This window comes from Methylomonas subterranea, from assembly GCF_024505185.1.
In the GTDB taxonomy this organism is placed as follows: domain Bacteria; phylum Pseudomonadota; class Gammaproteobacteria; order Methylococcales; family Methylomonadaceae; genus Methylomonas; species Methylomonas subterranea.
In genome coordinates, this window is sequence record NZ_JANIBJ010000002.1 from 57,672 (window position 1) to 173,014 (window position 115,343).

The 115,343-nt window shown below is 55.1% G+C and carries 89 protein-coding genes (2 of these 89 cut by a window edge); 60 read left to right on the forward strand and 29 right to left on the reverse strand.

What is annotated here, in order from left to right:
- A protein-coding gene (locus NP590_RS01465; RefSeq protein WP_256600376.1) for a L,D-transpeptidase family protein crosses the window boundary here: on the forward strand, positions 1-969 show its 3' portion. 363 nt of this gene lie to the left of the window's left edge; the window shows 969 of its 1,332 coding nt (coding positions 364-1,332); its start codon lies beyond the left edge, outside the window; the stop codon is at positions 967-969.
- A 66-nt stretch (positions 970-1,035) separates the two neighbouring features.
- Here the strand turns inward: NP590_RS01465 and rpsT are convergent, their stop codons facing one another.
- The gene (rpsT, locus tag NP590_RS01470) at positions 1,036-1,299 is read right to left on the reverse strand and encodes a 30S ribosomal protein S20 (RefSeq protein ID WP_256600377.1); all 264 of its coding nucleotides are present in this window, start codon (positions 1,297-1,299) and stop codon (positions 1,036-1,038) included.
- Positions 1,300-1,410: 111 nt separating this feature from the next.
- On the opposite strand from rpsT, the gene murJ reads away from it, so the two are divergent.
- From murJ to NP590_RS01490, 4 genes are all read left to right on the forward strand, one after another.
- The gene (murJ, locus tag NP590_RS01475; protein WP_256600378.1) at positions 1,411-2,955 is read left to right on the forward strand and encodes a murein biosynthesis integral membrane protein MurJ; all 1,545 of its coding nucleotides are present in this window, start codon (positions 1,411-1,413) and stop codon (positions 2,953-2,955) included.
- Positions 2,956-3,037: 82 nt separating this feature from the next.
- Positions 3,038-3,865, forward strand: a complete 828-nt coding sequence (gene proC, locus NP590_RS01480; protein WP_256600379.1) for a pyrroline-5-carboxylate reductase — start codon at positions 3,038-3,040, stop codon at positions 3,863-3,865.
- Positions 3,865-4,440: a YggT family protein gene (locus tag NP590_RS01485; RefSeq protein WP_256600380.1), complete on the forward strand. Its 576-nt coding sequence runs from the start codon at positions 3,865-3,867 to the stop codon at positions 4,438-4,440. The genes proC and NP590_RS01485 overlap by 1 nt, the downstream gene beginning before the upstream one ends.
- Before the next feature lie 12 nt (positions 4,441-4,452).
- The gene (locus NP590_RS01490; protein ID WP_256600508.1) at positions 4,453-5,451 is read left to right on the forward strand and encodes a DUF4124 domain-containing protein; all 999 of its coding nucleotides are present in this window, start codon (positions 4,453-4,455) and stop codon (positions 5,449-5,451) included.
- Here the strand turns inward: NP590_RS01490 and argB are convergent.
- Genes argB through coaBC form a run of 4 tightly spaced genes read right to left on the reverse strand, consistent with a single transcriptional unit; the run spans position 5,434 to position 10,627 of the window.
- A complete protein-coding gene (gene argB, locus NP590_RS01495) occupies positions 5,434-6,327 on the reverse strand; it encodes an acetylglutamate kinase (protein ID WP_256600509.1) in 894 nt (297 codons plus the stop codon). The genes NP590_RS01490 and argB overlap by 18 nt on opposite strands.
- 12 nt (positions 6,328-6,339) lie before the next feature.
- Positions 6,340-8,973: a phosphomannomutase/phosphoglucomutase gene (locus NP590_RS01500; protein WP_256600381.1), complete on the reverse strand. Its 2,634-nt coding sequence runs from the start codon at positions 8,971-8,973 to the stop codon at positions 6,340-6,342.
- Between the two features lie 21 nt (positions 8,974-8,994).
- The gene (gene dut, locus NP590_RS01505; protein ID WP_256600382.1) at positions 8,995-9,450 is read right to left on the reverse strand and encodes a dUTP diphosphatase; all 456 of its coding nucleotides are present in this window, start codon (positions 9,448-9,450) and stop codon (positions 8,995-8,997) included.
- Positions 9,422-10,627, reverse strand: coding sequence for a bifunctional phosphopantothenoylcysteine decarboxylase/phosphopantothenate--cysteine ligase CoaBC (gene coaBC / locus NP590_RS01510; protein ID WP_256600513.1), 1,206 nt, complete (start codon positions 10,625-10,627; stop codon positions 9,422-9,424). The genes dut and coaBC overlap by 29 nt, the downstream gene beginning before the upstream one ends.
- Positions 10,628-10,721: 94 nt before the next feature.
- Between coaBC and radC the strand changes: the two genes are divergently transcribed.
- A complete protein-coding gene (gene radC / locus NP590_RS01515) occupies positions 10,722-11,396 on the forward strand; it encodes a RadC family protein (protein WP_256600383.1) in 675 nt (224 codons plus the stop codon).
- Between the two features lie 220 nt (positions 11,397-11,616).
- On the opposite strand, the gene NP590_RS01520 is transcribed toward radC, so the two are convergent.
- From NP590_RS01520 to NP590_RS01545, 6 genes are all read right to left on the reverse strand, one after another.
- The gene (locus tag NP590_RS01520) at positions 11,617-13,728 is read right to left on the reverse strand and encodes a diguanylate cyclase (protein WP_256600384.1); all 2,112 of its coding nucleotides are present in this window, start codon (positions 13,726-13,728) and stop codon (positions 11,617-11,619) included.
- A 144-nt stretch (positions 13,729-13,872) separates the two neighbouring features.
- Positions 13,873-14,637: an inositol monophosphatase family protein gene (locus NP590_RS01525; RefSeq protein ID WP_256600385.1), complete on the reverse strand. Its 765-nt coding sequence runs from the start codon at positions 14,635-14,637 to the stop codon at positions 13,873-13,875.
- Between the two features lie 83 nt (positions 14,638-14,720).
- Entirely contained in the window at positions 14,721-16,007 is a 1,287-nt protein-coding gene (locus NP590_RS01530; protein WP_256600386.1) for an ammonium transporter, read from the reverse strand.
- Positions 16,008-16,131: 124 nt separating this feature from the next.
- Positions 16,132-16,470 (reverse strand): P-II family nitrogen regulator, encoded by a 339-nt coding sequence (gene glnK, locus NP590_RS01535; RefSeq protein WP_256600387.1) that lies wholly within the window; start codon positions 16,468-16,470, stop codon positions 16,132-16,134.
- Positions 16,471-16,628: 158 nt separating this feature from the next.
- Positions 16,629-17,891: an ammonium transporter AmtB gene (amtB, locus tag NP590_RS01540; RefSeq protein WP_256600388.1), complete on the reverse strand. Its 1,263-nt coding sequence runs from the start codon at positions 17,889-17,891 to the stop codon at positions 16,629-16,631.
- Between the two features lie 19 nt (positions 17,892-17,910).
- A complete protein-coding gene (locus NP590_RS01545) occupies positions 17,911-18,249 on the reverse strand; it encodes a P-II family nitrogen regulator (RefSeq protein WP_013819546.1) in 339 nt (112 codons plus the stop codon).
- A gap of 433 nt (positions 18,250-18,682) precedes the next feature.
- On the opposite strand from NP590_RS01545, the gene NP590_RS01550 reads away from it, so the two are divergent.
- The 5 genes from NP590_RS01550 (at position 18,683) to NP590_RS01570 (ending at position 26,125) form a co-directional block, all read left to right on the forward strand.
- Positions 18,683-19,903 carry a porin gene (locus NP590_RS01550; RefSeq protein WP_256600389.1) on the forward strand — a complete coding sequence of 407 codons (1,221 nt, stop codon included), beginning with the start codon at positions 18,683-18,685 and terminating at the stop codon, positions 19,901-19,903.
- 148 nt (positions 19,904-20,051) lie between these two features.
- Positions 20,052-21,461, forward strand: coding sequence for a glutamate--ammonia ligase (glnA, locus tag NP590_RS01555; protein WP_256600390.1), 1,410 nt, complete (start codon positions 20,052-20,054; stop codon positions 21,459-21,461).
- Between the two features lie 199 nt (positions 21,462-21,660).
- Positions 21,661-21,951 (forward strand): cupin domain-containing protein, encoded by a 291-nt coding sequence (locus NP590_RS01560; RefSeq protein ID WP_256600391.1) that lies wholly within the window; start codon positions 21,661-21,663, stop codon positions 21,949-21,951.
- Between the two features lie 293 nt (positions 21,952-22,244).
- Positions 22,245-23,408 carry a sialidase family protein gene (locus NP590_RS01565; protein ID WP_256600392.1) on the forward strand — a complete coding sequence of 388 codons (1,164 nt, stop codon included), beginning with the start codon at positions 22,245-22,247 and terminating at the stop codon, positions 23,406-23,408.
- Between the two features lie 392 nt (positions 23,409-23,800).
- Positions 23,801-26,125, forward strand: coding sequence for a TonB-dependent receptor (locus tag NP590_RS01570; protein ID WP_256600393.1), 2,325 nt, complete (start codon positions 23,801-23,803; stop codon positions 26,123-26,125).
- Between the two features lie 190 nt (positions 26,126-26,315).
- Here the strand turns inward: NP590_RS01570 and NP590_RS01575 are convergent, their stop codons facing one another.
- Together NP590_RS01575 and NP590_RS01580 are read right to left on the reverse strand one after the other, a co-directional pair.
- Complete coding sequence (locus NP590_RS01575) at positions 26,316-26,804, reverse strand: TlpA family protein disulfide reductase (RefSeq protein ID WP_256600394.1); 489 nt, start codon at positions 26,802-26,804, stop codon at positions 26,316-26,318.
- A 127-nt stretch (positions 26,805-26,931) separates the two neighbouring features.
- Positions 26,932-28,686, reverse strand: a complete 1,755-nt coding sequence (locus NP590_RS01580) for a methyl-accepting chemotaxis protein (RefSeq protein ID WP_256600395.1) — start codon at positions 28,684-28,686, stop codon at positions 26,932-26,934.
- A gap of 123 nt (positions 28,687-28,809) precedes the next feature.
- On the opposite strand from NP590_RS01580, the gene NP590_RS01585 reads away from it, so the two are divergent.
- The 18 genes from NP590_RS01585 to NP590_RS01670 all read left to right on the forward strand — a co-directional run bounded on the left by NP590_RS01585 (position 28,810) and on the right by NP590_RS01670 (position 51,596).
- Entirely contained in the window at positions 28,810-29,298 is a 489-nt protein-coding gene (locus tag NP590_RS01585) for a low molecular weight protein-tyrosine-phosphatase (RefSeq protein ID WP_256600396.1), read from the forward strand.
- 12 nt (positions 29,299-29,310) lie between these two features.
- Entirely contained in the window at positions 29,311-30,030 is a 720-nt protein-coding gene (locus NP590_RS01590) for a dienelactone hydrolase family protein (RefSeq protein WP_256600397.1), read from the forward strand.
- A gap of 123 nt (positions 30,031-30,153) precedes the next feature.
- Positions 30,154-32,754: a DNA gyrase subunit A gene (gyrA, locus tag NP590_RS01595; protein ID WP_256600398.1), complete on the forward strand. Its 2,601-nt coding sequence runs from the start codon at positions 30,154-30,156 to the stop codon at positions 32,752-32,754.
- Positions 32,754-33,833, forward strand: coding sequence for a 3-phosphoserine/phosphohydroxythreonine transaminase (gene serC, locus NP590_RS01600; protein ID WP_256600399.1), 1,080 nt, complete (start codon positions 32,754-32,756; stop codon positions 33,831-33,833). The genes gyrA and serC overlap by 1 nt, the downstream gene beginning before the upstream one ends.
- Position 33,834: 1 nt before the next feature.
- Positions 33,835-34,920: a prephenate dehydratase gene (pheA, locus tag NP590_RS01605; protein WP_256600400.1), complete on the forward strand. Its 1,086-nt coding sequence runs from the start codon at positions 33,835-33,837 to the stop codon at positions 34,918-34,920.
- A gap of 11 nt (positions 34,921-34,931) precedes the next feature.
- Positions 34,932-36,035, forward strand: coding sequence for a histidinol-phosphate transaminase (gene hisC / locus NP590_RS01610; RefSeq protein ID WP_256600401.1), 1,104 nt, complete (start codon positions 34,932-34,934; stop codon positions 36,033-36,035).
- Positions 36,028-36,909 carry a prephenate dehydrogenase gene (locus tag NP590_RS01615; protein WP_256600402.1) on the forward strand — a complete coding sequence of 294 codons (882 nt, stop codon included), beginning with the start codon at positions 36,028-36,030 and terminating at the stop codon, positions 36,907-36,909. Before hisC ends, NP590_RS01615 begins: the two co-directional genes overlap by 8 nt.
- Before the next feature lie 5 nt (positions 36,910-36,914).
- A complete protein-coding gene (gene aroA / locus NP590_RS01620; RefSeq protein WP_256600403.1) occupies positions 36,915-38,237 on the forward strand; it encodes a 3-phosphoshikimate 1-carboxyvinyltransferase in 1,323 nt (440 codons plus the stop codon).
- A 1-nt stretch (position 38,238) separates the two neighbouring features.
- Complete coding sequence (gene cmk, locus NP590_RS01625) at positions 38,239-38,895, forward strand: (d)CMP kinase (RefSeq protein WP_256600404.1); 657 nt, start codon at positions 38,239-38,241, stop codon at positions 38,893-38,895.
- Between the two features lie 95 nt (positions 38,896-38,990).
- Positions 38,991-40,652: a 30S ribosomal protein S1 gene (gene rpsA / locus NP590_RS01630; protein ID WP_256600405.1), complete on the forward strand. Its 1,662-nt coding sequence runs from the start codon at positions 38,991-38,993 to the stop codon at positions 40,650-40,652.
- Between the two features lie 57 nt (positions 40,653-40,709).
- Positions 40,710-41,015 (forward strand): integration host factor subunit beta, encoded by a 306-nt coding sequence (locus NP590_RS01635; protein ID WP_013818551.1) that lies wholly within the window; start codon positions 40,710-40,712, stop codon positions 41,013-41,015.
- 117 nt (positions 41,016-41,132) lie between these two features.
- Positions 41,133-42,092, forward strand: coding sequence for an acetylxylan esterase (locus NP590_RS01640; protein WP_256600406.1), 960 nt, complete (start codon positions 41,133-41,135; stop codon positions 42,090-42,092).
- A gap of 3 nt (positions 42,093-42,095) precedes the next feature.
- Positions 42,096-42,824: an esterase family protein gene (locus tag NP590_RS01645; protein ID WP_256600407.1), complete on the forward strand. Its 729-nt coding sequence runs from the start codon at positions 42,096-42,098 to the stop codon at positions 42,822-42,824.
- A gap of 57 nt (positions 42,825-42,881) precedes the next feature.
- Positions 42,882-43,976, forward strand: coding sequence for an efflux RND transporter periplasmic adaptor subunit (locus NP590_RS01650; RefSeq protein WP_256600408.1), 1,095 nt, complete (start codon positions 42,882-42,884; stop codon positions 43,974-43,976).
- Positions 43,973-47,011, forward strand: coding sequence for an efflux RND transporter permease subunit (locus NP590_RS01655; RefSeq protein ID WP_256600409.1), 3,039 nt, complete (start codon positions 43,973-43,975; stop codon positions 47,009-47,011). The genes NP590_RS01650 and NP590_RS01655 overlap by 4 nt, the downstream gene beginning before the upstream one ends.
- 118 nt (positions 47,012-47,129) lie before the next feature.
- On the forward strand, positions 47,130-47,471 hold the full coding sequence (locus tag NP590_RS01660; protein ID WP_256600410.1) for a zinc ribbon domain-containing protein YjdM: 342 nt from the start codon (positions 47,130-47,132) through the stop codon (positions 47,469-47,471).
- Between the two features lie 307 nt (positions 47,472-47,778).
- Entirely contained in the window at positions 47,779-48,798 is a 1,020-nt protein-coding gene (gene queA, locus NP590_RS01665; protein WP_256600411.1) for a tRNA preQ1(34) S-adenosylmethionine ribosyltransferase-isomerase QueA, read from the forward strand.
- Between the two features lie 218 nt (positions 48,799-49,016).
- Positions 49,017-51,596 carry an EAL domain-containing protein gene (locus NP590_RS01670; RefSeq protein WP_256600413.1) on the forward strand — a complete coding sequence of 860 codons (2,580 nt, stop codon included), beginning with the start codon at positions 49,017-49,019 and terminating at the stop codon, positions 51,594-51,596.
- Positions 51,597-51,619: 23 nt separating this feature from the next.
- On the opposite strand, the gene NP590_RS01675 is transcribed toward NP590_RS01670, so the two are convergent.
- Both NP590_RS01675 and NP590_RS01680 read right to left on the reverse strand, forming a co-directional pair.
- Complete coding sequence (locus NP590_RS01675) at positions 51,620-52,264, reverse strand: response regulator transcription factor (RefSeq protein ID WP_256600415.1); 645 nt, start codon at positions 52,262-52,264, stop codon at positions 51,620-51,622.
- Positions 52,261-53,619: a sensor histidine kinase gene (locus tag NP590_RS01680; protein ID WP_256600416.1), complete on the reverse strand. Its 1,359-nt coding sequence runs from the start codon at positions 53,617-53,619 to the stop codon at positions 52,261-52,263. The genes NP590_RS01675 and NP590_RS01680 overlap by 4 nt, the downstream gene beginning before the upstream one ends.
- A 181-nt stretch (positions 53,620-53,800) precedes the next feature.
- Here NP590_RS01680 and NP590_RS01685 point away from each other — a divergent pair, with 181 nt between their 5' ends.
- Positions 53,801-54,265, forward strand: coding sequence for a cupin domain-containing protein (locus NP590_RS01685; RefSeq protein WP_256600417.1), 465 nt, complete (start codon positions 53,801-53,803; stop codon positions 54,263-54,265).
- Complete coding sequence (locus tag NP590_RS01690; protein WP_256600418.1) at positions 54,250-54,762, forward strand: DUF2380 domain-containing protein; 513 nt, start codon at positions 54,250-54,252, stop codon at positions 54,760-54,762. Before NP590_RS01685 ends, NP590_RS01690 begins: the two co-directional genes overlap by 16 nt.
- Positions 54,763-54,775: 13 nt before the next feature.
- Here NP590_RS01690 and NP590_RS01695 read toward each other — a convergent pair whose 3' ends face one another.
- Genes NP590_RS01695 through NP590_RS01705 form a run of 3 tightly spaced genes read right to left on the reverse strand, consistent with a single transcriptional unit; the run spans position 54,776 to position 59,476 of the window.
- Positions 54,776-55,411: an MBL fold metallo-hydrolase gene (locus NP590_RS01695; RefSeq protein WP_256600419.1), complete on the reverse strand. Its 636-nt coding sequence runs from the start codon at positions 55,409-55,411 to the stop codon at positions 54,776-54,778.
- Between the two features lie 50 nt (positions 55,412-55,461).
- Positions 55,462-56,649: a 2-oxoglutarate dehydrogenase complex dihydrolipoyllysine-residue succinyltransferase gene (odhB, locus tag NP590_RS01700; protein WP_256600420.1), complete on the reverse strand. Its 1,188-nt coding sequence runs from the start codon at positions 56,647-56,649 to the stop codon at positions 55,462-55,464.
- A complete protein-coding gene (locus NP590_RS01705; protein ID WP_256600421.1) occupies positions 56,639-59,476 on the reverse strand; it encodes a 2-oxoglutarate dehydrogenase E1 component in 2,838 nt (945 codons plus the stop codon). The genes odhB and NP590_RS01705 overlap by 11 nt, the downstream gene beginning before the upstream one ends.
- A 141-nt stretch (positions 59,477-59,617) precedes the next feature.
- Here NP590_RS01705 and NP590_RS01710 point away from each other — a divergent pair, with 141 nt between their 5' ends.
- Positions 59,618-60,289: a DUF2914 domain-containing protein gene (locus tag NP590_RS01710; protein ID WP_256600422.1), complete on the forward strand. Its 672-nt coding sequence runs from the start codon at positions 59,618-59,620 to the stop codon at positions 60,287-60,289.
- Between the two features lie 69 nt (positions 60,290-60,358).
- Positions 60,359-60,676, forward strand: a complete 318-nt coding sequence (locus NP590_RS01715; RefSeq protein WP_256600424.1) for an H-NS histone family protein — start codon at positions 60,359-60,361, stop codon at positions 60,674-60,676.
- Here NP590_RS01715 and NP590_RS01720 read toward each other — a convergent pair.
- The 5 genes from NP590_RS01720 to NP590_RS01740 form a co-directional block, all read right to left on the reverse strand.
- Positions 60,669-61,457 carry an alpha/beta fold hydrolase gene (locus NP590_RS01720; RefSeq protein WP_256600425.1) on the reverse strand — a complete coding sequence of 263 codons (789 nt, stop codon included), beginning with the start codon at positions 61,455-61,457 and terminating at the stop codon, positions 60,669-60,671. The genes NP590_RS01715 and NP590_RS01720 overlap by 8 nt on opposite strands.
- Positions 61,450-62,466, reverse strand: a complete 1,017-nt coding sequence (locus NP590_RS01725; RefSeq protein ID WP_256600426.1) for a M14 family zinc carboxypeptidase — start codon at positions 62,464-62,466, stop codon at positions 61,450-61,452. The genes NP590_RS01720 and NP590_RS01725 overlap by 8 nt, the downstream gene beginning before the upstream one ends.
- 8 nt (positions 62,467-62,474) lie before the next feature.
- Entirely contained in the window at positions 62,475-64,196 is a 1,722-nt protein-coding gene (gene olsF / locus NP590_RS01730) for a bifunctional ornithine lipid synthase OlsF (protein ID WP_256600427.1), read from the reverse strand.
- A gap of 251 nt (positions 64,197-64,447) precedes the next feature.
- The gene (locus tag NP590_RS01735; RefSeq protein WP_256600428.1) at positions 64,448-68,437 is read right to left on the reverse strand and encodes a translocation/assembly module TamB domain-containing protein; all 3,990 of its coding nucleotides are present in this window, start codon (positions 68,435-68,437) and stop codon (positions 64,448-64,450) included.
- Positions 68,434-70,173 carry an autotransporter assembly complex protein TamA gene (locus tag NP590_RS01740; protein ID WP_256600429.1) on the reverse strand — a complete coding sequence of 580 codons (1,740 nt, stop codon included), beginning with the start codon at positions 70,171-70,173 and terminating at the stop codon, positions 68,434-68,436. Before NP590_RS01740 ends, NP590_RS01735 begins: the two co-directional genes overlap by 4 nt.
- A gap of 456 nt (positions 70,174-70,629) precedes the next feature.
- On the opposite strand from NP590_RS01740, the gene NP590_RS01745 reads away from it, so the two are divergent.
- On the forward strand, positions 70,630-71,865 hold the full coding sequence (locus tag NP590_RS01745; protein ID WP_256600430.1) for an NYN domain-containing protein: 1,236 nt from the start codon (positions 70,630-70,632) through the stop codon (positions 71,863-71,865).
- A 332-nt stretch (positions 71,866-72,197) separates the two neighbouring features.
- Here the strand turns inward: NP590_RS01745 and rsmA are convergent, their stop codons facing one another.
- The 3 genes from rsmA to NP590_RS01760 form a co-directional block, all read right to left on the reverse strand.
- The gene (gene rsmA / locus NP590_RS01750; RefSeq protein ID WP_256600432.1) at positions 72,198-72,989 is read right to left on the reverse strand and encodes a 16S rRNA (adenine(1518)-N(6)/adenine(1519)-N(6))-dimethyltransferase RsmA; all 792 of its coding nucleotides are present in this window, start codon (positions 72,987-72,989) and stop codon (positions 72,198-72,200) included.
- Positions 72,986-73,987 carry a 4-hydroxythreonine-4-phosphate dehydrogenase PdxA gene (gene pdxA / locus NP590_RS01755; RefSeq protein WP_256600433.1) on the reverse strand — a complete coding sequence of 334 codons (1,002 nt, stop codon included), beginning with the start codon at positions 73,985-73,987 and terminating at the stop codon, positions 72,986-72,988. Before pdxA ends, rsmA begins: the two co-directional genes overlap by 4 nt.
- A 249-nt stretch (positions 73,988-74,236) precedes the next feature.
- A complete protein-coding gene (locus NP590_RS01760) occupies positions 74,237-74,800 on the reverse strand; it encodes a MarR family winged helix-turn-helix transcriptional regulator (RefSeq protein ID WP_256600434.1) in 564 nt (187 codons plus the stop codon).
- Positions 74,801-75,002: 202 nt separating this feature from the next.
- Between NP590_RS01760 and NP590_RS01765 the strand changes: the two genes are divergently transcribed.
- The 13 genes from NP590_RS01765 (at position 75,003) to nirJ (ending at position 83,314) form a co-directional block, all read left to right on the forward strand.
- On the forward strand, positions 75,003-76,586 hold the full coding sequence (locus tag NP590_RS01765) for a nitrite reductase (protein ID WP_256600435.1): 1,584 nt from the start codon (positions 75,003-75,005) through the stop codon (positions 76,584-76,586).
- Positions 76,583-76,891, forward strand: a complete 309-nt coding sequence (locus NP590_RS01770; protein WP_256600437.1) for a c-type cytochrome — start codon at positions 76,583-76,585, stop codon at positions 76,889-76,891. Before NP590_RS01765 ends, NP590_RS01770 begins: the two co-directional genes overlap by 4 nt.
- A 3-nt stretch (positions 76,892-76,894) precedes the next feature.
- Positions 76,895-77,209: a c-type cytochrome gene (locus tag NP590_RS01775; protein ID WP_256600438.1), complete on the forward strand. Its 315-nt coding sequence runs from the start codon at positions 76,895-76,897 to the stop codon at positions 77,207-77,209.
- 121 nt (positions 77,210-77,330) lie between these two features.
- The gene (locus NP590_RS01780; protein ID WP_256600439.1) at positions 77,331-77,720 is read left to right on the forward strand and encodes a DUF3465 domain-containing protein; all 390 of its coding nucleotides are present in this window, start codon (positions 77,331-77,333) and stop codon (positions 77,718-77,720) included.
- A gap of 14 nt (positions 77,721-77,734) precedes the next feature.
- Positions 77,735-78,358 (forward strand): cold shock domain-containing protein, encoded by a 624-nt coding sequence (locus NP590_RS01785; protein WP_256600440.1) that lies wholly within the window; start codon positions 77,735-77,737, stop codon positions 78,356-78,358.
- A gap of 196 nt (positions 78,359-78,554) precedes the next feature.
- A complete protein-coding gene (locus NP590_RS01790) occupies positions 78,555-79,736 on the forward strand; it encodes a cytochrome D1 domain-containing protein (protein ID WP_371927215.1) in 1,182 nt (393 codons plus the stop codon).
- Between the two features lie 2 nt (positions 79,737-79,738).
- Positions 79,739-80,194: an Lrp/AsnC family transcriptional regulator gene (locus NP590_RS01795; RefSeq protein WP_256600441.1), complete on the forward strand. Its 456-nt coding sequence runs from the start codon at positions 79,739-79,741 to the stop codon at positions 80,192-80,194.
- On the forward strand, positions 80,187-80,687 hold the full coding sequence (gene ahbB, locus NP590_RS01800; protein WP_256600443.1) for a siroheme decarboxylase subunit beta: 501 nt from the start codon (positions 80,187-80,189) through the stop codon (positions 80,685-80,687). Before NP590_RS01795 ends, ahbB (NP590_RS01800) begins: the two co-directional genes overlap by 8 nt.
- Complete coding sequence (locus NP590_RS01805) at positions 80,680-81,123, forward strand: Lrp/AsnC family transcriptional regulator (RefSeq protein ID WP_256600444.1); 444 nt, start codon at positions 80,680-80,682, stop codon at positions 81,121-81,123. The genes ahbB (NP590_RS01800) and NP590_RS01805 overlap by 8 nt, the downstream gene beginning before the upstream one ends.
- Positions 81,124-81,195: 72 nt before the next feature.
- Complete coding sequence (locus tag NP590_RS01810) at positions 81,196-81,405, forward strand: ribbon-helix-helix protein, CopG family (RefSeq protein WP_066981176.1); 210 nt, start codon at positions 81,196-81,198, stop codon at positions 81,403-81,405.
- Entirely contained in the window at positions 81,402-81,668 is a 267-nt protein-coding gene (locus tag NP590_RS01815; protein WP_256600445.1) for a hypothetical protein, read from the forward strand. The genes NP590_RS01810 and NP590_RS01815 overlap by 4 nt, the downstream gene beginning before the upstream one ends.
- 22 nt (positions 81,669-81,690) lie before the next feature.
- Positions 81,691-82,170, forward strand: a complete 480-nt coding sequence (ahbB, locus tag NP590_RS01820) for a siroheme decarboxylase subunit beta (protein WP_256600446.1) — start codon at positions 81,691-81,693, stop codon at positions 82,168-82,170.
- Position 82,171: 1 nt separating this feature from the next.
- Positions 82,172-83,314 carry a heme d1 biosynthesis radical SAM protein NirJ gene (gene nirJ / locus NP590_RS01825; protein ID WP_256600447.1) on the forward strand — a complete coding sequence of 381 codons (1,143 nt, stop codon included), beginning with the start codon at positions 82,172-82,174 and terminating at the stop codon, positions 83,312-83,314.
- Positions 83,315-83,320: 6 nt separating this feature from the next.
- On the opposite strand, the gene NP590_RS01830 is transcribed toward nirJ, so the two are convergent.
- The 3 genes from NP590_RS01830 to NP590_RS01840 form a co-directional block, all read right to left on the reverse strand.
- Positions 83,321-85,846 (reverse strand): tetratricopeptide repeat protein, encoded by a 2,526-nt coding sequence (locus NP590_RS01830; protein ID WP_256600448.1) that lies wholly within the window; start codon positions 85,844-85,846, stop codon positions 83,321-83,323.
- Positions 85,847-85,867: 21 nt separating this feature from the next.
- Complete coding sequence (locus NP590_RS01835) at positions 85,868-90,097, reverse strand: FkbM family methyltransferase (protein WP_256600449.1); 4,230 nt, start codon at positions 90,095-90,097, stop codon at positions 85,868-85,870.
- Between the two features lie 163 nt (positions 90,098-90,260).
- Positions 90,261-97,649 carry a beta strand repeat-containing protein gene (locus NP590_RS01840; protein WP_256600450.1) on the reverse strand — a complete coding sequence of 2,463 codons (7,389 nt, stop codon included), beginning with the start codon at positions 97,647-97,649 and terminating at the stop codon, positions 90,261-90,263.
- Positions 97,650-97,928: 279 nt separating this feature from the next.
- Here NP590_RS01840 and NP590_RS01845 point away from each other — a divergent pair, with 279 nt between their 5' ends.
- The 13 genes from NP590_RS01845 to NP590_RS01905 all read left to right on the forward strand — a co-directional run.
- Complete coding sequence (locus NP590_RS01845; RefSeq protein ID WP_256600451.1) at positions 97,929-99,665, forward strand: type I secretion system permease/ATPase; 1,737 nt, start codon at positions 97,929-97,931, stop codon at positions 99,663-99,665.
- A 17-nt stretch (positions 99,666-99,682) separates the two neighbouring features.
- Positions 99,683-101,011, forward strand: a complete 1,329-nt coding sequence (locus NP590_RS01850; protein ID WP_256600453.1) for an HlyD family type I secretion periplasmic adaptor subunit — start codon at positions 99,683-99,685, stop codon at positions 101,009-101,011.
- Positions 101,011-102,339 (forward strand): TolC family outer membrane protein, encoded by a 1,329-nt coding sequence (locus NP590_RS01855; RefSeq protein ID WP_256600454.1) that lies wholly within the window; start codon positions 101,011-101,013, stop codon positions 102,337-102,339. Before NP590_RS01850 ends, NP590_RS01855 begins: the two co-directional genes overlap by 1 nt.
- The gene (locus tag NP590_RS01860) at positions 102,336-105,074 is read left to right on the forward strand and encodes an Hsp70 family protein (RefSeq protein ID WP_256600455.1); all 2,739 of its coding nucleotides are present in this window, start codon (positions 102,336-102,338) and stop codon (positions 105,072-105,074) included. Before NP590_RS01855 ends, NP590_RS01860 begins: the two co-directional genes overlap by 4 nt.
- Complete coding sequence (locus NP590_RS01865; RefSeq protein WP_256600456.1) at positions 105,071-108,157, forward strand: SNF2-related protein; 3,087 nt, start codon at positions 105,071-105,073, stop codon at positions 108,155-108,157. The genes NP590_RS01860 and NP590_RS01865 overlap by 4 nt, the downstream gene beginning before the upstream one ends.
- 122 nt (positions 108,158-108,279) lie before the next feature.
- A complete protein-coding gene (locus NP590_RS01870; protein WP_256600457.1) occupies positions 108,280-108,984 on the forward strand; it encodes an acylneuraminate cytidylyltransferase family protein in 705 nt (234 codons plus the stop codon).
- Positions 108,981-109,961 (forward strand): NAD-dependent 4,6-dehydratase LegB, encoded by a 981-nt coding sequence (locus tag NP590_RS01875; RefSeq protein ID WP_256600458.1) that lies wholly within the window; start codon positions 108,981-108,983, stop codon positions 109,959-109,961. Before NP590_RS01870 ends, NP590_RS01875 begins: the two co-directional genes overlap by 4 nt.
- Positions 109,954-111,096, forward strand: coding sequence for a LegC family aminotransferase (locus tag NP590_RS01880; RefSeq protein ID WP_256600459.1), 1,143 nt, complete (start codon positions 109,954-109,956; stop codon positions 111,094-111,096). Before NP590_RS01875 ends, NP590_RS01880 begins: the two co-directional genes overlap by 8 nt.
- On the forward strand, positions 111,093-112,274 hold the full coding sequence (gene neuC, locus NP590_RS01885) for a UDP-N-acetylglucosamine 2-epimerase (RefSeq protein ID WP_256600460.1): 1,182 nt from the start codon (positions 111,093-111,095) through the stop codon (positions 112,272-112,274). Before NP590_RS01880 ends, neuC begins: the two co-directional genes overlap by 4 nt.
- A complete protein-coding gene (neuB, locus tag NP590_RS01890) occupies positions 112,271-113,341 on the forward strand; it encodes an N-acetylneuraminate synthase (protein ID WP_256600461.1) in 1,071 nt (356 codons plus the stop codon). Before neuC ends, neuB begins: the two co-directional genes overlap by 4 nt.
- Entirely contained in the window at positions 113,338-113,985 is a 648-nt protein-coding gene (locus NP590_RS01895; RefSeq protein WP_256600462.1) for an acetyltransferase, read from the forward strand. Before neuB ends, NP590_RS01895 begins: the two co-directional genes overlap by 4 nt.
- Positions 113,986-113,989: 4 nt before the next feature.
- The gene (locus NP590_RS01900; RefSeq protein WP_256600463.1) at positions 113,990-115,042 is read left to right on the forward strand and encodes a nucleotidyltransferase family protein; all 1,053 of its coding nucleotides are present in this window, start codon (positions 113,990-113,992) and stop codon (positions 115,040-115,042) included.
- 127 nt (positions 115,043-115,169) lie between these two features.
- A protein-coding gene (locus NP590_RS01905; protein ID WP_256600464.1) for a flagellin N-terminal helical domain-containing protein crosses the window boundary here: on the forward strand, positions 115,170-115,343 show its start. 675 nt of this gene lie beyond the right edge of the window; only the first 174 of its 849 coding nucleotides appear in the window; its start codon is at positions 115,170-115,172; the stop codon falls past the right edge of the window.

The following is a 115,343-nucleotide window of genomic DNA, read 5'->3' on the forward strand; positions in this document are numbered from 1 at the left end:
TTGCCCGAAGCGCCGCGCAAGGGCGTGGTATTGAATCTGGCCAATATGCGCATGTTTTACTATCCACGAGATCAACGGGTGCTGACTTTTCCGGTGGGCATCGGTCGTGACGGCTGGAATACGCCGCTGGGTCTGACCAAGATAGTCGCCAAAAAAGCCAACCCGGCCTGGACCGTGCCGCAGTCTATTCATCGCGAACATCGCTTATTGGGCGACCCCTTGCCCAAGGTTATTCCTTCCGGGCCGGATAATCCGCTGGGAAATTACGCCATGCCGCTGGGTTTTACCGGTTACCTGATTCATGGTACCAACAAACCTTATGGCATAGGCATGCAGGTGAGTCATGGTTGTGTGCAATTGTATCCTGAAGATGTGGAAGTCCTGTTCGGGCAGGTCAGTGTCGGGACGCCGGTCAGGATAGTGCATCAGCCTTATCTGGCGGCTTGGGATCGCGATATGCTGTATCTCGAAGCGCATGGCCCCTTGGAAAAATGGCGCGGGCAGGATAAAAAATTACAAGCCGATGCGCGGGCCAGGTTAAAAAAACTGGCCGAGGAAAAAAATGCCGTGGTGGATTGGGTGCGCGTGGATGCGGTTTTGAATCGGGCGGATGGCATTCCGACGCCGGTCTTGCTGGATGGGCCGGATTTGGTAGCCTTGGCGGCCGATGCCTTGAAAGTTCGGCGTCCGGAGCGCTTGTACGGTCAGCCGGAGGTCGGTGAGCTGACGGACGGCGATTGGTCCGTCGTCATCGGCAGTCTGGAGGGTGAAATGGATGCGCAAAAACTGGCGGCGATGCTGAATCATCTAGGGCCGCAAATTCCCGCCCGCAAGGTTGAGAAAGACGGAGTATTTCAGGTGGTTGCCGGTCCATTCAAGAGCGCCAAGGAAACCAGGATCATGGCCAAGCGTATAAAAAGCAGTTTCGATCTGGAGGCAACGCCGATCAAGCCCCTGGCAAATCGGTAGCGATGGTCGAAAAAAAGGCCGACACCCGTGTGGTATCGGCCTTTTTAAAAGCGAAGCGGCTTTGATTCAAGCCATGTCGCGCAATCTGCTGTTCAGCCTGCTTTTGCTGCGAGCGGCTTTATTTTTATGAATAATGCCCTTGTTGACGGCGGAATCAATAACCGGTACAGCGGATTTGAAAGCTGCCTGCGCTTGTTCTTTATCGCCGGCTCTAACGGCGGCGATTACTTTTTTAATAAAGGTGCGCAGGTTGCTGCGTTGTCCGGCATTGCGAATACGGCTGTTCTCTGCCTGACGCGCTCTTTTTTTAGCTTGGGGTGAATTAGCCATAAAGTATCAGTTCATTCGAGTTAATTGAAAACGGTGCATTATCTTTTTGGATGCTATGATTGTCAACCTTTTAATGCGTTCAATCCGGATTTGTCAGGGAAGAGGCCTACATTGACCAAACAGCTTTATAAATCCACCGCCATCGTCAGTGGCATGACCTTGATTTCGCGCGTGATGGGCTTTATACGCGACATGTTGATTGCCAACATCTTCGGAGTCAGTCCGGCGACAGACGCCTTTTTCGTGGCGTTCAAAATTCCCAATTTCTTGCGGCGCTTGTTTGCCGAGGGGGCCTTTGCCCATGCCTTTGTGCCTGTGTTGTCGGATTATAAGCAAAATGCGGCGCCGGCGGAGCTTAAATCGTTTATCGATAAGACGGCGGGTACCTTAACGGTCTTGCTGATGGTGTTGACACTGGTGGGCGTGCTGGCAACTCCCTTGTTGATCGTTTTTTTTGCGCCGGGTTTTCTGTGGCAAGGCAGTCATTACGAGTTGGCTGTCAGCCTGTTGCGGATTACCTTTCCTTATTTGTTGTTCATTTCGCTGACCGCCTTTGCCGGCTCGATTTTGAATGCGCACGGCCGCTTTGCGGTGCCGGCCATTACGCCGGTGTTTTTGAACATCTGCATGATCATGGCCGCGCTATGGCTGGCGCCATTGTTCGATGAGCCGGTTCTGGCTCTGGCCTGGGGTGTGTTTGCGGCGGGCGTGATACAGATGCTGTTTCAATGGCCGGCATTGGCGCGCCTGGGCTTGTTGCCGCGTTTAGCTTGGGGATGGCGCGACTCGGGGGTCAGGCGGGTGCTGAGGCTGATGTTGCCGGCGATTTTTGGCGTATCGGTGGTGCAGGTCAATTTGTTGTTCGATACCTTGGTGGCATCGTTTCTGGCCGCCGGCAGCGTGTCCTGGCTGTATTATTCCGACCGCTTGGTCGAGTTCCCCTTGGGTATTTTAGGAGTGGCGGTTTCCAGCGTGATACTGCCCAGTTTGTCCAACAGTCACGCCGAGCAGGATAGCTTCGCCTTCTCCAGGTCGCTGGATTGGGGCTTGAAGCTGGTGATGCTGATAGGTTTGCCGGCCACATTGGGCTTGGTATTGTTGGCCCGGCCCTTATTGGCTACCTTGTTTCAATACAATGAATTTGGAGCCGATGATGTGGCGATGACCAGCAGTAGTCTGATGGCGTTTGCATTGGGCTTGTTGGCATTTATTCTGATCAAGGTTTTGGTGCCCGGCTTTACCGCGCGGCAGGATGCGAAAACGCCGGTACGCTTCGGTCTATATTCAATCGTCGGCAACGTGCTGTTGAATTTGGTATTGGTATGGCCGCTGGCGCATGCCGGCGTGGCATTGGCTACCACGCTTTCGGCTTACCTGAATGCGGGTTTGCTGTTGATGGCCTTGTTGAAGCAGAAGATTTACCGACCCGGCCGGGGCTGGTTGCTGTTCATGGGGCGGGTAATTTTCGGTTGCCTGCTGATGGTCGGTTTCTTAATCCGCGCCGCCGAAGGTCAGACTTGGTTGGATTGGGGCGTTTCGCAACGCAGCGGGCATTTGCTTTTCGAAGTCATGGCGGCCATGTTGGTTTACGCCGCCGGATTGGTGTTGGTCGGGATGCGCCCGCGCCATTTGCACGAACATTCTGCGGACTCTTGAGATTTGTTAAAGTGGCGCCATACTCATGTAGAATGCACGACATTCAATCTTCGATTATTTGGATAGACGACAAACTTAAGCTATGAAAACAAGAACAATCGGTTTTATTGGCGGCGGGAACATGGCCACCAGCTTGATGAGCGGATTAATCGCCAGCGGACATTCGCCGCAACAAATTTGGGTGTCGGATACCACGCCCGCCATCTTGCAAGCTCATCGCGACAATCTCAATGTTAATGTATCCCCCGATAATTTAAAGATCGTTCAGGAAGCGGAAGTGGTGGTATTGGCGGTCAAGCCGCAAGTCTTGCGGGAAGTCAGTTTGCAGATAGCCCCGGCGATCAAACAGAAAGAGGCGTTGGTGGTGTCCATAGCCGCCGGAATTTCGCAAACCAGTTTGGCCTTGTGGCTGGGAGGCAATACCGCCATCGTGCGCTGCATGCCCAATACCCCCGCATTGGTGTTGACCGGCGCGACGGCGCTGCATGCCAACCCGAATGTCAATGATGAACAGAAGGATTTGGCGGAAAATATATTACGGGCGGTCGGTATTTCGCTATGGGTGGACGATGAAGGCGAGTTGGACGCCGTGACGGCGGTATCGGGCAGCGGACCGGCTTATTTTTTTCTGATGATGGAGGCGATGGAGCAGGCGGCGGTCGACATGGGGTTGACTGAACATACGGCCCGCTTGTTGGTTCAACAGACCGCGCTGGGCGCGGCTAAAATTGCATTGGAGTCGGCCGAATCGCCCACGCAACTGCGCGAGAGAGTGACCTCGCCGGGCGGTACCACCCAAAAAGCCATCGAAACCTTTCAGCAAAACGGATTTGCCGAGCTGGTGTCGAAAGCCTTGTCGGCCGCGAGAGAGCGCTCCATTGAAATGTCCAAACAACTGGGAGCCGATTAATGGGTTCTAACTATATGACCGACCCGGTGGTGTTTTTAATCGACACCTTCTTCTCATTGTATATTCTGGCGGTAATGCTGCGGTTTTTACTGCAGTGGACCCAGGCGGATTTTTATAATCCCGTTTCGCAGTTTCTGGTCAAAATCACCCATCCCGCCCTCAAAATAATGCGGCGCTTTATTCCCGCCATGGGCAGAATCGATACCTCGTCGCTGGTTTTGGCGCTGGTGTTGCAAATTGTGGCCAACTTCGCCATCTTGGCCGTCAAGGGCGTTACCATAGGCATCGCGGCACTTCTCGTGTTGTCGTTTACCGATTTGCTGAAAATGGTGTTGGATATTTTCGTCTATGCCATTTTTGCCGGCGCTATTCTGAGTTGGTTCGCGGCCGGCAGTTACAGCGGGGCTTCGTCGTTGCTCTATAGCCTGACCGATCCTATGTTGACGGTTTGCCGTCGCTTCACCCCGGATCTGGGCAATATGGATTTGTCGCCGCTGGTGGCTCTGGTATTGTTGCAGCTGGCGAAAATGATGCTGTTACCGCCGCTGCACGAATTGGCCGCCTTGTTGAGCTGAGTGACATCCGTGATGCGTCCCCGCTCCTTCTCTCTGATATCGAGCCTGATGGCGGCTTTGCTGATCGGCCAGGCGCCGGATGTCTGCGCAAAAAAAATGTACCGCTGGGTCGATGAAAACGGCAGGGTGTTTTTTTCCGATGTGGTGCCGCCCGACCAGGTTCAGCACAAACGGGAAACCATGGATAAAAACACCCGGGTATTGGATGTGGTGGAAAAAGCCAAAACAGCGGAAGAATTGGCGCAGCAAAAACGCCTGGAAGCTCTGCGTAAAGAGCAGGAGAAAATCATTGCCAAGCAGGCCGCCGCCGATAAGGTGTTGCTGTCGACCTACCGCAGCTCGGCGGATCTGAATAAGGCCATGGAAAACAAGCTGGCGCTGTTGGACGGCGAGAAACGAGCGATAGAGGGCAACCGGCAACGTTTGGAGCAGCAATTGTTGCAACAGCAGCGGCAAGCCGCCAATCTGGAACGCAATGCGCAAAAGGTGCCGGAAAAACTGCTGAATGAAATCGTTTCAACCCGCCAGCAGATCGAGCAAAATGTCCAGGAAATGGCGCGGCATGAGGCGGTGCGCCAACGGGTGGAAAAGGAGTACAGGGCGGATATCGCGCGCTATGAGTTTTTGACCCAGTCTTATAATGCAAAGCGGGAAGGATCGGCGCCGCAGGCCACGGATAATTCCGTCAACGAGTTGGGGCTGTTTACCTGTGCCGATAGCGGCCAATGCGATACCGCCTGGAAAATTGCCGGCGAGTTTGTCTATAAGTACGCCACCACCGGTCGCGACGTGGAAAACGAAAAACTGGTCATGACGGCCGCGCCCTTCAATGACGACGATTTGAGTTTGTCCGTCTCCAGATTGAATACGGACGGTGTTCAGCAGATTTTTCTGGACATACGCTGCAAGGAATCCAATATGGGCAGGGAATTGTGCGGCAGCGAAAAAGCCCAAGCCATACGCCGGGGCTTTGCTGCCTACATTCAGCTGCAGCTATCGACGCAGCAATAGTGTACCGATACCCTGGTCGGTAAACAGTTCCAGCAACACCGAGTGTTCGATGCGGCCGTCGATGATGTGCACGCTGTTGACGCCGCCCTTCAAGGCGTCCGTGGCGCAACGGGTCTTGGGAATCATGCCGCCCGAGATGGTGCCGTCGGCGATCAGTTCGTCGATACGGGTCAAGGTCAGGCCTGTCAGCAGTTTGCCTTCCTTGTCCAGAATGCCGGGAATGTTGGTCAACAGCATCAGTTTTTCGGCTTTCAATACCTCCGCCACTTTACCCGCCACCAAATCTGCATTGATGTTGTAGGAGTGGCCGTCCTTGCCGACACCGATCGGCGCTATTACCGGAATAAAGTCGCTGTTGCCCAGCATTTCCACCACCGCCGGGTCTATGCTGCCGACTTCGCCGACATGGCCCAGGTCGATGATTTCCGGGGTGTCCTCCAGATTGGCGCCGGCCTTGGTCATGTTGATCTTGCGGGCATGGATGAAATTGCCGTCCTTGCCGGTCAAACCGACCGCCTTGCCGCCCTGCATGTTGATCATGTTGACGATTTCCTTGTTGACCAAGCCGCCCAGCACCATTTCCACCACGTCCATGGTCTCGCTGTCGGTGACGCGCATGCCGTCGATAAATTCCGAGGTTTTACCCAACCGTTTCAATAAATCGCCGATTTGCGGGCCGCCGCCGTGCACCACGATGGGGTTGATACCGACCAGTTTCATCATGACGATGTCGCGGGCAAAGCCCTGTTTAAGTTTCTCATCTATCATGGCGTTGCCGCCGTACTTGATGACCACCGTTTTTCCCTTGAATTTTTGAATATAAGGCAGGGCCTCGATCAGAACGTGGGCAATCTGGTGCGCGGTTTTTTCTTTCATCATGGTAAAGGATTAAAAGGGAAGGGAAAGTTCGGGATTGATTTGCAGCATCAAACTTTTGAATTGTTGCTGGATGCGGGTCAGGGCCTCGCGGTTATTGGCTTCAAAGCGTAACAACAGCTCATCCGAGTCATTCGAGGCTCTGACCAGTCCCCAGCCGTCCGGAAATTCGACGCGCATGCCGTCGACCTTGACGATGTCGCCATCGGCAAATTTGGCTAGGCTGAACAATTGTTCCATAAAACGGGAGCATTCGGCCGCCGCGAGCGGGACTCGCAATTCCGGCGTATCGGCGCTTTCCGGTAGATCGTCGAATAAATCGCGGCTGGCACGCATGTCGGCGGACAGAAGTTCCACCATGCGTGCCGCTGCATACAAGGCGTCGCTAAAACCGAACCAGCGATCGTTGAACAGGAAGTGGCCGCTTATGTCGCCGGCCAGCGCGGCGCCGGTTTCTCGCAGACGTGCTTGTAGGGCCGTGTTGCCGCTTTTGCATAAAACCGGAAACCCGCCGCGCTTTTTTATTTTTCCCGGCAAATGCTGGGAGCAGGCGGCATCGTAAATGATTTCGGAGCCGGGCTTGGCGGCTAAAACGTCACGGGCGAACAGCATCATCAAACGGTCCGGCCAAACAATCCGCCCGCTGGAGTCGACCAAACCCATGCGTTCGCCATCGCCGTCAAAAGCGATGCCGACATCGGCGTTATTCAGTTTTACCGCCTTGATCAAGGCATCCAGATTGGCCGGCTGGCCGGGGTCGGGTTGATGGTTGGGAAATCGGCCGTCGATGTCGCAATACAGTTCGACCACGTCGCAGCCCATGGTTTTCAGCAAGGTCGGGCCAAGTATGCCGGTGGCGCCGTTGCCGCAGTCGAGCACTACCGTCATGGGGCGCACAAGGTGCGTATCGTCGGAAATGATGCCGATATATTCGTTGCTGAACAGGTTATTGCGGTCCACGGAACCCGTCGGGTCGTGAATGAAATCTTGTCGCTCGACGCGGGATTTGAGGGCCTGAATTCGGTCGCCGGACAGCGGTTCACCGTTCAATACCATTTTGAGGCCGTTCTGCTCGGCGGGGTGGTGGCCGCCCGTAACCATGATGCCGGCGCGGCCCTCGCTATGATGACTGACGAAATACAATACCGGCGTCGGTACCAGTCCGATATCCAGTACATCGCAACCTGCCGAGACGATACCCTTGATCAGCGCTTCGCTTAAAGCCGGGCTGGACGTGCGTCCGTCTCTGCCGACCACTATGGTCTTGATGTTGAGTTGTCCGGCTTCGCTGGCAAAGGCTCGGCCGATATCGGCCATGATGTCTTCATTCAGGGATTTGCCCACCGCGCCCCTGATATCAGCGTTGCCGAATAAGCGGCTTGAAGCGGCTTGAGCGGTATTGGCCGGCGGGCTTGGCGGTGCGGTCGAGACGGGCGGCGGTGAGGAAACCGACGGCATGTCCCAAGCTTCCATGCCGGAGACAGTGTCCATGGCAAGATTGTTTGCCTCTGCATCCAGTAGTGTAGTTTCGCTCTCGGGGCTGTATTGCGGAACCTTTTCGAAATCCGGCATGGCGACGGGTATCGCCGACGTGCTGACGGGAATGGCTTGCTGGTATTCCGGCGCAATTACCGGCGCGGTATCTTCCAGAAAATCAATATCGAACGACTCCTCGAAAAAGTCGTTAGCCTTGGTTCCGCTTCTTTCCGATAACGCCGAATCCGGTTGATCCATCACGCGCTTGAATTGCACCATCGCGGCGATGATGGGTTGCATTTCCTCTAGCTGCATCGGATAACTGCCCATGGGTTTACCCTGCAACATGTCCTTGGCGGCCTTTAAAATGCCGCTTTGATCCCGCCGGAAAAATTCCGCAAGTTTGCGATAACCGATAAAAAACGCCAGACAGGCCAGCAGGGCGGGTATGCCGATTAGGCCGGTCAAGATACCCATTTCCATCAAACTGGTTTCGGTGCCGGCCCAGGCCTCTAGTTGCCAGCGGCTGTTGCCGATTGCGATAGCGATGGGGTCGTCGTCTTTGTCGGCGCCGCGGCCCAGTGAAGCCAACACCAGCCTATCCTGTTTTAACTCGATCAGGCCGTTGTCGAAGGGGATTTTGGCTAGCGATTGCGGAAACAAGTCCGGCTTCAAGCTGGCCAACACCACGCCCACGATTTGCTGGTCGTTTTTGACGGCGCTGGTGATGGCCAGATGCCGGTGTTCGGCGTCGCCCTGTATGACCGGTTGCGGCTGTTCGCTCAAGGTGGAGCGCACCATTTCCAGATCGCCGAAACCCATGTGGGGCGTCTGCGATTGGTCCGGATCGTTGATATTGGGTAGCAGCAGGCGCAGGCGCAGGTTGTAGGGGATAACTGACTGAAATTTTGCCGCGGTGGCCAGGATAATTTCCGGATTTCCCGAGCTCAGGGCCGCTATCACATCGGGGTTTTGCGCCACGCCGTCCACGCTGGTCTGCAGCGTATTCAATTGCATGCCCAAACTGGCGGCCAGACTTTTTGCCACCGAGGCGGCGGCTTCGGTTTTGGCGGTTTTGGCGTCAGCGCTTGCGAACCAGTAGCTCCCGCTGCCGGCAATTAACACCATTAAGGCCGATATCGCGGCAATGATGCTGAAAATACGTCCCATGCCTATGACTCCGGTAATGGCTTAATGGCGGCCGCTGTGGCCGAAGCCGCCGCTGCCGCGCGGTGATTGATCAAATTCGGCCACGCATTCGAATTCGGCTTGCACCACCGGCACGAATACCATTTGCGCGATACGTTCGCCGATTTCAATGGTAAAGGCGCTGTTGCCGCGGTTCCAGCAAGACACGAAGACTTGGCCTTGATAATCCGAATCGATCAGTCCGACCAGATTGCCCAGCACGATACCATGTTTGTGTCCCAGCCCCGAGCGGGGCAGTATTACGGCGGCCAGATGCGGGTCCTGGATGTGTATGGCCATGCCGGTCGGAATCAGCAGGGTCTCTCCGGGTTGCAAGGTCGCGGCCTGTTCCAGACAGGCCCGTAAATCCAGTCCCGCCGAACCGTGCGTGGCGTACTCCGGCAGGGCGATCTGATGGCCTAGCCGCGGATCAAGGATTTTGAGCTGGATTTTTTTCATGGAATTTCTCGGTGATGAGGTTCAGCAACTGATGCGCCAAATGGTTTTTTTCGGTCATTGCAAAATGTTGGCCGCCGCCCGGCCAAAACACTTGTAAGGCGTTACGTTCGCTGTCGAAGCCGCCTTCGTCTTGCCCCACCAGGTTGGCGGCAATCATATCCAGATTTTTGTCGCGCAGTTTTTGGCTGGCGTAATTTTCCAAATCGTCGGTTTCGGCGGCAAAGCCGACTACGAACGGCTTAGCGGACAAACCGGCCACGCTGGCGATGATGTCCGGATTTTGGCTCAGTTCGATCACGCTGTCCGCCATATGCTTTTTAATTTTATGCTCTTGCATCCGGGCCGGGCGGTAGTCGGCCACCGCCGCCGCGCCGATGTATATGTCGCACCGAGTTGCGTGATTCATCACTGCGGCGAACATTTGTTGCGCGGTTTCCACGCTGATCACATCGATATCGTCGGGCGGCGGCAGGTTGACTGGACCGCTGACCAGCGTGACGTCGGCTCCGGCCTGTCGGGCCGCTTTCGCGATGGAATAGCCCATTTTGCCGGAGCTGCGGTTGCTGATGTAACGCACCGGATCCAGTGGTTCGCGGGTTGGGCCGGCGCTGATCAGTAATTTGATGCCCCGCATGCTTTTGGGCTGGGCATGCTTGAAAAGCTCCGCGCATATTTGACCGGGTTCCTTCATGCGTCCCGGGCCTTGCTCTCCGCAGGCCTGGCTGCCGCTGTCCGGGCCGATAAAGTTTACCCCGTGCCGCCGCAGGGACGTTATATTGTCCTGAGTGACTCGCTTGTGCCACATGGCTTGGTTCATGGCCGGCGCCGCATAGACCGGACAATCGCAAGCCAAGTACAATGTCGAGAGTAAGTCGTCGGCCAAGCCGTGGGCCATTTTCGCCAAGGTATTGGCGCTGGCGGGAGCAATCAAAAACAAATCCGCCCAGCGGGCCAGATGGATGTGATCCATGGCCTGTTCCAGCGAGGCATCGAAAAGCTCGCAGTGCACGGGGTTGCCGCTCAAGGCCTGAAAAGTCAGGGGAGTCACGAATTGCCGGGCCGATTCCGTCATTACCACCCGGACCTGACAATTGTGTTTGCGCAGCAGGCGCACCAGTTCCGCGGATTTGTAGGCGGCAATGCCGCCGCAAACGCCTAATAAAATTCTCTTGTTGATGACGGCATCCCGTGTTGGTCAATGGGGGGGAATTATGGCAAACTCGGCCCGATTCTTCTATGCTTAAAAGCGGTTTAACGCGCGGAGATGCCCTATGAGCATCAAGGATTGGCCGGCCGATGAGCGGCCGCGAGAAAAATTATTGCAGCGCGGCGCCTCCGCCTTGACCGACGCGGAGTTGTTGGCGATTTTTTTGCGGGTTGGCACCCAAGGCAAGACTGCCGTGGACATGGCGCGGGAATTGTTGAGTGAATTCGGTTCCTTGCAAGCGCTTTTGGCCGCTGAACATGAACGTTTTTGTCGAAGCCATGGCTTGGGCGATGCCAAATACGCCCAATTGCAGGCGGTCATGGAAATGGCCCGTCGCCACTTCGCCGAAAGTCTGCAACGCGGTAATGCCCTGACCAGTCCGGAGATTACCCGCGCCTATCTGAGCGCGCAGTTGCGCGGATACAGTTACGAGGTGTTTGCCTGCCTTTTTTTGGATAACCAGCATCGGGTGATTCAATGGGAGGAATTGTTTCGCGGCACCATAGACGGTGCCAGCGTGTACCCGAGGGAGGTCGCCAAGCGGGCTCTGTTTCACCATGCCGCCGCCGTGATTTTCGCTCATAACCATCCCTCGGGAGTCAACGAACCGAGCCAAGCCGACCGGCAAATCACCGACAAGCTCAAGCAGGCTCTGGCGCTGTTCGATATTCGGGTGTTGGACCATTTCATCGTCGGCGACGGTCAGCCCTATTCGTTCGCGGAGCACGGCTTGATTTGAGTGTTTAATTCTACTATGTCACATTAAAAACCGCCGTCATGCCCGCCTGGATTCTGGCAATCCCTGCCGGAATGACAAATTCCTTTAAGAATCTGACAAACTAGAATTAACCTTGCCGGTAAATGCCCCTTCCGGTCATCATCTCGGCCTAAACATCAAATCGCCGACAGCGAAGCGGATTTGGCGATGGTCGGCAACGCCATGGGAAAGCTGGCGGTTTTCAATCGGAATAGCCGGCCGGATCTGATCGGAATACGCCCGGGAAGCAGCAGACTTGGTCGCGGCCGTTGTTTTTGGCGGTATAAAGCGCTTCGTCGGCATTTTTCAACAAGGTTTCGATATCGCAAGCCGCGTCGGTCAGGGTGGCAATGCCCATCGAGATGGTGACGTGAAAGCGCTCCGCGCTTTCGGCTTGCATTTCCGTGCCGGCAATGGCCAGTCTCAAGCGTTCGGCGGCGTCCCAGGCCGCTTTTGCGCCGGTTTCGGGCAGCATGACGGCAAATTCCTCGCCGCCCAGGCGGCCGGCGATATCGACGTCGCGCAGGGTTTGCCGCACGGTTGCCGCCAGTTTGTGCAACACATTGTCGCCGGTCTTGTGGCCGTATCGGTCGTTGACGGCCTTGAAATGATCGATATCGAACATGATCAGCGATACGCTGGTCCGATAACGTTGGGCGCGGGCCACTTCCGTCGTGGCCAATTCGATAAAGCGGCGCCGATTGGCCAGTTCGGTGAGGAAATCGGTATGTGCCTGATGTTCCAGTTCGGCGTCGGCCAAATGGCGCTCTATGGCAATACTGGCCAGATTGGCGGCATGGCCGATGAGTTCCAGGGCCGCCGCGTTAGGTTCGCTGGGTTGGCGGTGGTAAATGGCGAATGTGCCGAGCAGGCGGCCCTTGGATGACAAGATGGGCTCGGACCAGCACGACGCTAGTCCGGCGCTGGCGGCCAAGTCCTTGAATGCGGCCCAATGGGGATGCCGCTGGATATCGGCGACTATGACGCGTTGCCGGGTATGCGCGGCGGTACCGCAGGAGCCCACGCCGTAACCGATCTCCACCCCGTCTATGGCTTGGTTGTAGAAATCCGGCAGATTCGGCGCGGCACCGTTCCTTAAATGCCTCCCGTCGCCGTCGAGCAGCAGGATGGAGCAAAGCATGCGTTGGTCTTCGGCTTGCACGTTCAACACGATGGAGTGCAGAATTTGCCGTAGCGGGGCGGCCTTGGCAATGAGTTCCAAGGTCGCGTTGCGCGCCCGGTCGCGCCGTTCGGCCAGCCAACGGCCGGTAATGTCGCTGAAATTGACCAGCCGGTAGTCGTCTACCCAGGACAGAGTGATGATGACATAGCGGGTGTCGCCGTTTTTGCACCGGATGGGCGCTTCCAGAATGGGCGGGCGCCTTTCTCCGCTTTTGGCCGCGATGGCCTCGCGCGCCCAGGCCCGCACTACCTTGTCGCGAAAGTCTTTGTCGGGGTAGGCCAGTCGGTACCAGTCCTCGACGGTTGCGAGGTCCTCCATGTCGTAACCGAACAGTTCAATGAACTTCCTGTTGATGTAGGTGATTTTACCGTCTACATCGGACATGCCGATGCCGGTTGGAGAGGAATCCAGCAGGGTTTGCAATTGTTTTTGACTGTCGCGCAAGGCGCGTTCGGTGCGCCGGCGTTCGGCAACCTCGCGGGTCAACAGCTGGTTTTTCGCCGCAAGTTCCTCGGTGCGCTGTTCGATTGCCTGCTCCAGTCCCTGGTTCAGGACGGCCAGACGCTGTTCCGCGTCGCGTTGGCGCAAACGGTCGAGGCCGGCTTCGGCGAGCATCTGCGCCAATTCGACATAGAATGCCATGATGGGTTCGATGCGTTCCCTGGGTATGACGGGCACCTTGCGGATTGCCGCCAGATAGGACTCCTTCTCGAAGCCGCATTCGCGGGCCTGCTTACGGAAATAATCCAGGTCCGGTGCTTCGTGCAGGATTTGGCCGAAATACAGGGTTGCCAGCTGCTTTCCTTCGATAACGATGGGAGTGGCGTAATCGACCAGGCCGTTTTTACAGGTGGAGCCGACAAAGGATGCCTGATGCAGATGCTCGGACAGGTAGCAGTTGCTTTCCAGGCAGCGGGTGTTGGAAAGCGGGTGCTGGCGGTGAAAGTCGGTGCAGGCTTCCTGCCAGCCGATGGCGCTGATGACCTTGTTTTCGTGATCGACCAAGCCGTGCAAAATCCCGGTCGCTTGATAAAACGACGCCAGCATGCGGTGGAATTTGTCGATGTCGACCAAGTCGGTGAAGCGGTAGTCCATCCGGGGCTCGTTAATGACATGAGTGCCTGTCGACATTAGCACACCTTCGGGCATAAACAAATCTAAGGCAGTGCAATAGCGGATCTGGATAGAAAACTATTTGCGTTGTGTTGTGGATTGGCGGCATCCGCCCGCTTTGAGGTGGCTTCGGGCCGGGTGGAAAGCCGACCCGACCATGGCTTACATCAACGGCAGGATTTGCTGGAGAATTTTGCCGTTGGTGGCCAAAATCTGTTTCGGGAACACCCCGGGGTTACCCTTGAAATCCGTCAGAGTGCCGCCGGCTTCGAGCGCAATCAATGAGCCGGCCGCCACATCGTATAAATTCAATTCCTGTTCCCAAAATGCATCGACCTGCCCGTCGGCGACGGTGCATAAATCCAGGGCGGCCGATCCCAGGCGGCGTTGGCCGGTGGTGGCTTGGGCAATGCGGCCGAAGCGGGCCAGATTGTTGTCTTCCAGATACTGGCGCAGGCAGGCGAAGCCGGTCGATACCATGGCTGAAGCCAGATTGGTTTCGTCGGATACCCGGATGGGCTTGCCGTTTTTAAAGGCGCCCTTGCCTTTTTCGGCGCAGTAATAATCGTCCAGGGCCGGGCCGTATACGGCGCCCATGATCAGCTCGCCGTCGATTTCCAGCGCCACGCTGATGCCCCAGAAATATTGGCCCTTGGAAAAGGAGTGGGTGCCGTCTATCGGATCGACGATCCAGCGGCTGGTCTGATTGGCGGTTTTACCGCTTTCTTCGCCCCAAAAACCGTATTCCGGGCATTGTTCGTGCAGGGCCTGCTTAAGGTGATTTTCCACCGCCACGTCGGCGTCGGTGACCAAGTCGCGGGCGCTTTTTTTGTTGATGGCCAGTTGGTCCAGGGCGTTGAAGTAGCTCATCGCCACGCCGCCGGCGGCGCGAACGATAGTTTCCAGAGAGTCGAGGGTAATAGGCATGCTGTTTCCGGGTGATGAGAGATGCGGAGCGGCGAGTGCCGCCCCGCGTGACAAAACCCTATTTTAACCCGGCAGCCTCGGGATTACAGATTGTGATAGCCGGTTTCTTCGTGCAGGACGATGTCCAGGCCCTGTACTTCTTCGTCTTCGCTGACGCGCAGGCCCAGCATGATGTCGATGAACTTCAGGATCAGATAACTGAAGGCGCCGCTCCAGACCAAGGTTACCACGACCGCCAGGGCTTGAACCCCGACTTGCTCGGCCATGCCGACCTCGCCTAGGCCCAGGCCGCCGAAACTTTCCGCCGCAAATACGCCGGTCAAGATCGAGCCGACGCAACCGCCGACGCCGTGTACCGGAAATACGTCCAGCGAATCGTCTATTTTCAAGCCGCGCTTGATGTATTGAGTGGCGTAAAAGCATACGGCGCCCGCTACCACGCCGATGAGCAAGCCGCCGATGGGGCCGACAAAACCGGATGCGGGGGTAATGGTTCCCAGACCGGCCACCATGCCGGTGACGATGCCCAGCACGCTGGGCTTGCCGAAGCGCAACCATTCTATGCTCATCCAGGTTAAGGATCCGGCCGCCGCCGCAATATGGGTAACGGCAATTGCCATGCCGGCGCTGCCGTCGGCGGTCAGCGCGCTGCCGCCGTTAAAGCCGAACCAGCCGAACCACAACATGCCGGCGCCGGTGACGACCATGGTCATGTTGTGCGGCGGCATCGCCACGGTGGGAAAGCCACGTCTGGGGCCCAGCACCAAGGCGGCGACCAGGGCGGCGATGCCGGCGTTGATATGAATCACGATGCCGCCGGCAAAGTCTTTTACACCCATGTCGGCCAACCAGCCGCCGCCCCAGACCCAATGGCAAATCGGCATATACACCACGATCAGCCACAGCGCGCTGAACCACAGCATGGCGGAAAACTTCATGCGTTCTGCAAATCCGCCTACAATCAGGGCCGGAGTAATGATGGCGAAGGTCATCTGAAACATGAAGTAAACGGTTTCGGGAATGTCGCCTATCAGATTGGCGGTGCCCATGTCGGGCAAAAATATTTTGGAACCGCCGCCTAAAAATTTTTGCCAATCCCCGCCGTCGGCGAAGATAAAGCTGTAGACCCCGGCCAGCCACATCAGCGATACCAGACAGGTAATCGCGAAGCACTGCATCAATACCGACAGCACGTTTTTGCTGCGGACCAGGCCGCCGTAAAAAAGCGACAGGCCGGGTATGGTCATGAAGAGTACCAACGCTGTGGAGGTTAAAACCCAGGCGGTGTTGGCTTGGTTGATTTCCGCGGCCGATGCGAGTTGCGGCAACAATAATAAGCTGGTAAGTGCAATAAATTTATGAGTTGTCATTGTTATAGTCTTCTTATTATCCGCCTTCTAAATAAGGCCAAGCCATATACGACAAGATCGGCTCTATCCACGGTTGTGCGGATAGAGCCGATCTTGGGAAAGGCCTGAGCTTATCCGGGCGGATTTATATGGCATCCTCGCCGGTTTCCCCGGTTCTGATGCGTATGATTTGCTCCAGAGAGGTGACGAATATTTTGCCGTCTCCGATTTTGCCGGTGTTGGCCGCTTTGACGATGGCATCGATGGCCTGATCGACAATGGTGTCCGCAACGGCAATTTCGAGTTTTACCTTGGGTAAAAAATCCACCACGTACTCCGCGCCCCTGTACAGTTCCGTGTGGCCCTTTTGTCTGCCGAAACCTTTTACTTCCGTAGCCGTCACGCCGGACACACCAATTTCAGACAATGCCTCTCTAACGTCGTCTAATTTGAATGGTTTGATGATTGCTGTAATTAATTTCATGGTGTTCTCAGTTAAGTGATTAAAAATCAAGCCTGCCGACAATCATAATTAATTAGCGCGCAACATACAATTTACAACGCGTGCCGGAACCGCGTTAGCTACAAATGCAAAAAGCGGGCGTCCGAAGACACCCGCTTGTTAAGGCCGATCGAGCGTGGTTAACCTTTGCTGGTATCGGTAAATTCCGGATACGCTTCCATGCCGCATTCGGAATAATCCACGCCATGGTATTCGTCTTCCTCGCTGACGCGGATGCCGATGGCCAGTTTGATGACGTACCAAGTCAACAAACTGGTTACGAATACAAAACCGAAGATCGTTACGATGCCGATCAACTGCGCGGACAATTTGGCTTCCGGATTGGTGATGCAGACGGCCAGCAAGCCCCAGACTCCCACCACGCCATGTACGGACAAGGCACCGACCGGGTCGTCCAGTTTGAATTTATCCATGCCGATAATAGCGAATACCACCAATACGCCGCCGACGGCGCCGATCAATGTGGCTGCCAGCGGGCTCGGTGTCAGCGGTTCAGCGGTAATCGCAACCAGACCGGCCAAGGCGCCGTTTAAAACCATGGATAAATCAGCCTTGCCGAATTTCAATTGTGAAACCAACAGGGCGGCAATCAGACCACCGGCCGCGGCGGCATTGGTGTTCACAAACACCATGGCGACAGAGTTGGCTTCGCCGACATTGGAAACCTTGAGTTCCGAGCCGCCGTTAAAACCGAACCAGCCCATCCACAGAATGAAAGTGCCCAGGGTGGCCAAGGGCAGGTTGCAGCCGGGAATCGGATAGACTTCGCCGTTCGGGCCGAATTTGCCTTTACGCGCGCCCAGCAACAATACGCCCGCCATGGCGGCTGTCGCGCCGCACAGGTGTACTACGCCGGATCCGGCGAAATCCAGAAAGCCCAGGGCATCCAAAAAGCCCTTGCCCCATTTCCAGTAGCCTTGAATCGGATAAATAAAGCCGGTCATGACTACCGCAAACAGTAAAAAAGCCCATAATTTCATGCGCTCGGCGACCGCGCCGGAAACAATGGACATCGATGTGGCGACAAACACCACCTGGAAGAAAAAGTCCGACAGGCCGGAGTAATAGGTCTCGCCGTTGCTGGCCAAGACTTCTTCCAGGGTATGTTCGGGACCGATCAGGAAGTTTATGCCCGGCCATACGCTGTTGACGGCCTCGCTGGGGTACATGATGCCGTAGCCGCACAACAGATACATGGTGCAGGCGATGGCAAACAAAGCAATATTTTTGGTTAAAATTTCGGTGGTGTTTTTAGCCCGGACCAGACCCGCTTCCAGCATTGCAAAACCGGCGCCCATCCACATAACCAATGCGCCGCAGATCAAGAAATAAAAAGTATCCAGCGCATAACTCAGTTCAACAACTTTATTTAAGTTTTCCACTTGTTTCTCCTGCTTATGATTAAAGCGCTTCTTCGCCGGACTCGCCGGTTCTGATTCGAACGACCTGCTCGAGATTGGTCACAAAAATTTTGCCGTCGCCGATTTTGCCGGTATTGGCAACCCGGACTATCGATTCGACGGCCTGTTCGACCAAACTGTCCGCCACGGCGACTTCAATTTTGGCCTTGGGCAGAAAGTCAACGACATATTCAGCGCCGCGGTACAGTTCCGTATGGCCTTTTTGGCGGCCGAAACCTTTCACTTCGGTGACAGTGACCCCGGACACGCCGATGTCGGACAGCGCTTCCCGCACATCGTCCAGTTTGAATGGTTTAACTACGGCAGTTATTAGTTTCATAAAAGAGCACCCCATTTGTTCATGACTAAATTCTCCCTAAGGATTTGTGATTGACATCGTTGAGGGAAAAAGCAGGTAGCGTGCCAAATTGTAAGGGCATGAATTTAAAGGCGACTACAATAAATTAGCAGCTTTGGTGCGTTTTTGCGCACCAAAGTAGAGCGTTTTGCTTTATTTTGGGTCGGTCTATCACGCTGGCGAGACTTTTGAGCCGATGCGAAGGGCGGGTAGTGACAAATCGGCTTGCATAACTTGTTGCTTCGCAACAAAATATCGTCTTTCAGCAACAAATGTGGTGCGGTTTGCGCACTTTTTTGGTGCATAACAGGCTGATTCTTGTGCGATTGATTACGTATCTAATTGAAATTATTGATTAAAATAAGTGGCATGTTAAGTGCATTGTAGTTCTTGAATGTTTACTGGAGAAAAAAATATGAAAAAAATCATACCCTCATTAATCACAAGCGGCTTAGCGTTGGCGGCGGCAAGTGCCCAGGCTGACGATGCCGGCATGATCGAGTCCTTAAGTGGTTATAACGTCAATGAAAGTGCTTTTACCAAAAGCACGGGTATCAATATTGGCGGTTGGGCAAGCGGCGGTATTACTTATGCCTCGCACAATTCGTTCACAAATTCGAACGCCCCGATCAGCTTCAACGATCGAATCAACGAATTTCAGTTGAATCAACTCAACTTGTTCATTGAAAAAGCCGTAAACAAGGGCGACAAATGGGATTTCGGCGGACGGGTTGACTTTATGTTCGGTACCGATTCCCGGAAAACTCAAGCGACCGGTTGGGATGACAGAATGATTCCCAGAAATAACGGCCTTTCTCCAGGCGAGGGCGAGCGTTTTTACGATGTGGCGTTTCCGCAAGCTTATGCCGAAATCTACGCGCCGTTCGGCAATGGTATTACCGCCAAAATCGGTCATTTTTATACCCTGATTGGTTATGAGGTGGTTACCTCGCCGGACAATTTCTTTTATTCGCATGCTTACACCATGTTGTATGGCGAACCATTCACCCACACGGGTGCTTTGTTGAGTTATGACATCAATGACAATATCAGCGTTACCGCCGGAGCGGTCATGGGTTGGGACAACTTCCGCGCAAATCCGGGCGCATGGAATTTTCTGGGTAGCGCAAGCTACACCACCGACGACGACAATACCTCGTTGACGGTCGCCATGATCAGCGGTGACAAGGTGGAGAACGAAGCCAGAAACACCAGCATGTACAGCGTGGTTCTGCAGCACAATTTCACCGAAAACCTGCATTACGTGCTGCAACACGATTTCGGGGTTGAACAAAGACATCCCGGTGTGGGCAGAGATGCGGATTGGTATGGAATCAACCAGTATTTGACTTATGACATTAACGATAAATTATCAGCGGGCTTACGCGGTGAATGGTTTCGTGATGGCATGGGTGTCAGAACCGGCATATTGGATAGTGCCACACAGACCACCTTTGTTGGCGGCAATTATTATGCCGTGACCGCTGGGCTGAATTACAAGCCTATGTCTTGGCTGAAATTAAGGCCGGAAGTTCGCTACGACTGGTTCGATGCTAACGGTAACGCGCAAGCATTCGACGCCGGCACCGAAAACGATCAAATCGCCGTATCCATGGATATGATCGTGGCATTCTGATTCAAAGCAAAAAACATCAGGAATAGCCATGGCGAGGGTTGGCGGATTAGCCGCCTGTTGCTGTGGCTCTTTGTAAAAATTGATGATATTGTTACCGCCGAATTACACCCACCAACTATAACAATTATCCTGTAGGAGACCTTGGCCGATGTCAGTAGATAACGTACTAAAAATGATCCAGGAAAACGACATTAAGTTTGTCGATTTTCGTTTTTGCGATACCCGCGGTAAAGAGCAGCATGTTACTTTTCCCGCGCACACCATCGATGAAGATACCTTCGAAGAAGGCAACATGTTCGACGGTTCGTCCGTTGCCGGCTGGAAGCACATCAACGAATCCGACATGATTCTGATGCCCGATCCCAGCACCGCCAAAATCGACCCATTCTTCGATGACAAAACGCTGATTTTGCGTTGCGACATCATCGAGCCTAAAGACATGCAAGGCTACGGCCGTGACCCGCGCTCCATCGCCAAGCGCGCCGAAGCTTACATGCAATCCACAGGCATTGCCGATACCGCATTCTTCGGCCCCGAAAACGAATTTTTCATTTTCGACGACGTGCGCTGGTCCGCTGAAATGGGCGGCTGCTCATACAAAATCGACTCCGAGGAAGCCGGCTGGAACTCCGAAAAAGTTTACGAAAACGGCAACATCGGTCACCGTCCCGGTATCAAGGGCGGTTACTTCCCCGTGCCACCCGTCGACTCATTCCAGGACATGCGTTCCGCCATGTGCCTGGTATTGGAGGAAATGGGCCAAACCATCGAAGTACACCACCACGAAGTGGCCACTGCGGGTCAATGCGAAATCGGTTCCAAATTCAACACCTTGGTTAAAAAAGCCGACGAAGTGTTGGAGCTGAAATACGTCATCGCCAACATCGCTCATGCTTACGGCAAAACCGCTACCTTTATGCCGAAGCCGCTGGTCGGCGACAACGGCAGCGGCATGCACGTGCATCAGTCCTTGGCTAAAGGCGGTGTCAATCTGTTTACCGGCGACTTGTACGGCGGCCTGTCCGAAACCGCCCTGTACTACATCGGCGGCATCATTAAACACGCCAAAGCTCTGAATGCCTTGACCAATGCTTCCACCAACAGCTACAAGCGTCTGGTTCCAGGTTTCGAAGCGCCCGTGATGTTGGCTTACTCCGCGCGTAACCGCTCCGCATCCATCCGTATTCCTTACGTCACCAACCCTAAAGGTCGCCGTATCGAAGTTCGTTTCCCGGATTCAACCGCCAACCCATATCTGGCGTTCTCCGCCATGCTGATGGCGGGTCTGGATGGCATTCAAAACAAAATCCATCCCGGCGAAGCCATGGACAAGGATTTGTACGACCTGCCGCCGGAAGAAGAAAAAGCTATTCCGCAAGTGGCGTTTTCTTTGGACTCCGCTTTGGAAGCCCTGGATAAGGATCGCGAGTTCCTGACCCGCGGTGGTGTATTCACCGATGACGCCATCGACGGTTATATCGCTCTGAAACAACAGGATGTCACTCGTCTGCGCATGAGCACTCATCCCGTCGAGTTCGATATGTACTACAGCCTGTAACGGTTTTAACGGGCCCTAGCCGGCCAACCGTTCCGACAACCCCGCGAGCCACCCGGCTTGGCGGGGTTTTTTTATGCGTGCCGGCGGTCGCGCGGCGCGCTCGGCGTAATTTGATCGCGGTGCGCACAGTCAATCTCAACTGACGGGCGGCAAAATGCTAAAATCACTGCCTCCTTAAACTGTATGCAATGAAACCGAAATGACTGAAATCAAAATCGAACATAATCCCAGCGAAGAGCGCTTGCGGGAACTCGGCGTGTCAGGCTGGGCAATTTGGGAAAAAGAAATCTCCAAGTTTCCGATAGACTTTGATGAAACCGAGTGCGCCTATGTGCTGGATGGTGAAATTCTGGTAACCCCGGCGGGCGGCGAGCCGGTGAGGATTTTACCGGGTGATCTGGTGGTGTTTCCGGCCGGATTGGATAGCCAATGGGAAGTGGTAAAGCCGCTGCGCAAGCATTACAGCTACGATTTTCCGGACGGTATTTGATTTTCGCCACCAATGATAAAGGCATCGCAAGATGCCTTTTTTTTGCCCGTTGCTGTGTGTTATTCAGGTAGGATCTTGAAAAAGTGTGGTTTGTAGGTCGCCGGTATTTATGTCCGGCACTGAAATTGCTGCATTTGTTTGTTCACGGGCCGGCTGTTGCGGTGGTCACCGATAAATGGTCCCAACCATTAATCCGAATGTGGAAAAGAAATATGAAAGTTTTGTATTTGATGTCGTTATGCATATTTTTGATGCCGGGATGTGCCGAAAGGGCCGTCGACAGGCCGGCTGCAATGACAGCGGCGGCAGCGGTCAAGGACGCCAAGGATGACGCCTGCAAGGTGCTGGCGGCTCCGGACAGGCGTTGTTCGCAAACTGTCACCGCCGCGTTTTCGGAGCAAGGCGCGCTTTGGCTGGCCTGGGTACAAAGCGACCATGTTTTTGTGCAGTTTTCCTTGGACAAGGGCTTGAGTTTTTCCGCGCCGGTGATGGTTAATCCAATTGCCGAGTCGGTAATTGCCCATGATGAATACCGCCCCAAAATTCAGCTGGATAAACAGGGAAACATTTACCTGACCTGGAGCCGCAGTCTGGAAAAGCGCCATACCGGCCACATTCGCTTCAGCCGCTCAGTGGACGGCGGCAAGACTTTCTCCGCGCCGGTAACCATAAACGATAACTTGGAGGAAATCAGCCATCGATTTGATAGTTTGGCGGTTACCGAGAGTGGCGAAGTGTTTGTGGCTTGGTTGGATGCGCGCGACAAGGTTAGGGCTACGCAAGCGGGCATGGAGCATCCGGGTACTTCGCTTTACTATGCCTGGTCCGATAATCGGGGCGTGACGTTCAAAACCAATAAACTGGCCGCGCCGCATACCTGCGAGTGTTGCCGCTTGGGAACGGCAATCGACAAGGATAATCTGCCGGTGGTGATTTGGCGGCACGTGTTTCCGGGCGGGATCCGGGATCATGCCTTGTTGAAATTTACAGCCTGGAACCAACCCGGCGAAATAAAGCGCTTGAGTCAGGAAAATTGGAAAATCGATGCGTGTCCGCATCATGGTCCGGCGCTGGCGGTAGCCGAAGACGGGGCTTATCACGCCGTTTGGTTTAGTGGAGCGGAAGGGCGGCAGGGCTTATTCCATGCGCGTTCAAAAGATCAGGGGCGGAGTTTTTCGACCGCCATGCCGTTTGGAGGGCAGGGCGCCAAGCATCCGCATCTGGCGGTCAATGGTCAACATGTTGCCATCGTTTGGCTTGAATTTGACGGCAGCAACAGCGTGGTCAAATTGTTGCAATCGTTTGATGGCGGCCATGCATGGGAGGAAGCCAAAAACATCGCTCAGGCGGCGGACACCGCCGATTACGCATTCTTGCTGGCTTATGATGATGTCATGTATTTGTCATGGCAGACGCGGCAAGGGTATCGGATTGAGGTGTTGGATGAGCTTTTATGAATTAGCCCGCCTTCAGCTTAATGTGTGTTTTAACGTTGTTTAAATATCGCCGGGGTAGCGCAATGTGATGCTGTTAACGCATCTGATGAAATCAGTCCGACGATTATGTGACCAGGGTCGCGCGATTTCGGCTTGTGTAAGGGATATGACGCAGTCTGTTTTAAAAACAGGTCAAATGACCCAATATTGCTCGTGAAGCGGTGGGCGAGACGGGGTGTTTGACGGATAAAGGAAGCAGAATACAAGTTAAGTCATTGTTAAATATGTGTAATCAGGTGTTGGCCGGCACTTTGCGTTTTCATGGCGCTGCTCCCGGTATTCCGTTTGGGGTGATAACTCTGGATGATCGGCTTTCCCGGGAGGTGGATAAATCAATTCAGGAAACACCGTACATGCCTACAAAAAATAAAATCGCGCCGGCCATGGTTCTATTGCCGAGCGTCATGTCATTTCCGGCAAGTGGCTTTGCCGCCCCGGCAAGCGAAGCCGACGCCACCAAACTGGAGGCGGTGGAAGTCACTTCGACCGAACAGCCGCTGTTTTCCAAAACGGCAAAGGCAAGCCCAACCCATGAAGTACAGGTCAAGGAAGTCGAAAAATTCGTCAATGCGACCACGGTGGAAGATTATCTAAGATTTTCCCCATCGCTGAATATCCGCAAGCGTTATATCGGCGATCCGAACGGTTCTTTGGGCATGCGAGGCTCAAATGTGTTCCAGACCGCGCATTCCATGGTTTTCGCCGATGGCATGCCGCTGCATAATCCCTTGCGCACCAGTTTCAATGGAGCGCCGCGTTGGTCCATGGTGTCGCCTTCCGAAGTCGAATCGGCCGACGTGCTGTACGGGCCGTTTTCGGCCCAGTATGGCGGTAATTCCTTTGGTGGCGTGGTGAATCTGAACACCCGCATGCCCGACAGATTCGAAGCCCACCTGGATGCCATGGGTATGTTTCAGACCCTGCATCGTGGCGGTCGTAACGAAACCTTGACCGGCTATAAAACCAATATTTCCGCCGGCAACCGTTTCGATAAGTTCAGTATTTTCGGCTCATACAATCGGTTGGAAAATGAAGGCCAGCCCATGACGCCGCGCACGACGGCGTTATCGGGGACGGGCGGCATCGCTGTTAACGGGCCGTTTAACGAGCCGCAACCCAATACCTCGCCGGGTATTTACTATGGCGACGATGGTTTGGCCAGAACAACAACCGACTTGTTTAAAGTCAAAATAGGTTACGACTTTACGCCCGATTTGCAGGGACGTTTTACCGTGGCCTATGAGGAGCGTGCCGGCGAAAGCAACGATCCCTTGAGTTTATTGAAAGATGCGTCGGGTAAGACTCTTTGGGGTGGGGCGACAGCTTCGGGCAATAGCGCCAATGCCACTTATAATCTGGATGGCAGCAGATTCCGCGTGCCGGGTTCGGCATTCAATGTCTCGGAATCCGAGCGTCAGACCATCAATTTAGGCCTGGGTTTAAAAGGCAAGATTTCCAACGATTGGAGTATCGACACCAATGCCAGTTATTACGATGCCTTTCGCGACAAGTCGGTATCGTCTTCGCTAAATTCCGCCCATCCCTTAAATCAAAATAAAGGCCAGATTAATGATATCGATGCCTGGTGGGCCAATTACGATCTGAAACTGTCGACCGATAATTTTCTGGAAAACAAGGACTTGTCGTTTATGGGCGGTTATCAGTTTAACCACGCGTCCTTGAACAACAAAACCTACAACAGCAATAATTATACGGCCGGTTCCAGGGCGCGCATCACCAACGATAGCGGCGGCGCAACGCAAACCAACAGTGTGTTTTCGCAACTGGAATGGCGTTTTATGCCGGATTGGGCCGTCATGGCCGGCGTGCGCCTGGATAATTGGCAGGCCATGGAGGGCCACGTGTATACCGCGACCAGCACGGAAAATTATGCCGATCGCGACGCCAGCCGGATTTCTCCGAAAGCATCGCTGGAATTCTCTCCGGATGTCTGGACTTTCAGATATTCGTTTTCCAAGGCCTATCGCTTCCCGATTGCGGAAGAGCTATTTTTGAGCAATTCGCGCTTCAACAGTACAACCGTGGCTTATCCGGGATTGGGGCCTGAAAACGGTTATTTCCATAATTTGATGGCGCAGTACGATTTGCCGAGAGGTTTCGTGCGGGCGAACTTCTTTTACGATTTGATCAACGACGAAATTGCCAATACCCTGCAAAACTTCGGCAATGTCGCCGTGACCACGTTTCAGCCTATCGAGCAAACCGAAACCATAGGCGTGGATTTGACGTTTCAGCAAAACCGCTTGTTTGACTTGCCGCTGGACTTTATGGTCAACGGAACGTTCATGAATAAGAAAATCACCAAAAACAGTCGCAATACCGGGTTGGTGGGTAATGAATGGGACCGGATCCCCAAGTTGCAGGTCAATACCTCGGCAACCTATCATATATTGCCGGTATGGGATTTTTCCGCGTCAGTGCGCTATCGCAGCGATGTATTTCAACGTTTGGATAACAGCGACACGCAAGCCAATGTCTTCGGCGGCACCGATGAATACACGTTTGTCGACCTGAAAACCAGCTATCAGCTGCCGGTTTACCATAATCTGAAGAGTACGATTTCGGCCGGTATAGACAATGTGCTGGATCAAAACGTCTACGAAAACCACCCCTTTCCGCTTAGGACTTACTTCGTGAAAGCTTCTATCGATTATTGAGCTTTCAGTAAGAGACAATTCGGCACCGACTCCCGTCGGTGCGAGCTTTTCGAATCACCGGGCCGTCAAGCGCCGGGATGTGTTGGGCGAGGGCTTATTTGAGTCAGTGCAAAAAAATAACTGAAACAGCCGAGGGAAGCATGCTGAAGCGGTTTCAGCCATTCAAATAAGGGTGCTTACTAAGGGTGTTTCAAGGGCTGAGTTTGGCGATTTGGGCTTCAAACTCTTCGATTTTCAAGGCGCCGCTTTTGCCGATCCGGGTGTGCGTGGAGCTGTAAAAATAGGTCCTGGGTAATTCGCCATACCAAGCCGGGTCAATTTCATAGCGCAGTTTTTGCGCGTCATCGTCGCCGAACACCCAGTTTTCCAGATCGTTTAATGCATGACGGGCCAGGATGTTTTTCACTTCCGGCGTGGCGCTGGGTTCGTCGGTAGATAGCATGATGATTTTGATTTCCGGATGTTTAAGCCGTATTTCGGACAAAACGCTCATGTCTTTGATGCAGGAGGGGCAATCCACCGACCAGATGGCCAAAATAAACGGTTGGGCGGCGTTTTCACGCAGGATTTGTTGATAACTGCCGGGATTGAACGTCTTGGTAAAACTATCTTGTGCCTGGACGTCGTAAATCGAAAGCGCGGCAAGCAATAGGGCTGTCGGTGCTGGTTTGATTATCATGTGCTACCTGTTCGGAAGAGTGGGGATGGGTTGCATGATATATCGGAGCGGGCGTTTGCGCCAATGGCATTGCCGGGAACTTCGTTTGAATCCGGAGCGGTTAATCGCCGCTCCGGCATCGGTTTGGCTAGGTTCTGAAGCTGCCTACCGTGGTGCGCAGTTGGTCGGCCAACGCCAGTAGTTCGTTACAGGCGTCGGCGGTGTTTTTGGCGCCGACGGATGTTTCTTCGGACACATGGCTGATATTGCTGATATTGCGGTTGATTTCTTCCGCTACCGCCGTTTGTTCTTCCGCGGCGCTGGCGATTTGATTGTTCATGTCGTTGATCGTATCGATACGTTGGCTGATCGACGTAATGGAACCTCCCGCCGAAGCTGCCTGGTCGACGCTGGAAGCGGCCCGCTTGCGGCCGTTATCCATCACGGAAACGGCTTTTTTGGCCCTGTCCTGCAAGCGCTCTATGGTTTGCTGAATTTCCAGCGTGGAGTTTTGGGTGCGGCTGGCCAGCGTTCTGACTTCGTCGGCCACCACGGCAAAACCGCGGCCTTGTTCGCCGGCTCTGGCGGCTTCGATAGCGGCGTTGAGCGCCAATAGATTGGTCTGCTCGGCTATGCCTTGGATCACGCCAAGCACTTCGCCTATGCTGTTGCTGTCATTCTCCAGTTCATGAATCACGCTGGCGGCATTTTCCACTTCCGAAGCCAGGCTGTTGATACCGTTGACGGCATCGTTGACGATGTTTTTGCCGATAGTGGCTTCCTGGTCGGCCGTTTCAGCGGCTTCGGAGGCCTTGACCGCGTTTCTGGCCACTTCCTGTACGGTCGAGGTCATTTGTTTCATCGCGTTGGCTACCAGGGTGGTTTCCTGTAATTGGCGCTCGACGCCTTTTTGCGTAGTCTGGGTGATGTTGGCCAGTTTGTGCGAGGCTGTGGCAAGCTTCTCGCTGGTAACGCTGATTTCATCCACGGTTTTGGCGATTTTTTTGACGAACGAGTTAAAGCTGGACGCCACCCAGGCAAATTCGGACTTGCCGGAAGCGTTCAGTCTTGCCCTCAAGTCGCCGTCACCGCTGCATATTTGTTGTAAATTCAGGGCTAAATCGGTCAAGGGGCCGATGATGATTTTGCCCATCACAAAATAACCGGTAAAGCCGATCAAAAACAGGCCCAGAAATAAAAACCCGAAGGCGTAATACATTTCCGTTTTATAGCCGGACAATGCCACATCGAATGGCGTGATAATTTCAAAAGCACCGTGTAAGTCGCCGGCGCGGCGGTTTTCCATCGGATAGCCCAGCAAGTCCTTGCCTTGTTCGTTGTTCCACAAGGTAGCGGAGGTGGCGGGGTCGCCGTGGCATAATTCGCATTGTTTGACCATTTTGACGGGTCTGAAGTAACGAATTTCCTGCTTGTCTTCATCGATGATGCTGTACTCGGTCAGCGAAGGATCGGTTTGAAAAATCTCCAGAACCTTGCGTTCCGTTTCGTCGGGGGCATTTCTGGGAGGATTGCGTGGGTTAAGCGCCGGGGCTTTAAAGCGGAAGCCGCCTTCCTTGGCCTTGGCTTCTATAACGTCCCAGGCATTGGCGGTCGGTACGGTGGAGATTATCAATTGCCTGGCGTCGGCGGGAGATTTGGTTTGGGACAGTTCGATCAGCTTTTCCGGTGAATACAGGCCCGATTCCCATTTTTTCACCACATTGTCGCGAATGGATTCCGATACCAAAAGCAATTGGCGGGAGGTTTCTATTTTTCGATCGAACAAATTCTGCTTTTGAGCGTTTGAGAAGGCAATCAAAACACCGATTCCAACAATCGTAAGAACACCCATGGTTATGGCAACCACTTTTACTCCGACGGAATGCCAGTTCATCATCAACATTCGAAACTCCTACAAACACTTTATAAATTATTATTCTGAATTCTCTTGCCGTATTTGGCTGGAGACAGGCGCCGAAAGTATAGCTTACAATCTATCGACCACTAACTAAAAACTTTATGAAGTATGCGGAAAATCAAAGTTCTGTTCGTCTGCATGGGCAATATCTGTCGTTCGCCGACCGCCGAAGGTGTCTTTAATGCCTTTATCGCCCGTCGAAATCTCTCGCACGCATTCGAGGTGGATTCGGCGGGTACCCATGCCTATCATGTTGGTGACGCGCCGGACCTGCGCGCGCAAAAGGCGGCCAGGGAGCGAGGGATCGAACTAGGGCACTTAAAGGCCAGGAAGGTCGGTGCGAAAGATTTTGAAATCTTCGATCACATACTGGTCATGGATGAAGAAAATCATGCCATTTTGTCCGAGTCATGTCCCGATGGACACAGGCACAAAATTCGCCTGTTCCTGGAGTACGCGCCGCATCTACGGCAAACCGAAGTGCCCGATCCTTATTACGGCGGTTCCTACGGATTTGAAAGGGTGCTGGATTTGGTGGAAGCCGCTTCCGAAGGCTTTATTGAAGCTCTGCAACGTGAAGGTATGTTAACCAATTGAAAGGGGGCGCTTATGGCCATAGTATCCAACACCGTCAATTATCTGGACCAGGACACGCTATTGGAGGGTCTGTTTGCCTATGACGATGCCATCGAAGGCGCGCGTCCCACCGTGTTGATTCACCATGCCTGGGCCGGTCGCGACGCCTTCGTGGCCGACAAGGCCGAAAAGCTGGCGGCATTGGGTTACCTGGCGTTTGCTACCGACATGTACGGCAAGGGTGTTGTAGGCCGTTCGCGGGAGGAAAACGGTCGGCTGATGCAACCATTCATGCAAGATAGAGCCAAACTGCAACGGCGACTGCATGCGGCGCTGGCAACCGCCAAATTGTTACCTTGGGCCGACAATGCCCGCGTGGCGGCGATAGGGTTTTGCTTCGGCGGATTGTGCGCGCTGGATCTGGCGCGCACCGGTGTGGACATTCTGGGCGTGGTGGCGTTTCACGGCTTGCTGACCCCGCCGGAAAATATTCCTGATCCGCAGATCAAGGCCAAGGTTTTGGTTTTGCACGGTCATGACGATCCGATGGCGCCGCCCGAGCAGGTGTTGGCATTGCAAGCCGAATTGACCAAAGCGGGCGCCGATTGGCAGATGCACGTTTATGGCGGCACCATGCATGCATTTACCAATCCCGTGGCCAACGATCGGGACTTTGGTACGGTCTATCAGGCCTCGGCGGATCAGCGCTCATGGCGGGCCATGCAAAACTTTTTCGCCGAGATTTTTGCCTGACTTGATCGGTGGGCATTTGCTATAATCGCCGGCTTTACGAGCCAAGCCGGCGCAAAATGGATCTGATGCGGCTGGCTAACCCGTCGAGCCCGAAACGCTTGGCTGAATTGGAACCACGGACCCATGTCAGACTTCGCTAAAGAAATCATTCCGGTTAATCTCGAAGACGAGATGAAACAATCCTATCTCGATTACGCCATGAGCGTGATTGTGGGCAGGGCGCTCCCCGATGTCAGAGATGGCTTGAAACCGGTTCACCGCCGCGTGCTGTACGCGATGAACGAACTCGGTAACGACTGGAACAAACCTTATAAAAAATCCGCCCGTATCGTCGGTGATGTGATAGGTAAATATCACCCGCATGGCGATACCGCTGTTTACGACACCATGGTGCGGATGGCGCAGCCATTCTCCTTACGCTACATGCTAATCGACGGCCAAGGCAACTTCGGTTCGGTGGACGGCGATTCGCCGGCGGCGATGCGCTATACCGAAGTCAGGATGTCGAAAATCGCCCACGAATTGCTGGCCGATCTGGATAAGGAGACCGTGGATTTCGTCGCCAACTACGACGAATCCGAATCCGAGCCGACCGTGATGCCCACCCGGATACCCACCCTGCTGATCAACGGCTCGGCCGGGATTGCCGTCGGCATGGCCACCAACATTCCGCCGCACAATCTGACTGAAATCGTTTCCGCCTGTCTGGCGTTGATCGAAAACGCCGACCTGAGCATTCCGGAATTGATGCATATCGTGCCGGGCCCGGATTTTCCCACCGCCGGCATCATCAACGGCGCCTCCGGTATTTATGAAGCCTATACGACAGGTCGCGGGCGGATTTACATCCGGGCCCGCTCGCATTTCGAAGACATCGGCGACAGCGGCCGGCAAGCCATCATCACCACCGAATTGCCCTACCAAGTCAACAAAGCCCGCCTGCTGGAGAAAATCGCCGAACTGGTCAAGGAAGGCAAGCTGGAAGGCATCTCCGGTCTGCGCGACGAGTCCGACAAGGACGGCATGCGCATGGTGATCGAACTGCGCCGTGGCGAAGTGCCGGATGTGGTTTTGAACAATCTGTACAAGCAAACCCAGATGCAGACGGTGTTCGGCATCAATATGGTGGCTTTGCTGGACGGCCGTCCGCATTGCATGAATTTGAAGGAAATTCTCAGCGCTTTCATCGACCACCGGCGGGAAATCGTTACCCGCAGAACCATTTACAATCTGCGCAAGGCGCGGGAGCGGGCGCACATTTTGGAAGGTCTGGCGGTGGCGCTGGCCAATATTGACGAGATGATCGAGTTGATCAAAACTTCGCCGAATCCGCAGGAAGCCAAATCCGGTTTGTTGGCCAAGACCTGGAATGCCGGTCTGGTGGCGGCCTTGCTGGATAGGGCCGATGCCGCTCGCTCCCGTCCGGAAGACCTGGGCGCCGAATTCGGCATGGCCGACGGCTTTTACCGTTTGTCGGAAGCGCAGGCCCAGGCGATTCTGGATTTACGCCTGCACCGTCTGACCGGGCTGGAGCAGGAAAAGATCGTCAACGAATACAAGCAACTGTTGGAGCTGATCGACGAATATCTGCATATTCTCGGCAGCGATGTAAGGTTGATGGAAGTGATCAGGGAAGAGCTGGAGGATATCAAAAACCAGTATGCCGATGCCCGGCGCACCGAAATCATTCAGGATTATTCCAACCTGTCGGCGGAAGATTTGATTACCGAAGAAGACATGGTGGTGACCATGTCGCACGAAGGTTATGTCAAAACCCAGCCCTTGACTGATTACAAGGCCCAACGTCGCGGCGGACGGGGCAAGTCGGCCACCGCCACCAAGGAAAACGATTTTGTCGACAAACTGATCATCGCCAATACCCACGACACCATTCTGTGCTTCTCTTCGCGCGGCAAGGTCTATTGGTTGAAAGTTTACGAATTGCCCGTGGCCAGCCGGGCCTCGCGCGGCAAGCCGTTTGTGAATTTGTTGCCGCTGGAAGAGGGCGAGAAAATCAACGCCATGCTGTCGGTGCGCGAATACAGCGAAGATAAATTCGTCTTCATGGCCACCGCCTCCGGCACCGTCAAAAAAACCCCGCTGACCGAGTTTGCCTTCCAGTTGGCCAAGGGCAAAATCGCCATCGATTTGCGCGACAACGATACCCTGGTGGGCGTGGCATTGACTGACGGCCAGCAAAACGTGCTGCTATTCAATAGCGACGGCAAGGCGGTATGTTTCAACGAAACCGACGTGCGTCCGATGGGCCGAACCGCGGCCGGCGTGCGCGGCATGCGTTTGCAGGAAGGCCAGAAAATCATCTCGTTGATCATTTCCAGCGAAGGCACGGTGTTGAATATCACCGAGAACGGCTTCGGCAAACGGACCCGAATCGAGGAATTTACGCCGCACAAACGCGGCGGCCTGGGCCTGATTGCTATTCAGACTTCGGAGCGCAACGGGTCTGTAGTCGGCGCGGTGCTGGTTAACGATGGCGACGAAATCATGCTGATTACCAATGCCGGTACCTTGGTCAGAACCCGGGTCAACGAAATTTCCGTGGTCGGCCGTAACACCCAGGGCGTGACGGTGATTCGACTGGATAAGGGCGAGAAAGTGGTGGGTGTCGATCGTATCGAGGGCTTGGGCGACGATGAGGAAGGCGTCGACGATAGCGATTTAAGCAGTGATGATGCCGCCATCGGCGGCGGAGAGGAAGAATAATGGCCAGGATTTACAACTTTAGCGCCGGCCCGTCCATGTTGCCGGAAGCGGTACTGGTAAAAGCCCAACAGGAAATGCTGGATTGGCGGGGCAGCGGCATGTCGGTGATGGAAATGAGTCACCGCGGAAAGCACTTCATGGCGATTGCCGAAACCATGAAAAACGATTTGATCGAACTGATGGCGATTCCGGCCAACTACAAGGTGTTGTTTTTGCAAGGCGGTGCCAGCGCGCAGTTCGCCATGATTCCGCAAAACATTTTGAACGGCAAAACTACCGCCTGTTATGTAAATACCGGTGCCTGGTCGACCAGTGCCATCAAGGAAGCCGGCAAATATTGCGAAGTCAAAACGGTCGCCAGTTCCGAGGAAGGCAAATTCACCGGCATTCCCGCCTTCGAAAAATGGCGGATAGATCCCGCTGCGGCCTATTTGCATTACACCTCCAACGAAACCATACACGGCGTCGAATTCAATCAGGTGCCCGAAGCGGGCGGGCTGCCCTTGGTCTGCGACATGTCTTCGAATATTTTGTCGCGGTCGGTGGATGTCGGTCGTTACGGCATTATTTACGCCGGCACCCAGAAAAACATGGGGCCTTCCGGCGTCACAGTGGTGATTGTGCGGGAAGATCTGGTCGGCTTGGCGCCGAAATCGGTACCGTCGGTATTCAATTATCAGCAACAAGCCAACAGCGATTCCATGCTGAATACGCCGGCTACCTATAACTGGTATCTGCTGGGTTTGGTGTTGCAATGGCTGAAAGCCGAGGGCGGGGTGGCCGCGATCGAACAACGTAATATCCAAAAAGCCGACAAGCTGTACCAGGCTATCGATCAGTCCAGCCTGTATAGCAATCCGGTGGACAAGGATTGCCGCTCGCGCATGAACATTCCGTTTGTGTTGGCGGACGCTGCCTTGGACAAGGAATTTTTAAAGCAAGCGGAACTGAATGGCTTGAGTACGCTGGCGGGGCATCGTTCGGTGGGCGGCATGCGCGCCAGTATCTACAATGCCATGCCGGAGGCCGGGGTCGACGCCTTGATTGAATTTATGGCCGAGTTCGAGCGTAGCCACTAGCATGACCAGCATCATCCCGTTGTCGGAATTACGCACGCAAATCGATGCGATCGATCAGCAGATTCTGCAGTTGATCAATCAGCGGGCCCACTGCGCGATTGAAGTGGCCAGAACCAAGCAGGCCGAGGGCGAAACCGGCAGTTTTTACCGGCCGGATCGCGAGGCGCAAGTGCTGCGGCGCATCAAGGAACTCAATCCGGGGCCTTTAAGCGACGACGCGGCCGCCCACTTGTTCCGTGAAGTGATGTCCGCCTGTCTGGCACTGGAAAAACCCCTGGAAGTCGCCTATCTGGGGCCGCAAGGCACGTTTACCCAACAGGCCGCCTTCAAGCATTTTGGTCATGCGGTCAAGGACGTGCCGGTAGCCACCATTCATGAAATATTTCAAGCGGTGGAAACCGGGCATTGCCAGTTCGGCGTGGTGCCGGTGGAAAATTCCACGGAAGGCGTGATTGCGCATACCCTGGACCGATTCATGGATAGTCCGTTGAAGATTTGCGGCGAAGTGGAAATCCGGGTGCATCAAAATCTGCTGGGCAAGATGGATAGCCTGATCGGCATCAATGAGGTGTTTTCGCATCAGCAATCCCTGGCCCAATGCCGGCAATGGTTGAATAGCTATTTGCCGGGCGTGCCCGTGACCGCCGTTAGCAGCAATGCCGAAGCGGCGCGTCTGGCGTCGCTGGATCACGGCAAGGCCGCTATAGCCGGATTGATGGCGGCCGAATTGTACGATCTGAATATCATCGAAAAGCATATCGAAGACGAAGCCAACAACACCACCCGCTTTATCGTCATCGGCGCGCAACAGCCGGTGTCGACCGGGCTGGATAAAACTTCCATACTGGTTTCGACCGGTAATCAGTCCGGTGCCCTGTACCGCATATTGGGGCCGTTTGCCGAATACGGCATCAGCATGGTACACATCGAATCTCGGCCGTCCCGGCAAGGCTTGTGGGATTATGTGTTCTTCATCGACATCGAAGGCCACAGGGACGACGAGGCCGTCGCCAAGGCGCTGCAAGTGCTGCAAAGCAATGTCAAAATGTTGAAAATCTTGGGTTCTTATCCCAAAGCCGTCATTTAACCGATTACTACATGAACAAATTTTTAGAACTTGCGTTGGCCGGCGTTCAGCAACTGGTGCCGTATGTGCCCGGCAAGCCGGTGGAAGAATTGCAACGCGAATTAGGTTTGAGCGAAGTCATTAAACTAGCTTCCAACGAAAACCCGCTCGGCACCGGCACCAAGGTAGCCGCCGCTATCCAGGCGACCTTGCCTGAACTGACCCGCTATCCCGACGGCAGCGGATTTGCGCTGAAAACCGCTCTGTCGGACAAATTGGCGGTGCTGCCGGAGCAAATCACCCTCGGCAACGGTTCCAGCGAAATCCTGGAATTGGTCATGCGCACCTTCGTGACGCCCGAGCATGAAATCGTATTTTCGCAGCATGCTTTTGCGTTGTATCCGATCTTGACCCAGGCGGTCGGCGCAACCGCGCGCGTGGTGCCGGCCAAGGATTTTGGTCACGATTTGACGGCGATGCTGGCGGCCGTGACCGACAAGACCCGGGTGGTGTTCATCGCCAATCCCAACAACCCCACGGGTACCTTGCTGGCGGCGGATGCGCTCGAACAGTTTGTCTCCGCCTTGCCGAGCCGGGTGTTGTGCGTGCTGGACGAAGCCTATCACGAATTTGTCGCCCCCGCCGTCAGAACGGAATCCTTGCATTGGCCGCAACGCTATCCCAATCTGATCGTTACCCGCACGTTTTCCAAAGCCTATGGTCTGGCCGGCTTGCGCATTGGTTACGGTGTCTCTTCGCTTGAGGTGGCGGATTTACTGAACAGGGTCAGGCAGCCGTTTAATTCCAATATGCTGGCCCTGGCCGCGGCGGAAGCGGCGCTGGGCGATACGGAATATCTGGCGGAAACCCTGGCCGCGAACAATGCCGGCATGGCGCAGTTGACGGCGGCGTTTAAAATCTTGGATTTGCCCTGGATTCCATCCTCCGGCAATTTCGTCTCGGTCGATATGAAACAAGCGGCCATGCCGCTTTACCAAGCCCTGCTGCAAAAAGGCGTCATCGTGCGGCCGGTGGCCAATTACGAAATGCCCAACCATTTGCGGGTCAGCATAGGCACCGAACGAGAAAACCGGATTTTCATCGATGCGCTGACCCAGGTGTTGCAAGGTGTTTGAGCGCCTGTGCATTATAGGCATCGGTCTGATCGGCGGCTCTATCGCCAAGGCCGCGCGCGCCGAAGGCTTATGCAAGCAGGTGGTGGCGCTGGGTCGGGAAAAGAACCTGCCCAATATGCAACGCGCGCTGGAACTGGGCGTCATCGATGCCTTTTACACCGATGCGGCTCGGGCGATGGCCGGTAGCGATTGCGTGATCATTTGCACGCCGGTTGGCAGCATCCAGGCTATTTTCGAACAACTCAAGCCGCATTGGAACCCGCAAACCCTTTATAGCGACGCCGGCAGCACCAAGGCTAGCGTGATCGACGCGGCGCGGGCCGTGTTCGGCGAGGTGCCGGGCAATTTCGTGCCGGCGCACCCGATTGCCGGTGCCGAGCGCAGCGGCGTCGAGGCGGCGAAGGTGGATTTATACAGGAATCGCCGGCTGATCATTACCCCGCTGGCCGGCACTGATAGCCAGGCGGTGGATAAACTCGGCGAGTTCTGGCGGCGCATCGGTTCCAGCGTATCGTTGATGACCGTCGAGCATCACGATACGGTATTGGCGGCTACCAGCCATCTGCCGCATCTGCTGGCCTTTGCGCTGGTGGGTCTGTTGGGGCGCAAGGACGAGCAGCGGGAGATATTCAAATATGCCGCCGGCGGCTTCAAGGATTTCAGTCGCATTGCCTCCAGCGATCCGACCATGTGGCAGGATATCTGTCTGGCCAATAAGCAGGAAATCATTCCGTTGATGCAACAATTTCAAGCCGAGTTAAAGCGTATCGAGCAGCTGCTGCAAAACGACGACGCAGCCGCTTTATTCGACACCTTCAGCTATGCCAAGCAAGCCCGGCAACGTTTTCTCGAAACTTTTGACGATCCATCTTAACCACTATGTCTTCATCTAATAACGTTATTTTCCAGGTACAACCCGGCGGCAGTCTAAACGGCGAGATACGCGTGCCCGGCGACAAGTCCATGTCGCACCGATCCATCATGTTGGGCTCGATTGCCGAGGGCGTCACCCATGTGCGCGGTTTTTTGAATGCCGAAGACGCCATGTCCACGCTGGAGGCATTTCGCGCCATGGGCGTGGAAATCGAAGGTCCGGTCAACGGCGAAGTGACCATCCACGGCGTCGGCAAGCACGGTTTGAAAGCGCCGACAAAACCGCTGTATTTGGGTAACTCCGGCACCTCGATGCGCTTGTTGAGCGGCCTGTTGGCCGGGCAGCCCTTCGATTGCACGCTGACCGGCGACAAGTCGCTGGAATCGCGGCCGATGAAGCGCGTCACCGCGCCGCTGGCGCAAATGGGCGCGGTAATCGAAACCCGGGAAAACGGTACCGCGCCGCTGCATATCAAGGGTCAAGCCGGCAAATTGCAAGGCATGCATTACGATATGCCGATAGCCAGCGCCCAGGTCAAATCCTGCCTGTTATTGGCCGGTATGTATGCCGAAGGCGAGACCAGCGTTACCGAACCGGCGCCAACCCGCGACCATACCGAGCGTATGCTGAACGGTTTCGGCTATCCGGTGACGCGCAAAGGCAGTACCGCCAAAATCAATAACCAGGGCAAACTGACGGCGACAGAAATCGATGTGCCCAGCGATATTTCCTCGGCGGCATTTTTTCTGGTCGGTGCCAGCATTGCGCCCGACTCCGATGTGACGTTGAAACATGTCGGCATCAATCCGACCCGTACCGGCGTGATCGATATTCTGCGCTTGATGGGCGCCAATATCGAAGTATTGAACCCGCGCGAAGTTGGCGGCGAGCCGGTGGCCGATCTACGGGTGCGTTCCGCGCAACTGAAAGGGATCGATATTCCGGAAGAATTGGTGCCGCTGGCCATAGATGAATTCCCGGTGCTGTTTGTCGCCGCGGCCTGCGCCGAAGGCCAAACCGTTTTGACCGGCGCCGAGGAATTGCGGGTGAAAGAGTCCGACCGGATTCAGGTAATGGCCGATGGCTTACAAATCCTCGGTGTCGATGCGCAAGCAACCAAGGACGGCATGATAGTGCGGGGCGGCGGCAATATCGGCGGTGGCGAAGTGGATTCGCACGGCGACCACCGTATCGCCATGTCGTTTTCGATAGCGGGTTTGCGCTCATCGGCGCCGATCACCATTAAGGATTGCGCCAACGTCAATACCTCGTTCAAGGAATTTCCAAGCTTGGCAACCCAGTTGGGCTTGAAGTTGAGTACGCTCTGATATGTCGGCGGCGGTTTTAACCATAGACGGTCCCAGCGGCGCCGGCAAGGGCACGGTCAGCCGCGCGGTTGCCAGATTGCTCGGCTGGAATTACCTCGATAGCGGTTCGATTTATCGTTCCCTGGCAATCGCCTGTTTGGACGCCGAATTGGACTTTACGAATGTCGAGGCGGTTTGCGAAGTCGCCAGAAACATGGTTTTGAGCTTCGATTGCGGCGAGAATTTGCTTGTTAGACTGAACGGCAGCGACATTACATCGCGGTTAGGTAGCGAAACCACCGGTAATGCGGCGTCCATCGTCGCGGCTTATCCGCCGGTGCGAGCGCTCTTGCTGCAAAAACAAAAGGATTTTCGACGGTCGCCCGGATTGGTGGCGGACGGCAGGGATATGGGCAGCGTAGTGTTTCCGGATGCTCCGTTCAAGGTGTATTTGACCGCCAGCGCGGAAGAAAGGGCGAATCGGCGTTATAAGCAGTTGATTGAAAAGGGAATCGATGCTAACCTTTTGCAGATTACCCGAGAGATTGAAGAACGTGACCGTCGCGACAGCGAACGGGCCACTGCTCCGCTGATCGTGCCGGAAGGCGCGGTGACTATCGATTCCTCCCGTTTAAGCATTCAACAGGTGATAGACGCGGTAATGAGTTTAGTCCGTTAGGGCTTTATTGGCGACTGCCTCGCGGCGGTTATTTTTTAATTTTATTGATAAGAGAAAACTTGTTGGTGTTTTAACAAGTTTGGGAAAGTAGAGAAATGAGCGAAAGCTTTGCACAGTTATTAGAAGAGAGTTTTGCCAAGACTGAAATGCGTCCTGGCGCCATGTTAATGGGTACCGTGATCGATATCGAGAATGAATTCGTTATCGTCAGCACCCAAGCCAAATCGGAAGGTGTGATCCCGAAATGGCAGTTTTTAAATGCGGATGGCGATCTGGAAGTCAATGTCGGCGACGAAATCGAAGTGGCTCTCGACATGTTCGAGGACGGCTTGGGTTCAACTCTGCTTTCCCGCGATAAAGCCAAGAAAAGCAAGGCCTGGACCGAATTGGAAAAAGCCTTCGAAACCCAGGAAACCATTATCGGTCGCATCAACGGCAAGGTCCGCGGCGGCTTTACCGTGGCGGTTGGCGCATTGCGCGCGTTCCTGCCGGGTTCATTGGTCGATGTGCGTCCTATTCGCGACACCACTTTCCTGGAAAATCGCGATCTGGAATTCAAGGTCATCAAAATCGACCAAAAACGCAATAACGTCGTCTTGTCGCGTCGTGCGGTCGTCGAAAGCGAATACAGCGCCGAACGCGAGGAATTGGTCAAAACCCTGCAGGAAGGCGCCATCGTTACCGGTATCGTCAAAAATCTGACCGATTACGGCGCGTTTATCGATCTGGGCGGCGTGGACGGCTTGCTGCACATCACCGATATGGCATGGCGCCGCGTGCGTCACCCATCCGAGTGCGTGGAAATCGGCCAGGAAGTCAAAGTCAAAGTCCTGAAGTTCGACAAGGACAAAACCCGCGTCTCGTTGGGCATGAAGCAAATGGAAGAAGATCCATGGCAAAACATCGCCCGCCGTTACCCGGCCGGCACCCGCGTGTTCGGCAAGGTCAACAACCTGACCGACTACGGCTGCTTCGTGGAAATCGAAGAAGGCGTCGAAGGCTTGGTGCACGTCTCCGAAATGGACTGGACCAACAAAAACGTCAATCCATCCAAAGTGGTGCAATTGGGTGACGAAGTCGAAGTCATGGTGCTGGAAATCGACGAAGAGCGCCGCCGTATTTCGCTGGGCATGAAGCAATGCCGTTCGAACCCATGGGATGAATTTGCCGCCACGCATAACAAAGGCGACAAAATTTCCGGCAAAATCAAATCCATCACCGACTTCGGTATCTTCATCGGTCTGGATGGCGGCATCGACGGTCTGGTGCACATGTCCGACATTTCCTGGAACGAGAACGACGAAGAAGCCATTCGCAACTACAAAAAAGGCGACGAAGTTGAAACCGTCATCCTGGCCGTCGACCCCGAGCGCGAGCGTATTTCCCTGGGTATCAAACAGCTGGAGCAAGACCCCTTCCAAAACTATATCGCTTTGAACGAAAAAGGCGCGTTGGTTAAAGGTGTTGTGAAGGAAGTCGATGCCAAGGGCGCGGTGATCACTTTGGCGGACAACGTGGAAGGCTATCTGCGTGCCGGTGAAATTCAACGCGATCGGGTCGAAGATGCCAGCAAGTTGCTGAAAGTCGGCGACGAAATCGAAGCTAAATTTGTCGGCGTCGACAAGAAAACCAAATCCATTTCCTTGTCCATCAAAGCCAAGGATGTCGAGGAAGAGTCAAACGCCATTAAGGATTATTCGTCACAAAATGCCGGCACGGCAACACTGGGCGATATCTTTAAACAAATGGACAAATAAATCCGTCCGGGGCGATGTGCCGGCACATCGCCCTTTTTCGATTACTCAGGGTTGGATGTGACAAAATCAGAATTGATAGAAGTGCTGGCGCGCAAGCAGCCGCATCTTCCGCTTAAAGATGTTGAATTGGCCGTGAGATGCGTGGTCGATCATTTGAGCGACACGCTGGCAAGTGGAGAACGTATCGAAATTCGCGGGTTTGGCAGCTTTTCCCTGCACCATCGCTCGGCGCGACTGGGCAGAAATCCAAAAACAGGCGAATCCGTGTCCCTCACCGAAAAGCATGTGCCGCATTTTAAACCTGGCAAAGAACTGCGCGACATTGTCGATGCATCCAGGGAGAAATTTAAAATCGTCGATTAAGGCCGCGGGTTTTAGTCGCAAATTTCCATTTCGGGACAGGCAAATTTACAATCCCTGCCTGTCTCTTTCAATAAACATTGACAGTCGTCCTCGACCCTTGTCATTCAAGCAGTCGTCGTGAAGCCCATCAATCATCCATTTCACTTCGATCCCAGTTACGGTTATTCCCTGGAACGCTTGTTGGCGGTTTCGCCTCCGGCACCGCCCGTGGATTTTGCGGATTTCTGGCGCAAGCGTTATCAAGACGTGCTGAGCATGTCCCCCCATTTCAGCATGGAGCGATCCGGCTCTTACGCGGGCTTTAAAATCTTTGACATACAATATCGGTCCACCGGCGATTTCGATATCGGCGGCTGGCTACTGGAGCCCGAGCATAAGGCCGTAAAACAATGCATTGTGGTGGGCCACGGTTACGGCGGCCGGGATCAGCCGGATTATCATTTCAATATCCCTGAAACCGCATTTCTGTTTCCCTGTTTTCGCGGTATTTCCAGGAGCCGGTCGGCCCGAGTTTCCGAACAGCCAAGTTTTCACGTGCTACACGATATCGACGATCCCGGCCGCTATGTGTTGGGTGGTTGCGTGGACGATTTGTGGTTGGGAGTCAGCCTGATGCGCGCACTATATCCATTGGCCGCGGATAAGATTGGTTACATGGGCATCAGTTTCGGCGGCGGCATAGGTACCTTGGCGCTGCCCTGGGATAAACGCATAGGGCGGGCGCATTTGAACGTGCCGACTTTTGGTTGCCAGCCCTTACGCTTAAGTTTGCCGACCATAGGCAGCGGAGCCGCGGTCAGCGAGTATGTGCGGCAACTCGGTCACATTCCGGCAACCTTGACTTATTATGATGCCGCGATTGCCGCCACTTTTGCCCCGCAACCCGTGCATATCGCCGCCGCCTTATTCGATCCCATGGTCGCGCCCCCCGGACAGTTCGGGATTTACAATGCCTGGGCGGGGGCTAAAACTTTATTCGTCTTGGATGCCGGACATTTTGAATATCCGCGTCAGGCAGAGCAAAATCAGCAGTTGTTATGGGAGATACAAAGATTTTTTGCGGACTGGTCCAGCTAAGTTATGAACCGTGAATATCATCACTGGTACAGCCCCCGGTTGGGGCGAGACATGGAATTTTTGGTATTCGGCCACGCGGGCGCCAAGGTGTTGGTATTCCCCACCCGGGACGGCCGGTTTTACGAATACGAAAACCTCAGGATAGTGGAAACCCTGCAACACAAAATCGAGGCGGGGCATCTGCAATTATTTTGCGTGGACAGCGTGGACCATGAAACCTTTTATTGTTTCTGGTCGCAGCCGAGGGACCGGATTCAACGGCATATTCATTTCGAGCAATATATATTGAACGAAGTCATGCCGTTCATGAATGCCAAAAACCCGCATCCCTGCACCATTTCGCATGGCTGCAGTTTGGGCGCCTATCACGCCGCCAATCTGGCCTTCAGGCATCCGCAACATTTTCAAAAGTTGGTGGCCTTTTCCGGACGCTTCGACTTGACCCTGGAAGTAGAGCATTTCAAGAATTTGTTTGACGGTTACTACGACGAAGATATTTACTTCCATACCCCCAGCCATTTTTTGCCGAATCTGACCGATCATACCCAGTTGAACCAAATACGCCGCATGGACATCACATTGGTCATTGGCAAGGAGGATCCCTTTTTGCAGAACAATCGGGAGCTTAGCCATATCCTCAATCAAAAAGGTATTCGCCATGCATTTTACGAGTGGGACAGCCGGGCCCATCAAGGTTATTACTGGCGACAAATGGCGCGCCTATATATTTGATGGATTCAAATCAGTCGCGTTTATCCTCGGTTTCATCCCAATTCATCGTTATTTCTCATGATCAAACGTATCTTCATCGTCTTATTGCTGACCGTAGCGGTTTTGGGTGGTATTTTTGCCTTCAAGTTTTATCAGATCAGGCAAGCCGAAAGCCTGATACAGCCGCCGCCGCCGGCGGTTGTGGCCGCCGCCACGGTCAGGTCCGAGCAATGGCCCTCCGCGTTAACGGCGGTGGGCAGTTTTTCGCCGGTGGCCGGGGTGAATGTCAGCAACGAAGTGGCCGGTAAAATCAGCGCCTTGCACTTTCAGTCCGGGCAGTCCGTGGCCGCCGGCCAGTTATTGCTTGAATTGGATGCCGATACCGACCGCGCGGAACTGGAAGGCTTGCGGGCGGAGTTGCAGTTGGCCAAGGTTCGCCTGCAGCGTAGCGAAAAGATGCTGGATAAAAAATATGTCTCCCAAGCCGATTACGATCAACATGTCGCCCAATTGCAACAGGCCAGTGCCGCCGTGCAGGCCAAAATCACCCGGATCGATAAAAAAATGATTCGCGCGCCGTTTGCCGGCGAACTGGGCATTCGGCAGGTCAATCTCGGCCAGTATCTGGGCGAGGGTGCGGCCATTGTCAGCCTGCAGCAATTGGAGCCGATCCATCTGGATTTCAGCTTGCCGGAAAGACATATCAGCCAGCTGGCCAGGAATCAGTCCATCAGCGCCACCGTGCAAGCCTACCCGGGTGAAGTGTTTAGCGGCAAAATCGCCGCCTTGAATCCCGGGGTGGAACAAGATACCCGTTCGCTAAAAGTGCGCGCCAAACTGGACAACAAGGACAAGCGCCTGCGTCCCGGCATGTTTGCGCAGGTCCGCATCGAATCGGGCGGCCCGCGGCCGGTCTTGACGCTGCCGGATACCGCCATCAGTTACAACCCCTACGGTAATTCCGTGTTTTTAATCGAGCAAGGCAGCCAGGGCTTGAGCGTGCAAAACCGTCAGGTGACGACCGGCCAAAACCGGGAGGGCAGGGTGGAAATCGTCAGCGGTCTGCAAGAAGGCGACCGGGTGGTCAGTGCCGGACAGGTCAAACTGCGTAACGGCATGCCGGTCAGCATAGACGCCCGGCCCGCGCCCGGAGAGAGGGAGAGCGGTCAGTGAAATTCACCGATTTATTCATTCAACGCCCGGTACTGGCCAGCGTGGTCAGTTTGCTGATTTTGGTGTTGGGACTTCGCGCCATTACCGTATTGGAACTGCGCCAATATCCGGAAACCGAAAATACCGTGGTCACCGTCACCACGGCCTATCCGGGCGCCAACAGCGAATTGGTGAAGGGTTTTATTACCAATCCCTTGCAGCAGGCCATGGCCGAAGCGGACGGCATCGATTATCTGTCCTCCAGCAGCCGGCAGGGCAGTTCCGTTATCGAAGCCCACATGCGCCTGAATTACGATCCCAACGCCGCCGTGGCGGAGATCCAGGCCAAGGTGGCCAGCCAGCGCAACGTGTTGCCGGCGGAAGCCGAAGATCCGGTGATCACCTCGCAGACCGGCGAGAGCACCGCGTTGATGTATATCGCGCTATACAGCGATAGTCTGACGGCGGCCCAGTTAAGCGATTACATTCTGCGCGTGGTGCAACCCAAAATTCAGGCGGTACCGGGCGTCGGCAAGGCCAAGGTGCTGGGCAACAAAACCTTTGCGATGCGAATCTGGCTGGATCCGGAGCGCATGGCCTCGCTGGGGGTGACGGCTACCGACGTCGGCAATGTGCTGCGGGAAAACAATTATTTATCCGGCGCCGGCAGTACCAAGGCCAATTTCGTCAAGATAGACCTGCGCGCCACCACCGATGCGGTCAACGAAGCCGAATTCCGCCGGCTGGTGGTGGGCAATCGCAATGGTACCCTGGTCAGGCTGGAAGACATCGCCGACACCGAGCTGGGCAGCGAGGACTACGATTCGGTGAATTGGTACAAGGGCAAAATGGCCATTTTCATGGGCATAGAACAGGCTCCCGGCGCCAACCCGCTCAGCGTGGCCAAGGCGGTCAAACTGCAATTGAAGGACATCGAACGCGATCTGCCGGACGCCATGCGGATTTTCCTGCCCTACGATGCCAGCCAATTCATTGAAGACTCCATCAACGAGGTGTTCAGAACCTTGATCGAAGCGGTGGCCATCGTGCTGGCGATCATTTTTCTATCGCTGGGCTCCCTGCGCGCCGCCTTGGTGCCGGCGGTTACCGTGCCGCTGTCGCTGATAGGCGGAGCCTTTTTGATGTTGGCCATGGGGTTTTCGATCAATTTGCTGACCATGCTGGCCCTGGTATTGGCGATAGGGTTGGTGGTCGATGACGCCATTGTCATGGTGGAAAACATCCATAGGCATATCGAGGAGGGGCAGCCGCGCATGCAAGCCGCCATACTCGGCGCCCGCGAACTGGGTCTGCCGGTCATCGCCATGACCACTACCTTGATAGCCGTTTATGCGCCGATCGGCTTCATGGGCGGCTTGGTCGGCACCCTGTTTACCGAATTCGCCTTTTCGCTGGCCGGGGCGGTGTTGGTGTCCGGCGTGGTGGCCTTGACGCTGTCGCCGATGATGAGCTCGCGCTTTCTCAAGGAGGCCGGCACGCCGGGCCGCTTTGAATTGGCCGTCGAACATTTTTTCGACGGCTTGGCGGCGGTTTATCGGCGCTTTCTGCACAAGGCGCTGGAGTTCCCCTCCACAATTGCCCTGTTCGCCTTAATGGTTTTGGTAAGTATTTATTTCATGTTCATGCTGACCAACAAGGAATTGGCGCCCACCGAGGACCAGAGCATTCTGTTCGCCATGGCCAGCGGACCGCAGACCGCCACCTTGCAATACAACGAGGCCTATGCCCGCGAGTTGATCGCGCAATTCGAGACGGTGCCGGAGTACAAGGAAAGCTTTTTGATCATGGGTTTCGGCGGCGATACCAGTACCGTGTTCAGCGGCTTCAAAATGCCGTCCACCTTCGAGCGCCAGCGGTCGCAAACCGATATCCAACCGGAACTGCAAGCCAAGGTCGGCCAAATTGCCGGTTTTCAGACAGCGGTGATTCCGCGCCCCAGCCTGCCGGGTTCCGGCGGCGGCTTGCCGATGCAATTTGTGATGGTGACGGACGCCGATTACACGGCGCTGGATCAGGTGGCCGACCAGTTACTGGACAAGGCCATGCTGAGCGGCAAGTTTGCCTTTCTGATGAAGGACGTCAATTTCAACCGGCCGCAAACCACACTGGTCATCGATCGCGACCGGGCCGCCGATTTGGGCATCAACATGCAGGATATCGGTAAAAATCTGGCTACCCTGCTGGGAGGGCAATATGTGAACCGCTTTAGTCTGCAGGGTCGCAGTTACAAGGTGATTCCGCAGGTAGACGATCCGGCCCGCATGGATGCCAGCAAGTTCGACAATTACTATCTGCGTACCTCATCCGGCGGACAGGTGCCGTTGTCCTCCCTGATCAAATTGGAAAATTCCGTGGAGCCGGGCAAGCGCACCCAGTTTCAACAGTTGAACAGCCTGACGATCAACGGCATGATGGCGCCGGGTGTCGGTCTGGGCGATGCGATGGCCTATATGGAACAACTCGCCCAAGAGGTGTTTCCGCGCGGTTTTAGTTTCGACTATACCGGCGCCTCGCGCCAATACGCGCAACAGGGCAGCGCGCTGATAGTTACCTTTTTCATGGCCTTGCTGGTGATTTATCTGGTGCTGGCGGCGCAATTCGAGAGCTGGCGCGATCCCTTGATTATCCTGATTTCCGTACCCTTATCCATCGCCAGCGCGCTGGCCTTCATGATGCTGGGTTTTGCCACGGTCAATATTTACACGCAGGTCGGCTTGATTACCCTGATCGGCTTGGTGGCCAAAAACGGCATATTGATCGTGGAATTCGCCAATCAATTGCAGTTGCGGCAAGGATTGGACAAATTCAAGGCGGTCGAGCAGGCCGCCACCATCCGCTTGCGGCCCATACTGATGACCACGGTTTCGATGATAGTGGCGATGGTGCCCTTGTTGATGGCTGCCGGGCCCGGTGCCGCCAGCCGCTTCGATATCGGCTTGGTAATCGCCAGCGGTTTGGGCATTGGGACCCTGTTTACCCTGCTGGTGGTGCCGGCGTTTTATTTGTTGCTGGCGAGAGATCATCAGCACTCATAGGGACGGCGAGGCTGCCAGATCCGTTAAAGTGTAAAATGGCATTCTTAATCGCCGGCGAGGCGGCCGGCGGCCACATCCCGTTTCATCCTTGTTTAATTTCATCAACATTAAAAATTCAATGAGCACTCTACCCAATTGCCCCGAATGCGGTTCGGAATACACTTATGCCGACAGCAGTAACTACATCTGTCCCGAGTGCGCCCACGAATGGCCGCTGGACGGATCAGCCGAAAATGCCGGCGATGACCGCATCATCAAAGACGCTAATGGGAATGTGTTGCGGGACGGCGACAGCGTTACCGTCATCAAGGACTTGAAAGTCAAGGGCTCTTCCCTGGTGGTCAAAGTCGGCACCAAGGTCAAGAATATCCGGCTGGTGGATGGCGACCACGATATCGATTGCAAAATCGACGGCATAGGCGCGATGAAGCTGAAATCGGAATTCGTCAAAAAAGTCTAGCGCATCCGGGTTGCGGCTTATTGAGCTTAATTAGGCCGGCGTCCCCGATAACTTCGCTATTTTATCCCTAACCCTAACCCTAACCCTAACCCTAACCCTAACCCTAACCCTAACCCTAACCCTAACCCTAACCCTAACCCTAACCCTAACCCTAACCCTAACCCTAACCCTAACCCTAACCCTAACCGTCTCCCGGCGGAGTTTGTCGTAAAAGCTCCCTCTCTTCGCGGGAAGGGAACCTAATGCGGAAATTATTGTGAGCAGCCTGCCGGGTTCTCAACGTTTGTGGATTTATTCAGCGCCATTTATGAACAAAAGCGATTTCAACTATCACCTGCCGCCCGAATTGATCGCCCAAAAACCCTTGCCGCAACGCAGCGCCAGCCGGCTATTGCAATTGAATAGGCAAACCGGGGCGGTATGCGATCGTCAATTCAGCGACTTTGTCGGCCTGCTCGATCAACGCGATTTACTGGTTTTTAACGACACCCAGGTGATTCCGGCCCGCCTTTATGCGCACAAAGCCACTGGCGGCAAGGTGGAAATTCTGATCGAGCGGATAGAAGACTCCCGTCGGGCTCTGGCGCATATCAAGGCCAGCAAGGCGCCCAAGGCCGGTTCGTTGCTGCACTTGCAAAACGGTAGCGTATGCCGGGTGCTGGGCCGGGAGCAGGATTTGTTCGAACTGCGCTTCGACATCGAGCGAGGCTTGCTGGAACTGTTGGCGGAAATAGGCCACATGCCGCTGCCGCCGTATATCGACCGGCCGGACGACATCGAGGACCTGGAGCGTTACCAGACCGTTTTCGCCCGACAGGCCGGCGCGGTGGCGGCACCGACCGCCGGTCTGCATTTCGATGCGGAAACCATGCGGATGCTGGAGCAACAAGCCATACCGCGTTGCTTCGTTACCCTGCACGTCGGCAGCGGTACTTTTCAACCGGTGCGGGTGGACGATTTAAGCCAACACGTCATGCATAGGGAGTTCTACGAGGTATCCGAATCTTGCGTGGAGGCCGTCAAACAGTGCCGGGAACGCGGCGGCCGGGTGGTGGCAATAGGTACCACGGCGGTAAGGGCATTGGAATCGGCGTCCGCCTCGGGCGAACTGGTCGCCGGATGCGGTGATACCCGCTTGTTTATCACCCCCGGATACGGCTTCAAAACCGTGGATGCCATGCTGACCAATTTTCATTTGCCGGAATCCACCTTGTTGATGCTGATTTCCGCCTTCGCCGGCTATCAATCCGTCATGAACGCATACCGGCACGCGATTGCCCAGCGTTACCGGTTCTTCAGTTACGGCGATGCAATGGCCATTTTTTAAAGGCTTTTCAGTGCGACGGCCGAAAGCGAATAGCCATGGCCCGCTCTGACCTGAGTCAAACAATGCCGTAAAAAACTGTCGCTCCGGTCACAAAACTTTGCCGCGCATCCTCCCGCCAGCCCCGATATTAGCCATCCGGCTGTTTATTTCAATGTAATAAGTACGGTTTGCCGCCCATTTGGGTTAGCATGCGGAATCTGTCTGTTAACGGAGGGGATATGTGGGCTTTTTTTGATCAGGCATTTAATCTGACCGGTCTGGTTCCGCACGGATTCTGTTTGAAATGGAACCCGCTGCTGCTCTGGACCATGGTGGGCTCGGACGCCATCATCGCGGTATCTTATTTTTCCATTCCCTTCGCGCTTTGGTATTTCACTCGCAAACGACCCGACATACACAATCGCTGGTTGTTCATATTGTTCGGCTTGTTCATCGTGGCCTGCGGAATTACCCACCTGCTGGAAGTGATAACCATCTGGCGGCCGGATTATTGGGCGACCGCCTTGGCCAAGTTGCTGACGGCCGTACTGTCATTCGGAACCGCAGTCATCATCTGGCTGAAAATGCCCCAAGCCCTGCTGGCGCCGTCCGTGCAGCAATTGGAACAGGCCAAATCGGAACTGGAAGTCTTAAACGCCGATTTGGAAAAACGGGTACGGGAAAGGACCGAAGCGCTGGCTGACTCCAACATAAAACTGCACGCCACCCTAAGCGAATTGACCGCGCTGCACGAGCGTTTGCAAACCGAAAAAGCCCTGTTGCGCGGCTTGATAGACAATATTCCCGACTACATTTTCGTCAAAAATACCGACAGCAGCTACATGGCCTGCAACAAGGCGGTGGAAAAATTTTTCGGCGTGCCCGAAAGCGAAATCGTCGGTAAAAGCGATTTCGATTTTGTCGATGCCGAAACGGCGGCGATATTTCGGCAAGGGGACAAGGAAACGCTGGCCGGCGACAGGGCCAAACTGCGTGAAGAATGGATCAACTATCCCGACGGCGGAAAGCAGTGTCTTGAGACCATGAAAATCCCTTTCAGGGACGAACTGGGAAAAACCCTGGGATTGATAGGCGTGGCCCGCGACGTCACCGAACGCAAGCAGGCCGATCACAAACTGCAGTTGGCGGCCAGTGTTTTTACCCACGCCCGCGAAGGCATCATGATAGCCGATGCCTCCGGCACCATCATCGACGTCAACGAGACTTTTAGCCGGATTACCGGTTATAGCCGCGAGGAAGTCGTCGGAAAAAATCCCCGCATCCTGCAGTCCGGCCGCCAGGACGCGGATTTTTACGCAATCATGTGGAAAGCCTTGCTGGAAAAGGGACACTGGTACGGCGAAATCTGGAACCGGCATAAGAACGGCAAGGTGTTCGCCGAGATGATCACCATCAGCGCCGTGGCCGACGCCTCGGGACAGGCGCGGAATTACGTCGCCCTGTTCACCGACATTACCCAGATGAAGGCCCACCAGCAAGAACTCGAACATATTGCCCATTACGACGCCCTGACCGGCCTGCCCAACCGGGTATTGCTGACCGACCGTCTGCAACAGGCCATGCTGCAGAGCGAACGGCGCAACCAATCGCTGGCCGTGGTATATCTGGATCTGGACGGCTTCAAGGCTGTCAACGACAATTACGACCATCAGATCGGCGACGAGCTGTTGATCGCCATTGCCAGACGCATGAAGGAGGCTCTTAGGGAAGGCGATACGCTGGCGCGCATCGGCGGCGACGAGTTCGTGGCTATTTTGGTCGACCTGCAACAGATTGCCGATTGCGAACCGGTTTTGGCCCGGCTGCTACGCGCCGCTTCCAGCCCGATCCGGCTGGCGGATACCGAGATGCGGCTTTCCGCCAGTATCGGCGTCACGCTGTATCCTCGGGATAATGCCGACGCCGACCAGTTGATACGCCATGCCGACCAAGCCATGTATCTTGCCAAGCAGGACGGCAAGGACCGTTACCATCTGTTCGACATCGAGCACGATGCCGAGATCAAGACCCAGCAGGAGCGTTTGGAGGACATACGCCATGCGCTGGGCAATCTGGAATTCGTGCTGTATTACCAACCGAAGATCGATATCGTCAGCGGCGAGGTCATCGGCGCGGAAGCGCTGATTCGCTGGCAACATCCGCGGCGCGGCTTATTGGCGCCGGCCGAATTTTTGCCGTTTATCGAGACCCATCCCCTAAGCGTCAGCCTGGGCGAATGGGTGATAAGCGAGGCCTTGACCCAGATGCGCGACTGGCATGCCCAGGGTATCGATATCGTCGTCAGCGTCAATATTGGCGCCAGACAATTTCAGCAAAGCGATTTCGTCGAGCGCATCGCTCGCTTGTTGGCGGAATATCCGGATGTGCCGCCGTCCCGGCTGGAACTGGAGGTGCTGGAGACCAGCGCGCTGGAAGACCTGGCCGCTGTTTCCGAAAAAATCAAGGCCTGCCGGGAGATGGGGGTCCGCTTCGCGCTGGACGATTTCGGCACCGGTTTTTCCTCGCTGACCTACCTGCGGCATTTGCCGGTCGACATACTCAAAATAGACCAAAGCTTTGTCAGGGACATGCTGGTCGACCAGGACGATCTGGCGATTGTCAACGGCGTGATCGGCTTGGCCAATATCTTTTCCCGCCAAGTCATCGCCGAGGGCGTGGAAACCATGAGCCATGCGCAAAAACTGCTGGCCATGGGCTGCCGCTTGGCGCAGGGATACGGCATCGCCCATCCCATGAAGGCGGCCGAATTGCCGGATTGGGTCGGTAAATGGACGGCGGACGGTTGCTGGAAAGCTTGAGGCGCGGCGCGGTCGCGCCGGCATTATGCCAACAGCTCGAGCACATGCAGCTGAATCGCCAGTTTCGTCAATTCGATATCGCTGTTTACGCCCAATTTGCTTTTGATCAGATAATGGCTATTGCCGGCCGTTTTGACGCTGATATTAAGCATGCCGGCGATGTCGGCATGGCTTTTCCCCGCCACCAGCAAACGTAAAATTTCAAATTCCCTTGGTGTCAGCGTTTCCAGTGCCAATTGTTGCTTGCCCAGCTTCTCCAGCGCCAGTATTTGGGCCATATCGGCGCTCAACGCATGTCGGCCGGCGAACACCTCCCGGAGGGCATGCAGCAAAACCCCGGGCTCGCTGCTTTTGGTCACATAGCCCAAGGCGCCGGCGCGCAAAGCCCGCAGGGCGAATTCCGGGTTTTGGTGCATGCTGAACACCAGAATTGCGGCATTGCCGCTATGCTGTTTGATACGCCTTATCAGTTCCAGGCCGCTGCCGCCGGGCAGGGAAATGTCGGTAAGCACCAAATCCGGCCGGTGTTGTTTGAACTGTCGATAGGCCTGCTCGGCATCGCCGGCCTCCGCGACAACCGCCAAATCCGTCTGTTTGGCCAATAATGCCCGGTAGCCCTCGCGGACGATGGCGTGGTCATCGACCAATAAAATGCGGATGGCCGTCATGCCCGCATTCCGGTAACGCCGACGGGTAGTTGTATGGCAACGATCAAGCCCCGAGGCTCGCCTATCGCCAACTCGAGTTGCCCGTTTAGGGCCGCCACGCGTTCGCGCATGCCGGACAAGCCGATGCCGCCACTATCGGCAAACGGCAAGCGGTCGGCTTTGCCGTTGTCGCTGACGGTCAGGCGGGCGGCATCGGCGCCAACGCTCAACTCTATCCGGGCGGCGGAGGCGTCGGCATGTCTGGCGATGTTGGTCAAACATTCCTGGGTGATTCTGAACAGGTTTATGGCTTGCTCGTCAGACAATAAAGCGCAATCGCCGCCGATATGTAACTGAAAACGGGTCTTGCCGCGGCTACGGCCGTTCCAGCCGGCAACCAAGCCGGCTAGACTGGCGGCCAAACCCAATTCGTCGAATTCGGCCGGCCGCAAGCGGCCCAGCAGTTGCCGCACGCTGTCCATCATGTGTGCGCCGATGCGGCCGATATGATCGATTTCGGACAGTAATTGCGGGCATTCCCGGGCGGCAGTCTGCCGGACGCAGGCGGTGACGGCCTGAATGGCCGCCAGGCATTGGCCGAATTCGTCGTGCAGTTCTCGGGTCATGTAGCGGCGCTCCGCTTCCCGCAGCGTAATCAACTTGGTGACCAGTTGCCGGCGTTCCGCCAGCAATTGCTGTTGGCTGGCCGCCAGTTGGTTGATGGCCGTCGCGATGCGTTGCCATTCGTTCAATTCGAAGGCTGGCAAGCGCAAATCCAGCCGCCCCGACTCCATGGCGGCAATACCCTCTACGATGGTTTTTGCCGGTCTCAAGGCGCGGCGCAAACTCAGACAAACCAGCAGGCATACCGCAAAAAGGGTGACGCCGGACAATGCCGTCAAAGTCAGGGTTTTATTCCAGGCCTCGGCAATTTCCAGCTCGGCGCTGGGAGTGACGGTCAGCGAACCGTGGATCTGGCCTTGCCAGGCAATGGGTCTGACAACCGGGCGGCCGGGATTGAATAGCCAACGGTAGCCGCTATCGAAAAATTCGGGCCAGTCCGCCGGGTCCGGCTTCAATCCGGTGCAAAGGCTGCGCGCCAGCGGACGCTCGGCGCCGCTATAGCTCAGGCAAACGCCGGCCTGGCCGCCGGACTGTTTCCAAAACTCGAAGTCAGGGAAGGGCGTGGCCAGACCGATACCGGCCTTATGCAACAATAGTTGAGATTCCAGCAGTTTGCCTTGCGAATCGGCGATGCGCCATGCCGCTTGCATGGCCTGCCCATGGCTATGAAACAGGGCATAAGCCGAGACCGCCAACAGGCATGCCATGGCAATACCGGCGATCCTGCTCAACAAATGCAATTGTAGATTCATGGCTGGTCTGTGTGTTGCGACGGAGGACGGCGCATTGTAAGAGTTGCCGGCCCAACTTGACAGCCGGTGCGGCAATCGCGGGCAATTTGCCCGGATTCGTCGGGCGAATATCGGCTTACAGCCGCCGGGGCGGCGCATAAGCTATGCGTGAGTTTTATGTAATCAACCAAGAGGACGCCCCATGAGTCATTTCAGTTTCGACGATAGCCGCATTTGCTGGCAAGCCGTGCCGGATATCGCCCATTTGCAGTATTCGATTTTGGATATCGATCAAGACCGCCGCATCATCGATGTGTTGTTTAAATTTGCCGCCGGCCGGCGGATTGTGCTGCATAGGCATAAAGTGTTGAATAAAACCCTGGTCATCCAGGGCGAGCACCGCCTGTACGAGGCGGACGGCAGGCTGATGGATGTCAGGCCGGCCGGGCGCTATACCAGCAGCGAAGCCTCCGACAAACCGCATAGGGAAGGCGGCGGCGAGCAGGATGCCGTCGTGCTGTTCAGCATTCGCGGCGGCGACGGGGTTTTGTACGAAATTCTCGATGACGCTATGCAATGCATAGGCGAGCTGAGCTGGCGGGACTTCATCGATCTTTATGACGCGCAGCCTGGGGTCCGCAAGGAGGACGCATGCGGCCGCGCTTAAGAGTGTTAGCCGCCTTGGCGTGTCTGGCGGCCGGTTTTAATGCGGCCGCCAAGCCGCGTATCGCGGTACTGGATGTCGAGCTGTACGATACCACCCTGCTGCCGAACGGCGCGCGGGAACGGCAACGCACCGCCGGCATGCGGAGTTTGCTGGAGCAGTCGCTGGCGCAAAACGCTGCCTACGACATCGTCGGTATCGATGCCGAATCGCGGGCGGCCGCCGAGGCCGGTTTCGGCTATTTGTTCGCCCATCACGACGCGGCGGCAAAGCTGGGGCGGCGCTTCGGCGCCGACTGGGTGCTGGTCGCCCGACACGGCAAACCCAGCTTTCTGTATTCGGATCTGACGGTGCAACTGATTGATGTCAATAGCGAACGCTTGGCGGCGCGCTACAGCATCGAATTGAAAGGCAATCACGCCGCCGTTACGCAACGGGGCGTGGATAAATTGGCCGCCAAATTAAAAACGTTTATAGCGGGCGAAATGCGGGTGCCTTAGAACACGCCATGGCCTATTTGACCGCCACGAAGGGGTTGTGGCGCATTTCGGCGGCAAAGGTGGACATGGGGCCGTGGCCGGGAATGAAAGCGATATCGCCGCCCAGCGGCCACAGTTTGAGCTGGATGGAGTCGATCAGGGTTTGATAGTCGCCGCGCGGAAAATCGGTGCGGCCTATCGAACCCTTGAATAGTACATCGCCGACGATGGCCAAACGGGCGGCGGCGTTAAAAAACACCACATGGCCGGGGGTATGGCCGGGGCAATGGATAACCTGTAAGGTCTGTTCGCCCACCTGAACCGTGTCGCCGTCATTTAACCAGCGGGTGGGTTGAAACGATTCGCTGGCGGGAAAACCGAACATGCGGCATTGTTCCGCCAGACTTTGTATCCAAAACTCATCCTCCCGTTGCGGTCCGATGATGGGCAGATTCAAGCGTTTGGCTAATTCGGCCACGCCGCCGATATGGTCCATGTGGCCGTGGGTGACCAGAATGGCTTGCAGTTCGACGCCTTGCTGTTTTACTTCCGCCAACAATATATCCAGGTCGCCGCCGGGATCTACCAACGCGGCCCGGCGGGTTTTTTCGCACACCAGCAGCGTGCAGTTTTGTTGATACGGCGTGACCGGAATGATGGTGTAGTGCATGGGAGTGTTCGGGTGGGCGGCGCCCGACTCGGCGCCGGGCGCGGGGTGAATTAAATATTCAGCAGCAGATGGGCCGGGGCTTCCAGGCATTCCTTTACGATGCCTAAAAACTGTACCGCTTCCTTGCCGTCCACCAGACGATGGTCATAGGACAAGGCCAGATACATGATGGGCCGAATCACGATTTGGCCATCCTCAACCACCGGCCTGTCCTTGATCGCATGCATGCCCAGGATGGCGCATTGCGGCGGGTTGAGGATGGGGGTGGACAGCATGGAGCCGAAGATGCCGCCGTTGGTGATGGTAAAGGTGCCGCCGCTCAAGTCCTCCACGCTGATCGAGCCGTTGCGGGCCTTGCTGCCGAAATCGTGTATGCCTTTTTCGATGCCGGCAAAATCCAGCTGATCGGCATCGCGCAAAATCGGCACGATCAGGCCGCGCGGGGTGGTGACCGCAATGCCTATGTCGTAATAGCCGTGGTAAATGATGTCGTTGCCGTCGATGGAGGCGTTGATGGCCGGAAAGCGTTTCAACGCTTCAATCGAAGCCTTGACGAAAAACGACATGAAGCCGAGTTTGACGTTGTGCTTGGTCTCGAAGCGGCCCTTATATTGGTTGCGCAATTCGATCACCGCCGACAGGTCGACTTCGTTGAAGGTGGTCAGCATGGCGGCGTTTTGCTGGGCCTGCAACAGGCGCTCGGCAATTTTGGCCCGCAGCCGGGTCATGGGTACCCGTTGTTCGGGGCGCAGGCTGGCCACGGCGGTGGCCGACAGCGGAGCATGACTGGCTTCGGCGGTCGGGGCTGTTGGTTCCTGCGCGCTTTGTTGTTCGCTCAAAAAATCCAGAACGTCGGTTTTTAGAATGCGCCCGTGTTTACCGGAACCGCTGATGGAGGAAGGGTCGAGGTCGTTTTCGGCCACCAGTTTACGCACCGAGGGGCTGAGTGGCGGCTCCTCCTTTCGAGCCGTATTGGCGGCGGAAGCGGCGGCGTTGGCTTGCTGTAAATCCAGCCGGGCCAGCAGTTCGCCGCCGACCACGGTCTCGCCGGCCGCGCGCAGAATTTCCTTGACCACACCGCTGGAAGGGGCGGGCACTTCCAGAATGACTTTATCGGTTTCCAGGTCGGCCAGATTGTCGCCCGCGTCCACCCAGTCGCCGGCTTGTTTGTGCCAGGCCACCAAGGTGGCGTCGGACACGGACTCGGGGAGGCTGGGAACCAGAATGTCAAAACTCATGTTTTATTCCTTCTTTGCTGCCGTATAGGGCGGTTTGAACAACGTTTTTCTGTTCGCTTAAATGGGTTTTGTAACTGCCTACCGCGGGTGCCGCCGAGGCCGGGCGGCCAGCATAAATAACCGGCGTGCTGTCGTCAACCAGGTCGTAAATGTGGTGTTTGCTTTGGTACCACGCGCCCTGGTTTTTCGGCTCTTCCTGGCACCAGACCACCAGTTCCAGGTTGGGATATTTATCGATTTCGGCGCTGAAGGCTCCATTGGGGAAGGGATAGAGCTGTTCGATGCGCACAATGGCGATATGTTGCAGTTGGTCTTCGCGGCGGGCCTCCAATAAGTCGTAATAGACCTTGCCGCTGCAGAGCACCAGACGGGTGACATGAAATGGATCGATGTCGTCGATTTCGCCTATGACCGGCAAAAAGCAGCCGTCCGTCAAATCCGCCAACACGGAAACCGCCAGTTTGTGCCTGAGCAGGCTTTTGGGGCTCATCACGATCAGGGGTTTGCGGAATTGTCTGATCAATTGTCTGCGCAACAAATGAAAAATCTGCGCCGGCGTGGTGGGGTAGCACACCTGAATATTGTGATCGGCGCATAATTGCAGATAGCGCTCCAGGCGGGCGGAGGAATGTTCCGGACCCTGGCCCTCGAAGCCGTGCGGCAACAGCATCACCAGACCGCTGAGTTTGCCCCATTTGGTTTCGCCGGAGGTGATGAATTGGTCGATGACCACTTGGGCGCCGTTGGCGAAGTCGCCGAATTGGGCTTCCCAAATCACCAGCTTGTCGGGTTCGGTGGAGCTGTAACCGTATTCGAATCCCAGTACCCCGGCTTCCGACAACAGGGAGTTGAAAATTTGCGGGCGGCCCTGGTTTTCGCTCAAGTGTTTGAGCGGAATGTGGCTTTCGCCGTTCTTCTGGTTCAGCAGGATGGCGTGCCGGTGCGAGAAGGTGCCGCGGCCGATGTCCTGGCCGGTCAGTCGCACGTGATAGCCTTCGACCAATAGCGTGGCGTAAGCCATGTTTTCCGCAAATCCCCAGTCCATCGCCATCTCGCCGTTGGCCATTTTGTTGCGGTCTTCCATGACCTTGGCGACGCGGGGATGCAGTTCGAAGTCCGCCGGCAAATCCAGCAGTCTCTCGTTACAAAACCGGATACGCTCCAACGGTACCCGGGTGTCGGCGGGTTGATCCCAATCCTTGTTCAGGTACTTGTCCCAGCGGGCCGAATAGCCGTACTTGTTGTTGACCACCAGAGGGCGTGAAACCACCTGGCCTTCGCTGAGTTTTTGGTAATACTCCTCTTCCATGGCGCTCACCGCCTCCTCGCTCAATACGCCGTCATTGACCAGTTTTTGGGCGTACAGTTGGCGGGTGGACGGCAAATTGCGGATCTTGTTATACATCATCGGCTGAGTGGCGGCCGGTTCGTCGGCTTCGTTATGCCCCAGGCGCCGGTAACAGATCAGGTCGATGACCACGTCCTTGTGAAAGGTCATCCGGTAGTCCAAGGCCAGCTGAGTGATGAAGGCCACCGCTTCCGGGTCGTCGCCGTTGACGTGAAACACCGGGGCCTGGATCATGTTGGCGACGTCGGTGCAATACAGGGTGGAACGGGCGTCGAACGGATTGCTGGTGGTAAAGCCGATTTGGTTGTTGATGACGATATGCACGGTGCCGCCGGTATGGAAGGCGCGGGTTTCCGACATGTTCAGGGTTTCCATGATGATGCCCTGGCCGGCAAACGCGGCATCGCCGTGTATCAATACCGGAATGATCACATCGGTGCCGCCTATGCCGTGCCGGTCTTGCCGGGCCTTGACCGAGCCTTCCACCACCGGATTGATGATTTCCAGATGGGAGGGATTGAATGCCAGCGTCAAGTGAATCGGGCCGCCCGGTGTGGCGATATTGGAAGAAAACCCCATGTGGTATTTGACGTCGCCGGTCAGGACGCCGGGAGACGAGGTATGCGTGCCCTCGAATTCGCCGAACAGCGCGGCCGGGCTTTTACCCAGCACGTTGACCAATACATTGAGCCGGCCGCGGTGGGCCATGCCGATCACGATTTCGGTGGCCTTGTTTTCGCCGGCCCGTTGAATCAGTTCGTCCAGGATCGGAATCAGGGATTCGCCGCCTTCCAGGGAAAAACGTTTCTGACCGACATATTTGCGGTGCAGGTATTTTTCCAGGCCTTCCGCCGCCGTCAGCAATTTCAACAAGCCCAGGCGCTTTTCCGGGTGGCTGGCGTAGTCGGGTTTGGCCCCTTCCAGTTTCGCCCGTATCCAGTTCTTCGGCTCGGCATCGACGATATGCATGAATTCGCTGCCTATGCTGCCGCAGTAGATTTCCTTCAGGGTGCCGATGATGGCGTGCAAGGGCAGCCGATCGACCCCGCACAAGCCGCCGGTATCGAACAGGGTTTTCATATCGGCGTCGGTCAGGCCGTAATAAACGGGCTCCAGATCGGCCGGCATGGCGGTCTGGTTGCCCAAGGGGTTGTTATCGGCGATTTGGTGGCCCTTGACCCGGTAATGGTTGATCAGGCGGGCAACGGCGGATTGCTTCTTGACGCTTTGCTCGGTAAAACCCTGCATTTTGGCCAACTTGCCGGGCTCCGAAATGGCCAGTTTTTCGAAACGGTCCACGATCGCGCTGTGGGGAGTGTCGTCCGTGCAGCCGCAATGAATGGCGTCGAAACGTTGGCGCCAGTTGCCGGAGACCGAGTCGGGGTCGCTCAAATACTGCTCGTACAGAGTTTCGATGTAAGTGGCGTTGCCGCCGTAGTACGCCGAGGATTCTTCAAACAGTTTAAGCAAGTTGCTCATACAACATCCGGGTTTTTCAGCAAGTGATGCGCATTATGGTAGAGCGAAAATGGTATATTACCAAGGGAAAAATGCAGTAAAAACGCGCGCTGGCGCCGCATGGCCGGCGCCGCTAACTTGATCAGTAATAAGAGAACGGGCATGGCGGATAATCGGGTTGTGATTAAAATAAATTATGACAAAGACAAACAAAGAAAGGCGATCATCGATCCGAAAATAGTGACCGTTTGGCATACAGGGCGCATATTTTCAGCAATTTTTATATTGCTGCTTTTGCTGGCCGGGATCGTTTATATTTTTTCAGGCAACGAAACCGAGGAAAATCCCGCTCCGGCCGACGACAATATTAAATCCGCCGAAATTACTTCTCTCCAAGCGCCAGCCATATTGGAAGCCGAGCCGGCTAAAACTCCGCTGTTGCCGCCAAACAGTAATACCAGGAATGCGGAGCTTGTCAAACGCCCGGCCGCCATTATTTACGACAGGCGGGTGATCAGGGCTTCCTTAAACGGCGCGCCTAAAAACGACGAGCCGGGCGAACCGATTAAACAGCCGCTAACTCCGGGGGCGGGCGAATCGACGGAGTTATTCTATTTCAGCCAAATCAAAAACCTGAATGGGAATACTCTATTTCACGTCTGGTATAAAGACGGGCGCTTGGTTAATAAAAAACAGTTTGAGGTAAAAGCGGCTAACGCCAAGCTTATTTCCAGTAGAAAGCTAACGCTTAAAGACGCCGGAGAATGGCAGGTGTTGTTAACGGATATCAAGGGCAAGAAGTTCAGCGAGGCTTATTTCTCGGTTAACCATTAAATAAGGTGTTTATTATTAATAGATTTGAAGTTACAATTAAAATGCATTTTTTGATTTAACGAGGAAAACATGACTGACTTTAATAATTTATCCGAGACCGAGATACAAGCGCTTATCGATAATGCCGAAAAAGCGTTGAAGGAAAAACAATCCAGCAAGCGTAAGGAAGTGATTGCGCAAATCAAGGAGCTTGCCGCTTCCATCGGCATGGGCGTGGAATTGGTCGAGGCCGATAAAAAAGTCGAGCGTAAAACCGGCAAAGTAGCGGCCAAATACCGTAATCCGGCCGATGGTTCGCAAACCTGGACCGGTCGCGGTCTGGCGCCAAAATGGATGCAGGATCTGTTGGCGGCCGGACGTAACAAGTCCGAGTTTGAGATCAACTGATACCGGTTCGCATACTCTGCTGTTTGACCCAGTCTTTTAGCTGCTTGAGCGTCCAATCGGCGTCGTCCAGCGTCAGATCGTGGCCGGCCCAGGGGTGGGACCGTAGGTGCAGTTGCCATTTTGCTTGAATGGCATCGGAACAGGCCGGGGCAACCAGACGGTCGCCCCGGCCGCTCAACAACAGCAAGGGTTGCGCGGGTCTATGATCGCCCGGCCTATAACGCGCGGCCGCGATCACTTGTCTGAACGTGTTGCTTAGCGTGACCGGGCGTTCGGTCTGAATTTTTGCCCACTCCAAGGCTATTTTTTCATCGGCATCCCGCCGATTCGCCACGCAGCGGATAATCGCCAGTTCCTTTCGATATGGGTCGGCTTGCAGCAGCAACTTGAAGAAGTCCGGATAACTTTGCCAGCGCAGCCGCTGGAAAAAAGGGCTTATGCTGGCCAAACTGGTATTGATCAAAGCGGCCGCGCAAATTTCTTGCGGATGTTTCAACATCCATTCCCAGGCCACCATGCCGCCCAGCGATAAGCCGACGACAGTCAAGGGCTCGCTTGGCAGGCCTCGCTGCAAAGCCTGTAGCCTGACCGACCGCATGATGGCGTTAATCTCGCGGGGACTGGTTTCCAAATGGCGTTCGCCGGCTCCCGGCAAATCCAGAGTGTGTATGCGCGCTTGGGGGAAACCCGCTTGCAAAATGGCCGAAAACTCGCCCCAATGTCCCGCTTCGCGGGTCAATCCGCGCAGCAACAGCCAGTTTCTTCCGATGCTATCAAGCATACCAAAGCCGCAGGGCTTGCTGCTTATGCCGAGTCAATTCCATCTCATCCAATTGAGTCCATTTTTTGGGGTATAGCAGGCTGCGATACAGGAAGTCGAACAAGGTGAAGTGTCGCCTGAGTATGCGCTGTTGCCGGTGCGGCAGCAGCGGGTGGAACAAACCGTGCCGCTGGAACAAATGCAACGGACTTTTGCGCAGCCACAACCAGGAGCCCATTTCCAGGGTCAGCGGTAGAAAATGCCCTTGCCGGGGATTGGATTGCATGAAACCGTCGTACAAATAGTCCCATAAATCGCCGTTGATGACATATTCGTGGCTCATGGGTTCGATTTTATAAAAATGATTGGGATAGCAGGTATCGAAACTGTGTTTCAAAGCGTGGGCCTCGGCGATGCCCGGGAAGGGGACTTTGCTGGAAGCGTAGGGAAACCACAGTCTGTCCTGTATGCCGAAACCGGAATGCAAATCCAGGGCTATCGACAGCGGGGCGTTGCACACGTATTTTTGCACGACCTGGCACAAGGCCAGCGCCTCGACTTCCATTTGTCCCATGGCGCCGCGGTACCAGGGCAACCTCGAACTGACCCGGTGACCGCTGTAGAGTTTGGTATTGCCTTTGCCTTCTATCGGCGCATTGCGCATCAGATCGACGCCGTTGCCGTTGGAACGCGTGCCGCGAAACACGCCGACCGGGTTGACGACGGGTATGAATACCAAGCGCGACCGTTCCAGGCGGCCGGCGAATTCCTCATCCCAGTCCAGCAGTTGGACGATGGTTTGCAAATAAGACAAGATCACTTCCGAGCCGATTTTTTCCAGCCCGTGCACGCCGCCCACCATGGCCAGCACCGGCACGTCCTCCCGCGCGGAACCCATGACGATGCTGTAGATGGGGAAGCTATGCTGTTGGTATTGAATGCGCCGCACCACTTCGGTCCGCGCCCGCTCGCCCAGTTGGGCGATCAGCGCTTCCAGTTGCGCCAATTCGGCAAAGATAGTCTTAACCATGCGAAAACTTAATGCAAAAGCGTGGTTTCGATATAGCGCTGGCGCTTTTTCGGCGCGATTTTATCGATTTCCACCATGATCAGGCTGTCTATGCAGTTGTTGAAATCCGGGTCGATATTGAAGTCGATGAAGTGGCAGCCCTTGTCCACGCATAATTCGACATACTGTTTATAGAGCGTGGGTACCTTGACGCCCAGCTTGCGCAGTTCGCTATTTAAAATTTTAAAGCTGGTCGAGTAATCGCCGTTAAATTCCCGAGCCACGAATTGCCGGCATTGTTCGGAAATCACAAACGGAGTCTTGGCGGTGGCACCGGCCAATGCAGAACCGAATTGCTGTTTATAGAAGCCGATGATCAGTTCCTTGGCCGATTGCGGATAAGCGTTGCTGATGCTGACCGGGCCGAACAGATATTTGATGTCCGGTTGTTCGCGCAGATAAGCGCCGATGCCGTACCAAAGATATTCCAGGCTGTGCTGACCCCAATAACGCGGTTGCACGAAGCTGCGGCCCAGTTCCAGACTGTGGGGCAACAAGGCGGCGAATTCGGTATGCAAATCGAACAAGGTGCTGCTGTAAAAACCCTCGATACCGTGGCTGCGCATGATGTCGGGTCCTTCGCCGATCCGATAGGCGCCGACGATATCCAGGGCGTTGTCGTCCCACAGCACGATATGGCTGTAGTAAACATCGAACTTGTCCAAATCCAGCGCCAGGCCGGTGCCTTCTTCCACGGTTCTGAAAGTCAATTCCCGCAAGCGGGCGATTTCCCGCATGACCGGGCAATCGTCTTGAAACCGGTACAGAAAAATCTTTTTGCCGTCGCGGGTTTCGCCTAGCAGGCGCGATTGGAACAAGGCTTTTTTGATGGCCTTGGTGTCGGCCGGATGTACTACCGTGGCCACGGTGTCGAATAACAAAGGTTTGTTTTTTCTGCCCAGGTTCAATACATGCTTGCGAAAACGCTGGCTGAGTTGCTTGTTGGTTTGGCCGCTTTCCGCAATCACGTTGAATGGAATCGGCGCGCCGACGATGAATTTGATTTCCTGGTCTTTTTTATTGAACATTTCCTTGACCAGCAACATGGTGCCCAGCGGTTTATACAGCGTGGACATGCTGTAAAACAAGGCCGAGTTTTTGGCCTTGATATGGATGGGCAGGATGGGACAGCGGGCCTTTTTGGCCAGTTTGACGAAACCGTTCTGCCACTTGCCGTCGCGTATGCCCTTGGGCGTGATGCGGGATACTTCGCCGGCCGGAAAAATAATCACCGCTTCTTCATTTTCCAGCGCCTCCAGCATGGCCTTGTAGCTGTCTTTCAGGGACTTTTTGTCCGTCAACACGTCGACCGGCAAAAAAATCGACTGCAAGGGCTCCATGTGCGACAAAACCCGGTTGGCCACAATGCGTACATCCGGCCTGACCGAACGGATCAACTTGACCAGTGCCAGTCCGTCCAGGGTGCCGATGGGGTGGTTGGCGACGATCAACAGCCGGCCTTCGGACGGGATGTTGTTGAACGACTGGTTGCCGACCTGATAAAAAAAATTGAAGTAAGCCAGTAATTTGTCCAGAAAGGCATAGCCGCGCAAATGGCGGTTTTTCTCGATGACCTGATTGAAGTCGTCTTCGTGCAGCAGTTTCTTCAGGGCTTTGACGGCCAGTTGGTTGTGCTTGCCTAAATTAAAATCCGGATAGGTTTCCCGCAGAATGCGCTCGGCATCGATCATTGATGTTGATCCAGTAAAAAGAAAATCCACAGAGGCGGGGCGGCTATGTGAGACTGCCGAACCCATGCACACGGCCTAACGGTCATGAAACTGGTGCATCGCCCCGGTAACTGAAAGGCAGTCTCGTGGGAGCGACGCATGGTCGCGATGATGACCTTGCGAATCGCGACTATGCGTCGCTCCTACCATGACTTTCATAGTAATGGGAAAACATGACAGGAATATGACGAAACGGGGCGGCGGCCCGCCCATCAATCGGTGTCGATTTCGTAATTGAGTTTAACTCGTTGCGAAGTGCCGGCTTGGGTTTCCAGGTTGATGGTTTTGCTGAGTTTATGCTTCAGCACCAGAGTGGCTTGCTGATTGAAAATGCCGACCCGGGTACCGACATAAAAATCCGGGCTTAAATATTGGCCGACCGTCAACAAGGTGTCTTGCAGGGTTTGGCCCTGCTTGACCTCGAATTCGTCCACCCCGAGTTTATCGCTCAACCAGGACAATTGCCCGGCACCGTAGCTTACCGCCGCGCTCGCCAGTAGATTGGCGTTGCCCTTGCCGACCTGGTTCAGCGGCGACCCGGTAACCAGATAGGCCAGGGCATCGGCTTCCGGCAGCGCCGGCTCCGAGTAAACCCGTGTTTTCGGGGTATTTAGCGGGCCGCTAAGCTGTAATACGGCGGTGACGCCATGGTCCCTGGACAGCCGGACCGCTTCCACGTCCAGCCAGGGCGCCGCCAGCGGACCGTTGAACAAAAACCGCCCCTTGCGCAAGCTCAGATCCTGGCCGTAACTCTGATAACGGCCCTGTTGCATATCGACGGTGCCGTGCATTTGGGTCGCGCCGCCGGAGCGCTGGATTTTTAGCCGGCCCGCCAAGCCGCTATCCAGTCCCATGCCGGTGAAATGGACTTGTCGGCCCAAGACAACTTCGATGTCGGCGTCCGGACCGAACTCGGCGGGCGACGTTTGCTCCCGCCGGGCTTGGCCGAGGATGGTTTCATCCTCGCTGACGCTTACCGCGTGCTCCGGAATTTCCCGCAAGGCGATGATGGCCTTGGGGATGTCGAGCCGGCCGCTGAGTTTTTCGCCCGACTGCGTGCTGGTCAGCCGCAGGTCCGGGCTGATGGTGACTTGCGCCTCGGCGAGTTTGGCCGCCTCGAAATCTTCCCCCCGCAGGGCAAGGTCGGCGGCGCCGTTCAAGCCGACGCTGCCGCTCAGGCTCAGGCGGCCTTGTCCCGAACGGGCGCCGCCGCTGATTTGCAGGCGGTCCGCGGCACTATCGGCGTTGGCCGCGCGCAGATTGAGGTCCTGTATGCGAATGCCCAGGGCGTTGATAGTCGCGGCGGCTTGCAGCAGATTGACGCTGCCCGCAAGCTGGGGTTGAGACAGGCTGCCGGCCAGCGTCAGATCGGCCTTGAGGTGACCCTGGGTTTGGCTTAAATCCGCTAGCAGCGCATCGATCAAAGTCATATCCCGCCAAGATGCGTTGATTTGTCCGGATAAACTTTGACCGGGGCCGCTATCGGCCCGCAACAGCGCGCTGACATAATCGTCATTCGGCAGGCGTAAGTCCAGTTGGGCGGACAGTTGGTCGCCTTGAACGGCGCCGCTAAGGCTGGAAGCGGCAATAGGCATGGTCGGGCCGCTTGCATGGCCGATACTGACGCCGGCGGGTATGCCGATTCGATAATCGCCGGTCAACGGTTGCAAGCGTTGCAGGTTTGCGGCAAGCTCCAGGCGGCCATTGAATTGCAGTCCGGCGGGCGCATCGTTCCTTACAAAAAACGGCCTCGCCGTGCCGCGAATGGCGATATTTTTCGATTTGCCGTCGCCGGCCGAAGCCTGTAAATCCAGCTCGCGGAAACCCACGCCGGCATCGGGCAGCTCGAACGAGCCGCCGGTCAATTCCAGCCCGCCGCTGATGTTGGGCGCGCGCGGATTGCCGCTCAGCGTCAGATCGGCCTTGAGTTGCCCCGTCGGCTGGGCCAGTTGCGCCGCAAACGGCTGCAACCAGGCCCAGTGCTTGACCGAGGCGGCAATGTGGCCGCTCTGTATGCGTTGGCTGTCGATGTTGTATTGCAGCGCCGCGCGAAAGAAATCGCCGTCCGGCAGGCGAATGTCGGCCCTGGATTGCAGCCGCTGGTCATCGAGTTGTCCGCTCAGGCCGATAGCGCCCAAATTCAGTTCGCCGACATTTTGCCCGCGTTCGACCAACAGCTTGCCGTCGTCCGGCATATCGAGCCGGTAGCTGCCGGTCAAGACACCGTTACGGCGCTTGAGGTCGATGTCGGCCTCGATCCGGCTGTTCAAGCTCACCCCGGCGGGCAAATAGGCGTTCAACAAAGCGGCCGGCAGGGTTCTGGCCCGCAATTGCGCGCTGAAATCGCTATCGCTCCGGTAACGGCCGCCCAGGCACAGGGAGGCGTTGTTTTGCTTCAGGCAAATGTCGGTCATGCTGATATCGAAACCGTCGCCGGCGCGCGAGGCCTTAATTTGGCTGGGGGCCGGCAATCGCCACTGCCCCCAGGCGGGACCGCTCAGATCCAGCGTGTTTAAATGGGCTTGCCAGTCCGGACCCCGCGCGCCGGCGGAAACGGCGCCGGCCAACGAGAGGCTGGGGCCGTGCATGTCCAGCGTAAGCCGGTGGCGGCTTAAGTTGCCCGCGCCATCCAGCGTCAGCCGGTCCAGCGCGATGCCGGCGGTTTGGATATTATCGGCGCGCAGCTGTATCTTGGAGACCTGACCGGCCTCTGGCCGGTAGTCCACATTCATGTCCAGCCGGCCGATAGCGTGGTCGGCAAGCCGCAGACGGCGGCCCTGGGCTTGAAATGCCAGTTGCGGATTTTGCAGCTTACCCCGCGCACGGCCCGAGGCCTTTAAGGCGCCGGACAGGCCGGGCCATAACCCGGCCATGTCGGGGCTGTCGATATCGAAGCTCAGGTCCGAATCGCCGCCGGCCATGCGGCCATTGGCGCCGATGCGGTTGCGGCCGGCATGGATGGCGAGATGGTCTATCGCCAGGCCGCGGTCGGTATAGCTTATTTTTCCGCCGGCCCGGACCGGGTTGCCGCGCAACTGCCCCGTCAGCGACGCCAGCGTGATGCGGGCCTCGCTGGCGCCGGCGTCGATTTTTGCCTGGATATGACTGTCGAAACTGAGCTTGCCCGGCAGGTCGGCCAGAAATAAGGCCGGGTTGAAGTTTTTGCCGCCGGCCCGTAAATCCAGCTGGACTCCAGTTTCCCAAGCGACATTGCCGCTTGCGAACAGGCCGCCGGCCGGCGAGCTTAGCTGCAAATCGGCGATTTGCAGGGTTTTGCCGCTGCCCTGGCCGGAAAATTCCAGGCGGGCGTCGGGTAGGTAATCTTGCGTCAGCGGGCCGGCCACGCGTACGCGATAATCGTCCAATACACCGTCGATTTCAAAAAAGCCCCGGTCGCTGCCGAATTGCGGCGTGGCGGCATTGGGCGGCCAGCGCAATTGTTGCCAATCGCCGCGCAATGCCAGCATGGCTTGGGTTTGCAGCTGTTTCAGCGTACCATGCACGCTCAGCGGAAAAGGCGCTTGTTGGCGGCTGTCCAGTTCCACATAATCGGCGTTGCCGCTGACGCGGGTGTGGGTTTGCCAGCGGCCGTACTCCGGGCTATCGAATCGCCACTCGCTGCTTAAGCTAAAGGGAAACCCCCGGCCGAGCGCGACTTGGCCGCTCAATTCCAGCTCAAGTGGCGCGGCGCGCAGGCTCAAGGCCGGGATGTCTATGCGATTGCGTTCACTCAGCGCGGAAAGCCGCAGATATTGCAGATGGACATCGGTTTCGCCCGCCCGATAATACAGATCGGTTACCGACAGATTCTCCAGTATCACTTGCAACGGCAAACCCAGCTCGGCCTCCCAGTCGAAACCGCCCTCCGAGGAAGGCCGGGGCTGTTTGACAACGATAGTGACGCCCTCCAGGCTGATGTCGACCAGCTTCAAGGTGCCGGTCAGCAAGTGCGCGGGTTGCCAGCTAAAGCGGAGCCTATCGATATCGACCGCTTCGGCGTCGGTTTCGTAATGCAGGCCTTGCAGTTCGATTTGATCCAGCAGGCGGCCTTCAATGCGCGCCAAGCCGGTTTGCGCGGGCAGGGCGGCCAAAATCCCTTGCAGCAGCCAACGGCTGCCGGCACTGCTGTTCAGCAAGCTATAAAGGCCGACAGGCAACAGCAACATGAGGGCCAGCGCCAGTAAAAGCAGGGTTTTTTTCATAAGCGGGTGCCGGCGGCGAAATGAAATTGAAACGAAGAGTCGGCTTCGCCGAGCGGGACGGCCAAGTCGATCCGGATCGGGCCGATAGGCGAATGCCAGCGCAGGCCCAAGCCGGCGCCGGCCTTGATGCGGATATCGTCCGGGTTATAGGCATTGCCGGCATCGATAAAAGCCGCCACGCCCCAGTCATCCAGCACGGCCTGCTCGTATTCCAGGCTGGCCACGCTTAAAAAGCGCCCGCCAAGCAAGCGGCCTTGCGCGTCCCTGGGTCCCAGTTCCTTATAGGCGTAGCCGCGTATGCTATTCATGCCGCCGGCATAATAGCGGTAGCTGGCGGGCAATTTGGCGAAATTATCCACCAAGGTGGCGGCTTGCTCGGCCCGGGCTATCAGCCGGCCCCGCCAAGGCAGCGGCTGCATCCAGACGGCCGCGATCGAAGCTTGCGCCATGCTGATGTCGGAGACTGGGTTTTTGTAACTGCCGCTCAGATTGAGTTCCAGCCGGTAGCCGCGGGTGGGGCGCAGCGTATCGTCCGCCACCGAGCGTAGCCAACTGCCGCCGGGCAAAAGCAACTGGGTATTGTTTTGTTGCGCGTCGGCCGTAAAGCTTTCGTATACCGAATCCACATACAGGGTCTGCTTCCAGCCGTTGTCGAAAGCGTGCTTCAAGCGGGCCGACAGCTTGCCGGACAGGGAGCGGTAACTGTCGGTTTCCTCGCGTTTCAAGCCGCCGCCGAAACCGAACGAGTCGCTGACGGGATTTGCCAGCGGCACGCCGTATTCGGCGGTGGCGGTGGACAATACCGGCGACAGGTCTATATCGGCGTTAAAGAAATGGCCTTGGCGGTTGAGCCGGCGATTCATGTAAGCCGCCGCCAGCAAGGGCCCCTTGTCCGTGTCGTAACCCAAGCCTAGGCTATAATGGTGGGCCTTTTTCGGATACAGCTTCACGTTTATCGGTACGCGGTTTTGCGCGAGTTGCTCCTGCTGCTCCAGTTGCGGATGAATATCCACCATCTCGAAATAGCCGCTGTTCGATAGATCGTTATGCGTTTTCGCCAGTTGAGCGCTGTGATAAGGGGTATTCGTTTCGATGCCGATCAATTTGTGCACAAAGTCGGGCTCGAGTATGTCCTGATCGAGCTGGATTTCGCCGAAAAACAGGCGCGGGCCGCTATCGTATACCAAGCGGATTTGAGCCGTGTTGCCGGCTCTGTCCACCAGCAAGGTTTTTTCCAGGAAGCGGCCCTTGAAATAACCGCGCTCCAAGGCCAGGGTTTCCATCCGGCTCTTCATGCTTTCGTAGCGGCCGTGATGCAAGCCGGTACCGATATCGGCGCGCAGTTTGTCGGCCAGCTTGGTAAATTCTTCATCCTGGCCGGCTTCGCCCCGCCATGCGATTTCGATATTCTCCAGCATGACCCGAGGGCCGCTGTGTATGTCGAATTGCGCATGCCAGCAGGCAGCGTCGAATTCCAGCCGCCCGCCGCTGACGGCATGGTAGTAGCCCAAGGCGCGCAGGGCCTCGTCTATCTCCCGCCCGGCCTTGTCGTATAGCTGGCGAATTTTCCATTCCGGACTGTCGCAGTGCTCTTTGGCCAGGGACAGGGTTTGTTTTACATTGCTTTCGGCTTCCGAGGCCAAACCCTGAATTGCCACGTCGCCGGCGGCCGGCGCGGACAGCCCGAGCAAACTCAATAAAGCGGTCCGACGAAGCCTGGGGAAGTGAATGTGCATTGAGACGATTTCCCGCGAAAGGTAGGCCGCGTCGGCGCTTTTGTCCGTCTGTCGCGGCTTGTGTTCACAGGGTACATCAAAAAGCCCGCATGGCAACAGCATGTGCTTTTTTGTTACAAGTAGGGAACTAAAAACGGTGTCGTTCCGGAACGCAATGGTCAACGGAAAATGCGGCGAACCTGTCCTAAGCGGAAATTGGAGAAACGGCAAATTTTTCATGCATCCTAACCCTTTGTGTTTGGCAAGGGTTGTTATAAGTCAATCCTAAATCGCGCGAAAACAGGCGTTATCTAAGCTAATCTCCTGCAAGTCCATGTTGTGAAAAGCTAAAATGATCGGGGCAGAATGTTGGGGAATACTTAAGCGCGAAATAGAAAGTGAATTGACGATTTTGTTTGTTTAATACAAAGTTGCTAGGAAAATTTGTTGGCACATAAATATATCAAGGAATCGTAAATGCAGGCAGTGGACAGGGTTGGTATTTTTGTTGACGTGGAAAATCTAACGCAATGGGTAAAGCAAGATGGTTTGGAGCAATTGATAGAAGAGCTCACTTCCATGGGGGCCATCATTGTAAGGCGGGCTTATGCAAAGTGGACGCTTCCGAGCTTGACGCCCCATCAAAACATACTTAACCGCCTTGGTTTCGAGTTGATCCATACGTTTCATCCTATAAGTGGCAAGAATTCTGCCGACATTCAAATAGTCGTTGATGTAATGGAATACGCTTGGCGTGACCCGGACTTGAGATGGATTGCGCTGGCAACTGGTGATTCAGATTTCAGTCCTTTATTCAGGCGATTACGAGAAATGGGACGACAAGTTATCGGTGCAGGCCCGCGTTCTGCACTTAGCGAATCGGTTAAAAGCTCATGTTCTCGTTTTATTTATTTAGAACGTGAAAAAAACATGGAAAAAGCTGACGAGGCTACTCTTGCTTCTGCGTTCGATGATGCTGCCGATTTGTTGGAAAAAGCTTTAGGAACCTTCGATGAGCCTGCCAATTGCTCAACATTGAAAGCGCGGATGTTAAATATTGACAGTGCTTTTGACGAAAAAAAACTAGGTTTTAAGGGATTTAACGACTTTGTAAATCAAGTGGATAGTGTTGAGCTACATCAAAGTGGCAAATCGTGGCTTGTTTCATTTGTTAATCAAAAATCTATTAGCGTTACCTCTCAAGGTGTAAATAGTGAGCCTATTAATAACCTTACTACGCAAGATTTAGTGGATCAGTACAGGTCAATATTAAGAAATAAAGGCTGGCGGTCATTACCGTTACCAATAATAGAAGATTGTTATTACCGACTGAAAGATTTGGATGTTATGACCCGTTCTGAAATGGCCGAGTTTGCAATTGCCGGTGGTTCAGCAACAAATCTTACAGCTGCAGACGTCAAAAAGGTTATGAGCATACTAATGAAGGCTGGTGTGATTACAAAAGTTGAAAATCAGCATGGGCCTGACGGCGATGAAAGTTACTGGAAAGTTGGTTTGTTCTCAAATGAGCAAGTGACATTTGCCATTGATCGCGCATTGGTCAGTCGACTGCTGTCTGGGCTTGATGAGCTTTCTGCGCCGTTAAGAAAAGAGGGTATTGTTCCGTTGTTGCTCCAACGTCGACCACAAGGAAAATTAGATTTGTTGATTACAGAAGCGCGTCAGTTGTGTCGCGCTTCTGATAGAACTTAGTAATGGATATGCTCGGGGGCGGGGTTTAAATACCGTTATTTCGCCCCGAGCATCGCGGCTTTTGGCGAAATTGGCCCGCAGGGGAGCGGCATGGATGCCGCTCGTTTTCGCAGGGCTAGGTATTGCCCTTCGAAAACCCTCGGCAAAAGCGAGAAGCGCAGGATAAAGGCGGAATCCGGGTGTCGTTTCTTTTGAATACTTTTCTTTGGACAAGCAAAGAAAAGTATTCCGCTTGTCTGTGCGGGAACCGACTTAGATAAAACCGTCGCGATAGCGACACTCAAAAAACGAAGGCACTCAAACAATCGAGACCCTTCTTCTGGGGTTGCCGTTTAAGGTTGGCTATTCTTCAGACTATACCGACTGATCAAGGCAAATTCCGCCAGCGACACCGACTCCGCCCGCAAATTGGCATCGATGCCCAATGCAGCCATTTTGTCTTCGCTTATAAAATTTTTCAGCGAATTACGCAGGGTTTTGCGGCGTTGCGAGAAGGCTTGGGTCACCAGCCTGCTGAAATGCGGAAAGTCCGCTATTTCCACCGGGGGCTTGTCGCGAGGCACCAGGCGCACGATGGCGGACATGACTTGCGGGGCCGGGTCGAAGCTTTCCGGCGCTACGTCGAACAGCCATTCCGTTTCGCAAAAATACTGCATCATCACGCTAAGACGGCCGTATTTTTTGCCGCCGGGTTCGGCGCAAATCCGGTTGACCACCTCTTTTTGCAGCATGAAATGCATGTCTTCCACGCAGGCCGTGGTTTCCAACAAATGGAACATCAGCGGGGTGGAGATGTTGTAGGGCAGGTTGCCGATGATGCGCAGTTTTTGGCCGGCGGTCGCCAGGGCGTTGAAGTCGAATTTCAGCGCGTCGGCGCTGTGTATGTTGAGCCGGAGATGATCGGCGAATTGTTTTCGCAGATGGGCGACCAGGTCGCGATCCAACTCCACCACATCCAGATTGACACCGGTTTCCAACAATGGTCGGGTCAGTGCGCCCAGGCCGGGGCCGATTTCCACCCAGTGCTCGCCGGTTTGCGGGTGGGCGTAATCCAGAATATCGCCGATGACACGGTGGTCTTGCAGAAAATTCTGGCCGAAACGTTTGCGGGCTTGATGGGTCATGGTAGTTGTGTGGGTGATGAGAGCATTTCCAAGGCCGTTTGCAAGGCAAATTGCAGGCTGCCGAGGCTGGCTTGGCCGCTGCCGGCCAGATCCAGCGCTGTGCCGTGGTCTACCGAGGTGCGGATGATGGGCAGGCCCAGCGTGATGTTGACGGCTTGGCCGAAGCCCTTGTATTTCAGCACCGGTAGGCCCTGGTCGTGATACATGGCCAGTACGGCGTCGGCGTGCTTCAGGTATTTTGGCGTGAACAGGGTGTCGGCCGGTAGTGGGCCGTAAAGAGTCATGCCTTCGCTACGCAGGCTTTCCAGCGCGGGTTCGATGATTTCGATTTCCTCCCGCCCCAGATGGCCGCTTTCGCCGGCATGCGGATTCAGGCCGCAGACCAGGATGTTGGGCTCGCGTATGCCGAAGCGCCGGCGCAGGTCTTTATCCAGCAGGCGAAGGATTTCAGTCAGCAATTCGGCGGTAATGGCGCGGCTGACTTGCGAGAGCGGCAAGTGAGTGGTGGCCAGCGCCACCCGCAAGCCCGGCGTGGCCAGCATCATTACCGGGGTGCCGCCGGTGATGTCGGCGATGAATTCGGTATGGCCGCTGAACGGGATGCCGGCGTCGTTGATGATGCCCTTATGTACCGGCGCGGTGACCATGGCGGCAAAGGCCTGCTCCAGACAGCCTTGCGTGGCCAGACGGATGGTTTGCAGTACGTAGGCGCTGTTGGCCGGATTAAGCCGGCCGCCGACGGCGGGTTCCGCCAAGGCGACCGGTAGCACGCTCAGGCGGCCGGCCGGCGTGGGAGCGGCCGGTTTGGCTGCATCGAACAGCTCAATCGCCAGCGACAGGCCAAGTTGTTGGGCTCGCTGTCTTAACAGATCGGGGTCGGCGATTGCCACCAGTTGGCAGGAATGCGCGAGTTGCGCCAGTTGCACGCACAGATCGGGACCAATACCTGCGGGTTCGCCGGGAGTCAGCGCGATGCGTGTAAGAGTGTTCGATGGCATGACGGCCTTGGTTTTGGGGTAAATGGCCCGGAGTTAGGCTTAGGATTCCACTTTCCTATTCCGGAGGCTGTCGTAAAAGCCAATCAGTCCCTTCTCCCGCTGGGAGAAGGTTAGGATGAGGGTATATAAAACAATAGTTTATTGATTTTACCCCCTCACCCCAACCCTCTCCCGCAGGGAGAGGGAGCTTTTACGATACCCTCCGGAGGCAGAGGGAATGGAATGCGGAAGTTATTGTGGGTGGAATCCTTAGACGGGCGTGTGTTCCTGGCAGATTTTCTCGCTGTCGGTGTCGCTGAGTTTTTCTTGAGTCAATTGGCAGAAGAATTCGCCGTCCTTTTCGCTGAAGTTGCGGCAGGTTTTGCATACGCCGAACGATTGCGATTGGTTGGCTTTTTGCAGCGCGGTCAATGCTTGCTGGAACACATTGGCGTCGGTCAGTTCCTGGCCGGTGGTGCGTAGTATGTCGGTGGCGCTGGAAAACAGATCGGAAGGGCGAGCCTCCTTCAACACCTCGGTGCCTTCTCCCAACAGGCGCAAATGAATCACCCGCTTGTCGTTGCTGTCGGGGATTTTTTCGATATAGCCTTTCTTTTCCAGAATGATCAAGGATTGCGAAACAGTGCCGCGGGTCATGCCTAGATAATTGGCGACCGCCGCCGGTGTGTTGCTGTATTTGTTGGCGCGCGACAGGTAGTTCAAAACCTGGAAATGCACCGGTTGCAGGCCGAGTTCGGTGCATTTCTTGCGTTCTTCCGAGCGGATCAGCGCGGTCATGCATTCGATGAGTTCGTAGATGTCGGTTTGTGTCATGGGCTTATTCTATCATTGCTTTTACGGTTGACAAGGTCTGGGTTCAGGCGCTTTAATAGCGACTCGAAATTTTATAACATTCGGCCTCGAGCCAACTTAAAATTTATTCCATGTGGGTGTGTCGGGCGGTTTCGCCGGCGTTTTATGGTTTAATGCTTTTGGGTTGGCTCTTTTTTTAATTCGCGGATGACAGGAATTCATAATGAAAAAAACGATAACAAAACGATTGAATAAATCCCTACTGGCGAGTGCTATTGCCGTGCTATTGTCATCCGGGATGGCAATGGCAAAATCCGACAATATGCACCAGCTGTATCAGGACAACTGCGCCAGTTGCCACGGCTCGGATCACGGCGGCTATCTGGCGCCGGCCTTGAACGCCGATACCTTGAAGGGCCGCAGCCCGACCGCGCTGCGCACCATAGTGATGGCCGGCAGCTTTGACACGCTAATGCCGCCGTTTTACGGCAAGCTGTCCGATGACGAGATTCGCGGCGTCATCAAACATTTGCAGGAAACCCCCAAACAACCGAATCCGGCCTGGACCATCGACGATATGAAAAAATCGTTGAAAGTCTACGTCAAGGATGAAAGCAGCTTGCCCGCCAAGCCGACATTCCAAATTGACGACAAATTCGAGAATCTGATCGGCGTGGCGGCGCGCGGCAAATACGGCCGCGGCGAAGGTTCCAAGGCCATTTTCATCAACAGCGCCACGCATCAAAAAGTCGGCGAAGTGTCTACAGGCACCGCCGCGCACATTATCGATTTCAATCCGGCCAATCCGCGTTGGGCTTATGTGAAAACCGATACCGCCGAAATTTTCAAGGTCGATTTATATTCCATGCAGGCTACCCGCAGCATCAAAACCGGCTGGAACGGTCCCGGCATGGGCGTGTCGCGTGACGGCAAATACATCATGGCCGGCTCTTTCGTGCCGCACAATGCCGTGATTCTGGATGCCGACACCCTGGAACCCTTGAAAACCTTTGAATTGGAAGGCATTGACCCCGACGGTAAACACGTTTCGTCCGATTCCGGCATGATCATCGGCACCCCCTATGCCGACATTTTTGCCATTGCGCTGGAAAATGCCGGCCAGGTTTGGATAGTCGATTATAAAAAAGAAGGTTTTCCGGTCACCAAGATCGAAAAAGTCGGTCGGCATTTGCACGACGCCTTCCTGACTCACGGCGGTAAAAAATTGATGGTGGCTTCCTATGACGACAGTATCGTCGCCGCCATCGACTTGGAAGAGCGCAAGTTGATCAAACAACTGCCGGCCGGTTGCGTGCCGCATGTCGGCGGCGGTTCGGCGGTCAAGGTTGACGGCCGTACCCTGGGCTTCGGTACCAACTTCGGCGATTGCGACAAGATGGTGGTCAGCGTTTGGGACTTGGATAAAATGGAAGTGGTCAAACAAATCCCGGTTTCCGGCGGTACCGAGTCGCCCGCCGCGCACGCCAACGCGCCCTATGTGGCGGTGGACATCATCAGCAAGGACAGGCGCGCCCGCACCGTGCAGTTGATCGACAAGAAAACCCTGGAAGTGGTGAAAACCCTGGATGTCGGCGGCCACGCCTACTTCCCGGAATATAGCGCCGACGGTAAATTCTTGTACATATCCGCCGGTTACAATGGCGACGAAGTGGTGGTTTATGACTCCAACACGCTGCAAAAAGTCGCCTCCGTGCCGATGGAAAGCCCGGCCGGGATTTTCTCCAGAGGCCGGGTCAAATACATGACTCGCGGTCTGTCGCCCGACGAAATGGAGCAAGGCAAATGAAACTGAAATATTCTGTTTTGTTGCTGGCCGGCCTGTTGGCCGGCGGTTCCGCGCGGGCGGCCAGTCTGTATGCCGGTCAGGCCAAGGCCGCGGCGGTGTGCGCGCAATGCCACGGCATTCGCAACCCCAGCGCCGACGCACCGTTTCCACCCTTGGGCGGCCGCGATGTCGAGTATCTGAAAACCGCCATCAGGCAATATCGCGATCTGACGCGTAAATCGGACATCATGAATGCGATTGCCGGTTCGTTGACAGACAACGACATTAACGACATCGCCAGCTATTACGGCAGCGTCAAACCCTAACGCATGCGTTTTATCTGGCTGCTGGCCTTGTTTTGCCACGTCGCCGTTGCGGACGAACCCAATCCGCAACGGCAGCGGGAACTGCTGAACATGCTCAAGCACGATTGCGGTTCCTGCCACGGCCTGCCCCCCAGGGGGGGCTTGGGGCCGTCGTTGCTGCCGGAGGCTTTGGCCGATAAAAACGATGCCATGCTGATAGACGCCATTCAAAACGGCAGGGCCGGATCGGCCATGCCGCCGTGGAAGCAATTTTTAACGACCGATGAAACCGTATGGCTGGTCCGGTTGTTGCGTGGTAAGGACTGGGAAAATGACTAAGGATTCCGCCCAATATAGCTTCCCTATTTATACCCCTCGCCCTAACCCTCTCCCGGAGGGAGAGGGAACAGAACGCGGAAGTTATTTTGGGCGGAATCCTAAAGCCATTGCACTGGCCGTTTTGCTGTTGCTGATTGGTGGTCAGTCGACGGTATGGGCGGATGCGCCGAATTCCGGCAATGACGCTCTGTTGGCCGAAGCCTTTCGCAGTCATCGTAGCGACTTGCAGATGCAAGGCCAAGGCACAGTGATAAAACTCTTGCCGGACGATAATCAGGGCAGTCGCCATCAGCGCTTCATTCTGCGCCTGCATTCGGGCCAAACCCTGTTGATTGCGCATAACATCGATTTGGCCGCCAAAATCGAAGGTTTGCGGGTCGGCGACACCGTGTCTTTTTACGGCGAGTATGAATGGAGCGACAAAGGCGGCACCGTGCATTGGACCCATCATGATCCCGCCCGGCGCCATCTGGGCGGTTGGTTGCGGCATGATGGCAGGACTTATCAATAGTAAAAGGTAGACCGGTGGCAAAAGGTATTTTGATGCGGTGGAACGATGAACAGGGTTTTGGTTTTATTCATACTGATGCCGTCGGCGAAGATGTGTTTATCCATATATCGGCGTTCGGAGGCTTGTCGCGTAGGCCAGCGGTTGGGGACATGGTAATTTTTAATCTGGAAACGGATTCTAAAAGGCGCAAGCGAGCGGTTAATGCCAGTATCGAGGGCATGGAAAGCGTTTTTTTAGCCAGGGAAATTGAAAAACCACCGATCAAGCTTCAGCGCAAGCCGGCGGTGCATGAGCAGTCCAATACCCGGCGAAAGTCTTATACAAATCATGGAAACAGTGGGTCAAGTGGATTTATTGGGTTAGTTTTTATAATTGGCATATTGGTTGTTGGCTATAAAGCTTACTCAACATATTCGTCCAATGCTTCGGATGCGACTATCGGAGCGGGAGATTTCGAACCGGTCGTTTCGGCAGTAAGACAACCGATAGCCGCTTCGTATCACTGCGAAGGTAAAACTCGCTGTTCGCAAATGACATCCTGCGCGGAAGCGGTGTTCTATCTCAATAATTGTCCGGGGAGTGTTACTGACGGTGATGGGGACGGTCGTCCTTGCGAAGATCAATGGTGTGGACATTGAGCAATACGAACTTTATTCTGAAAGTCATGGTAGGAGCGACGCATAGTCGCGATGATGACCTTGAGTATCGCGACTATGCGTCGCTCCCACGAGACTGTCTTTCATGTAACGGGGCATGGATATTGCCGTCAGCCCTTATTTGTTTCCGGATTGCACGATAGATTTACAGGAAGTATTCGCCGACTAAGCATTCAAAATGATGAAAACCTTATTTAACACCCTGCCGTTGCTTATTCCCATGCTGCTGGCGGCTTGCAGTCAGGCCGATTTGCGCGCTACCGGCGACCTTGGCGTGGTGATCGAGCGCGAACAGGGTAGTGCGCAAATCGTCAACACCAGCAAGCCCGCCATGTTGAGCCGCATCGAGGGCCTGGGCGACTTGTCGCATGCCTCGGTGGTGTTCTCCCGTGATCAGCGTTACGCCTATGTGTTCGGCCGCGACGGCGGCTTGAGCAAGGTCGACCTGCTGCAAGACAAACTGGCCAAGCGCATCATCCAGGCCGGCAACAGCATAGGCGGGGCGATTTCGCAGGACGGCAAAGTTATCGCGGTATCCAATTACACGCCGGGCGGCGTGAAACTGTTCGATGCCGACACGCTGGAACAACTGGCCGAGATTCCGGCGCTTTACGGCGAAGACAACAAACTGTCCAAGGTAGTCGGTTTGGTCGATGCGCCCGGCCAACGTTTCGTCTGTAGCTTGTTTGAAGGCAACCAAATTTGGCTGATCGATGCCAAAAATCCGCGCCAACCGCAAGTGCAAAAATTCCAAAATATCGGTAAGCAACCCTACGACGCCTTGTTGACGCCGGACGGGCATTTTTACGCCGCCGGCCTGTTTGGCGAAAAAGGTCTGGCCTTGCTGGATTTGTGGCAACCGGAGCAGGGCGTCAAACACATTTTGCAGGATTACGGCAAGGACGATGCGCAAACGCCGGTTTACAAAATGCCGCATCTGGAAGGCTGGACGGTGGCCGGTAACTGGCTGCTGGTGCCGGCCATCGGCCGGCATGAAGTGTTGGTGGTCGATACGCGGGATTGGTCTCTGGCCCGGCGTATCCCGCTGGCCGGCCAGCCGGTGTTCGTGATGGCGCGGCCGGACGGCCGGCAGGCGTGGGTGAATTTCGCCTTCCCGGACAATCAGACCGTGCAGGTGATAGACATTAAGGATTTTCAGGTGGTCAAAACCCTGCAACCCGGCAAGGCGGTGCTGCATATGGAATTCAGCCCGCGCGGCGAAGCGGTCTGGCTGGCGGTGCGCGATGAAGACCGGGTGATGGTGTACGACACCGAAACCCTGGCCGAAACCGCCCGCTTGCCGGCGCAAAAACCCAGCGGAATTTTCTTCAGCAATCGTGCCAATCAGCTGGGTTTGTAAATATGTTGTCGGCCTTGCACAAACAGCTGTTGAACAATTATCAGCAGGATTTTCCGCTTAGTCCCACCCCGTATAGGGATATCGCCGAGCAGTTGGGCGTTAGCGAGGACGAGGTGTTGTCGGCGTTTCAGGCCCTGTCGGAACAGCAAATGATCAGCCGCATCGGCCCGGTGATTGCGCCGAACGCGATAGGCAATAGCGCGCTGGTGGCGATGGCGGTACCGGAAGCCGATTTGAACCGGGTGGCGGAACTGGTCAGCGCCTACCCGGAAGTCAATCACAACTATGAGCGGGAAAACCGCTTCAATCTATGGTTCGTGTTGATTGCCGACCATGAAGCCCATCTGCGAGCGGTGATTGCCGATATCGAAGCCACCACCGGTTACCGGGCCATGCCGCTGCCGATGTTGGCGGATTATTTCATCAACCTGGGTTTCGAGTTGAATCTGCATGATTGACGCTATCGATTTTCAGCTGATTGAAGCCGTGCAGGCCGGCCTGCCGATTGCGGCCCGGCCCTATGCCGCGATTGCCGCGCAATTGGCGCTTAGCGAGCAGGAAGTCATCAACCGCCTGATGAGCCTGAAAACCCGGGGCTTGATCAAGCGTTGGGGTGTGGTGGTCAAGCACCGTCAGCTGGGTTATCGGGCCAATGCGATGATAGTGATGGATATTCCGGACGCCGAAGTGGCGGCGGTCGGCAAGCTCGTCAGTCAACAGCCCTGCGTCAATCTGTGTTACCAGCGGCCGCGGCAGGGCGAAACCTGGCCCTACAACCTGTATTGCATGATACACGGCAAGAGCCGGGAAGCGGTATTGAGGCAATGGGCGGCCTTGCGGGAAAGCTGCGGCTTGTCCGAGGTAGCCTTCGAAGTACTGTTCAGCCGCCGCTGTTTCAAGCAGCGCGGGGCGCTGTATCGGCAGCCGAAGCGGGAGGCCGGCCATGGATGATATCGACAAAACCATCATCAACCGCTTGCAACAGGGCTTTCCCATTTGCGAAGCGCCGTATCGGCGGGTGGCCGATCAGCTCGGCATCAGCGAAGCGGAGTTGCTGAACCGGCTGCAAACTTTGCTGGCCGACGGCGTGTTATCGCGCTTCGGGCCGATGTACCACGCCGAACACATGGGCGGTGCGCTGACGTTGGCCGCCCTAAAGGTGCCGGAAGAGCGTTTCGAGGAAGTGACCGAAATCGTCAACGCTTTTCCGCAAGTGGCGCATAACTATGCCAGGAACCATGTGCTGAATATGTGGTTTGTGCTGGCCACCGAAAAGCCGGAACAGGTGCTGGAAGTCATCGGGCAAATCGAAGGGCAAACCGGGCTGAGCGTCTACAACATGCCGAAAATCAGCGAATACTACGTGGGTTTGCAGTTGCCGGTGTGATGGGCAAAATTGTTCCATATGTAAAATGAGTGTATAAAATACACCTGTTTTTAACTGCTGCAGGAGTTTGCCATGTCCGTTCGTTTCAATGTGGTGTTATCCGACGATCTCAATCGGGAACTTGATCGCGTGGCCCAGGAGAATGAAACCAATAAAAGCGAGATTTTGCGCAAGGCCATGACGCTTTATCTGGCGGCACAGGATGGCCGGCGCAGAGGCTTGAAGCTGGGATTGGTTGAGCCGACGACGCAAAAGCTGGAAACCGAAATTATCGGTTTATGAACCATATCGATCTTAATCAGCCGCCGCCCAATCACACCTTCAAGGTGTCGGTCGACCGAGAGGAAACCGACGGCGAGCGGCGGGTCAGGTTGTTCAAGGATGTGGCTCTGTTTGTAGTGGCTCTGGGGTTTGTCGTTATGATAGCCGGCCTATGCTATGCAACCTTGCTGTCCACCACCGCGAGCGCCGAAGAAAAGAAATGGGCCATGTCCATCCTGTCGGCAACCGCCGGTGGCTTGGTCGGTTATTTGATTCGAAAATGATCGTTACGCTGTAATTACCCTGATGTCCATAGACGCCATAGACCGACAAATCATCCAGGCCACCCAGGCCGGCCTACCGCTGGTCGCCGAACCTTATCAAGCCATTGCCGGGCAATTGGGTTTGACTGCCGATGAGGTCATGCGGCGCATGGCCGCGATGCTGGAGAACGGCGTAATCCGCCGCATCGCTGCCGTACCCAATCATTACCGACTCGGTTATCGATATAACGGCATGACGGTCTGGGATGTCGACGACAATCATGTGGACATGCTGGGGCAACGCGTCGCCGAACTGCCTTTCGTCAGCCATTGCTATCAACGGCCGCGCCATGCGCCGGAGTGGACCTATAACCTGTTTGCCATGGTTCACGCCAAAACCGAACGGGACGCGGAAAAGCAGATTGCCGTGATCGCCGAATTGCTGGGCGGCGACGTGCGGCGGCAGGCGGTGCTGTACAGCACCAAAATCCTCAAAAAAACCGGTTTACGCATCGCAGGCTAATATGTTCCGACTCAGTCAATACATGCGCGAGGTCTTGCACCCCACGCCCTTGTCCCAGCCGCGTAAACCCGCCGGCCCGGTGGTGATCTGGAATCTGATTCGCCGTTGCAACCTGACTTGCAAACACTGTTATACCACCTCGGCCGATATCGATTTCCCCGGCGAACTGACCACGCCGGAAATTTTCACGGTGATGGACGACCTGAAAGCCTTCAAGGTACCGGTGCTGATTTTGTCCGGCGGCGAACCCTTGCTGCATCCGGATATTTTTACCATTTCCCGGCGGGCCCGCGATATGGGCTTTTACGTAGCCTTGTCCAGCAACGGCACCTTGATAGACGAAAACAACATAGAACGAATCGCCGCCATCGATTACCAATATATCGGCGTCAGTCTGGACGGCATAGGCCGGACTCACGACACTTTTCGGCGGAAACAAGGCTCGTTTGACGCCTCGCTGGCCGGCATAAGATTGTGCCGCGCACACGGCATCAAGGCCGGCGTGCGTTTTACCCTGACCCAGGACAACGCCCACGACTTCGATGCGTTGCTGCAATTGATGGACGACGAGGACATCGACAAATTTTATTTGTCGCACCTGAATTACGGCGGCCGCGGCAACAAAAACCGCAAGGACGATGCCGCGTTTCAATTGACCCGCAAAGTCATGGATGCCTTGTTTGAAAAATCCTTGACCTGGGAACAACAGGGCCTGCAGCGGGAAGTGGTGACCGGCAACAACGACGCCGACGCGGTGTATTTTTTGCATTGGGTCAAGCGCCGATTTCCGGAGCGCGCCGAGCATATGCAGGCCAAACTGCAACAATGGGGCGGCAATGCCTCCGGGGTCAATGTCGCCAACATCGACAATCTCGGAAATGTGCACCCAGATACATTTTGGTGGCATTATGGCCTGGGCAACGTGCGGCAAAGACCGTTTTCCGAAATATGGCAAGATGTGTCCGACCCGCTGATGGCCGGCTTGAAAGCATCGCCCCGGTTATTGAAAGGCCGCTGCGCCGATTGCCATCATCTAAGCATCTGCAACGGCAACACCCGGGTAAGAGCCCAGCAACTCACGGGCGATTTCTGGGCCGAGGACCCGGGTTGTTATCTGGAGGATGAGGAAATAGGGCTGAAATGATCGGGGTTAGGTAACGTTCGATGTCCACCTGGAGGCACTACACGCAGTATGTGTTTTCCACATATCCCATAAAGCGCTATCAAAATTCCGCGCAAAAGCAAGGCTGTCGAATAACGGTGAAGCCAAGACCCTGCTGCGTAGGTCTTTTCGTAGCTCGCTCAAATAAGTTGGATTTGCCGCGAATAAGGCGGCTTTTTGGATGTAAGTGGGTTTATCGCCTGCAATCCATTGCCCCAAGCCCGCATTAATGTTGATACTTTCGTTTGCCCGCGCCAGGATACCGTCGCCTCGTAGCGTCAAGACAGGGACACCCATCCACAAGGCCTCGATGCTGGTGGTGACGCCTGGATAGGGAAAAGTATCCAGCGCAATGTCGATGCGGTTGTAGGTTGCCAGATGCCTATCTGGAGCGGTAAGAGTTTTGGAGAGCAACAATCGATCGGCCGCAATCCCATGACTGGCGTAACGCCCCAGGATTCTTTCGGCGATAGCGGCTTCGTTTAGCTGGCTGGCTTTAAGAAACAAGCGCGATTTTGGTACGGCGAGCAATATTTTCGACCATATTTGAATAACCTCATCGGTCATCTTGCTGAGATTATTGAAACTGCCGAAGGTGATGAAGCCTTTTTCCAGCGACGGCGGCCGTTCGACAGCAACATCATCGACGGTTGGGGTGAAACAGATACAACTGTCGGGTAGGCGCCATATATGTTCAGTGAAAAACTGTTCATCGGCTGCTTCAATGGAATAGGGGTCGCTAAGAATATAGTCGATGGTGCCAAGGCCTGTCGACGCCAGATAGCCTAACCAGCTTACTTGAATGGGGGCCGCTTTCCACGCAAAAAGCGGAAGGCGATTGTGAGAGCTGTGGCCGGCAAGGTCGATCAGTATGTGTATGCCGTCGGCTCGTATCAGCTCCGCCGCCGCTTTGTCGCCGAGATGACAAATAGTCTTCCAATCCGCAAAAAAGGGCCGGATACCTGCCGAAAAATCGTCGACGCCCGGTTGGGTGGCATACGCAATCAGATCGAGATGGGTATTGCAGACTTCACGTAGCAGGCTGTGTAAAAAATGTCCGACGGGGTGGTTTCTAAAATCGCCGGATACCAGTCCGACCCGAAGGCGTTGGGGGTGTTGTTCGCAGAGCCAACTATCGAAAGCTTGGTCGATTTGGCTTGCCACCAATCGACCGAATTTTACCGCTTCGTCGACGTAGGGCGAACTTGGCAGGCTTGCGCTGTAATTCAAATGAAATAACAAACCGCTTTGGTCCGCGATGGAAGCGGGATTGATTTGTAAGCTGGTTTGCCAACAACGCCCGGCTTCCTCAATTCTTCCCTGAGACTGCAAATTGATGCCCAAGTTGGTGTGGGCGGACGCAAAGTTTGGGTCGAGCGTAATCGCTTTGCGGTAATAGCTTTCGGCTTGCGCCAACTTCCGCTGTAATTGCAGCATCGTCCCCAGATTGTTGTAATACTTCGGGTTGGACGGGCCGCTGACGATGGCTTGTTCAAAGCAAATTTCCGCATCGGCGAGATTTCCTTGTTCGAACAGGATGGCGCCCCGAGTATCGTAGGCATCGGCGTAATTCGAGTTTAGCGCCAATGCCCGCAGATTGGCGAACTTTGCTTCCTCAAGACGCCCTTGAGTTTTCAAGGCGATGCTGATATAGTGATGAGCTTCCGGGATATCCGGCTGTTGTGCGATTGCGTCTCGCAAATAGGTTTCGGCTTCGGCGCTTTGGTTCCGGGCTAGTAGGGTTAGGGCCAGATTGACCAGTATATCGATGGCCGTGGGCTTTCGCGAAACGATGATTTTAAAACACTGTTCCGCCTGGGTGAATTGTCCGAGATTGTGCCAGATGACCCCAAGATTTCCCAGATATGTGTCGTTATCGGCATCGAGCCGTATGGCTGTTTGATAGTGAAAAATGGCTTCTTGCAAGTGGCCGGCACGGTGTAATGCCGATGCATAGTGGCCGTGGACTTCCGCGTCATCCGGTAGCCGCTCGCTTGCCGTTTTCAAGGCAGGCAGAGCTTCGGTCAATCGTTGTTGCTGTTGCAAACTTATGCCCAGCCATTTCCATGCATAGCCATCGTCGGGGGTTGCGGTCAGCAAATGCCGGGCGATTTGTTCGCATTCGCCGTAGGCTTGCCGCTGATAGCAATCCTGCAACGATTGCATTTGATCCGCGACAGAAGGACCGGTTTCGTTAGACCCAGCAACGTTGCGCGCTTGCAGCGAAACCTGTTGTGCGAATTCGTGGAAGCCGCACTGGCGCAAACCGTCGATATAGCTTCGCCAGTATTTTGGATTTGAGGGTTGCAGGGCAATCGCCTGTTTGAGATGTGCCAGCCCGATGGCATGCTGGTTGACCTGCAGTGCCAGCAAACCCATGTTGTGCTGGACATCGGCATGTTCCGGGTGGCATTGCAGAATTTCCAGATATACAGTTTGGGCCCCCACCAAGTCTCCGGACAAGTGCGAGGCTATGGCGATACCCAATTTTTGTTGCAAGGTCTCGTCATTCATGGCGACAAAAAATTGCGGCGTTCAGGATTTCGCTACCCTATTTTGCTCAAGCATGCCGGAAAACGCCTGTTCAAGATTCTTGCAGAACAGATCGGTTTTGAACAAAGGGTATGTTGCCTGGTTTGCCAGCAGTCGGCCCTTGATTTCCGCCAGTCGATCTCGATCCGTTGCCAGACTCAATGCCAGTGCTTCGTATTCTTCAAGCGAATGGGCAACGAGTTCCGGCATGCCGATGGCCTGCAACAAGCTGGCGGCGACCCGGCCCGAAAAGGTATTACCGAGATAAGTCACCACCGGCAAACCCACCCGCAAACAATCGCTGGCTGTGGTATGGGCATTGTAGGGGCTGGTATCCAGAAACATGTCCGCCAGACGATAACGGGCCAGATGATCCTCCACCAACGGCACGCGGGTGGCAAAAATCAGGCGCGCGGGGTCGATGCCGCGCTGTGCGGCTTCCCGGCGCAAGTTGTGCTGGGCCGGCTCATTCAGTTTCATCAGCCACAACACGCTGCCCGGTACTTTGTTCAGCAAACGCATCCAGACATCGAACATCGGCGGATTGATTTTATAATCGTGATTGAAGGAACAAAATACCACGCCGCTTTCCGGTAGACCCATCTCCGCCTTGGTTGGCGTGCGTTCGGATATTTTGAGGTTGCAGTCGGTCGGCAGATAGGCGTCGGGCAGATAGGCGACTTTTTCGCTGTAAAACGCCTGATGTTCCTCGGGGATCACCACCCGGTCGGCCAGGATGTAATCCATGTAACTTACCCCTAGGGAGCCGGGGTATCCCAGGAAATTGACCTGAATTGGCGCGGGCCGGTACGCGAGAACATCGGTGCGGGAGTCCGCGGTGTAACCGGCCAGGTCGACCAGAATATCCACCTCAAGACTGCGAATGAGCTCCGCGATATCCCAAGACTTGCGTGTTCTGACATCGATAAACTGGTCGAAGGCATTTTTAAAGCGCGATCTCAGCGAGCTGTTGTCGTCTATGCCCAGCGATATGCCTATGGTTTCGAATTTCGACTTGTCGTGATGCTCGATGATGCCGGCCATCAAATGACCGACCGGATGCTCGCGAAAATCCGGAGAAATGTAGGCAAGCCTGATTTTGTCGTGTTTATAAACCTCGCCTTGCCAAAGTAGCTTTGTTTTCGCGGGAAATAAATGGTCGGCGAATATCGTGACGCATTTCAACAAATCCTCGGGGGAGTTCGATAGCGACATGAAGGGTAGCGTTTTGCAAACCCTTTGGCCGGCTTTGATGCCGGCTTCGATAAGGGTCCTGCTTTCCTCGAATCTTTTCCAGTCGCAGCAATGCTGCTCGGCATGGAACAATAAACCTCGACCATAATCGAAATCGGGATTGGCGGCCAATAAACGCTCGAAAATCGGAATCGCGTCTTCGTAGCGGTTCATCTCGGTCAGAATGATGCCCTGTCCGGCGAGAGCCTTATCTGAAAGAGGATTGACTTGTATGGCTTCGGCAAAGCTTTCCAGTGCTTTGATGTGCTGCTTGGTTTCATAATACAGATTACTGCGGTTGATCATGGCGCTTTCGTACGCGGGATCGATGCTAATGGCCCGTTGGTAGCTGGCCAGCGACTCATCGAACCGTCCCAATGCTTGCAATTCTACAGCCTCCACAAAATATGCCGGTGCATAGTTTTGGCCGGTGGCTATGGCTCGTTGTATCCATTGCAACGCCTCGCCGTGTGCTTCATTTTGCGAGGCGATGACCGCCATGGAATACAAAGCGGAGAAATTCCCCGGTTGCATGGCCAGAATTTCCTGGAACAAACGGCTGGCTTCCAACATATTATTGGCGTTCTGAAACTCCAGGGCTTGCAGGGTTTTCTGGTGAATTGTCGCCGCATCCGCGGCCGAAATTGGCGAGTTGCCGTCCATGGCGGTTGCGTCAATAAGGCCGAAATGTTCGGGTAGGGTTTTCAAATAGGCTTCGGCGAGTTGCATGTTTTCGCGTCGATCGATTTCCTTTAAAACCATTAAGCAAAAATCGGGGGAGTGAACCACGCTATCGAGAATGACGGCCAGTTTCCGTAACTGCGTGGTATCAAGATCATGTAGTTTCTGAAAGTCGCGGATATAAATTGCGTCCGACCAGATGGCTTGTTTTATGCCGGCGTATGGGTTGTCCTTCAGAATCAGAGGCTTGAAGCTGCGAGGTACGATTCCGGTAAAGCAGTGGAACATGAAGCCTTGCGAACGCAAAAATTGATCCACCTCCGCAAACAAGGGTTGGCCCTGATAAAGTTCGACGAATTCGACTTCGGTCCATATTGCCAATGCTTTGGAAAGCACCTGTTTGCCGCCCATGAATACGTCGAGTTCGCCACCTTGCACATCGATTTTTATCAGATCTACATTGCCTAAATCGTCGATATCGTCCAGGCGCACCGTTGTTACTGGATGTTCGGCAATGCATTGCACCACATCGCTTAGTTGAAAAAAAGCATCCAATAACGGTTTGTTGGGCTTGTAAAGGGAGCCGGTCATAAACCAGTTGGTTTCGTAAAAAGTGGCATCGCCGCCCTTGCCGACAAAATACGGCAGATAACGGTAGGCGGCGTTTTCGCCATACATGTCGCACAATTGTTTATGGGCATGCGGATCCGGCTCAAAGCCTACTACGCTGGCAACACCTGCCTGCATGAGCGGTGCGTAGGGTTCCGTGAGTTGTCCGTGAGAACTGGCGCCGATGTCGGCAATATTGATAGTCAGGGGTGCGCGGTCATTCTTTAGCAGATCGTCAATCAAATTGAATGCCGCGGTGCCGCCTAGCAAGTCTTTCCAAACGGCTTGATTGTTGGGGTTGTTCCGCATAATAAAATTTCCGATATTTTCCGGAACGTCTTTTTGCAGGCGCATGCAAGCCAAGGCAAATCGTCTGGCCATGCCAACCGATAAATTGGCGTTTTCCTTGATCAAATCCAGAATCGACAGCGGATCAGCCAGGAAATAAGACGAAAAGCTTCGTTTGGCTTCGTAAAACTCGACCAGCACGCATTGCAGCCAATGAGCAAGCGAGGTTTGGACCGGGCGCGATAGATCGGCGTCAAGCGGCGGCAAAAAATGCGCATTGAATTGGTTTAGAGCCTCGGTATTCAGTATAAGGGTGGCGGCGCTGGATATGGCCGCGGCCCTTAGCCCTAGTCTGTGCTGAACAAACAATAGCATCATCATCCAGGCTGCCTTGCCCGGTTCGGCCGCAAGGTCCATCGTTGCATATTGTTCGGCAATGGCCTTGGCCAAATAAAGCAAGCCGAGTTTTTCCGCCGGGCTATGATTGCCCCATTCAAAATCAGCGCAAATTTGCAGCAGATGCCGGTATTGCTCCGCTTGTGCCGCCGGGATGGCCGAGTCGGAACAGGACTTGAAGAAATCGGATTGCGCAAGTCTGTTCAGGCTGGACGGATCGATTGTCACCGACGCCATGGCCAAGGCAAATTGTTGGCGGGTTACCAATAACCCCCGGTTACGTAAAATGTCGGCGCGATCCTGTTTGCAGGCAAACAGATTTAATGCGTCGCTGTGTTGATTTTCGTCGAACTCTACCAGTACGTTGATTGCCGGAATGAGGCAATAAATCTCGAAGCCGTTTTGTTTGACGGCCTCTATTAAGCCGTAATTGATGCTGCTGCCGTGCTTTAACTCGAACATCAGCAGAGGAGATTGTGCGGAGAAAAAACGCTGACCGCCTTTTAAGACATTGATTTCCTCGCCCTCGGCATCCATTTTCACGAAATCTATCGTTACTCCGGGCGCATATTCGGCCAGCGAGTCATCCAGAGTGTTTAGCTGGATAATTTCCTTGTCACTGCCGCCAGCGCTCAGCGAGTTCAATTCACTGTTGGCGGAAATTGAGATTTCCGCTTGTCTGGCTACATCGGACAGTCCGCGTTTCAGTAACGTGACTTTTTCGGCGAAACGGTTGATATCGATGCTGCGTTCCAGCATTTTTGCCGGGGCGCTGGTAGGCTCGAAGGCCCAAACACGGCCCTGAACCAGTTGTTTGGCAATCGTTAGGGTATAGACGCCATGGTTTGCACCTATATCCAGACAGTTCATGTCGGGCTGGATGTAAGTGCGGATGAAATCCATTTCATCTTCAAACCAATCTTCCTGTTCCAGCAAAACGTAGGATGTCATGAGATTCACATCCGCTGCAACGCAAACCACGACATTGTTCTCAATCGTGAGCGGCCAAAATTCCTGTTTTTTCATTGCTGACCTCAATTTTTTAATCTGGCTGATCCGACGCAACCCGGAAATTACTTAGTCTATCAAGACGGTGACGACGCCAAATAATCCGGTGTCCCGAAAAAAAACCGCCCTCGAGTAACCCCGAGGGCGGTTCGTTGACTGGCTGCAATTATAGACCAACCGATCAGGTTATAGTGACGCCGGCCGCCGTGTTGAGGCCGTCGGCTGTTACACCCGTCAGTTTGATCAACAGATCGCCGCCGGTGTTTTCCTGGAACACATAGGTGTCGCCAAGGAATACAAAGGTGCTGGCCGCGCCGTTCGTTGTCGTCAACAGTCGGGCGACTTCCACCCATTCGCTTATGGAGTCGACCAAGCCGGCATCCGCTCCGCCCAGCGTGATTAATCCGCCCGTACTGTCCGCGGTAACCACTTGGCTGCCGTCAAAGCCGGTAAGCGCAAGAGCAACATCAGTGCCGGTGTCGTCGCCGATGATGGTAGGAGCGCCTACCAGGTCGAGAGTGTCGGGATCCGTGCCACCCGCCAGCGTGAAATCGCTGATGGTGTCGAACTCGTATACGGTACCGCCCAGATTGCCGGAATCGCCGGCGACAAACACGAAGGTGTCCGCGCCATCGCCACCGCTCATGGTATCTGCTCCCGCGCCACCGGTGATGGTGTCCGCCAAATCGGTGCCGGTGATGGTGTTGGCCGTGGCGTCTCCGTTGATCGCGATGATATCCGTACCGGTGTCGAAGGCGTTGCCACCCGCGACCGCCGTAAATCTTAGGCCGGATAAATCAACCGCCGTGCCGCCGACCACATTGACTTGCAAGGTGGCCGCGCCGGCTGCCGTGGCATTGACAAACAGTGTCTGACCGGTCAGTTGGGCGCCGGTAAAGGTCGCGGTTTCACCCGAGGTAATCGCCAATTGCTCGATATTGGTGATGCCGGCTCCCGCCCCGGTAAAATCGGTGCTGGTCACTACTTTGATAATGTCGAAATCCGCGCCGCCGTCGATGGTCTCGCCAAAACTGACATCGCCGGTATTGAACAGGAAGGTATCGTTTCCGGCACCGCCGAATAGTTGGTCTATACCAGCCCCACCGCTGATGGTCTGCGCACCGGCGCCGCCGATGATCACATCCGCCCCCGCGGTACCATTCACCGTAGAGGATGTTTTTATGCCGACAGTGTCAACGGTGCTGTAACCGAGATTGCTGAGGCGGGTAATCTGACCGGCTGTCAAATGCTCGATTTGACTTGGCAGAATGGCCTCCAGTTGAGTCGTGGTTAGCTGGCTGAGTTGATCCGTCGTGATTGCGGCAAATTGCGTTGTGGTCAGGGCCTGGATGTCTTCATTCTCCAATGCGCGCAACTCGGTAGCCGTCAATTTTTGCAATTGGTTGGTCGTCAACGCTTCCACCTGGGTACTGGTCAGTGCGACGATTTGCGCCGTCGTCAGTTTATCGATTACCGAGGTTGAAATGGCGGCCACTTGCGCGGTAGTCAGTTTTGCAACGTCTTCCGTTTCCAGCGAGGCGATCTGATCCGATGTCAATGCGGCGATTTGCGTGGTTAACAATTGACTGATCTGCGAGGTGGACAGGGAGGCGATTTGCCCTCCCGCACCGGCGGATAGCGCCGCCACTTGTCCGACGCTGAGCGAGGCGAGTTGGGCAGGCGTCAATGCCTGGATTTGCGAAGAGGTCAAGGCTTGCAACCCCCCGGTTGCCAGCAGTCCAGCCACGTTGACATAGGGGATGTCGGAGATTTCGATTTTTGCCACCTGTGCATTCGACAAGCCTGAAACCTGGGTTGAGCTCAGACTTGAAATTTGCAAGGTGTCAAACGCCACTATTTGAGCCGTTGTCAATACATTGATCTGCTCAGTGGTCAGGGCGCCGATCTGGGTAATAGACAGAACTTGCAGATCCTCGGTTTCCAGGGCTTGAATTTGCCGGGTGGTTAATTGCGCGATTTGCGAAGCGGCCAAATTGGCAACCTGGGCTGTAGATAACGTGGCAATTTGGCCATCGGTACCCAAGGTTAAGGCCTGCAATTGTTCCGAGCTCAAAGCTCTGAGTTGGTCGGTGGACAATGCCGCTATCTGGCCGGCGGTGCCGGTTGTCAGGGCCTGTATGGCGTCGACGGTCAAGCCTTTGATGGCGGACGTGGTCACTTTTGCCAAATCCCCGGTTTCCAGTGCCAATATCTGGGTTGCACTCAGCGCGCCGATTTGAGTGGAGCTGAAGGCCTGTATCTGGTTGCTGGTCAAGTTGGTTACTTGTGTATTGGTGAGTGCCGCAATTTGTTCGGTAGTGAACTTAGACACCTGCTCGCTGGTCAGGGCCGCCAAATCGGCGATCTCCAAGGCCTGGATTTGGTTGGTAGTCAGTTTAACCAATTGAGCGGTGGTCAATGCGGCTGCCTGTTCGGTGGTCAAGGCGGCGATTTGTCCGTTGGCGCCCAGCGTCAACGCTTGTATCTGCGTTGTGGTCAGTGCCTGGATTTGACTGGCGGTCAGAGCGGCAATTTGACCTGTGCCCGTGGTTGTCAGGGCTTGCAAGGCGTCGGTCGACAAGCTTTGAATGGCGGCCGTGGTAATGGCGCGCAAATCGTCGCTATCCAATGCCGTAATCTGACCCGGCGTCAGCGCGGCGACTTGGGCGGCACTCAGTTTGGCGGCTTGATCGGAAGTCAAGGCCGTTATCTGTCCGGCATTGAACGCGGCTACCTGGCTAGTGGTCAGGGATTGAATCTGCCCTATGGTTAATGCTTCCACGTCGGTGGTTTCCAAGGCCTGAATCTGCGTAGTGGTAAGTTGCGCGATTTGACCGTTTGTGCCGGTAGTCAAGGCCCGAATTTGTTCGGTGGTCAGTGCCGCGACTTGACCGTTGGTGCCTATGGTCAAGGCCTGTAATTGCGTACTGCTCAGCTGTTGCAGTTGTCTGGTGGTTAGAGCGGCAATCTGACCGTCGCTTGCGGTGGTCAGGGCTTGCAGCGCGGAAGTCGACAAGCCTTTGATGGCGTCCGTGGTTACTCTAAGCAAATCTTCTGGCTCCAGGGCGACGATTTGAGCGGCGGATAGCGCGCCGATTTGTGTCGAGCTGAGGAAGCCGGCTTGCGTGCTTGTCAACTTTTGGATTTGGGTTGACGTCAAGGCAGCAATCTGATCGGTGGTCAGAGCGGCAATTTGGGCGGCGGATAGCTGTTGCAAGTCTATGGTTTCCAACGCCGCGATTTGGTCGGGCAATAGTTGGCCTATTTGCGTGGGCGTGAGTTTTTGAACCTGACTGGATGTCAGCGCCGCAATCTGTCCGGCGGTACCCAACGATAAAACCTGTAGCTGGTCGCTGGTGAATGCCTGTATTTGGGCCGTCGTCAGACTGGCGATTTGAGCCGAGGTCAATGCGGCTACCTGGAAGGTCGACAAGCCGCTGATTGCCGCCGAGGCTATATATGCCAAGTCGCCGCTATCCAGCGCGGCAATCTGGCTGTCGGTCAGGGACTCTATTTGGCTAGACAACAAGGCGGCCACTTGGCTGGTTGTCAGTGCCTTGATCTGGTCGGTGGTCAAGGCGGCAATCTGTCCGGTGGTGCCGGTTGTCAGCGCGGCTATTTGCGCCTCTTTCAAGGCCACGACGTCTTCGGTCTCCAATGCGGCGATTTGGTCGAGTTTGAGCGCCTGTATTTGCGTCGGAGTTAACACTTCGACTTGAGAGGTGGTCAGGCTTGCGATCTGTCCCGCCGTGCCTATGGTCAACGCCTGGATTTGCTCGGTTGTCAAATTGGCGATTTGTTCAGGCGTCAGCGAGCTTACTTGTGTCGTACTCAACTCGGCGACTTTGTCCGTCGATAAGGCCTGCAGGGTAGTCGAAGACATGTTGGAAATCACATCGGTGGAAAGGGCCGCGAAATCCGCCGCTTCCATGGACTCGATCTGGTTGGATGTCAGTTGGTTGAACTGGGTATATTTCAGGGACGCCGCTTGCGCCGTGGTGAGTGCCGCGATTTGAAAAGCATTCAAGGCGGATACGGCACTGGTGGTCAAGTTGGCAAGTGCCCCAGTGGCGCCGGTGGTAAGCGCGGCGAAGTCCGCGGCGGACATCTTATCGAGTTGAGTAGACGTGAGACTGGCGGCCTGCGCGGAAGTTAAGGCGGCAGCCTGGGCGGTGGTCAGGGCCTGAATTTGTCCGGTGGTCAAACTGGCGATGGCATCGGTTTTCAATGCCGCAATGTCGGAGGTTTCGAATCGGGCGATTTGTACTGCGCTGAATTTGGAGATTTGATCGCTAGTCAGGGAGTTGGCTTGCGCGGTTGTGAAGGCTGGGATCTGAGTGCTAGTTAGAGCCGCGATTTGAGCGGAAGTCAAGGCCGCGACTTGACCTGTCGCGCCGGTGGTTAATCTGAAAAGCTGACTGGTGGTCAAGCCGGCAATGACTGCGGTACTTAGCGCTTTAACGGCGTCCGGGGACAAAGCGACAAAGTCCTCCGATTCCATGTTGAATACTTGGACCGAAGTCAGTCTGGCGGCTTGAGTTGAGGTCAGCGATGCTGCTTGCGCCGAGGTCAGATAAGGCACTTGCGCAGAGGTCAGCGCGGCGATTTGTGCCGTCGTCAAGGCTGCCAATTGACCGGTGGCACCGGTGGTCAGGCTGGAGATTTGTCCAGTCGATAGCGTTGCGATGGCGCTGGTAGCCAGGCCCTTGATGGCATCCGGGGAGAGGCTGGCGAAATCGACCAATTCCATGTTGGCCAACTGCGCGGAGCTAAATTTGGCAAGTTGGGTGGAGGTTAAAGATGCCGCCTGATCGGTGGTTAAGGCCTGTATCTGGGTGGTTTTTAACGCGGCTATTTGCGCCGTTGTCAACCCGGCAATTTGACCATCGCTGCCCGTAGTCAGCAGTTGAATTTGATCATTGCTCAAATTTGTCACAATCGCTGTGGACAGACCCTTGATGCCGGCGGAAGACAACGCAACGAAGTCATCCGATATCATGGTGGCAAACTGGGTGGAGGTAAGCGCGGCAACCTGAGCAGATGTCAGCGACGCTTCCTGGTTCGAAGTGAGTTTTTCCAGCTGACTCGTGGTCAGCGCCCTGACTTGAGCTGTCGTCAGGCCAGCCAGTTGTCCCGCGGTTCCGGTGGACAAGCTGGCGATTTGATCGGTGGTCAGGTTGGCGATTGTGGTGGTAGACAGACCTTTGATGCCGGATGGTGCCAGGGCGGCGAAATCTTCCGCTTCCATGGACGCGAATTGCGCGGTGGTCAACTTGGCAACTTGCGCCGAGGTCAGGGATGCCGCTTGAGCGGTGGTCAGGGAAGCGATATGCCCATTGGAGCCGGTCGTCAATACCGCGATTTGGGCGGTGGTCAATGCCGCTACTTGTCCGGCCGTACCCGTGGTCAAGCTTTGGATCTGATCGGTGGTCAGGTTAGCTACAATGGTGGTGGACAGTCCCTTGATGCTGGCTGGCGACAGGGTTGCGAAATCTTCCGCCTCCATCGCGGCAAACTGAGTAGAGCTTATTGTTGCAATTTGGGCCGATGTCAGCGATGCGGCTTGAGCCGTGGTCAACGCGGTAATTTGACCGGGTGTCAGAGCCCGAATTTGCGCAGTGCTCAGCGAGGCTATCTGGCCGGCGTTGCCTGTCGTCAAACTTTGGATTTGATTGGTACTGAGTGCCTCGACAACGGCTGTTGTCAGCCCCTTGATGCTGGCCGGTTTGATACTCGCCAAATCCGCCGTTTCCAGGCTGGCGATTTGACTGGTGCCTATGGCGGCGACCTGAGCGGATGTCAGGGCGGCGGCCTGACTGGTGGTTAAATTAGCCAGTTGACCGGTTGCCGAGGTTGTCAACGCACCGATTTGGGTAGTGCTCAAGCCCGCGATTGCGCTACTGGATAAGGCCGCAAAATCCTGAGTCTCAATGGCTTGCACCTGGGTGGTGGACAGTTTGGATAATTGGGCCGCGGAGAGGGCGCGTGCCTGGGTGGTGGTTAGTGCGGCAATTTGCGAGTCGGATAGCGCAGAAATGGCGGCAGTGGATATGCCGGCTATTGCCTGGGAACTCAGTCGAGCGAAATCTTCGTCCTCAAAGTTGACGATTTGCGCTGTACTTAATTTGCTGACTTGCGCGGACGTCAAGGCGGCTGCCTGCGTTGTGGTTAAGGCCACAATCTGATCAGCGGTCAGCGCCGCTATGGCTGTTGTGGACAAACTGGAAATCGCCGTGGTGGTTAACGCTTGGAAATCCGTGGTTTCCATGGCCGCGATCTGCGAACTCGTCAATTTTGCGGCTTGCGCGCCGGTAATCGAACCGGCTTGCGCCGCGCTCAGCGCCACTATTTGGGGGCTGGTCAATGCGGCGATTTGGGCGGTCGTCAGTGCCGCTATCTGTCCCGCGGTTCCTGTTGTCAAGATTGCGACCTGAGCGCCGCTCAACGATGCCAGCGAACCGGTAGTCATGCCTTTGATGGCGACAGTGGAAATAGCTGCAAGATCCGCGTTCTCGATTGCCGCCAGTTGGCTTGAATTTAGCGCCGCAACCTGCGCGGCGGTCAATGAATTTGCTTGCGCAGTCGTCAACGCGACAATTTGTCCGTTGGTTGCGGTTGTCAGGGCGGCAATCGCCGCCGTAGTCAGTTTGGAAAGCGCGCCGGTGGCACCGATAGTCAAGGCGGCAAAATCGGCGGTTTCCATGGCCGCGACCTGTGCGGCGCTCAGCACGGCGGCTTGCGTCCCGGTAATTGCGGCGGCCTGGGCAGTTTCCAGGGCGACAATTTGCGTGGTTTTCAGTGCGGCGATTTGGGCAGTGGTCAGGCTGGCGATCTGACCGTTTGTGCCCGTAGTCAGATGGGCGATTTGGCTGTCCGTCAAGGCTCCGACCGCAGATGCCGACAGGCCTTTGATTGCGGTAGTGGTCAGGTGTTGGAGGACGTCGGTCTGTATTTGCGCGGCTTGGGTGCTGCTCAACTTACCCAGTTGCGCGCCGGTCAATGCGGGTGCTTGAGCAGTTGACAGGGCCTGAATCTGATCCGTGGTCAATGCGGAAATTACGGCTGTGCTCAATTGGGAAATTGCGCTTGAAGTAATTGCGCCGAAATCGACTGCGTCCAGTTTGGCAATTTGAGTGGCACTAAGTTTATTGACTTGTGCGCCGGTCAGGGATGCGGCTTGGTTTGCCGACAAGGCCTTGATTTGATCGGTGGTTAACACCACGATTTGCGCTGTGCTCAAGCCCGAAATCTGCCCCGCGGTTCCGGTTGTCAACAGACCTATCTGCGTACTCGTCAATCCGGCGACTACGCCAGTTGCCATGCCCGCAATCGCGACTTTGGATATGGCCGCAAAATCGGCGGTTTCCATTGCAGCTACTTGCGTGGATGTTAGTTTGCCGATTTGCGAAGCTGTTAAAGCCGCGATTTGTTCGGTGGTGAAGGCGGGGATTTGAACGGCCGATAAGGCGCCGACTTGCGTTAGTGTCAGTGCTCTGACTTCCGAGGTTGTTAAGTCCGCGATATCCTGGGTTGTCAGGGTGGTGATGTCTGTTGTGGTGGTGATTGCCATGAGTCGTCCTCGTCAAAACGTTGAATTTTATTTTTGGTTGGCAAAAAAGAAGTTACCGATGATATTTTGCGGTTTCCAACCCCATTGGGTCAGTGTATCGGTAATGACTTAAAAAACTTTAATTACCGTATTGTTTTTTGAACTGAATAACAGAATTTTCGGCAGTGTTTTATGTTTGTTGGTGAGATTTAGCGATGGATTAATTTGGAAACACCCCAATGTGTGTGAAAATTAACCCTGTTTAAAACTCATATTTATATAGGGATAATTGCTAGGGACATGAAATCCGATCCGAAATCCGATTTGGTGGAAGCGTTGACCTTATGCAGAGGGGCATTTCTCTCTGCGGCTGGATTCAGCTTGGTCATCAATTTGCTGCAACTCGTGCCAACCATCTATATGTTGCAAGTCTATGATCGCGTGGTGCCGACCGGCAATCTGAATACCTTGGTCATGCTAACGCTGATTCTAATGGTTTTGTTTGTGACAATGGGTATTTTGGAATGGGTGCGCTCGCAAATTTTGGTCAGGGTGAGTACCCGGCTGGAAGTTTTACTTAGCGAACGGCTGTTTAAAGTCGCTTATAAATTGGCTTTGTACTCGAGCAATCAGCGGGTAGCTGCTCAGCCATTGGATGATCTGACCGGATTGCGTCAGTTTATGACGGGCAATGGATTGTTTGCATTTTTCGATGCGCCGTGGGTGCCTATATATCTGGCGGTCATGTTCATCTTTCATGAATGGTATGGCTGGGCGGGCGTGATTACCGCGATATTGTTGGTTATGATCGCCTTTGCCCAGGAAAAGACAACCAGCGCCATGTTGAATGAAGCCAACGCAACCGCTCAAGTCGGTCGAAATCTGGTCAATAAAAACCTACGGAACGCTGAAGTGATCGACGCGATGGGGATGCTGCCGAGCATTCGGAAACGTTGGCTGCAGAATGTATATAAAGTTTTGGAATTACAGGCCATTGCAAGTTCGCGGGCAGGATTGATCAATGCTCTGTCGAAATTGATCCGTTTGTCTTCTCAGTCCTTGATTTTGGCATTAGGCGCCTATTTAGTCATAGAAAATGAAATCACCTCGGGGCTAATGATTGCCGGATCGATTTTGTTGGGACGCGCGTTGGCTCCCATAGATATTGTGATCGGCTCATGGAAGGGTTTTATCAGCGCGCGAGGGCAATATCGGCGATTGAACGAGCTTTTGCTTAAAATGCCGGCTGATCAGCAAAAAATGACACTTCCCAATCCTGAAGGCGCTTTTCACCTGGAAAATGCGGTTGTGGTGCCGCCGGGAGCCAAAACACCCGTCATCAAGGGTATCACCATGTCCATTGTAAAAGGGGATGTGTTGGGTGTGATTGGGCCCAGCGGTGCGGGCAAGTCGACGTTTGCTAGGGCATTGCTGGGGATTTGGCCGACATCCAGCGGCAGGATACGCTTGGATGGTGCGGAGATATACGCAATGAATCGCGATGAACTCGGACCGTTCCTTGGCTATTTGCCTCAAGACATTGAACTGTTCGAAGGCAGTATCAGCGAAAATATCGCAAGGTTCGGCAATGTCGATCCTGAAAAAGTCGTCAATGCGGCTAAAATGGCGGACGTTCATGAACTGATTTTACGCTTGCCCGAGGGCTACGACACTTTTGTGGGGGCCAACGGAATTAATTTGTCCGGTGGGCAACGCCAACGGATAGGATTGGCTAGAGCGCTTTACGGCGATCCGGTGGTTGTAGTCCTCGACGAGCCCAACTCTAATCTGGACGAGCAGGGGGAGTTAGCTTTGGCCAAAGCCATTCAACGCCTGAAGCTTAAAAAAGTTACTGTTGTTATTGTTACTCATCGTAACAATGTGCTGGCAAATGTCGATAAGTTGCTGATACTCAGCGAAGGACAATTATCCGTTTACGGTCCCAAAGAGCAGGTGGTCGCCCATTTGCAAAAAAATGCTCAACAGGCTGCTCGCCAAGGTGGAGCCGAACTGCTTTCCGAGCCATTATCCAACTAATTCCCCAATCTCCGCGCATGACACAAATTACCGGGCAGTTGCCCGCTTCTGATCAAATATTGCTGGTTACGGACGATAAACCGATCCGCAATATTGGCATGTGGGTTTTGATATTTACATTTGGAATACTGGGTGGTTGGGGGTATTTTGCGCCTCTTGATAGTTCGGCGCTGGCGCCTGGCTTCGTGTCCGTAAAGTCCTACCGGAAAACCGTACAACATTTCGATGGCGGTATCGTTCGCGAACTATTGATAAAAGAAGGTGATTTGGTTGAAGAAGGTCAAGTTTTGATTCGACTGGACACTACCGAAATTAACGCGCAGTTGGAGATTATCCGGGCTCAATACATAGCTTTGTTGGCTCAGGTGGCCAGACTGACTGCGGAAAGAGAACAAAAGTCCGCGATCAGTTATCCCGAAAGCCTTAATGACAACCTGGATGCACGTATTGTCGAAGTGAAGCAGGTTGAGGAACAAATTTTTCATGCCAGAAAAATCTCCCATGAAGGCGAAATTTCAGTTTTGAATCAACGTATCAGTCAGTTGAAGTCAAGAATTTCCGGACTGCAGGGGCAGCGTAGTGGTAAAAAACAGTTGGTCGCTTCCTATGAGGAAGAGATTCATGACATGAAAGAATTACTGGCCGAGGGATTCGCCGGTAAACAACGTGTGCGCGATCTGGAGCGAAACCTGACTCTGATCAATAGCGAAATAGCTTCATTGGCGGCCGAAATTTCCGGTGATGAAATTCAGATCGGCGAAACGAGATTGCAAATTCTGCAACTGCAAAAACAGTTTCAGGAGGAAGTCGCCGCCAAGTTAGGAGAGGCTCAAGCCCTGCTTTATGACGTTACCCAGCGCATGGTTGCTACCCGGGACAGAGTTATTAGAACAGAAATTAGATCGCCGTCATCGGGTCGGGTGCTCGGGCTAACCGTACATACCCTCGGTAGCGTTATTTCCCCGGGCAGACCGATTCTTGAAATCGTGCCGCAGCAGGAGGAATTGGTCGTCACGGCTCAAGTTTCCCCGATTGATATCGATAGAGTAAGGCAAGGCTTGCTTGCCGAGGTGCGCTTTAGTGCCTTTAAGCAGGCTTTGGCGCCGAAATTAGAAGGCAAGGTGACTAATATCTCCGCGGACAGACTGACCGACGACAGGACGGGCGCTTCATATTACCAAGCGGAAATCGAGCTTACGCGGGAAAGCATCGAAAAACTCGTTGATATGGAATTACTGCCGGGAATGCCGGCGGAAGTGCTGATCAACACTGGCGAGAGAACGGCCATTGAATATTTGTTGCAGCCTATAACCAACGCATTTTCTCGAGCCTTTATAGAGGATTAATGGTTATCAAGAGAATCAAGTTGGTGTTGTTGACTGCGACACTCCTGCGGGCGAAGTGCGTTTTCAGCGAAGACTTATTGACTGTTTACCAACAGGCGCTTGAAGCCGATCCCGCGCTTAAATCGGCCATGCTGAAACTGGATATCGTGGCAGCCCAAAAACAACAGGCAGTTGGCGAAATGCTGCCGCAAGTGACGGCGAGTGCCAACTGGTCGGCGAATAATCAACGATTAAGTAGTGTTGGCAGTACCGCCACCAGTAATTACAAGGGTACCCGCTATGTGCTATCGGTCAACCAATCATTAATCGATTTTGCCAAATTTTGGAATTGGCGACGCGCACAAGAAGTCGAAAACCAATATTCCGCCGAAAGTATTGAGGCTCGGCATGTACTGATAGACAGCGTTGTGGATAAATATTTCAGCGTACTGGAAGCTGAAGATCAACTATTTTTCTTCGGGAAGGAAAAACAGGCAACCGAGAAACAACTTGAACAGGTAAAAAAACAATACGCCAAGCAATTGTTGAAAATTACTGATTTGTATGAAGTGGAAGCCAGATTGGATCAAATTCAAGCTAGCGAGATAGAAGCGGAAACCATTTTGGTAAGGGCCAGGGAAAGCCTGAAAGCTTTAAGTAATACCACTCCGGCAAGATTGTTTAAATTACGCGACGATATAGATTTTAAGCCATTGGAAGGCGAATTGGACGACTGGATAGCCGTCGCAAAAAGCGAAAATCCAGTGTTGGCGGCGCAAATCAGTGCTTTAGCCGCTGCGAGTGACGATGTTGTGATGCAGAAGTCAAAACATCTGCCGGTTGTGGATTTACAGTTCAATTACTACAACACCGATACCGGATACCAAAGTGCCAGAACCCCGGAAACCGAAGTCCAGGTCGCGGCAATCAATGTCACCATGCCTATTTTTAGTGGCGGAATCACCTCTCAGAGAGTCAATGAGGCTCAGTTGAGGCTGGCGCTTACCGAAAATGAAAATGAGGCTAAGGTGCGGGCATTAATCAAAGAAACCAGTGATGCTTTTTTAAGCTCTAATGCCAGCGTGCGGCGGGTGAAGGCGACCGTCAAAGCATTAGAGTCTTCCAGAAAATCTCGGGAAGCTAAGGAAAAAGGCTTTAAATATGGTGTTGAAACCATCAGTGATGTTTTAGATGCCCAGCAGGTTGAATTCAGAGCGGAAAGAGATTTGTCTCAGGCCAAGTATGGGTATATTAAAAACCGCATACGCTTTATGCATGCCATAGGCCTGATTTCCGTGGAAAACCTTATGGAAATCAACGAGTGGCTGCAACAGCCGGCAACGCAATGAAAAATTTATCCCCCAATTATCTAGTCGGCATAGACCTCGGCACCACGCATACCGTTGTGGCATACGCTGCCGCCGGCGATCCGGAAAAACAAATTCATTTGTTCGAAATACCGCAACTGGTGGCGCCCGGTGAAGTGGCGGCCCGGCCCTTGCTGCCTTCGGTGCGCTACCATCCGGCGGATGGCGAGTTACAGGCCGGCGAGGGATTTTTAAACGCGGAAGACGGCGCGGTATTGGGCGAAGCGGCGCGGCTGTTGGGCGCCAAGTCGCAAGGCCGCTTGGTGACCAGCGCCAAAAGCTGGTTGTCGCATACAGCGGTCGACCATGCCGCGGCGATACTACCCTGGGGTAGCGACGAGTCGGTATTCAAAGTTTCGCCGTTGGAAGCCAGTGCCAGTTATTTAAAGCATGTGCGCACGGTTTGGGAGCAGCGTTTTCCGGAAGCGCCGCTGAATAGACAGCAAGTGGTCATTACGGTGCCGGCCTCGTTTGACGAGTCGGCCCGTTCGCTGACCGTGGCAGCCGCCAAATTGGCCGGCTTGACCGGTATTCGGCTGCTGGAAGAACCGCAAGCCGTTTGTTACGACTGGCTGCGCCGGCATGCCGGTAGCGTGGCCGCCAGTCTGGCGGGCAGCCGCTTGCTATTGGTCTGCGATGTCGGCGGCGGCACCACGGATTTGACCTTGATTAAAGTCGAATACGGTGCCGGCGAACCGCAATTGACCCGTATCGCGGTCGGTGACCATTTGATGCTGGGTGGCGACAATATCGACCTGGCCTTGGCGCATTTGGCGGAGAGCCGTTTGCGGGTAGGCGACAAAAAATTGTCCACGGCGGATTTATCGCAATTATTGGAACAATGCCGCATTGCCAAGGAACGCCTGCTGGCGGACGACGCGCCGGAGCAAATGCCGGTGACCCTGCTGGGCGGCGGCTCCAAACTGATCGGCGGCACTAAAAGCACCCATTTGAGCCGGGAAGAAGTGCGGCAAATTGCCCTTGACGGCTTTTTACCGCTATCGGACTTAAACGATTTACCGGACAAAAAACGCAGCGGGGTGGTGGAGTTCGGCTTGCCCTACGCGGCCGAACCTGCCATCAGCAAGCATATCGCCGCCTTTTTGCAATTACATGCCGCTTCCGCGCGCGCGGCCTTGGCCGGCGAAAGCGGGGTGCCGGATGCCTTGTTGCTGAACGGCGGCGTGTTCCGTAGCCCGGCCCTGGTGCAACGGGTGACGGCCTTGTTGAGCCGGTGGCGGGACGGTCGGGCGCCGCGTGTGCTGGACAATCGCCATCCTGAACTGGCGGTGGCATTCGGCGCTGTCGCTTACGCCACGGCCCGCCAGGAGAAAAAACTTAAAATCGCCGGCGGCGCGGCGCGCAGTTATTTTCTGCAAATCGACAGCGGCAAGCAGGGGATGCGCCAAGGTGTATGCATCCTGCCCAAGGGCAGCGAGGAGGGTCGCGAAATTTTATTGAACGACAGGCAGTTCGCCTTGCGGGTCGGTCAGCCGGTGCGCTTTCATTTGATGTCCAGCAGTGGCGACGGCGACTATCCGCCCGGTGCCTTGGTGGACATGGACGACGAGCGCTTTCACAGCCTGCCGCCGCTGGCGGTGGCTTTTGACGGCGAGCAAAGGGCCGAAGTCATCGTGCAATTGCTGGCCACTTATACCGAAGTCGGCACCCTGCGGCTGCAATGCGTGGCGGTGAATGATGCCAGCCAACGCTGGGATGTGGAATTTCAAATCCGCAAAACGGCCCAGGCCAGTGTCAGCGCCGAATTACCTGGTCAATTGCCGCAAGCTTTGGAAAAAATCCAGGCCGTGTTCGGCGCCAAATCCAAACAGATCGATCCGCAGGCAGTGAAAACCCTGCGCGCCGATCTGGAAAAAATTTTGGCCGCGCCGCGCGGGGATTGGCAAACCCCGCTATTACGGGAATTGTTCGGCGCATTGCTGGAGGGCGGTAAATACCGCCGCCGCAGCGAGCAGCACGAACGCTTGTGGCTGAGCTTGAGCGGTTTTTGCCTGCGGCCCGGCTTTGGTTATCCGTTGGACGATTGGCGAACGGAACAACTGTGGAAGCTGTACCCGGAAGGCTTGCAGTTCGTCAACGAAAAACAGAACTGGACCGAATGGTGGACGCTGTGGCGGCGGGTGGCCGGCGGTTTGCCCGCCGAGGCGCAGCAACGCATTTTTAAAGACATTGCCAAATTCATCAATCCGGCCGCGGCCCGCCAAGCAGGCATCGCCAAGCAACTGTCCATGCGAGGTTACGAAGACATGGTGCGGCTGGCGGCGGCGCTGGAACGCCTGCCGGTAACGGACAAGATGCAGTTGGGCGGTTGGCTGTTGAAGCGCCTGGAAAAGCCCGGCGAGCCGGATTCCAGCTGGTGGGCGCTGGGGCGGATAGGTGGGCGAATCTTATTTCACGGCAACAATCACGACGTGATTGCACCCGGCGTGGCCGCGGACTGGTTGGCGCAATTGCTGAAAACGGATTGGAAGAAACAGCCGCAAGCCGGTTTCGCCGCCACTCTGTTGGCGCGGTGCTGCGACGACAGGGTCCGCGACATCGATGATGACTTGCGCCTGCTGGTATTGGAGAAACTCAAACAAGCCAAGGCCGCCGTTTCCTGGCAGGAGATGGTCGCCGAATACAAGCCGCTGGACGAGAGCCAGGAAAAGCAGCTGTTCGGCGAAGCCTTGCCGCCCGGCTTGCGGCTGATATGAGCCCCCGCCACCAGTACGCAATCAACCCGCATCCTTCACAATTACCCGGCACGGATATGGAAAACGACGTTTATCTTTACGACACCGAACGCCTGCATAGCATCGCTTCCGAAGAACTGGTCAAGCAAGGTTTGAGGTATTTTACCGACAACCGGGTCATAGGCGTGGCGGCGGAAAACGGGCTGGTACTGGCGCAGGTCGAGGACGAGAACGAAGAGCAGTATTGGCTGGAGTTGGCGGTCGATGAAGACGACCGTCTGCGGGTGACTTGCGATTGCCCGCAAGAGGGTGGCGTCTGCGTGCATGCCATCGCCGCGCTATACGCCTATGCCGATCAATATGCGCCTATTGACTCCACAGGCCTTGACAGCGCGTTGGACGAGGCGATACAGGAGCGGGTCAAGAAAGGCCGCAACGAGGTCAAGGTTAAATTGCTAAGCGGCAACCTGGGGTTCGGTACCTGGCAGGCGACCTCGCTGGTGTCGGCGACGCATTGGCAGCGTTCCTATCAAGTGCAGATACGCTCGCTGGATCAGCGTGTCAATTATTGTACTTGCCCGGACTTGGCCAGCAATCGCCTAGGTACTTGCAAGCATATCGAAGCAGTTCTGCACTATGCCAGAAAGCAGCCCGAATACAAGAAACTGAAACAGCAAGGCTCGCCTGTGTCTTTCGTGTATTTGGCCTGGGAATCGGCAACCCGGCCGCTGATTCGCTTGCAGCGCCGCGCGGATATTGCCGAGGATTTGGCTGTTCTGCTGGCGGAATTTTTCAATGATCAGGACTTGTTCGTTGGCCGTTTGCCGGAAGATTTTTTCCGTTTTTCGCAGAGGGTTTACGGCCGCGAGGATTTTTTGCTCGGCGACGACGCCGTGCAATACGCCCAGCAATGCGCGGAAGACGCCGCGCGAGCCTTGCGCGGTCTGGAGATCAGGCAAAGCATACGCCAAAGCAACGGCCTGTTGCCTGGGCTCAAGGTCAAGCTGTTTCCGTACCAGGTCGAAGGCGTGGCATTTTTGGCCTCCCGCGGGCGGGCCTTGCTGGCGGACGACATGGGCTTGGGCAAGACCTTACAGGCCATCGCCGCCGGCACTTGGCTGGCCGACAATGCCGAAGTCAAGCGCATCCTGATCGTTTGCCCGACGTCGTTGAAGCATCAATGGGCCAGGGAAATTGCCAAATTCACCGGCCGCAGCGTGCAGATTTTGCAAGGCGGCCCGGAACAGCGCAGCGTGCAATATCGGGCCGATGCCTTGTTTTTCATCGCCAATTACGAATTGGTGCTGCGCGATCTTAGCCTGATCAGCGAATACCTGAAGCCGGATTTGCTGATACTGGACGAGGCGCAACGGATCAAGAACTGGCGTACCAAATTGTCGTCTACCGTCAAGCTGATTCCGGCCCGCGATGTATTCGTGCTCAGCGGCACGCCGCTGGAAAATCGGCTGGAGGATTTGTACAGCCTGCTGCAATTGGTGGATGCCAGGGTGTTGGGGCCGCTATGGCGCTGCTTGCTGGATTTTCATATCACCAACGAACGCGGCAAGGTCATCGGTTACCGCAATCTGGCGGAATTGCGCCGGCGTATCGCACCGGTCGTGCTGCGGCGCGCCCGCACGCTGGTCGCCGACCAGTTGCCGGACAGAACCGAAGTGACGCTGGATATTGCGATGGATGTCAAGCAACAGGAACTGCATGCTTCGGCCATGCAGGCCGCCGGCCTTTTGGCGCAAATCGCCAAACGCCGGCCGTTGACGCCCGGCGAGAGCAACCGGCTATTGGCCGCGCTGCAGCAGGCGCGCATGGCCTGCAACGCGGCAGGACTGGTGGACAAGGAAACCCAAGGTTCGCCCAAGCTGGAGGAACTGGCGCGCTTGCTGGAAGAACTCTGTCTGCAAAGCAACCGTAAGGCCGTGGTGTTTTCGCAATGGGCCATGATGACCGAAATGGTGGAATTGCTGGTGCGCGGCATGGGCCTGGGTTGCGTGCGCCTGCACGGCGGGGTGCCCGGCGCCAAACGCGGCGAACTGATGGAGCGCTTTCAAAACGACGATGCCGTGCAGGTGTTCATCTCGACCGACGCCGGCGGTACCGGCCTGAACCTGCAAGCCGCTACCGCCTTGATCAATCTGGACATGCCGTGGAATCCGGCGATTCTGGATCAACGCATCGCTCGCGTGCATCGCTTGGGGCAGAAACACAAGGTACAGATTTTCATTTTGCTGGCCGAAGAATCTTATGAGCAGCGCGTGGCCCAGTTGGTCAGAGGCAAGCGTGATTTGTTCGATAACGTCATCGACCCGGAGGCTACGGAAGATACGGTAGGCGTTTCGAAGAAAATGCTGGAGAGCTTGATCGACGATCTGACCGGCAGCGCAACCGACGCCGCGGGCAAGGCGGAAATCGCCGCAGTGCCGCCGGCCGAGATGCCCGAGATTCCGATGGAACAGCCCGCGGCCAAGCCCAAGGAGTCGGCGCACTACGAAGACGACGATACGGTACGGCAGGCTGTGGCCGGCATTCAAGTTGCGTTCGGGCCGCGTATCGAGCGGGTGCTGGCAAAAGACGGCGGTTTGCTGGTGGTACTCGAAAGCTGGCGGGATGGCGACGAACAAACGTCCGAACAATTATCCGCCGACGAGTTGCCGGTCGCGGTCATCGACGCGCGAACCTGGCGCAGTCTGCAACGTCTGGGTAAGGCTTCCCCGTTGGCCGAAACCCGTAGCGTGTTCGAAGCCGCCGCCGAACCGATGGCGGAAAATCCCTTGCATGAACTGGCCCGGCAAAAACTGCGTTCCGCCGAGGTGTTGCTGGAGCAACAATGTCCGGCCGGCGTGATGGAGTTATTGGCCTCGGCCTTGTTGACCAAGCTGGCGGCCTTGCACGGGCAAACTCAAGCGCCGGCCGCCACCGAGGTGGCGGTTTGGCTATATACCGACATCGTGCCGCGTGGCCTGTTGAGCAACGAGCAGGCGGGCCAAGTGGTGCAAATCGTGTCGTTGAGCATGGGCAGCGCGTTGCCGGAAGCCCTGATTCGGCAAGCCGCAAGCGACGCCAAGCAGTTGCTGGCGGCTTGGTCTTGACGAACAAGGCGCGCTTGGAAAGCCTCGAGAGGCGCTGGCTTCGGCTATCGATAAATACCGGTATTTGGCCGCGGCTTTTGTCGCATCGATAATAATCGTGCAAGCAATCTAAATGTTGATATATGGCTATTAAGACTTTGGTTATTGTGCCGGCTCGTAGCGGCTCCAAAGGCCTGAAAGATAAAAACATCAAATTATTGGGCGGAAAGCCTTTGTTGGCGTGGACCGCCGAAGCCCTAAAAGCCGCCGACCTGGATGACTGTCTGGCTATATTATCAACCGATTCGGAAGTTTATGCCGATATAGGGCATCAAGCCGGCTTGATGGTGCCGTTTTTAAGACCGGGCGTTCTGGCATCCGACACGGCTTCATCCCTGGGGATGATTGAGCATGCCCTTGGCTGGTATGACAGTGTTTATGCCTGCCCGCCTTTGCAAGTAATGCTTTTGCAGCCCACTTCACCTTTTCGTTCAGCGGCTATAATTCGGCAAGCCGTATCCATGCTGGCGGAGCAACAGGTTGAGGCGGTGATCGGGTGTAAGGAACTTCAGCGCGATTTGACGACTTTGTTTCGGCGCGAAAGCGGTTTCTTGCAACCCATTGACAGTCGTCGCTCCACCCAGACCAGTCGCCAACAGATCGAGCCGCTGCTGACGCCGAACGGGGCAATGTATTTGGTCAAAACACGGGCCCTGCTGGAAGAAAAATCGTTTTATCCTCGGAAAACGCTGCCTCTGGTGATGAATTCGATTCAGAGTCTGGATATCGACACCGAGGAAGATTGGGCGATGGCGGAGGCTTTTATCAAACAGGGTTTAGTGTCATGAAAAAGGTTTTAGTTACCGGCGCCGACGGGTTTATCGGTTCGCACCTGGTGGAAATGTTGGCGGCCAGGGGGCTGCAAGTCAGGGCGCTGGCGCAATACAATTCGTTTAATCATTGGGGCTGGCTGGAGGACGTGGCTTGTCTGGAAACGATAGAGGTTGTCTGTGGCGATGTGCGCGATGCGCATTTTTGCAAAGCCATTTGCCGGGATGTCGATACGGTGTTTCATCTGGCGGCGCTGATTGCGATTCCTTATTCCTATCAGGCGCCGGACAGTTACGTGGACACAAACGTGCGCGGCACCTTGAACATTTGTCAGGCGGCACGTGAAAACGCAGTGGCGCGGGTTATTCATACCTCCACCAGCGAAGTTTACGGTAGCGCCCGGTATGTGCCGATAGACGAAAAACACCCGTTGCAGCCGCAGTCACCCTACAGTGCCTCGAAAATCGCCGCCGACGCCATGGCCTTGAGTTTTTACAATGCCTTCGATTTACCGTTGACCATTGCCAGACCCTTCAACACTTATGGGCCGCGTCAGTCGGCGCGGGCGGTTATACCGACCATCATCACGCAGATTGCCGCCGGCAAGAAACAGATCCAGCTGGGCGATGTGTCGCCGACCCGGGATTTCAATTATGTCGAAGATACCTGTCGCGGCTTCATCGCCCTGGCCGAATCGGATCAAGCGATAGGTGAAACGGTGAATATAGGGTCGAATTTTGAAATAACGGTATTGGATACCTTGAATCTGATCAAATCCATCATGGCCGGCGATGTGGAGTTTTTAGTGGATGAACAACGCTTGCGGCCGGAAAAATCGGAAGTTAACCGGCTGTGGTGCGACAACAGCAAAATCAACACCCTAACGGGGTTTTTGCCGCAAGTGTCCTTGGAAGAAGGCTTGCGCCGCAGCGTGGCATGGTTTGAACAGCCCGCAAACCTGAAAAAGTACAAAACGGCTATCTACAATGTTTGAAAGCTTTATCCGGCTGGTTCGGGAAATATATCAAACGGAGGGTTTTGTTCCGCTGCACGAGCCGAGGTTTTACGGTAATGAAAAGCAATATCTGCTGGATGTGATCGATAGCACCTTTGTCTCCAGTGTCGGGCCCTATGTCACCGAGTTTGAGAATAAGATCGCCGCCTTTTGCGGGAGCAAACATGCGGTCGCCACCGTCAACGGCACGGCCGCGCTGCATATTGCATTATTGCTGGCCGGGGTAAGGCCGGGAGATGAGATCATTACTCAGGCGGTGACCTTTGTCGCCACTTGCAATGCGGTGCGTTATTGCGGGGCGGAGCCGGTGTTTATCGATGTCGACCGCGCGACGCTGGGCATGTCGCCGCAAGCCTTATCGAGCTTTCTGGCCGAATTCGTCGAGCGGCGCGCCGAGGGCGTTTTTAACAAATCCAGCGGCCGGCGTATCGCCGCGTGCCTGCCCATGCATGTTTTCGGCCATCCCTGCGATGTATCGGGATTGCTGGATGTTTGCGAGTCATACGGGATTCCTTTGGTGGAAGACGCGGCCGAGGCCTTGGGTAGCCGCTACCGTGATCGTCATTGCGGAACCTTCGGCAAGATGGGGGTGTTGAGCTTTAACGGCAATAAAATCATGACTACGGGCGGCGGCGGGATGATTATAACCGACGACGACGAATTGGCCGGGCGGGCCAAGCATCTGACCAGCACGGCCAAGGTGCCGCATGCCTGGCGGTTTGAGCATGATCAACTGGCCTACAACTACAGGATGCCGAATCTGAATGCGGCGTTGGGATTGGCACAGTTGGAGCAAATGCCTTTGTTCATCGAACGCAAGCGGGAATTGGCCCAATGCTATCTGGGTTGGGCTAATGCCAATGGCGTTGACATGGTCTCCGAACCGGTTGGCGCGCATGCCAATTATTGGCTGAACGCATTGATACTGAATAACCGGCCGGATCGTGAAGCCTTTTTGCGAGCCAGCAATGATCGAGGGGTTATGACGCGTCCCTTATGGGAACTGATGGTGGAATTGCCGATGTATAAAGATTGTCGGCATGACGCGTTAACCAATTCTTATTGGCTGGCGGAACGCTTGGTAAATGTCCCCAGCAGCGTGGTGTGCCGATGAGCGCGCCGCGTAAAATTTGCGTCGTTACCGGTTCGCGCGCCGAGTATGGGCTGTTGTATTGTTTGTTGCGGGAAATCCGGGACGATACGGACCTGGATTTGCAACTGATGGTAACCGGCATGCACTTGTCGCCGGAGTTCGGCCTGACTTGGCGCCAAATTGCCGACGATGGTTTTGTTATAAATCGTAAGGTGGAGATGCTGCTGTCCTCGGATACGCCGGCGGGTATCAGTAAGGCGATGGGGCTGGGTTTGATCGGGTTTGCCGATGCCTTGGTAGATTTGCAACCCGATGTGATGGTGATACTCGGCGATAGATACGAAATTTTTGCCGCCGCCCAGGCCGCGATGAATCAGCGCATTCCGCTTGCGCATATCCATGGCGGCGAATTGACCGAGGGTGCTGTCGACGATGCCATGCGTCATGCCTTGAGCAAGATGGCGCATTTGCATTTCACGGCAACGGAAACTTATCGAAAGCGCGTGATCCAGCTGGGCGAGCAGCCCGATAGGGTCTTCAACGTCGGAGCGCCGGGCCTTGACAACATTCATCGTCTGCCGTTGCTGGATAGGCAACAATTTGAGCAGGCAACCGGTTTCAAATTGGGGCGGCGTAACGTGCTGGTGACTTTTCATCCGGTTACACTGGAAAACGCCACTGCCGCCGAACAATTTCGGCAGTTGCTGTTGGCCCTGGATCGTTTTGACGATCTGCACATCATTTTTACCCATGCCAACGCCGACGCCGACGGCAGGATTATTGCCGCGATGATTGAAGACTATCGTTTGCGGCATCCGGAGCGCGTGGCGAGTTTCGTCTCGCTGGGTTCGATACGCTATCTGTCGGCCCTGCGCCATGTCGATGTCGTGGTGGGCAACTCTTCCAGCGGCTTGTTGGAAGCGCCGTCCTTTAAAATTGCCACGGTAAATATCGGCGACCGCCAGCGCGGGCGGCTCCGGGCGGAAAGTGTATTGGATTGCGAGCCTGTCGAGGATGCAATCCGGCGAGCTCTGACGACTGCTTTATCCGCGGAGTTTGCCGACATCTTAAGGAATGTTTCCAACCCTTATGGGGCTGGCGGAGCGTCGTCAATGATCAAACAAATTCTGAAACAAATACCCATGGCTGGGCTGTTGAAGAAAACTTTTTACGATATGCACGGTTCGGGAGCCATATGAGTATCTTCATCATTGCCGAAGCCGGCGTTAATCACAATGGCAGTTTGGACACCGCGTTGCGGCTGGTGGATGTTGCTGTTGCGGCTGGGGCCGATGCGGTCAAATTTCAGACGTTTAAAGCCGAAAAGTTGGTAACTTCGGCGGCAGGCAAGGCGGCATATCAAAAACACAATACCTCCGCGGAAGAAAATCAACTGGAGATGTTGAGGAAATTGGAGCTGAAATACGAATTTCATTTCCAATTGCGTGATTATTGCGACAAGCAAGGCATAGCATTTTTATCGACAGCGTTTGATTTTGATAGTTTGGCATTTCTGGTTGATCGGGTGGGTATCGAAAAACTGAAAATACCCTCCGGTGAAATCACCAACGGCCCATTTTTGTTGGCGCACGCACAGACTGGAAAGGAGGTCATTTTGTCGACCGGCATGTCCACCTTGGGCGAAGTGGAGGCAGCGTTGGGCGTGCTGGCATTCGGATATTTGGGCTGGGAACGGCAACCGTCGTTGGCTGCCTTTGGGCATGCGTACGCTTCAGAGCAAGGGCGGGCGATGCTGAGGCAAAAAGTAACTCTGCTGCATTGTACCAGCGAATATCCGACGCCGATGCGGCATGTACATTTACGCGCCATGGATGCGTTGCGAGATGCCTTCGGCTTGGCCGTGGGGTATTCCGACCACACGGAAGGACTGACGGTGCCAATTGCGGCGGCGGCGCGCGGGGCGGTTTTAATCGAAAAGCACTTTACCCTGGATAAAAGTTTGCGCGGGCCTGATCATCAGGTTTCGCTTGAGCCGGAAGAGCTGAAATTGATGGTGCGGGCAATACGCGATATCGAACAGGCAATGGGTGCGGCTACGAAAGTACCGCAGCCGATGGAATTAGAGAATCGCGACGTGGTGCGTAAAAGTCTGATGGCCGGCGATCATATCGTCGCCGGCGAACGTTTTAGTGCCGAAAATTTGGCAATAAAACGGCCGGGAACCGGTGTCAGTCCGATGGAATATTGGCGTCTTTTGGGGCGCGGCAGCGACCGCGACTACCAAATAGACGAACTAATCGAATGAGTCGCCCCGTGGTTTTGCTAGGCGGCGGCGGTCATGCTCGGGTGTTGGCGAGTATGCTACGGCGACTGGAAGTTGAGATTTTGGGCGTTGTCGATCCGCGCTTTCCTGTCGGAAGTGATTGTTTCGGAGTCAGTGTATTGGGTGACGATTCGGCGCTATGCGCTTATTCGCCTAAACAAGTGGGATTAATTAACGGTATCGGCTCGTTGCCGGGCGACAGCGGGGTTCGCGAGCGCCTGTTTTGCCGATATTCGGAAAAGGGTTATCGGTTCGATAGCGTGATAGATCCGCAAGCCTTTGTTGCCGCAGAGGCCGAGCTAATGCAAGGTGTACAGGTGATGGCCGGTGTCATTATTCAGACGGGCGCGAAAATTGCTTCAAATTGTATAGTCAATAGCGGAGCAATCGTCGAACACGATTGCCGGATTGGCAGGCACGTGCATATAGCTCCGGGCGCGGTGCTCAGTGGCGGTGTCGAAGTGGGTGATAACGTACACATCGGTAGCGGTGCGGTGGTCATTCAAAATATTCGCATTGGTAGCGGGAGCATAGTCGGTGCCGGCGGCATCGTCACGCGAGATGTTGGCGACGGACGGGTTGTTTATCCGGCTCGCTCGCATATCCAGGATCGGCAACAGGGTTAATTTAATGAAACAACATTGGCAACAAGTCGTGATTCGGCCGGAAGCCACGCTGCGGGCAACCATGGAAGTGATTGATCGTGGAGTGCTGCAGATCGCGTTGGTGGTGGATGACGATGGCCGTTTGGTGGGCGTGGTGACCGATGGCGATATCAGACGGGCCTTGATTCGTGGGTTGTCGTTGGAGCATGCCGTCACCGACGTTATGAACAAGCGTCCGAAAGTGGCATCGCCTCGAGATAGCAAGACCCAGTTGATTACCATGATGGAGGGGCATCATTTATATCAATTGCCGGTGGTGGATGCCGAAGGCAGAGTGGTAGCTCTGGAGTCTCTAAAAGCGTTATATAAACAACCTTCCTTTCCGAATCCGGTTTTTTTGATGGCGGGTGGTTTCGGCAAGCGCCTGAGGCCTTATACCGATGATTGCCCCAAACCGTTACTGGAAATTGGCGGCAAACCGATTTTGGAAACCATTGTCGAAAACTTTGTCAAATCGGGATTCAAGCAGTTTTTTCTGGCGGTGCACTATAAGGCACAGCTGATAAAGGATTATTTTGGCGATGGCGGACGCTGGGGTGTGACTATCGAGTATATCGATGAAGACGAGCCCATGGGGACGGCGGGGGCAATCGGTTTGCTGCCACGGGACTTGCCGGATGTGCCATTGATTGTTATGAACGGCGACATTTTGACTCAAATCGATTTTTCAAGGTTGTTGGCATATCACAATGAGCAGCAGGCAATAGCTACGATGTGTGTGCGTGAATACGAGTATCAAATTCCCTACGGTGTGGTGGCGCTGGAACAGCAGCGCGTGGTTGGCATAGAGGAAAAGCCGTTGCAAAACTGTATGGTCAATGCGGGAATTTATGTGCTGGATCACAGTTTGATTGAAACGGTTGCCGGTCAAAAAAGCCTTGATATGCCGACCCTGTTAAACCGGGAAGTGGCGCGAGGCGAAGTAGTGTCTATGTTTCCGGTGCATGACTATTGGTTGGATATAGGTCGGGAGGCCGATTTTTTACGAGCTCAGGGCGAATATGCCAAATTTTTTTGAATTTGCCGATTAAAGTTATCCAAGCTGAAGTCGATACCTTCTACGAGTTTGAAATAAACCATTTTTATCAATTAAACAAGAAACTTGAGCCAAGCACTTTAGTTGGCGAAGTCCGGAGGGTAACATCATGGCAATGGTAATCAATACAAATGTTGCGTCGTTGAACAGTCAACGCATGCTGGATAGGACGAATAATTCCTTGAAAACATCAATGGAGCGTTTGTCTTCGGGATTGCGGGTCAATTCGGCGAAAGACGACGCGGCGGGTCTGGCGATCGCGGATAAGATGACGTCGCAAATT

Excerpts from the sequence above, each read along its gene's own strand:
- NP590_RS01660 (WP_256600410.1), top strand. The coding sequence starts at position 47,130 with ATGAGCACTCTACCCAATTGCCCCGAATGCGGTTCGGAATACACTTAT.
- NP590_RS01875 (WP_256600458.1), top strand. The coding sequence starts at position 108,981 with ATGAAAAAGGTTTTAGTTACCGGCGCCGACGGGTTTATCGGTTCGCAC.
- NP590_RS01570 (WP_256600393.1), top strand. The coding sequence starts at position 23,801 with ATGCCTACAAAAAATAAAATCGCGCCGGCCATGGTTCTATTGCCGAGC.
- NP590_RS01485 (WP_256600380.1), top strand. The coding sequence starts at position 3,865 with ATGGGTTCTAACTATATGACCGACCCGGTGGTGTTTTTAATCGACACC.
- NP590_RS01830 (WP_256600448.1), bottom strand. The coding sequence starts at position 85,846 with ATGAATGACGAGACCTTGCAACAAAAATTGGGTATCGCCATAGCCTCG.
- NP590_RS01695 (WP_256600419.1), bottom strand. The coding sequence starts at position 55,411 with ATGCACTACACCATCATTCCGGTCACGCCGTATCAACAAAACTGCACG.
- argB (WP_256600509.1), bottom strand. The coding sequence starts at position 6,327 with ATGAAAGAAAAAACCGCGCACCAGATTGCCCACGTTCTGATCGAGGCC.
- cmk (WP_256600404.1), top strand. The coding sequence starts at position 38,239 with ATGTCGGCGGCGGTTTTAACCATAGACGGTCCCAGCGGCGCCGGCAAG.
- NP590_RS01740 (WP_256600429.1), bottom strand. The coding sequence starts at position 70,173 with ATGCACATTCACTTCCCCAGGCTTCGTCGGACCGCTTTATTGAGTTTG.
- pheA (WP_256600400.1), top strand. The coding sequence starts at position 33,835 with ATGACCAGCATCATCCCGTTGTCGGAATTACGCACGCAAATCGATGCG.
- rpsT (WP_256600377.1), bottom strand. The coding sequence starts at position 1,299 with ATGGCTAATTCACCCCAAGCTAAAAAAAGAGCGCGTCAGGCAGAGAAC.
- NP590_RS01840 (WP_256600450.1), bottom strand. The coding sequence starts at position 97,649 with ATGGCAATCACCACCACAACAGACATCACCACCCTGACAACCCAGGAT.
- gyrA (WP_256600398.1), top strand. The coding sequence starts at position 30,154 with ATGTCAGACTTCGCTAAAGAAATCATTCCGGTTAATCTCGAAGACGAG.
- NP590_RS01590 (WP_256600397.1), top strand. The coding sequence starts at position 29,311 with ATGGCCATAGTATCCAACACCGTCAATTATCTGGACCAGGACACGCTA.
- NP590_RS01760 (WP_256600434.1), bottom strand. The coding sequence starts at position 74,800 with ATGACACAAACCGACATCTACGAACTCATCGAATGCATGACCGCGCTG.
- NP590_RS01560 (WP_256600391.1), top strand. The coding sequence starts at position 21,661 with ATGACTGAAATCAAAATCGAACATAATCCCAGCGAAGAGCGCTTGCGG.
- serC (WP_256600399.1), top strand. The coding sequence starts at position 32,754 with ATGGCCAGGATTTACAACTTTAGCGCCGGCCCGTCCATGTTGCCGGAA.
- NP590_RS01790 (WP_371927215.1), top strand. The coding sequence starts at position 78,555 with ATGATGAAAACCTTATTTAACACCCTGCCGTTGCTTATTCCCATGCTG.
- NP590_RS01580 (WP_256600395.1), bottom strand. The coding sequence starts at position 28,686 with ATGTTGATGATGAACTGGCATTCCGTCGGAGTAAAAGTGGTTGCCATA.
- proC (WP_256600379.1), top strand. The coding sequence starts at position 3,038 with ATGAAAACAAGAACAATCGGTTTTATTGGCGGCGGGAACATGGCCACC.
- NP590_RS01870 (WP_256600457.1), top strand. The coding sequence starts at position 108,280 with ATGGCTATTAAGACTTTGGTTATTGTGCCGGCTCGTAGCGGCTCCAAA.
- glnK (WP_256600387.1), bottom strand. The coding sequence starts at position 16,470 with ATGAAATTAATTACAGCAATCATCAAACCATTCAAATTAGACGACGTT.
- NP590_RS01550 (WP_256600389.1), top strand. The coding sequence starts at position 18,683 with ATGAAAAAAATCATACCCTCATTAATCACAAGCGGCTTAGCGTTGGCG.
- NP590_RS01705 (WP_256600421.1), bottom strand. The coding sequence starts at position 59,476 with ATGAGCAACTTGCTTAAACTGTTTGAAGAATCCTCGGCGTACTACGGC.
- NP590_RS01585 (WP_256600396.1), top strand. The coding sequence starts at position 28,810 with ATGCGGAAAATCAAAGTTCTGTTCGTCTGCATGGGCAATATCTGTCGT.
- NP590_RS01650 (WP_256600408.1), top strand. The coding sequence starts at position 42,882 with ATGATCAAACGTATCTTCATCGTCTTATTGCTGACCGTAGCGGTTTTG.
- dut (WP_256600382.1), bottom strand. The coding sequence starts at position 9,450 with ATGAAAAAAATCCAGCTCAAAATCCTTGATCCGCGGCTAGGCCATCAG.
- NP590_RS01735 (WP_256600428.1), bottom strand. The coding sequence starts at position 68,437 with ATGAAAAAAACCCTGCTTTTACTGGCGCTGGCCCTCATGTTGCTGTTG.
- NP590_RS01895 (WP_256600462.1), top strand. The coding sequence starts at position 113,338 with ATGAGTCGCCCCGTGGTTTTGCTAGGCGGCGGCGGTCATGCTCGGGTG.
- NP590_RS01710 (WP_256600422.1), top strand. The coding sequence starts at position 59,618 with ATGGCGGATAATCGGGTTGTGATTAAAATAAATTATGACAAAGACAAA.
- rpsA (WP_256600405.1), top strand. The coding sequence starts at position 38,991 with ATGAGCGAAAGCTTTGCACAGTTATTAGAAGAGAGTTTTGCCAAGACT.
- pdxA (WP_256600433.1), bottom strand. The coding sequence starts at position 73,987 with ATGCCATCGAACACTCTTACACGCATCGCGCTGACTCCCGGCGAACCC.
- NP590_RS01815 (WP_256600445.1), top strand. The coding sequence starts at position 81,402 with ATGAACCATATCGATCTTAATCAGCCGCCGCCCAATCACACCTTCAAG.
- odhB (WP_256600420.1), bottom strand. The coding sequence starts at position 56,649 with ATGAGTTTTGACATTCTGGTTCCCAGCCTCCCCGAGTCCGTGTCCGAC.
- NP590_RS01795 (WP_256600441.1), top strand. The coding sequence starts at position 79,739 with ATGTTGTCGGCCTTGCACAAACAGCTGTTGAACAATTATCAGCAGGAT.
- NP590_RS01670 (WP_256600413.1), top strand. The coding sequence starts at position 49,017 with ATGTGGGCTTTTTTTGATCAGGCATTTAATCTGACCGGTCTGGTTCCG.
- NP590_RS01775 (WP_256600438.1), top strand. The coding sequence starts at position 76,895 with ATGCGTTTTATCTGGCTGCTGGCCTTGTTTTGCCACGTCGCCGTTGCG.
- glnA (WP_256600390.1), top strand. The coding sequence starts at position 20,052 with ATGTCAGTAGATAACGTACTAAAAATGATCCAGGAAAACGACATTAAG.
- NP590_RS01860 (WP_256600455.1), top strand. The coding sequence starts at position 102,336 with ATGAAAAATTTATCCCCCAATTATCTAGTCGGCATAGACCTCGGCACC.
- NP590_RS01725 (WP_256600426.1), bottom strand. The coding sequence starts at position 62,466 with ATGGTTAAGACTATCTTTGCCGAATTGGCGCAACTGGAAGCGCTGATC.
- olsF (WP_256600427.1), bottom strand. The coding sequence starts at position 64,196 with ATGATCGATGCCGAGCGCATTCTGCGGGAAACCTATCCGGATTTTAAT.
- neuB (WP_256600461.1), top strand. The coding sequence starts at position 112,271 with ATGAGTATCTTCATCATTGCCGAAGCCGGCGTTAATCACAATGGCAGT.
- NP590_RS01865 (WP_256600456.1), top strand. The coding sequence starts at position 105,071 with ATGAGCCCCCGCCACCAGTACGCAATCAACCCGCATCCTTCACAATTA.
- NP590_RS01680 (WP_256600416.1), bottom strand. The coding sequence starts at position 53,619 with ATGAATCTACAATTGCATTTGTTGAGCAGGATCGCCGGTATTGCCATG.
- NP590_RS01720 (WP_256600425.1), bottom strand. The coding sequence starts at position 61,457 with ATGCTTGATAGCATCGGAAGAAACTGGCTGTTGCTGCGCGGATTGACC.
- NP590_RS01805 (WP_256600444.1), top strand. The coding sequence starts at position 80,680 with ATGGATGATATCGACAAAACCATCATCAACCGCTTGCAACAGGGCTTT.
- NP590_RS01900 (WP_256600463.1), top strand. The coding sequence starts at position 113,990 with ATGAAACAACATTGGCAACAAGTCGTGATTCGGCCGGAAGCCACGCTG.
- NP590_RS01770 (WP_256600437.1), top strand. The coding sequence starts at position 76,583 with ATGAAACTGAAATATTCTGTTTTGTTGCTGGCCGGCCTGTTGGCCGGC.
- aroA (WP_256600403.1), top strand. The coding sequence starts at position 36,915 with ATGTCTTCATCTAATAACGTTATTTTCCAGGTACAACCCGGCGGCAGT.
- NP590_RS01490 (WP_256600508.1), top strand. The coding sequence starts at position 4,453 with ATGCGTCCCCGCTCCTTCTCTCTGATATCGAGCCTGATGGCGGCTTTG.
- NP590_RS01520 (WP_256600384.1), bottom strand. The coding sequence starts at position 13,728 with ATGTCGACAGGCACTCATGTCATTAACGAGCCCCGGATGGACTACCGC.
- NP590_RS01685 (WP_256600417.1), top strand. The coding sequence starts at position 53,801 with ATGAGTCATTTCAGTTTCGACGATAGCCGCATTTGCTGGCAAGCCGTG.
- nirJ (WP_256600447.1), top strand. The coding sequence starts at position 82,172 with ATGTTCCGACTCAGTCAATACATGCGCGAGGTCTTGCACCCCACGCCC.
- NP590_RS01675 (WP_256600415.1), bottom strand. The coding sequence starts at position 52,264 with ATGACGGCCATCCGCATTTTATTGGTCGATGACCACGCCATCGTCCGC.
- NP590_RS01855 (WP_256600454.1), top strand. The coding sequence starts at position 101,011 with ATGGTTATCAAGAGAATCAAGTTGGTGTTGTTGACTGCGACACTCCTG.
- NP590_RS01530 (WP_256600386.1), bottom strand. The coding sequence starts at position 16,007 with ATGACAACTCATAAATTTATTGCACTTACCAGCTTATTATTGTTGCCG.
- queA (WP_256600411.1), top strand. The coding sequence starts at position 47,779 with ATGAACAAAAGCGATTTCAACTATCACCTGCCGCCCGAATTGATCGCC.
- NP590_RS01500 (WP_256600381.1), bottom strand. The coding sequence starts at position 8,973 with ATGGGACGTATTTTCAGCATCATTGCCGCGATATCGGCCTTAATGGTG.
- NP590_RS01565 (WP_256600392.1), top strand. The coding sequence starts at position 22,245 with ATGACAGCGGCGGCAGCGGTCAAGGACGCCAAGGATGACGCCTGCAAG.
- radC (WP_256600383.1), top strand. The coding sequence starts at position 10,722 with ATGAGCATCAAGGATTGGCCGGCCGATGAGCGGCCGCGAGAAAAATTA.
- rsmA (WP_256600432.1), bottom strand. The coding sequence starts at position 72,989 with ATGACCCATCAAGCCCGCAAACGTTTCGGCCAGAATTTTCTGCAAGAC.
- ahbB (WP_256600446.1), top strand. The coding sequence starts at position 81,691 with ATGTCCATAGACGCCATAGACCGACAAATCATCCAGGCCACCCAGGCC.
- NP590_RS01850 (WP_256600453.1), top strand. The coding sequence starts at position 99,683 with ATGACACAAATTACCGGGCAGTTGCCCGCTTCTGATCAAATATTGCTG.
- NP590_RS01880 (WP_256600459.1), top strand. The coding sequence starts at position 109,954 with ATGTTTGAAAGCTTTATCCGGCTGGTTCGGGAAATATATCAAACGGAG.
- NP590_RS01690 (WP_256600418.1), top strand. The coding sequence starts at position 54,250 with ATGCGGCCGCGCTTAAGAGTGTTAGCCGCCTTGGCGTGTCTGGCGGCC.
- NP590_RS01525 (WP_256600385.1), bottom strand. The coding sequence starts at position 14,637 with ATGCCTATTACCCTCGACTCTCTGGAAACTATCGTTCGCGCCGCCGGC.
- NP590_RS01765 (WP_256600435.1), top strand. The coding sequence starts at position 75,003 with ATGAAAAAAACGATAACAAAACGATTGAATAAATCCCTACTGGCGAGT.
- NP590_RS01835 (WP_256600449.1), bottom strand. The coding sequence starts at position 90,097 with ATGAAAAAACAGGAATTTTGGCCGCTCACGATTGAGAACAATGTCGTG.
- hisC (WP_256600401.1), top strand. The coding sequence starts at position 34,932 with ATGAACAAATTTTTAGAACTTGCGTTGGCCGGCGTTCAGCAACTGGTG.
- NP590_RS01810 (WP_066981176.1), top strand. The coding sequence starts at position 81,196 with ATGTCCGTTCGTTTCAATGTGGTGTTATCCGACGATCTCAATCGGGAA.
- NP590_RS01845 (WP_256600451.1), top strand. The coding sequence starts at position 97,929 with ATGAAATCCGATCCGAAATCCGATTTGGTGGAAGCGTTGACCTTATGC.
- ahbB (WP_256600443.1), top strand. The coding sequence starts at position 80,187 with ATGATTGACGCTATCGATTTTCAGCTGATTGAAGCCGTGCAGGCCGGC.
- NP590_RS01645 (WP_256600407.1), top strand. The coding sequence starts at position 42,096 with ATGAACCGTGAATATCATCACTGGTACAGCCCCCGGTTGGGGCGAGAC.
- NP590_RS01575 (WP_256600394.1), bottom strand. The coding sequence starts at position 26,804 with ATGATAATCAAACCAGCACCGACAGCCCTATTGCTTGCCGCGCTTTCG.
- NP590_RS01545 (WP_013819546.1), bottom strand. The coding sequence starts at position 18,249 with ATGAAACTAATAACTGCCGTAGTTAAACCATTCAAACTGGACGATGTG.
- NP590_RS01745 (WP_256600430.1), top strand. The coding sequence starts at position 70,630 with ATGCAGGCAGTGGACAGGGTTGGTATTTTTGTTGACGTGGAAAATCTA.
- NP590_RS01715 (WP_256600424.1), top strand. The coding sequence starts at position 60,359 with ATGACTGACTTTAATAATTTATCCGAGACCGAGATACAAGCGCTTATC.
- neuC (WP_256600460.1), top strand. The coding sequence starts at position 111,093 with ATGAGCGCGCCGCGTAAAATTTGCGTCGTTACCGGTTCGCGCGCCGAG.